Raw genomic sequence first — 115,343 nt, forward strand, 5'->3', positions numbered from 1 at the left:
TACAGGAGAGTTTTATGCAAATTGATCAACAGTCACCAGAATGGTACCGTGCGCGTTATAATCAGCTGCGCGATCAGGCCCTTGAAACAGAAAACAGCGTGCGTGCTCCGGCAGCGCCTGTTGAGATGAAAGAAGAAGATGTTCTCCATCGTGAGACTATTCCGGGTGGATGGTACTGGAGCACGTTTCTGCCGCGTGGTCAGGCTCTCCGGCTGCTGAATACATCAGGTAATAATGGTGTTTCAGTTGCCTTGTGGAACGCCGATGACCTAAGTGAGCGTTATAATGCGGGTGATACTATTAAGCTGCAATGGACAACCTGCCTGACAACAGGGCGTGTATTATTTTCTGATATGGGGCGGGTTCTCGCTTCGGTTATTGCTGATACATGTGGTTTTAGTGACACCCTGGCCGGTGGCAGTACACCACAAAGCAATATGCGTAATTTTGGTTCTTCATCCCTGCGTAACACGCGTAATAATTTTCGTCTCACTGCCGGAAAATACGGCATGTCGCAGCATGATGTGACCTCCTGCATTACGTTTTTCTCGCATATCAGTACACAGGCTGATGGAAGCTTTAAGTGGGTTGAGGGTGATGTAAACCCCGGTGATTATGTTGATCTGCGCGCTGAAATGAACCTGCTGGTTGCAGTTTCAAACTGCCCGCACCCATTTGCGCCTGATGCAGATTTCACACCTGGTCCGGTTGAAGCTGTGCGCTGGCAGGCGCCGAAGCCAGCGGCAGATGATCTGTGCCGTAATTTCTGTGAAGAAGCCCGCCGTGGTTTCGACAATACCGATATTCTGTTTGCCTGAGCGGAGTCAGACCTATGACAGAGCATGAAATCAGCAAAGTTTTTTCAACTGTAGTTCTCGATCACGTCATTCCTGCGCGTACACCATGGTCTGGTGTTGTGCGTAAAGGTCAGGTGATCCGGATTATAGATCTTGAAAGTCAGCAGGCTGTTGATGCACTTTTTTATAACGCCCATGCTTATCATGAGCGCTACAGTGCGCAGGATACACTGGTAAACCAGGGTGCCGCTTATATCAGTACAGGTACCAGCCTTTATTCAAATGAAGGTAATGTACTGATGACTGTTGTGGCTGATACCTGCGGTCGTCATGACACACTGGCCGGTGCCTGCAGCTGTGAATCAAATACCGTGCGTTTTGGGCATGAGACGAAATATATGCATGCCTGTCGTGAGAACTTCCTTCTTGAAGTTGAAAAATACGGTATGAGTAAAAGAGATATCGTTAATAACGTTAACTTTTTTATGAATGTTCCCATTTTGCAAAATGGCGAGCTGGTTATTGACGATGGCCTTTCTGATCCGGGTGGATATGTCGATCTGCGCGCAGAGATGGACACACTGGTCGTGATCTCCAACTGCCCGCAGGTAAATAACCCCTGCAATGGCTTCGTGCCGACCCCGGTTCGCGTCGTTATCGGCGATCCTGTTTCTCTTTGACGCTAAGGGCAGTCTGTCATGTTCACAAAGGTATTGATTGCTAATCGCGGAGAGATCGTGCGTCGTGTTGGTCGTACGTTAAAGCGGATGGACATAGCATCCGTCGCTGTCTGCTCTGAAGCTGACCGTTTCACGCCGCCTGTGCTTGAGGCAGATGAATCTGTTCTCATTGGTCCTGCTGCGGTTAGTGAAAGCTACCTGAACATGGACGCAATTTTGCAGGCCTGTATCAGTACAGGAGCGCAGGCTGTTCATCCTGGTTATGGTTTTTTAAGTGAACGTGCAGAGTTTGCTGAAAGGCTTGCTCTGCATGGTATTAAATTTATGGGTCCTCGCCCTGAGCATATGCGTGCTTTCGGCCTTAAGCATACAGCCCGTGACCTGGCACGACAGAATAACGTCCCACTTTTGCCAGGCACTGATATTCTTGAGAGTGCTGACGCAGCCTTAAAAGCTGCTGCTGAAATTGGCTATCCGGTCATGCTGAAAAGCACAGCCGGTGGCGGTGGCATTGGTATGCAGATCTGTCATAACGAGGCTGAACTGCAGGAATGTTTTGCCGCTGTTTCGCGTATGGGGGGTAATAATTTTGGTGATGCCCGCGTCTTTTTAGAAAAATTCATTGCCTGTGCACGTCATGTTGAAGTTCAGATTTTTGGTGATGGACGCGGGAATATTCTTACACTGGGTGAGCGTGACTGCTCCCTTCAGCGTCGTAATCAGAAGGTTATTGAAGAGACACCAGCTCCAGGTCTTTCTGATGAAACGCGCGCTGGTTTGCGCGAAGCCGCACGTGCTCTCTGTGCTGCTGTGGCATATGAATCAGCAGGTACAGTTGAGTTTATTTATGATACAGAAAGCGGAGATTTCTACTTCCTTGAAGTGAATACGCGTCTTCAGGTTGAGCACTGTGTGACTGAAGAAGTGTTCGGGATTGATCTGGTTGAATGGATGGTACGCCAGGCTGATGGCAGTCTGGTTCTTCCTCCGCAGGAAAGTCTCATACCAGAAGGTGCTGCCGTGGAAGCTCGTATTTATGCCGAGAACGCGGCAGAAAATTTCCGTCCTTCTACAGGGCGTCTTACTGAAGTCAGTTTTGCTCCTGGCGTGCGTGTTGATGGCTGGGTTGAAACCGGCACTGAAGTCACCCCCTATTATGACCCCATGCTGGCAAAAGTGATTGCCCGAGGTGCCTCGCGTGAGGAGGCATTTGCTAACCTTAATGCTGCACTGACTGAAACACGCCTTAGCGGCCTTGAAAGCAATCTTGATTATCTGTGCGCTATTACTGCCGATGAGACGGTAAAAGAAGGTAAAGTTTTTACAGGCCTGCTCAATAGTTTTGCATATATGCCTGCAACAATCGAGGTTGTTGCTCCAGGCCTGCAGTCTACAGTGCAGGACTGGCCAGGCCGTGTTGGTTACTGGGATGTCGGCGTGCCGCCAAGCGGCCCGATGGATGACCATAGTTTTCGTCTGGCAAACCGTATTGTTGGTAATGCAGAAGGTAAACCTGCGCTTGAGTTTACCGCTACGGGGCCGGTATTACGTTTTAATGCACCGGCTCTTATCGGTCTTTCAGGGGCGTGGATGCCCGCCACGCTGGACGGGGAGGAGGTGCCTTACTGGCAGCCGGTAGAAGTTAAAGCTGGTCAGGTTCTGGCTCTGGGGCAGATCAAGGGAGCGGGGCATCGCACTTATCTGGCCGTACGGGGTGGTATTGATGCACCGCTATATCTGGGGTCAAGTGCGACCTTTATGCTGGGGCAGTTTGGTGGTCATGCCACGGGTCAGCTGCGCACGGGTGATGTGCTTCGTCTTGCAAAAGCTGAGGGTGCTATTTCTGCCCCGGTTACAATTGCAGCAGAAGACCGTCCTGCCCTTACCCGCACCTGGGAGCTTGGCGTGCTGTATGGTCCGCACGGCGCACCAGACTTCTTCCTTGAGGAGGATATAGCAACTCTGTTTTCCAGTGAATATGAGGTGCATTTTAACAGCGCCCGTACAGGTGTGCGTCTGATCGGTCCTAAGCCGCGCTGGGCCAGAACTGATGGCGGAGAGGCGGGGCTGCACCCTTCTAATATTCACGATAATGCTTATGCTATTGGCGCTATCGATTTTACAGGCGATATGCCCATCCTCCTGGGGCCAGACGGACCAAGCCTTGGTGGTTTTGTTTGCCCTGCCGTGTTGACGCGTGATGAATTGTGGAAAATGGGACAGCTGCACCCGGGTGATAAGGTGCGTTTCCGGCGCGTAACGCCTGAGCCCGTCAGTGTTGCGTTTTTGCCTGAGCCGATTGTCGCTGATACTCCGGTTCTGTTCCGCTCAGAGGGTGAAATTCCGGTTGTTTATCGTCGTGCCGGTGACTGTTATCTGCTGCTTGAGTTTGGTCCGCCAGAGCTTGATATCGCGTTGCGCCTGCGTGTGCAGTTGATGCTCGAACGCCTTAAAGAAGCGGCTATAGACGGTATTATTGATATGACACCGGGCATCAGGTCGCTACAGGTGCATTATAATCCTGATGTTCTTACGTTATCTTCATTGCTTGAGACACTGCATACGACAGAGCAGGCTTTGCCTTCGGGTGATGATGATATTGTGGTGCCAAGTCGTATAGTTTACCTGCCTGTTTCGTGGGATGATGAGCAGGCTCGTCTTGCGATGCAGCGTTATCAGGAGCTCGTGCGCCCTAATGCACCATGGTGTCCGTCAAATATAGAATTTATTCGTCGTATTAATGGTCTTTCATCAGTTGAGGCTGTGAAAGATATTATTTTCAGCGCTTCATATCTTGTTATGGGGCTGGGCGATGTTTATCTTGGTGCTCCTGTTGCAACGCCTGTAGACCCTCGTCACCGTCTGGTGACAACAAAATATAATCCTGCCCGTACCTGGACACCTGATAACGTTGTGGGTATTGGCGGCAGCTACATGTGTATTTATGGCATGGAAGGCCCTGGCGGTTATCAGCTTTTCGGGCGTACAACACAGGTCTGGAATACATGGAGAACAACAGATGTTTTTCATGAAAACACCCCATGGCTATTACGGTTTTTTGATCAGATTCGTTTTTATCCGGTCTCGCATGATGAGCTGATGGAAGCACGTGCAGCCTTCCCGCACGGGCGTTTCTCTGTCAGAATTGAAGAGACAAAATTTAGCCTTTCAGAATACCGCAATTTTCTTGAAGCTAATAAAGTTGAAATTGGTGAAGCCTGTGCGCGTCAGCAGGCTGCTTTTGAGGCAGAGCGCCAGGAGTGGATTGCAAAAGGTCTTGATACTTTCGAGGCTGAAGATAACAGCAGTCTGGCAGATGAGTCGGTTTTGCCTGAAGGGCAGATGAGTGTTGATAGCCCCGTTCCCGGGAGTGTTTGGCAGATACAGGTGGCAGTAGGTGACCGGGTTAAAGTGGGTGACACCGTTGCGATCATTGAATCAATGAAAACTGAAATGAAAATCAGCTCACCTGCTAGTGGTGAAGTGAAAGAAATTCTTTGTCGTAAAGGCCGCGAAGTGCGAGGAGGTGAACGCATTATGGTGGTGTGCACCGACTAAAGCCGCATAATAATTTATTTCTTTTGCAGCAGTAATAAGGATATAAAAATCATGTCATTTCCTGCAATGTTACAGATTACGCCCCTTCTTACTGCCTGTCGCAATGGTGCACTCACCCCGACAGATATTGTGCGTGAGGTGCTGGCGCGTATCGACGCTTATCATGCAGTTGATCCCGCAGTGTGGATTACGCGTGTCTCACCTGAACGTCTTCTTGCAAGAGCCGCTGAGCTTGAGAGTTTATCAGCTGATGATCTGCCGCTTTATGGGGTTCCTTTTGCGGTAAAAGATAATATTGACGTAGCTGGTTTGCCCACGACTGCGGCCTGTCCGGCTTTTGCTTATGAAGCGAAAGAAAATGCAGAGGTGGTTAGCCGCCTTGAGGCTGCCGGGGCTATAGTGGTAGGCAAAACCAACCTTGATCAGTTTGCGACTGGTCTTGTCGGGATGCGCTCGCCTTACGGGCAGCCTCATAGTGTCTTTAGTGCAGAGCATGTGTCAGGAGGCTCAAGCTCAGGCTCAGCCGTTGCTGTTGCAGCCGGTCTGGTATCTTTCGCTCTGGGCACTGATACGGCAGGTTCAGGACGAGTACCTGCTGCTTTTAACAACATTGTCGGGCTTAAGCCGTCACGCGGCGCACTGAGCAATTATGGTCTGGTGCCTGCCTGCGCTTCAATCGATTGCATTTCTGTTTTTGCAGCATCGACAGCTGATGCCTGGTGTGTTGAACAGTGTGCCGCTGCTCCTGATGCTCGCTCGCCTTACTCACGCGCTCTGGCTCCGCGTGCTTTGCCAGCAGGGCCCTTTCGTTTTGGTGTACTGCGTGAGCAGGATCGTTTTTTTGACGGTAATACATATAATGCTGCTTTGTATGAGCAGGCGATTTCTCAGCTTAAAAAAATGGGTGGTATTGAAGTTGAGATTGATTTCACACCGCTTAAAGAAACAGCAGAGCTTCTTTACAGTGGCCCGTTTGTCGTCGAGCGTTTAGCTGCGGTTAAAGAGTTTTATAAAAATAATCGACAGGATATGGACCCTGTCGTTGGTAAAATTATTGACGGTGCCGCTCATTATTCAGCTACTGATGTGTTTGATGGTATTTATCGCCAGCACCAGCTTAAACAAATTGCAGACCGGATGTGGAAGCAGTTTGATGTAATGGTCGTGCCAACAGCGCCTCGCATTGTAACAAAAAAGGAAGTGATTGATCAGCCTGTTGTAGCGAACAGTATGCTTGGCACCTACACTAATTTTGTAAATCTGCTTGATATGGCAGCCTGTGCGGTGCCGGCAGGTTTTTCACCTGATGGTATGCCTTTTGGTGTAACATTTATTGCACCTGCTCTGACGGATTGTGATCTGGCATCTCTTGCCGGGCGTTTTCATAAAGAGGCTCAGCATACAACGGGTTTGTCCGGCACACATTTAATGACAGCTGACGACAATGCCGCACAGCCTGCACCTGGTAATATTCTGGTTGCTGTTGTTGGTGCGCATCTGAAGGGCTTTCCCTTGCACTGGCAGCTTGAGCAGGAGCAGGCGGTGCTGAAAGCGACGACACGCACTGCGGCAGATTATCGTTTATTTGCTTTGCCCAATGCGACGCCTCCTAAACCGGGTCTGGTGCGTGAGAGGGGCTTTTCAGGGCCTGGTCTTGAAGTCGAGGTTTACGAGCTTTCAGCCGGAGGTTTTGGTCGTTTTGTTGCTGGTCTGCCTCAGCCAATGGCGATTGGTAAAATTTCACTGGCTGATGGCAGTGAGGTTTGCGGCTTTTTGTGTAGTGAGGCGATAGCACGTAGTGGAAAAGAAATTACTGCGAGTGGTGGCTGGCGTTACGCTAAAATTTAATATGTTTTTGCGTTGTTTCAGAACTTGCCTCGAGAAGTTCTGAAACAACATAATTTTTATATTTTATATTTTGTTTTTTTATATTATTTTTATGAATATCTTTTTAAATTTTTCACGATACAGAAAGTAAAAATAAATTTTTTCATTTTTAAATTCTTTTTTATATATTTCTCATATGCAGAATCGTTTAGTGTAATCTTTTAACGTCTTTCTCCTTATTCTATATTACAAAATCATCAAAAAAATGTAATATATTTGTCAGTAAGAGTTTGTAACTTAATGATATTATTGAGATAAATAAAAATATTTCCTGAAAGTTATTTTATCACAAGCGATTGATATAAGAGCAAAATGATTGACATGAAATCACTTTGCAATTCAGCTATTCCAGAAATGTAACAACTTTTCAGAGGAACATTCTGCTTTGTCTATCAATAAACTGACTCTATCAAAAAATAAATAATATAGTTATGATCAAAAATAATAATAAAAAAGTAGTATCGCTAATTGTATTTTCATTTTTTATGGCTGCGCCAGCTTATGCTGGTCAAAGTAAGTATGATGACAAAATATCTCAGTTAATTGCTATTATAAATAAACAGTCACAACAGATTCAGTCTCTTGAAAAGCGCATGGGGCAAATAGAGTCCCGTAAAGTTTATGTTAAAAAAGTAACCTACAATAAAAAGCAGAATGAAGATGCGAGTGTTGTAAGGCGAATAAATTATTCCGGAACACCAGAGGAAAGTATCAGGTTTCATGATCCTTATGCAGAAAGAGTCGAGAGCAATAATTATTTTGAAAAATTATTTGGTTATTCAGCAAGAGATAATAAAAGCACGACACAGGTCAATGGTCTGATCCTGAAGTGGGGAAATGGAATTCCCGCCATTACGACAGAGAATGGTGATTATTCATTCCGTCTGAGAGGCAGGATCCTGGCTGATTATGGGTCTTCTTTTGGTAGTCGTTTTCATAATCTGAATGTTTCCAGAACGATGATGCGTGCTGCGCGTATCGGTGCTGAAGGTCGAATTAAACAACTGTCATGGGTTATCGAGAGTGATTTCTCAAGCAACTCACTTGTTCTGATGAGTGCTTATGCGACATGGACAACAAAAACATTCGGTCACGTTGCTGAATATACGCTTGGGCATAAATTTTCAGAACGTGGCTTTGATGGTTCGACAGGTTCATATAATACCGTCTTTCTGGACCGCGATTTAGTTGCTACGACACTGGTGCCGGTTATGGGGTGGTATGGTCTTGGCGGGGCTTATAAAATATATGGTAATAACTGGCATGTGGCGACACAGATAGCTGGTGATCAGGTTAACAACGTTAACATGAAAAATAATATACGTGACGATATTACTTATTTAGCCAGAGCACATTATATTCCATTCAGAAACAACACATATCTTTTGCATCTGGGGATATGGGGTTATTATGAAGATGTTAAACCAGCGCAAAATTTTACGCAGGATATAGAGGCGCTTAGTCGTACAAATAATAACTTTAATTTGCAGTTTGGCCCAACAGCTCCTCTTGCACATTCATTTGCAGGGGGACTGGAACTTTTCGGTATGAGGAAGAGTATGTGGGCTCTTGTTGAGTTCGGTGCACGTCGTATGACATTGCGGCGTACTTCAGGGATAGCTTCGAGTTCGACTGATTTTGCCGGTATGACAGGCACAGTCAGGGCATTTAGTGCTCAGTATGGTGTTTTTCTGACAGGTGAGAAGCCGAACTATATGCCACGTAATGGCGTGTGGGGTCTGCCACATGTCCTGCATCCGGTGATTGATGGTGGTATGGGTGCGTGGGAGCTGGCTTTCCGCTGGGACTGGGCAAATTCGTCTCATGTTTTCTCAGGAGCAGATGCATGGACGTTAACCGCTGGTCTTAACTGGTATCTTATGAGCACAGCGCATCTGATGTTTAACTATACGCACGCTCATGTTTATAATGCGACGGGAGATTACATCGGTAGTAATAGTGGTGATACATTTGGTGCCAGGGTTGCTGTTATATTTTAATCTAATTTTTTTAATAGTTCATAACTATAATATATAAAAATTATATATTATATATCCCTCTTGGGTAAAAAATAAATCTGTCAGAGAGAACTTTCTGACAGATTTTTTATTAAGTTATTTCTGGAGACTATTTTCAATAAATGCTGGAACCAGAGGGTTATGACGTTGCAGATAGTTTTTTGACGGAAGTTCGTCGATATTCCAGCCACCCCCCATATCAGCAATCAGCTTAACACTGGCAAGTAAACGATTTTGCTGAATTTGTAAGGCTGTTTGCTGACTACTGAGCGCACTACGCTGGCTTGTAAGTACGGTTGTATAAATAGCAGTACCATATTTATACTGACTGACAGAGACATCAGCTGCGTGAATAGCTGACTGCACAGCATGTTTCTGCTCTTCAGCCTGTTGTTTTAATATCCTCAGACTGGATAACTGATCTTCCGTATCCTGAAGGGCCGTAAGAACAGTTTGTCTGTAAGTTGCGACAGCACTGTCATAATCTGCATTGGCTTCTTCAACAGCTGCTGTGCGTGCACCACCGGCAAAAATAGTTTGTGAGGCCGATGCACCAAGAGACCATATGCGGTTGCTAACCTGAATGAGTGACTGAACAGGGTTGCCGCTGTATCCATAAGCAGCCGACAAGGAAAGCTGAGGATAGAAGGCGCCAATTGCAACACCAATCTCAGCATTATACTGTTCCATGGCTCTTTCAGCCGATGCAATATCAGGGCGACGTTGCAGTAAAAATGCTGGTATAGAAACAGGAATTTCCGGAATGGAAGCAGGAAGAGCGTTTCGTGACAGCGAAAGTTCGGCTGGAGGTCTGCCTATAAGCACAGCAATGGCATGTTCATATTCTGAACGTGTAACGTCTGTTGCTGTTGCATTAGCGCGCGCAGCGTCCAGCTGGTTCTGAGCCTGCCATACATCATTACCATTCATTGTGCCGCCCTGGTGCTGAGCCTGTACAATAGCAAGTGTGTGCTCATATAACGTGATATTACGTTCAAGTAGTGCTTTGAGTGAGTCCTGGTAGCGCAGCTCAAAATAATCCTGAGCCAGCTGTGACTGGTAAGAGAGGCGTGCATTAGCCAGATCAGCAGCACTTGCCTGTGCGGCTGTAACCTGTTCCTGGATCTGACGGCGGATTTTACCCCAGATATCAACGGTCCAGTCTGCTGACAACTGTGCGGCGTAGGTATTGCGTGTTCTGCCTGTGCTGTATTGTGTTCCGCTTGTTGATGTTGCTGTGCCACCCTGACTGTTTCGTGAAAAATTAAGCCCACCAGTAAGGGTTGGGTAAAGGTTGGCCTGTGCAGCCATGACAAGAGCCTGAGCATTGCGATACTGGGCTTCGTATTTTTTAAGATTCTGGTTGGAAATTGAAACCTGTGATTCCAGTTCATTCAGAACCGGATCGTTATAAATTGTCCACCAGGTACCCTTGGGAATAGCAGCCATATCCGGCTGCGCTTTTGACCATCCAGGTGCCGGCTGTGTTTCTTTGAATTTTGCAGAAAGCACAGCTTTGGGGCGTTTATAATCCGGCCCGACCAGAATACAGCCTGATAAAATTGTGGGGGTAATCAGCGCAGCCATTGCCTTGAGCAGAGACCGACCGGAAAGTGAAGAGCGTGAGAGTGTCATGGCAACAATATTCCGAAAGAGGTCAGGAGCGACGGATACGTATGGAACGAAGAGGTTTCAGGATAGCATGTATAACAGCGGGAATAGCTTTGCGTCCCCACATGCCAAGTCTGTCCAGGTAAATATACACAACCGGAGTGGTGAAAAGTGTTAGTACCTGACTAAGTGCAAGGCCGCCAATGATAGCAATGCCAAGAGGTCGGCGTAGTTCTATGCCATAACCATTCCCCAGTACGAGCGGTACTGCACCAAGAGCTGCGGCTAGTGTTGTCATGAGGATAGGGCGAAAGCGCAGCATGCAGGCCTGATAAATAGCATCGTGAGCCGAGAGGCCATGTTCACGCTCTTCAGTGATTGCAAAATCTACGAGCATAATAGCATTTTTCTTAACTATACCTATCAGAAGAATAACGCCGATAAGTCCGATAAGATCAAATTCCTGTCCGCTCAGATAAAGTGCAAGCAGGGCTCCTGCGCCGGCAGAGGGCAGGGTGGATAGAATGGTAATCGGGTGGACATAACTTTCATATAAAATGCCCAGAACAACATAAACAGCGAGCAGCGCTGCGAGAATAATTAAAGGCTCGTTACTGCTTTCCTGCTGCAGGCGTGCAGTTGTTCCTGCAAATCCACCATGGACAGAGGATGGTATCTTCAGATTTGCCATATCATCGGCAATAATACGTGCCGCATCATTTATAGATGCTCCTGCAGTCAGGTTGAAAGATAACGTTGCAGCAATGGCCTGTCCCTGATGATTAATGTTCACTGGTGTGGTGCCGCGTGACATATGAGCAATAGCGGATAGTGGTACCATAGTTTCAGCATTAGAAGAGACAGCTGAGCCATTTGATGCACCACTTCCTCCAGCGAGGCTGTTAGCAATCTGGTTTTTAAAAGACTGGCTGTTTTGTGCAGATGTTGCATCATCGACATCAGATGATGATGAAGATGTCGTTGTTGTACCAGATGAGCGGATTGTATTACTTTGCGTGCTGCCGCTTGCGGTGCCACCTGCTGTGCTAACCCATGTCATTTGCAGCATATCTGCATTTTTCCAGAACTCTGGTTTAACATTCATAACAACACGATACTGGTTAAGCGCATTATAAATAACTGATGCAGCCCGCTGACCATAGGCATCATAAAGTGTGTTAGCTACAAGCTGTGCTGTCAGACTGGTTCTGGCTGTACTGTCACGGTTAATATTAACATTTTCAGCCAGACCTTTTTGCTGAATATCTGTCGAAATATCAGCTAATTCAGAATGCTTTTGTAAAGCCTGCTGAAGCAGGGGCATCCAGTGATAGAGAGTGGCGGCATCATCGCTCTCAAGTGTGTACTGATAGGCCGCATTGCCTGAGCGTGGGCCGCCAGGCAGCAAACTTGGCACACTGGAAAGAAACTTTGCTCCTGCAATATTATCTGTACGTTGCCTGAGGTCAGCAACCGTTTTATCAACTGATACTTTGCGTTGATCTTTCTCTTTCAGTTCAATAAAAATCATAGCCTGGTTAGCTGAGTCACGACCACCCAGGAAGCCGACAACACTATTAACTTCTTTGTTGCCCAGTATACGATTTTCAATGTCCTTAACTTTACCTATCATGCTTTTAAAAGAAATAGACTGATCGGCGACCAGATGAGCCATCAGTGATCCTGTATCACTTTCAGGAAAAAGACCTTTGGGCATAATAATAAAAAGTATACCCATAATAACAATAGTTGCCGGAAGTGAGAGAAGTACGAGAACAGGATGTTTAAGAGAGCGGTCAAGCATGTGACCATAACTGGCATGAAGAAGGTTAAAACCATTTTCCAGAAAAGCAGAAATTTTGTTTAGCCAGTTTTTGTTTCTGATACTTTCTTCATGATCCATTTCCTCTTTTGATTTGAGCATAAAGGAACACATCATGGGGGTAAGGGTGAGTGACAGCACCATTGACACCATGACGGTAATTGAAATGGTCATAGCAAATTCATGGAGCAGGCCGCCAAGCATGCCCCCAAGCATCGTAATGGGAAAGAAAACGGCAACCAGTGAGAGTGAAACTGAAAAAACAGTAAAAGCGACCTCTTCTGCCCCTTTCAGAACAGATTCTTTGTGTGGCATGCCATTTTCGATATGACGACTGATATTTTCAAGTACAACAATGGCATCATCCACAACAAATCCTGTCGCAATGGTCAGAGCCATCAGAGAGAGACTGTCGAGGGAGTATCCCATCAGTTTCATTACGCCAAAAGTCGTTATGAGAGATGAGGGAATAACAACAGCAGGGATCATAGTTGTACGTGGTGATCGCAGGAAAAGCAGAACAACAGCGATAACCAGAATAACAGAAAGAACAAGAGTGCGCTGTGTGTCTTCAAGTGCAGCACGAATGGTGACAGAACGATCGCTGCAGACATGTAGCTCTACATCAGCAGACAAAGCTGAGTGTAATAGTGGAAATTTTGCACGGATCTCATTAATTGTTTTGACAACATTTGTACCAGATCGTGGAAAAACGATGGCCAGAACAGCAGGTGTCTGATTATAAAATCCACCTGTTTCGACATTTTCTACACTGTCTGTTACATCTGCAACATCAATAAGGTGAACCGGGCGGTTGCTGCGGTAGGCAACGATCAGACCTTTCAGGTCTTTTGCTCCATGTACCTGGTCGTTTGTCTGCAGAATAAGGCGCTGTTTACCACGAGTGATAAATCCCTTGGGAGTATTCGCGTTAGCTGATGCCAGGGCTGCACGGATATCTTCAAACCCGATTCCATATTTGTAGAGTTTGAGAGGGTTCATCTCAACGCGAACGGCAGGCAGAGCACTGCCACCAAGCTGAATGTCACCAACACCGCTTACTGAATCAAGATGCTGAGCCAGCACATTTGTGGCTTCATCATAAAGTTGTGCTGGTGTACGGGTTTTTGATGTCAGTGCCATAACGAGGATAGGCATGCCTGATGTATTGGCAATGCGGTATGATGGATCCTGTCGCAGGGTTGTTGGCAGGTCTGTACGGGCTGCACGAATGGCGGCCTGCACATCTCTGGCGGCACTGTTTACATTACGTGATGAAACAAACTGGAGTGAGATACTGACCTGCCCTGTGACGGAGCGTGAAGTCATCGCATTCAGCCCTGAAATCGTCCCGAGATGCCGTTCAAGAGGTTCCGCAATAGTGCTCGCCAGTTCCTCAGGTGTCCCGCCTGATTGCTGAGCGGAGACCTGAATCATGGGCATATCAATGGCTGGCAGGCTTGCAACAGGCAGCATTGTATACCCAATGAGACCGGCCAGTATCATACCAATAACGATAAGTGTTGTGCCTACCGGGCGTTTGACACACAAAGCAACAGGAGACATTTATAATTCTCCTGAAGAGCTGGATGCAGATTTTTTGTGCCTTTGCTGCCATGAAACGACACGCTGGCGCATATATTCCATTTTCAGGTAAATAACCGGGGTGGTGAATAGTGTCAGAAGCTGACTGACCAGCAGTCCACCGACAATAGCATAACCCAGCGGGCGGCGTAGTTCAGAGCCAACCCCGGTGCCAAGGGCCAGTGGCACAGCGCCGAGCATAGCTGCCAGAGTTGTCATCAGAATAGGACGAAAGCGTAGCATTGCTGCCTGAATAATTGATGCTTCAGGTGATTGTTTTTCAATACGCTCGGCTTCAAGAGCAAAGTCGATCATCATGATCGCGTTTTTCTTGACGATACCAATCAGCAGAACAATGCCGATAACCCCCATAATATCCAGTCCTGCTCCTGTGATCCATAGCATCAGAAGAGCACCGACAGCAGCTGAGGGTAGTGTTGACAGAATTGTCAGTGGATGAATGAAGCTTTCATATAAAACACCCAGAACAATATATACAGCGGCGAGGGCAGCAAGAATTAACCACATTTCGCTCGACATGCTACTTTCAAAAACCTGTGCGGTTCCCTGAAAGGATGTCCGCATGGTGTCAGGAAGATGTAAGGCAGAACGTGTTTTGTCGATAGCTGTTACGGCATCTCCCAGTGAGTATCCCGGCGTGACATTAAACGAAATTGTTGCTGCAGGAAATTGCGCTACATGGGTAATGAGCAGAGGTGCTGTTGATGACGTGATTTTTGCAACTGAGCCTAATGGTACGAGCCCCGATGTCGGGTCACGTTCAGGGCCGGTTGTGTCGCTCCCGCGTGATGCGCTTCCTGCCATATAAAGCTGGTCAAGTGCTGAAGGATTTTTTTGTAACTCAGGCAGTGCTTCAAGAATAACACGGTACTGATTTGCCTGCGTGTAAATAGTTGTAATCTGACGCTGCCCGAATGAGTCATATAACAGGTTATCAACCGTCTGCGGTGTAATCGAAAAGCGTGCACCGGTAGAGCGGTTAAGTGTGACGTCAGCGGCCAGTCCTTTTGCCTGAAGGTCAGATGTTACATCAGAAAGAGAGGGAGCTTTTTGCAGCGCACTGATCAGCTGAGGTACCCATGATGTCAGACGGTCTACGCTGGTGTCTTCAATCAGAAACTGATAGCGCGTCGCTGATACGGTTGTGTTCAGTGTAAGATCCTGCACAGGCTGCACATATAGTCGTGTGCCTGGTATCTGCAGGGCTTCTTCCTGCAGGCGCAAGGCAATTTCACTGGCTGTCAGCGTTCTCTTATTATGTGCTTTGAGATTAATTTCAAAACGTCCGCGGCTCAGTGTCGTGTTGTCACCATCTACTCCGATATAGGAAGAAAGACTTACTACATCGGGGTCTTTAAGCAATGTGGCTCCAAGTTTGCTTTGCAGCACTTTCATTTCATCGAAAGAGATAGAGCCATCCATTACTGAAATACCCTGTAAAACACCGGTATCCTGTTCAGGGAAGAGTCCTTTAGGGATGGTTATAACAAGAGCTGCAGTTGCAATCAGCGTTATACCGAAACAGAGCATTGTAAGTGTCTGATGGCGTAACACCAGGTGAAGACCCTTGCCGTAAGCTTCTATGACGCGGGTAATAAAGTGGTCAGTGGCTGTTGCCCATTTGGGTTTTTCTCCACTGTGATCATGATCTTTTAACAGGCGTGCGCAAAGCATAGGTACCAGTGTCAGTGATACAGCTGCCGAAATAATAATTGTCACAGCCAGAGTTACTGAAAACTCGTAAAAAAGCCGGCCAATGACATCGCTCATGAACAGCAGAGGAATGAGCACGGCGATCAGTGAGACCGTCAGAGAGATAATGGTAAAACCAATTTCACCAGAACCCTCAACAGCCGCTTTATAGCGGCTTTCTCCTTTTTCAACATAGCGTGCGATGTTTTCAATCATAACAATCGCATCGTCAACGACAAAGCCTGTTGCGATAGTGAGAGACATGAGAGAAAGATTGTCGAGAGAGAACCCGGCCAGATGCATTACGGCAAGTGTGCCGATAATTGACAATGGTACAGAAAGGGCCGGAATAACAGTAGCTGACGGGTCGTGTAAAAAAACAAAAATAACGGCAACTACCAGAATCAGAGAGAGGATAAGTTCAAACTCAACGTCAGCAACTGAAGCCTGAATAGTGGTTGTACGGTCCGTCAGTATCTTGATTTTTACACCCGCGGGGAGTTCGGTTTCAAGTTGTGGCAGTCTTTGTTTAATGGCATTGACTGTACTCAGGATATTGGCTGAAGGCTGACGCCTGATGTTGAGAATAATTGCAGGGTCTGTGTCAGACCAGCCTGCCAGTTCATCATCTTCTGCCCCTTCTGATACCGTAGCAATATCACGTATCCGTACAGGACCCTTGCTGGTAGCGGACCAGCCTATAACCTGGTTGAGAAGCTGCTCAGTGTCTGATATCTGCCCCTGGAAATTTATGGTTCGGTTCTGATATTCACCGTTAAAACTGCCTGTGGGCGTATTTACATTAATATTATTAATGGTTGTACGCAGCGTATCGATATCAATACCGTATGATGTCATTTTAGGAATATTGACGCTCACGCGGTAAGCTTTTTTATTCCCACCGGAGAGGGAGACTTCTCCGACGCCTGATATCTGGCTGATTTTTTGTTCAAGACGCGTGGCAACGTAATCCTGCACTTCAGGGAGAGGAAGGGTCGCTGAAGTCACACCAAGAATAAGAATGGGCGTATCAGCCGGGTTAACTTTTGAATAAATTGGTGGTGCAGGCAGGGCAGATGGTAACAGGGAGTTCGCTGAATTGATTGCAGCCTGAACTTCCTGTTCAGCGACGTCGAGTGATGTTGAAAGTGAAAAACGCAGTGTCACTACGGATGCCCCGGCAGATGATTGTGAGGTCATCTGGTCAAGGCCGGGCATTTGCCCCATTTCACCTTCGAGAGGTGCTGTTACTGATGTCATCATGACATCAGCACTTGCCCCCGGGTAGAAAGTGCGTACCACGATTGTCGGGTAGTCTACCTCAGGTAACGCTGAGACAGGCAGAAAGCGGTAACTGATAAAACCGGCCAGAAGAATAGCTATAGAAAGCAGGGTGGTCGCAACTGGCCGGTCGATGAAAACCCGTGAGAAATTCATTGTCCGTTTCCGCTGGCTTTTGCTGGTGAGTTAGCCGGAATACTGATCCGTGAGCCGTTTCTCAGATGGTCGACACCTGAGATAACAACTTTGTCCCCTTCTTTGAGGCCATCTGTTATGACAACGGTGGTATCCTGACTGGTGCCGAGCTTTACATTTTGTACATGCACGGTGTTGTTTGCATCCGTGAGGTATACGTAAGAACCATCTGGCCCGGTTTGTACGGCAGTCTCTGGCATAAGCAGAACATTATGCTCTGTTCTGATAATCAGGTGTGCATTGACAAACTGGTTGGGGAAAAGGTTTTCATCAGCGTTGGGCAACAGGGCGCGTAATTTGACGGTACCTGTTGAAGTGTCGAGTTCACTGTCGAGACTACTGACTGTGCCATCAGCCAGCTTTTCGGCATTCTCGCTATCCCATATTTGTACAGGTAAAATTTTCTCTTTGCGCAGGGTTTTCCATACCGTGCTGAGCTTATCCTGTGGTACGGTAAAAATAACAGAGATAGGCGACATCTGTGCCAGCGTTGCCAGCCCGTTAGTTTGTCCGGCGGCGACATAATTACCCCGGTCAACAGCACGGATACCAATGCGACCTGAAACAGGAGCGTAGATATGGCAATATTCAATATCGAGTTTATAGGTTTGAATCAGTCCTTCATCAGCCTGTACAGTACCTTCCAGCTGTTCAACTTTGTACTTTTGGTCCTGGGCTGTCTGTGTATCAATAGCATCATGTTTTTGCAGTTTCAGGTACCGTGTATAATCCATACGGGCCTGTGCCAGCTGTGCCTGATCAGCAATGAGCTGACCCTGATATTGTTTTAGCTGTGCTTCATAAGGGCGAGGGTCAATTAATTCCAGCAAATCGCCTTCTTTGACTTCCTGTCCTTCTGTATAAAGAACTTTCATAAGGTAGCCCGAAACGCGGGTCTGTACTGTGACATTTGTAATGGGGATAACCGTGCCTAGTTCTGTAAAGATAACAGGCATATCTCCGCGTGTGACAGCGGCAACAGCAACGGGTGTAGTCTGATCTGCAGTAAGATGCGTTGTGGTGTGACGGGTTGAGAAACGCCACAGCCCTGCACCTGCAATGATAATAACAGCACCTATCAGCAGCGTTTTTTTAGATAATGAGCGTTTTGTCTGTGTTTCAGACGTTTTGGGGTGAATCGGATCTGACATGATACTATCCTAAAATCGTCTGTTTAGTGGTGTGGAAGAGAAGTTAACTGTGGTCGATGGGAAGAGATACTGTGCCCGCTGACAGGAAGGGTGATTTGCACAAGAAGCCCTTTTGGTAAATTATCAAGCAGCGCCATAGTGCCTTTGTGCCGGTCAATAATCTGCCTGACGATTGAAAGGCCCAGACCAAGCCCGGCAGGAGATGAACGAGCCTGGTCCATACGTGTAAATGGCAGTTGCATGGCCTCTTTACTTTCTGCGGGAATTCCCGGGCCATTATCGCTGATGCTGATAATGGCTTTTTGTTCTGACGCCTGCAAAGTCACAGTGACATCACCATCATATCTCAGGCCATTTTCGATCAGGTTGTTCAGAGCGCGTGAGAGGGCAACGGGCTGGCAGCAGCATACCACCTGGTCGCCCGGAGTGTAGAAGACAGGCTTTCCCGTATCTGAAAAAGCGGTGCACAGACTTTCGATAAGAGAGTCAAGGTCGGTAGTTTCTTCAGGTTCCTCGTCATTCTGGCCGCGCAGAAAAGACAAAGCGCCATTGAGCATATGGGTCATCAGACTGACATCACGGCGCAATGCATCGGCTTTAAGAGTGCTTTCTCCAAGCTCTACCCGCATTGCCATGCGGGTGAGGGGGGTTCGCAGGTCGTGTCCGATTGTCATGAGCATACGTGTGCGTTCTTCAACATGCTGCACAATACGTGTTTGCATACGGTTATAGGCCATTGCCAGGCTTTGAATTTCTGCCGGACCATTTTCGTCAAGCGGTGTCGGGCTGATGTCATAACCAAAGGTATCGACGCGTTCAGCAAGGTCGCTCAGAGGTCGGTTAATGCGCCGAACCGACCAGAAAGACAAAGTGATGACCATCAGGGTAAGAGATGAGAAAGCAACGATTAATGGCATTGCTACATGCAGAACATGAGGCCAGTAAGAGTTCATTCTGTTATTAATAAGTGCAATATACCGCCCATGATCAAAGCTGACATAACTTACTGTTGTACCCGGGTCATCAGTGCTGCAGGTTTTGACGCTGACAAGTGTGTCAGCATGTCGGCTTTGTAGTATGCGGCGTAAGCCTTCAGTGGAGAAGGCACTGGCTTTTTCCTGACATGGAACATTTTCATTGACGAAAAAACTGAGGTCAGGATTGGAAATTTTTCTGGCAAAAACAGGTTGTTCAGCCTCAGGCAGACTTTCTATAGCAGTAAAGCCTGTTTCAAGGGCCATAGTGCTTGCCCATGGGCCATAGGGTACAGGAGGAACATAAGGCCTGAAAATAGTCAGAAGACAGGCGATGATGAACAATGTTGTCAGCATACAGATGATAAGAATAGCCGACATCTGAGTGGAAATACGGCGTGGCCAGAGTGTGTAACGGACTGTCATGAGAAGGCTAGCCTTCTGAGCGCTGTGTTTGAGGCTGAAAAATATAGCCTTCACCACGGACTGTACGAATAAGCTCGAGCTGGCCACCTTCTTCTGAAAGTTTTCGTCTTAATCTGCTAATAATCAGATCAATGGCACGAGGTTCAAGTTCATCAGCATCCCCTTTCAGAGCTTCAACCAGCATGGCGCGGCTCATAAGTATTTCAGGGTTGAGACAAAATTCCTGTAGTAATTTAGTTTCAGCACCCGTCAGAGTAATCCGCACACCCTTTTGACTATAAAGTATGCTTTTGCGTGGCAAAAAAAGCCATGTACCAAAACGATACTCCTGAGGCAGGCCGGTATTCTGATTGCGTCGAAAAACAGCCCGAATACGAGCCTCAAGCTCACTTGGGTCAAAAGGTTTGGCAATATAGTCGTCAGCACCAAGGTTAAGGCCGGTGATACGGTCGCTGACTTCTGAAAGAGCACTGATAATTAATAAGGGGAGATTAGTTTTTTCTTTAATGTAACGACACAATGTTCTGCCGTCTTCCTTAGGAAGCATGAGGTCAAGAAGAATGAGATCAACAGGATCTCTTGCAAAAATAAGCTCGATGCCTTCCATCTCGGTCGCTGCTGAGGTGACGTACCCTTTTTGCGACAGATATTGTTCGAGCAGTAATCTGATTTCGTCATCATCTTCAACGATCAGAATATGTGGCTGCCGCGTTGCATGGTGAACAATGTTTTCTTTAAGGTTATAAAGTGATTGCGGTTCAGGCACGCAGCAGACCCCTGCATATGAAAGTGGGATAGTGCTGAGGATATTGAACGCAAATAGAGCAGCAGGAAAGAGTGTTGTCTGATTTATGTCAGAATGAAAAAAAACAATTTTAAATATTTTGGTTTTTATGAGGTTGTTATTTTTCTTTTGCTATACTCATGAGGGAGTGAGATTTGAAAATCATACCTTTTGTAATGTGATTTTTAAGTAATGTTGCGCCTGCTTTGATGTTTTTATTTAAAAGGGCATTTATAACGGCAATATGCTCCAGGCAGACACGTTGTATAAATTTATGATCAGGAGGTAGTCCGTACTCCATAAGGCGTCGTAGCTGGTTAGCGCGTTTCAGAGCGCGTATAAAAAAACGGTTGCCAGTCATTGTGGCCAGAGTTTCATGAAACTCTGCATCAATCTGAAAAAATTCTATAGAACTGAGGAATTTGTAGCCTTCATTTTTAACAAACTCCTGTTTTTCTTTGAGGCGTAGCAGAATAAGATCATCGGGGTAAAAGTCTTCACTGCGCATAAAAGCGGGCTCTAACGTTGCCCTGAAAAGGTAGTTTTCTTTATAGGCATCGACGTTATCTATCAGTGTCTGAAATGCCCACCCATTGCCTGACCTGCGCTCCGCCCAGCCTTCGGATGCTATTCTTGTGAGTACATGCAGCATCCTGGCGCGCGATATATTGTAACGGCGCACCAGTTCACTCATACTGACTGTATCAGGTAAGGTATGTCTCAGGCGATCAAGGGCTATTTTCTGGTATATATCATTTTCGTCTGCTGCAGATATATCATTTTTTTCTTCAAAAGGATTTATTTCCGGGTTTTTAACATAAAAACCCTTCTGTGGTCTTCGTTCCAGAAAATCTGCTTCTGCAAGGTAGATAAGAGCGCCTCTGACAGGGGTCCGTGAGGTGACCAGAATGTCGCTCAGGGCATCTTCAGTCAGATGATGGCCTGTTTGCCAGCTTTCCATACGAACAAGTGAGACAATTTTTTCAGCCAGTCGGATCTGAAGTGCTGAAGGAGTATTACCCATAAGTTAGAACCATCAGAAAGAAAATGAGATGATATTTATCTCTGCAAGAACCTTATTCGGTTGATATATCACATAAATTTTTTTTCTGCATCTAAATGAAAAATATATTTCAGAAAGGTATTTTTATGAAAAATTTATATATAGAAATAACTTTTTGACTATTAATAAAAATCAATGTTTGTGTTGTGTTTATATTGCTTCACAAAAAAAAATCTTCATCAGATCACGCACTCGTTATTTTTTATACAAAACAGATCATAATTTTGTTATTGCAGCGTCAAATTTCTATAATGTGAGCTGCTCGCGTTGTTATTTTTCTCGGAAAAATATGGTCTGTTATCTGAAAGAGGCATTCCTGCAATGCGTATCTTCTGGCGCACCATGTCGGTTATTAAAGTATTTTTTCAGGTATAGTAATGGGTTAAAATTTTCGAAAATTTTTATACAGAAGTAAGATGTGCCGCTGTTTTGTATTCTTTTAGCCGAGGTATTATAGTTCTTCAGTGTCGTTATGAGCTGAGAAGGAAATTACCTTATGTCACAAATTGATGTTGTTGCACTTGTCAAAGCAAAACCAGGTAAGGGTGCTGCTGTTGCTGCGGCGATGAAGGCATGCATTGTTCCTTCGCGGGCAGAAAGCACAAACCATCTTTATGTGCCGCATCAGGACCTTGATGACCCGGATTCATTTGTTTTTATCGAAAAGTGGGATAGCCGTGAAGCACTTCAGGCCCACCTTGAAACGCCTCATTTTAAAGAGCTTGCACAGACACTTGAGCCACTTCTGGCTGCCCCGATTGATGTGAAGATTCTTCGGCCGCTCTGAAGGCTGATCTCTTCGTTTATGCACAGCAACGAGTTTAAGGTGAGGTTGGACGAATGAAGAAGCACTATCAGGCTCTGCTTGTTGCTGTGAGCATGGCGGCTGTAAATTCTCAGGCTCTGGCTGCCTCTGGTTCTGCCAGTTCGGACACTCATGTGAGTGTTGCGGCAGACACACTGCCTGCAGGGCAGATGGAGATTATTGCTGCTTTGCCTGAGCCTGGTCCTTCAGGTATCGCGGTGACTGAGGGAGGAAGGGTGTTCCTCACTTTTCCCCGTCACGCCACGGATCATGACAAACCTTCGCTGGGAGAGTTGCGTGACGGAAAAATTATTGCCTGGCCTGATGAGAATATAACGCGCGAGACGTCTCTGCCCGTTACGCAGCGGCTGGTGTCGCCTCATGGCCTGACACTGGATACAAAAGGCCGGTTATGGCTGATTGATGATGGAAAAGTTGCTGGTCACCCGATAGAGCCGGGTGCGGCAAAAATTGTTGGATTTGATGTAAAAACAGGTAAAGAGATAGCGAATATCCCTCTTCACGCGCCGGCTATGTTGCCCGACAGTCATATGAATGACCTGCGGGTTGACCTGACACATGGTAAAGCCGGTACCGTTTATATAGCAGATTCTTCTTTCGGAACCTCCCCCGGTCTGGTGATTGTTGATATTGCAACCGGTAAGCAACGGCGTGTGCTGACGCATCACCCGTCTGTTCTGGCAGAACCAGGCTTCGAGGCAGTTCTCGAAGGGCGTGTGCGCCGTTATGACCCGCATCACCCTGGTTTTCCCATCGGGGGCATTGATAGCATTACCCTGAGTAATGATAGCAAAACGCTTTATTACTCCCCTCTTACAAGTCGCAGGTTGTATAGTTTGCCAACTGCTTTGCTGGCTGACTCCGCCGCTACGGATGATAAACTTGCGTCAGCAGTTACTGATCTGGGTGAAAAGGTGATGACAGACGGGCTGGCGACGGATGCCTGGAATCGTATTTATCTGACCGCGGGAGAGCATGATTCGATCATGCGCAGAAGTCCGGATGGACAAATTGACGTTATTGCCCGCGATCCTCGTATTATCTGGCCTGATGGTATTTTTGCGACCAGGACACATGTTTATTATGTACTCGGCCAGTGGAACCGCCTGCCCGGGTTTAATGACGGGCATAATTTACGCAAACCACCTTATCTGATTGCTCGTACACCGATTACACCTCCCTGAAACGGGGGATTACATGCTACGGACTGTTTAATAGTTATTTACAGCATGACTCTGTAAGATCCTGCCTTCGTTTCGTAAGAGGGAGGCGGGGCAGAGGTAAGAGGCATGTTGTTCAATCAGATAAAGGATGAACGGATGCGTTATCTTGTAACCGGTGGTGCTGGTTTTGTTGGCAGTCATGCGGTTCTGGCACTTCTTGATGCTGGCCATGATGTGACGGTGCTCGATAATCTTAGTACCGGCCACCGTGGCGCGTTGCCTGATGATGTTGAGTTCCATCATACTGATCTGCTTGATGCTGATGCGACAGAAAAAGTTGTTTCCAGCCGCTCATGGGCGGGTGTGTTGCATTTTGCAGCTCTTTCCCTGGTCGGGGAAAGTATGACAGATCCTTTGCGTTATTTTCGCCAGAATTATCTTACGGCGTTAAACCTTATTCAGGCTTGTGTGAAAAACGACGTCAGCAAGCTGGTGTTTTCTTCAACTGCAGCTCTTTTTGGCGGGCCTGAACGTTCGGCTCCTATTCCTGAAACAGCAGATGTACAGCCCGGTTCACCCTATGGTGAAAGCAAATATATGATTGAGCGGGTGCTGCACTGGGCCGGTAATATTTATGGCCTGCACAGTGCCTGCCTGCGTTATTTTAATGCTGCAGGTGCTGACAGTCAGGGGCGTGCGGGGGAAGATCACAGGCCGGAAACTCACCTTATTCCCCTGACAATTGACGCGGTTCTGGGCCGCAGACCGGCACTGAAACTATTTGGTACAGATTATCCGACGCGGGATGGTTCGTGTGTACGTGACTATGTGCATGTGACTGATCTGGCTGATGCCCATCTGCGCGCTCTTGATCAGATTAACGAGCGGAGTGTGGCGTATAATATTGGCAACGGCCAGGGTTACTCTAACCTTGAAGTGATTCAGTCTGTCGAGCGTGTGAGCGGCAGAAAGGTGCCCTGGGAGCCAGCTCCGCGCCGTCAGGGAGATCCGGCGATGCTGGTTGCTGATTCACAGACACTGCGCGAGGAAACTGGCTGGACCCCACGTTTTGCTGAAATTGACCAGATTGTTGAAACGGCATTACGCTGGCGAGTGGCACATCCTGAAGGGTATAATAGTTAATTAAGCTATTGTGCCGCATGCGCTGTTAACTGATTATTATATATTCTCTGAGATTTTATAACGGGCTATGTCATGCTTCAGAGTATGACATAGCCTGCAGAGGCCTGCGTGTCTCTCACCCTCCCAGACAGAGGATTAGAAATATTTTATATGCCTGAAAAACAAATTTCTTCTGCGTTTGCTCTGTTTGCTTTGGCATGTGGAGCTTTTGCTATTGGTGTGACAGAATTCACCCCCATGGGCCTGCTGCCTGTTCTGGCGGCTGGTGTGCATGTCAGTATTCCAACAGCAGGGGGGCTGGTCAGTGCTTACGCTTTTGGGGTTATGGGCGGTGCGCCGGTTATCACATTGCTGCTTGCACGTTACCCGCGTAAATATTCTCTTATCGGGCTGATGTTACTTTATGTTGTAGGCAATCTGACATCTTCTTTCAGTGCAACTTACACACAGCTTCTGCTGGCTCGTGTGCTGACCAGCATGGCTCATGGTGCTTTTTTTGGCCTTGGGGCGGTTGAGGCTGCCAGCCTTGTCCCCGCAAACCGCAGGGCCAGTGCTGTTGCCAGTATGTTCATGGGCCTGACAGTTGCCAATATTTTCGGTGTGCCTGCGGCTACGTGGATGGGGGATACCCTGGGGTGGCGTATGGCATTTGTTGCTATTTCTGTCCTTGGGCTTGTTGCAGCCGCGGCATGTCTGGTTGCCCTGCCTTTTGCGGAGGCCGGTCCACGCCCTGATGCAGCAGCCGAACTTAAAGTGATGACCCGGCCTAATGTGCTGATGGCTCTGGGCGTGACGGTCGTCGGAGCCGGAGCAATGTTTGAGCTTTATACCTATATTGTACCGATGCTTGAACAGATTACTAAAGCAGGGCCTGGGCTTATAACTGTAGCTCTGATGCTGATTGGTGTTGGGTTTAGTATAGGTAATGCTATTGGTGGCCGTGCAGCTGATAAATCACTTGTTGGTACATTGCTGGTGGTGTTCCCTGTTCTTGGTCTGATTATGCTGGCTTTTCCTTTTGCTGCGCGTACGCCTGTCGGTGCACTGGTGGGGGTACTTGTCTGGGGTGTTGCCAGTTTTGCTATGATGCCAGCATTGCAGATGCGCACCATGACAGCAGCGCATGCAGCTCCTGGTCTGGCTTCATCGGTGAATATTGGTGCGTTTAACCTGGGCAATGCTCTGGGTGCAGCGCTGGGCGGGGCTGTACTGTCATGGGGCTATGGCTACAGTATGGTTTCTGCTGCAGGTCTGGGTTTAGGTCTTCTCGGGGCTGTGATGGTATTATTGTCTTATAAGGGACGTCTTGCCCCCGAAGCGTCTTAAATAGCGGCAGAGTCACAACGCTTTGTTCAACAAAGGTGAATAGTTTCATGGATCTTATTAAAACTCTTCAGACGCGTTATACTACGAAGTCCTATGACGCCAAACGCCGTATTCCTGATGACATTGCACATCAGCTGTTTGAAGCTTTGCGTTTAAGTCCGTCTTCAGTAAACAGCCAGCCATGGCACTTTATTGTGGCTGATGATGCCGCAGGCAAAGCACGGGTTGCTAAAGCAACGTCAGAGCGTTTTGATTTTAATACGAACAAAATTCTTAATGCCTCTCATGTTGTGGTTTTGTGCTCACGTTCTTCTCTGCCTGCGTCTTATCTTGAGACTGTTCTTGAGCAGGAGCAGGCTGACGGGCGTTATGCTGATAAGGCTGCACGTGAAGCTGTTGCCGGTGGCCGCGCTTTTTTTGTTGGTGTGCATGAGAAAGCAGGTGACGTGCAGACCTGGGCTATGAAGCAGACTTATATAGCACAGGGCTTTTTGCTGCTGTCAGCAGGTTTGCTGGGTGTTGATGCAACCCCTGTTGAAGGTTTTGATGCGGAAATCGTTGATAAAGAGTTTGGCCTGGCAGAAAAAGGGCTGACCGCAACTGTCATCGTTGCTCTGGGCTATCATGCCGAAGCTGACTTTAATGCAAAGCTGCCAAAGTCACGTCTGCCTTATGGAAGCGTTTTCTCAAAGGCATAAGGTTTTTTAGACGAGAGCGTGTAGCGCGCTCTCGTCCGGTTTATCATTTTAGCGGGTTGTCCGGGTTTCTTTCTGCACGAGGCTGATCCACGGGTGGCGTTTTTCAAGTAGTGCAACAATTTTCTTTTTATGCTCAGCCTTCTCAGTCACACCTGTGGTCATTGACCCGGAGTGTACCCGATATTCAGCCAGTATCTGTTTAACATGCGTGCCCTGCAGGCCCATTTCGGCCATTGAACACCAGAGGTCGTAGTCTTCCCAGCCCATAGCATCGCGCTGAACATAATAGCCGCCACAGGCTGCCCAGGCCCATTTGCCAATAAGAGCCATAGCGTCAATGTAATTGCCTGATTTTAGCCGCATGGGGGTGTAGTCAGCTTCTCCCAGTAAGGCGTGTACTGCAGGTGAACCAAACTGTTGCTGTATCGGGTAAGCGTAGGCTGTTACTGGTGTCATGGCTGCCAGAAGTGTTGTGCAGGCTTCGGGTAGCAGGCGATTATCAGCATCAAGTGGTAGAAAATAGTGACTTTCAGCCCAGGAAACACCGCAGTTTCGCGCGCCTCCCAGCCCGACATTGTAAGACGTTTTGAGTAAAATAAGGCGGTTAAAGCGTTCTGAATGGCGCTTCATCCACTCCCTGGTCAGAGTGACGGAGGAATCTGATGAACCATCATCCACAACAATCAGGTCAAGGTTTTCTATAGTCTGAGAGCGGACAGACTCGAGTGCTTCCAGAAGAAAGTCCTCATAGTTGTAGCTGGTGATGATGACCGTTATATCGGATGTGATCAGAGCATCTTTCTCATAAAGTACAGTACAGGGCGGAATATCAGGCAGGTTGCGGGCAGGGCAGGTGCCACGTGCAAGCTGTATTTCGGCCTCCTGGGTTGCTGCTTCTTCATTTTCCAGGCTGTGAAAAATGCTTTTAAGAAGTTTTGCCTGTTTTTGCGGGCCAAAGTGCCACAGACAACTATGATAGGCATTGCGTGCCAGTGTTGCACGCAGCTCAGCATTTTCGATGAGCTGAGACAGGGCCTCATGCCACTCTTCAGGGGTCTTTGCCAGCATGCCGGTTTTGCCGTGTTCTATGCACTCACGGTAAGGGTGTGTGGGAGAGACGACGGAGGGCACACCTGCCAGTGCAGCCTCAAAAAACTTCAGTTCGCTTTTTGCGTTACAGTAGATATTTTCAGCTTCAAGAGGTGCAATCGCAATGTCAAAGCGTGCCAGTTCAGCTGGCAGATCAGGAAAATCGACGAGATCGCGCCACTCAATCTGGCTGGCTACCTGGCTGAGTTCGGGAAATTCATTGATGATGACGGTTGGGCTGAGTGTATCTTTGTGACGAAAAAGCACCAGGCGCAGATGCGGGATCGTTTTCATCAGTGCGGTAAGAGTTGGTACGATGCGTAAAAAATCCCGCTGATGCGTAGGTGTGCCAGCGGGGTATCCGATACGAATGATGTCTGTTTCAGCAAAAGCACGTTTTTTGCGCGCTGCCAGCCGGCTTAGTGTCAGTGCTGCTGTGTCGTAGGTGTTAGGTACCGTATAGCCCAGCGGACGATGTGCGCGCATCAGCTGACTTAGAAAGTTTGTCGGTGCAAAGCACAGGTCAGCGTTAACCATGGTGCGCCAGTTGTCGTGAAAGAAAACTTCCAGTCGCTCTTCTGAGACGCCAATGGTGCGGATGCCATCTATAATATCGGTACGGGCCAGAGAAGGCATAAAGGTGATGTCATCAGTGTCAAATATAATTTTAACATTATACTCGTGTGCGACCTGAATAATGGTTTTTACGTGGTCGCTGAATTCAACCCGCCATAAAACAATCGCATCAGCCCACTTCAGATCATCCGGGTTAACCTCGGCGCATGGTTTCCAGCGGCCCTGGTATCCGGCCATCGTTGTCGCTGCTGCATTACGTATGCAGCGATACCATACACCTGGAGAATCCGGCTCTCCGGCAATAAATAAAATATGCGAGCACGGATGATGAGCTGCAGCCGTATGATGTGATGCACGGGTTTCGGTTTGCTCGAGCTCCGGGGTTTCGGCCTGATATGATGATTTCAGGCCAGGGGAGCGGAGAGGAAGAAGGAGTTTGCGAACGGCCCTTGAGAGTGGGTTGATTTTTATTTTTTCGTTTATGCGATGAGCTGATAATATTTCAGGTCTGTTTTCTTCTTTTTTAATTGATTCTTTGTGTATTGATAGTTTTTTTATAATTTCTTCATTTTCATTTATAAGTATTTTATTTTTAATTTTAATCTCTTTATTGTAATTTTCTATTTCTGTTAATTTATTCTCTATTAATTTATTTTTCCAGTAATCTGAAAAAAAATAGCATTTATTTGTAAATGAAATTTTATTTTTACGTTCTTCGTCTGTGAGTGAGTTTTCGTTCTTAAAAAGAAGAGTTTTGCTCAGAATACATGATGTTCTGGTAAGCAGGCCGAGTCCTTTGCCATAGTCATAGGTAAAGGAGGGGAAGGAGTACTTAAGTAAATGCCATGTTTCCGACACACCAGGTAAGGTTATTCCCTCAATTATAATAAGTGCATCATCAGTCAGTGTATTGACCCAGTTTAAGAATGCTGCCGGAGAGAGCTGACCATGCACTCCACAGAAATAGACAGGGCGGCGTAGTTCGGGAGAGTGTTCGTACGATGTCCACTCTTTTATATACAGAGGGTTATTTCTGGCCTGTGTTGTGCTGCGAAGAGTTTCTCTGCTTGTTTCGTCTGCATGGATGAGAACCAGATTCTCAGGTTGAGCAGCATCAAGAATCCAATGAATTAATGGCAAAAAAACAGCACTGTCATCATGTCCGGGTACCAGGTTCACATGTAAAAAAAAAGAATTAAAACTAGTGTTACTTATATCTGACAGCATATTGTTTGCCTGGGTGGAAAGATCCTGCATTGGGTAAAAGATGCACCTGATTGGTTAATAGAGTTTGTAATTAGTGGGTTTTTTCGCTGGTTAGTAAAGTACATGACATATAATTAATAATTTATTTATAAAAAAATAAAAAATAAAAAATGATAAAAATAAGCTTTTCATATGTTTTTTTGGTTTTTTATAGAGGTTATCCTGTAATGAATAGAGGTTTGACGAGAGTATTAGAGAGATTTGTTTGGATTTTTTTTATGTAAAGAAAAGGCAATCATTATATTTTTTTGGCTTGATTTTCTTTGTGACGATGTTCATATTTCATGAAACGATTTTAAATTTCTTATTAATGCTTGCTTTTTGTTTTTTGCTTGTTCTACAAGCGGGCAAGATATAAATTAACCAGAGTCATAGCTTGTGGGATTTCGAAGTCTCCTTAGTTTCTGTGACATGATGCTTTGAGAGTGAGGGTAAACATATGGCGATTATCACCGTTACCGGTGCGTCAGGAAGCAGTGTTCAGGTTACCGTTGATGGTTCTCAGCAGTCATCACTTGTTCAGCACGCTTCGAGTGTTGCTGCGCAGTTAAGTGGCGATCTTGCAAACCTTGATATACGTGATCTGACCTCCGGTTCTGATAGTTTTAGCAATCAGCGAGGGTACGGCGTCATTACGGCTGCCGGCTCTTATCAGGTCAGTGGTAATGCTTCCTGGCTGACCGTCGGTGGTATCAGCGATACCCTGGCAGGTGCTGTTTCAGTCGATGCCACGGGCGTGACCAATGCCCTGACCGTTCTTGGCGGAGCCGGGGGGATTAATTTCACCGCTGGGTCTCAGGGTGGTCAGTTTACCGGCGGTGCGGGCGATAATACCTTTAATGGTAACTCTTCTGGCGGTAACTGGGATATCAGAACAGGTGACGGTAACGATACCATCAACTCTGGTAATGGCGATAACACCATCAATGCTGGTGGCGGTGCGAACCAGATTATCCTGGGTAGCGGCGTAAACAGTGTTATCTCTGAAGGTCAGGATACGATTACAGCGTCTTCCGGCACACAGAGCATTACGCTGAACGGAGCAAGTTCTACCGTTGATGTTGGTGATAATTCGCTGGTTACCAGCAATGCGCCACTGGGTGGCGAGAACATTACTGTTGGCAGCAACAGTACAGTTTATGGCAGCAACAGCACCATCTCTGGTGCAAAAGGCGACACGATCAGCCTTTCTGGTTCAACCGGTACTGTTTTCGGTGGCAATCAGGGTACAATTGGTGCTGGTCAGGGTAACTTCGTTGTTAACCAGGCTGACAACGCGAATGTCAACATCGCTGGTGACCTGATATTCCGTGGTGGTACGGGCGAAACGACGATCTCTGCTGGTAAGAGCACGGTCTTTGGTGCCGATGGTCTTGATGTTACCATGGATGCGACCTCAGCAAGTTCGCTGTTTGTTGCTACCGTAGGTAACGAAACACTGAATGCTGCATCTTCAGTATTTGGTATCCATGCCTTTGGTGCTGATTCTGGCACAACGCAGCAGATCATGATCGGTGGTACCGGTGCTGATACGCTTGTAGCAGGCACAGGTAATGCGACACTGACCGGTGGTTCTGGTGCAGCTAACGTATTTGGTTTCCGTAATGGTGTGGCTGGTGCCGACTATACGATTACCGATTTCGGTAGTGCTGCTGGTAACCAGGTCCTGCTGGTTGATTATGATAAATACTATGGTGGCAGCAACTCTTCTGCTTTCCAGAAAGTACTGGATAACGCTGAGCACAGCACAAAAAATGGTGTTGCAAGCACGACCATTACGCTGGCTGATAACAGCAAAATTACGTTTGATGGCGTCAGCTCTCTGACAGCAAAAGACTTCACAGGTTTCTGATCTCTGATCATTTCCTTTTTGTTGATCTTTTAAGAAGCCGGGTTTTTTACCCGGCTTTTTTTTTTGACAAGTGCGTTAAGTTCTCCAGCAGCATAAAAGAGAACAGAGTATGAATGATCCAGAGAAAATACCCGCTGATGAGAAAGAGGAGCTTGCAGCGCTTGTTGAGAGCTATCGGGCTGGTAGTGCTTTACAAGGCCTGCGCGAGGCGGAGCTGCGTCAGCGTTTTGCAGAAACTGAAGCTCTTCTTACGGCTCAGCAGCAGACCCTGTCCTGGAAAATAACTTTTCCTTTACGCGCAGTCAGGCATATTTCGCGTGGGTATTTGCCGAGTGGACATAAAATATCTGATGTCAGAGCTAAAATTCAGGATGTTTATCGTAAAGATGGTGCCCGTGGTGTTTTGCATAAAATAACGCCTCATCTTCAGCGCTCAGCGCAGTCATTTCTGGGCAGAGGAGGCAGAAATACAGCGCCAAAAGCTGAGACAATTAGCCAGGTGGCAGACCGGATTCTGCTTCCCGTAAAGCAGGATGTGCTGCAAGGGTTTCGGCCCTCTTTTTTGATTATTGCAGAGCTGAGTTTGCGGCAGTGTGCCAAATATCGCGTGTGGCAAAAGAAAGAAGAGCTTGAAGCTCTCGGCTGGCATGTAGCTGTTTTTGACTGGCGTAAAAATCAGGAGATTCTGTCAGCTCTTCAGAGCTGTACGAATGTTATTTTTTACAGAGTACCGGCGTTTGAAGCCGTTCTTTCACTTTTTGCAGAGGTCAAACGTCTCAATCTTCCTTCATGGTGGGATGTAGATGACCTGATTTTTTCTGAAGAGCATTATAAGAATAATAAAAATCTTGATCATCTGACACAACATGAACGCCAGGTCGTGATGAATGGTGTGTCGCTCTATCGTAATTGCATGATGGCCTGCGATCAGGCCATTGCTTCGACTCGGGTTCTTGCACAGTTAATGCGTGAGGCAAGGGTCGAGCGTGTCAGCGTCATTGAAAATGCTCTTGACCGACAAACTCTTGATATTACTGATCAGCTCAGAGCTGAAAGAGAGACTTTAAAGCAGTCACGCCATAAGGAAGAGGTCCGGATTGTTTATGGTTCAGGCACAAAAACGCATGATGCTGATTTTCGTGTTGCGGCAGCTGGCATTGTCGGAGCTATGCAGGTTGATCCCAGGCTGACACTGCATATTATGGGCGACCTGACTTTGCCGGCTGAATGTGATGCAGTAAAGGACCGTATTTTCAGGCATACAGGGCGCGACTACATAGCATATATGCGCTTTTTATTTGATGCCGATATAACGATTGCTCCACTTGATTCATCAGTTTTCAACGACTGTAAAAGTAATATTAAATTTCTTGAGGCCTCTGTTCTTGAAGTGCCTGCAGTCTGCTCTCCTTCTGATACGTTTGCGCAGGTTGTCCGTCACGGTCAGAATGGTTTCCTGGCTTCAACACCGGCAGAGTGGTCTGCTTCTTTACTGGCTCTGGCGGGTGACGCAGCTCTTCGTGGGCAGATTGGTCAGGCGGCCCGGCAGTACGCACTGGAGCACTATCACCCTGTTAACGTGGTGAAAGATCAGGTTATACCAGTCTTTGGCTATCCGCCGGTGCAGGCCAGAACAGACTTATCAGTTATGGCGGTGAATATTTATTTTGATCCGCGTTCTTTTGGCGGAGCAACGTTTATTGCAGAGCAGATGGTAAAGCATCTGCGGGTGCGTGACATCACTGTGAGTGTATTTACGTCATGCCCTGACCTGGCTGGGCGTGAAGGCGGTGTTGTACGTTATCAGGCGGCAGGGAGCCCGGTTATGAGTGTACCGGTGCCCGATGATTTTGAAAAAATTGCCGGGCTTGATAACCCGCATGCGACGGAGGCCTTCAGGTACTGGTTACAGACAATGAAGCCTGACATTGTGCATTTTCATGCCATTCAGCGTCTTGGTGTCGGCCTGACGCGTGCCTGTGTTGAAGAAGGTGTTCCTTACGTTATTACGCTGCATGATTCCTGGTGGCTTTGTGATCGCCAGTTTATGGTGACTGAAAAAGGGCAGTTCTGTTTTCAGGAGAAGATAGACCTGCAGGTTTGCCAGAACTGTGAAATCGAAGCGTCGCATCTGCAAAGTCGTGCTGCTTTGATGAGGAGCGCTCTTGATAGTGCAGCACTCCTGCTTACACCGGGAGAAACGCACCGGCAGCTGTTTCTGGCCAATGGTATTGCAGCTGATAAAGTGGTGGTGAACCCCAATGGCTTTACCTGGCCTGAACAGCCAAGAACCCCTCGTAAAAAGGGTACAGCTCTGCGTTTTGGTTATGTTGGCGGGGCTGAAGACCTGAAAGGTTATACTCTGATTCGCCAGGCTTTCGAGCAGCTTAACATGTCAGACTGGGTGCTGTATGTTGTTGATAATAAGCTCAGCCTTGGTATTCAGTCAGTATATGCTGAGACATGGAAGGTAAAAGGGCAGGTTGTTACTGTTCCGTCTTACACGCAGACAACCATGGATGCATTTTATGACAGCATTGATGTGCTTCTTTTCCCTTCTCAGTGTAAAGAAAGTTATGGGCTGTCAGTGCGTGAGGCTCTTGCGCGGGATGTATGGGTGGTTACGACCACACCAGGCGGTCAGGCTGAAGCCATTACTGAGGGTGAAAACGGTAATATGATACCGATCGGAGCTGGTCCCGAGGCTTTAGCTGCAGTGGTGAGAGAGCTTCTGAATACGTCAGAACGGTTTGATGACTATACTAATCCGTTTAAAGATGACCTGGTAACGTTTGAACAGCAGGCGCATCAGCTTGAAGCACTTTTGCGGCAGGTTGTTATGGGTATAAGGCGGCAATAGCCTTCAGGTTTTGAGGTGCTGGTGGCTGCCGCGTAAAGCTGCGATTGCCACCACGCACAGGCCTGCCATTTCAGCCCATGTCACAAGTGCTGCCAGTGCAGAGTGATAGTGACTGAGCAGGCAGCAAAATGAAAAAAACAGACAGAGTATGCTGATGCTTCGCAGTTGAAAGCGGTGTTTTAACATATCAGCCCGCCTGGTAATAAAGGCAGGCAGGCAGAGCCCTGCTCCGGTACTGAGCAGAGAGAGTAAAATTACGCTCACAGGGTACGGCCTTTACGCAGTATGGCTGCAATAAAGGCTGCGGCCAGAGTGAGTGAGACGAGTATAAAGCTGGTTCCGATTGCGCCGGGTACTGTCATGCTGAGTATAGCGATAGTCAGTAGTATTATGCTCATCAGCCCACATAATAAGCGCCAGGAGAGGCGTGCTGGCAGACATGCACATATAAAAACCAGCACAGCCCACAGAATAAACATGCTTTGTACTTCATGTTCTGCACGGCTGGCCCATGAAACAGGAAGAAGTCTGTTAATAATAAAATAGCTGCTCAGAGCAACAGGTCCGCCTGTAATGATGGCGGGGTTGAGCCGGGCGATGATCGTGTACATACCCCCCTGCCGTTTAGGATGGCTGACCCAAAGACAGAGCCCGCTGGCGATAATAACAGCCAGCAACAGGCCGGAGAGGAAGTAGAGCCAGCGGGTAAAGGTATCAGCAAAATGCGCAACATGAAGGCCGTAAAGTACGGAAAAAAGAGAGATCACTGAGCGGTGCTCGTGCGTATCAGAAAGAACTTCACCGCTCTCACCTTCTATACGCAACACGTGAGAGTTATTGCCAATGCTACCCTGGTCATCACCTGAAAAAACTATCAGTGAGGCGCTGTCCATCGGGTTGTAAATATAAACTTGGGCAGGCGTAAAATCAGGATTATTCTGCCTGAGCTTTTGCATTAACGGGGCAATGGCCGTTAGCCTGGCTGGCACGCCGGTTAATGGTAAGGGCGCACTGCCTGGCTGGAGTTCACCTGCAAAGCTGTTGATATCATTATGATAAATGGTTTGCACGCTCCACGGAAACAGCAGTGTGGCAAGTGTCACTGCACCTGAAAGAGCGATAACCAGGTGGAAAGGCAGGGCGGCGACGCCTCCGACATTATGAGCATCCAGCCAGCTTCGTCTGCCTTTGGCGGGGCGAAAGGTAAAAAAATCAATAAAGATGCGCCGGTGTATAATAACGCCGCTTAGCAGAGTCAGAACGAGGGCTAAGGCGGCTATAGCGGCAAGCAGGCGCCCCCAGGGGTAGGGGAGCTGAAGTTCAAAGTGAAAGCGATAAAAAAAATCGCCGCCCAGCGTATCACGAATAACATCCGGGGCGCCGGTCAGAGGGTCGAGAGCGCGTTGCATAAAAGTGCCATCGGGTGCCTGCCATACAGCCCAGACAAAAGGGGCGCGTAGTCCATCAGGGCCAGGGAAGAGGGTAAGATACCAGGCTGATGATGTAGCTGCGTGTGCAGAAAGCCAGTTAACAGCGGTTTGTAAGGCCTGTGCAGGTGTAGCGATGCGCCCCTGCAGTTCTGGGCGCATCCATATCCCTATTTCAGGTCGGAAAACGCTGAGTGTACCAGAGAGCACGATAATGTAGATGACCCAGCCTGTAACAATGCCAGCCCAGTTGTGCAGCCATGCCATAGCTTTACGAAATGGTACGTGGCCAGCCGGGCCATAGCAAAAAAATCCAGCCATAACAGTCACAGGCCACAATACCAGCGAGCTCATTGTTCCGATGAGTGCCCGGTCAGCTCTGTGCAGCGGCAGAGCCCAGGCCAGAACAGCCCCCCCAAGGGCTGCCAGTGCATAGCCTGTGAGTAAAATCCCAAAACTGCGGAGCACAGCCTTAAGGCGCGCACCGCTGGATAATGGGTGTTTTACCATGAAAAGCCGATACTGGCCTGCGCATTACGGCGTTCGCCATAGTAGCAGAATGCCTGACCGTATGACGCATAAGCGAGACAGTTTGAAACATAATGTTTGTCAAACAGGTTGCGCACACTGGCTGAGGCAGTCCACCCCCGCAGGGACGGAGACAGGTTTGACAGATCATAGCGTAACGAGCCGTCAAACAGAGCATATTGCGGCACCCAGACACTCCCGTAATCAGCTTGTCCACCGTAAGCTTTGGCAGTGTATCGCATCCCACCGCCAAAGCCGAACCCTTTAAGCGGGCCTGATGGCATGGTGTAGAATGCAAACAGAGAGGCATTGCCTTTGCCAGACTGAATAAGGGGTTTACCTGTCGAGTCGTCATGCACGCGCTGAACGCTCACAGCGGCCTCGAGCATCAGATTTTTATAGACATCAGCATGGGCTTCAAACTCAAAGCCATCTGAGTGTACTTTGCCACTTTCAATGCCGTAAGGCAGATTGCCGACAGCAACAAGGACATTGGACTGCTCGATATGGAACCCCGCAGCTGTCAGCAGAATGGGTGTGCCGGGGATCTGGTATTTCACACCACCTTCAAGCTGTTTGCCCAGTGTTGGGTTGGCCTGGCTCAGGGTTTTGCCACCGTCTTTTGAGGTAAAGCCTGACTGTGGCTGGAAAGAGGTTGAGTAGCTGATATAAGGGGCTAGGCCAAATTTGAAATGGTAAAGGGCAGAAGCACGCCAGGTAATTTGTGAAGGGTTTTGTCTGGTGTCTGAACCGGCAAGATATTCTTTCTGATCAGAGCGGTACCAGTCATTCCGCAGGCTGCCATTCAGCACCAGCCCGCGCCAGCGAATCTCATCCTGTGCGTATATTCCTATCTGGTGCGAGTTTGTCAGGTAGCGTGCACCCACCGTCTGAGCCGGAAATGCCATATGATAATCAGGGTGCAGAGCGTTGAGTGAGGGTGCATCACCCTGCGTGTAGGTTTCGGTGGCGCGCTGCCACATGTAGTCAAAGCCTGTCATAAGGGTGTGCTTAAGCGGGCCGGTGCGTACATGTCCTTTAAACTGGCTGTCATAGGCCATATTATAGGTGTGTTCTTTGGTACCATAGGCATAGCGGGGCAGGGTGTAACCGTCGGCTTCCCAGTATCCGGCATCGTATGTACTGCGGTTGATTACACGGATATCGTCATAGCGCCCGCGTGAGGAAAAACTCCAGTCATCGTTAAAGCGATGATTGAAGAAATAGGAAAATGCGCCCTGACGGCGATTGAATTTTTCGAATGAAACATCGCCATCATAAAAATTGCGAGGCAGATAGCCAAATGAGGCGCGTTTGAGTGAACCAACTAGAGGCACACCACCATAGGTGCCGCCTTCAGGGTCATACTGATAGTTCCCCAGAATGGTGAGTGTTGTTGGTCCGTTACCACCAAATGTAAAGGTCGGGCTTATAGAAAAACGGCGGCTGCCTGTGCGGGCCAGCTGCGTGTGCTGACCATTGGCTGTGCCGTAAAGGCGCCAGCGCACTGAGCCGTCATTATTTGCATAACCACCGACATCACTATCAACACGATAAAGGTCAAACATGCCGCCGGTTGCCGTGACATTGCCGTAAGAGCGCTGGTCAGTCGCAAGTTTGCTGGAGAGTGCGGCAAGTCCGCCCGGGCTTGACTGACCATAGAGTGCTGATGCCGGCCCTTTGAGCATTTCAATACGGTCAAGGCGTGAGGTATCTGTCTGGGCAACCGCGTAGCCTGTCGGGCTGTCCTGCACTTTCAGGCCATCAAGAAAGGTGGGGACTGTAAAGCCGCGCAGCAAAAACTGGTCGTAGCGGGTACCAATGCCACCGCGCAGGTCAGGGGTTATGCCCGCAGCATAGCGCACGGCCTGATTCAGGCTCAGAACACCGCGTATATCCATCTCGTTACGTGTGATGACTGTGATTGACTGAGCCGTATCAATCAGTGGGGTATCACTCTTTGTTGCTGATGAGGCAACAACAGAGGCGCGTCGTCCCTTAACCGTCAGCTGTTCAGACGTGGCGGCCTGAGTATGCTGTGCTTTTGTGGCCTGCGTTGTGATGCGGTGTGGGTGCTTTTTGACGTGATCTGTTGTTGAGCTGCCGGCTGACTGGCTGGCTAAAGACGGAGTCGTCGATGCCAGAAAGCCAAGTGTCAGAAACATAGAGCTATGACGAATGCCTCTGTGCATCGAAGTGGATTTCCCTGCCTGATAAAGTAAAGACAGGCGGAGATAGCGCTAATGAGAATGATTCTCAATATTAATAATTAATAATTTTTTTTCATGTGTGACGGGTTTGAACGGGTGTTTTAAAAACGAGGGCGATAGCGGTCAGCTTCAGACAGCATTGTGTAAAGCAGACGGCCTTTTCGGTTTGAACGGGTACGGGTCGTACGGGGGGGGGTGCCTGCAAGATATGCGTCGATCCACGCAGGGTTGAAACCATTGCCCGGCAGTATCTCGCGTCGCCAGTCAGACAGGGCAGGAATATGATAAGGGTTATCTCTGAGGAGCTCCTGCTTTATAAAAGGCACCAGTCCTGAGCGTAAAAAAGAACGCCAGCGCGCATGGGCCGGGTTAGCAGGAAAAAAACGGGCTAATGGCGCCCTGAGGTCGCTCCATAACGCATCGGGTGTGAAGCCACTATCGGTAAGGGCGACAGAAAGCCCCAGTTCGCCGTGCCAGATAATTTCTGAGCGGGACATGTTCTCAAATGGCAGATGAAAAATCCGTTTTACTGCAGGCGCCTGCCATGCCTGTTGAGAGAGGCCGACAAACCATGACTGAAGGTGTGGCGTAACAGCGCGTGAGGCGACGAGGCCCCATGCGGGTTTTTGTGAGGCTTTGAATTTTTGTAAAAGAGGAGGCAGCGGTGCAAAGGGCCCGAAAACACTGTCGTTAGCCAGCACAATAAAAGGCACATTATGTGTGGGTATATGGTTTCGCAGATAGCACCATGCGCCAAAATCAAGGCCTTTATTGGGTCTGGTATAGGTCTGTATTCTGTTTTCTGTGCAAAAGGTCAGGCTGTCAGCAGTAATATGCTCTGTGCCGGAAAAACAGACATGCAGCGTTAAACCACACTCCAGCAGGTTTCTGAGATAAAATTTTGTGTAGTCAGGAAGAGCGCCATCGGGGGTATACGCGGCAAAAAGGCAGAGTGATCCCGGAGGGAGAGGAGGGGGGTAGCATACCATTCTTCACTGTCTTTTCTGGTTTCTGATAAGATATTTTTCGTGCTGTTTTCAATGAAGTTATATTTTTTCTGAAAATATGACTACAAGCATAGCGAGAAGTCGGGTAGCATAAGCTATAATTACCAATAAGATAATTTTATCTGTAAGGGAGATATTGTCTCAATGAGCAAAGCATTTATTGCGGCTGTCATTCAGGATTCGATCAATTGCACCGGCGTTGCGGCCAATCAGGCGGCTAACGATCTGCTAGACGCTATTATTGAAGAACTTAAAAATGAAGGTGGGTTTACTCTGCCGTCTTTTGGGACTTTTACAGTGCGTAAAACCAAGGCGCGTAAGGCTCTTAACCCACGCACAGGTGAGCAGGTTAAAGTAAAAGCTGGTAAGACCGTGCGCTTTAAGGCCAGCCCGAACCTTAAAAAAGTTGTATAATACCCTGATCGCAGAGCAGAAAAACTGTTGGCACTGTATTCGGTTTTTCTCCTGATCCGGGTGTAATCTGCAGGTAAAACTCTCTGAAAGCGGAGTATATTTCGTGTGTTCTTTTCGAAATATACTCCGTTACTTTTCTTAATTGTTTAGAATTACGTCGTCTTTCTGAGTTCCTGAGGGGTGATGTCATCCAGCCTGTCGAGTTTTCTCAGGCCAGGGAAAAGTGCCATCCATATTGCTGTGATGGCGAGTGTACCAATGCCGCCAATGACGACAGCAGGTACAGCGCCGACCGCACTTGCCAGCATACCGCTTTCAAATTCCCCCAGCTGATTTGATGAGCCGATAAACAGCATGTTTACGGCTGATACCCGCCCGCGCATTTCGTCAGGTGTGCCAAGCTGTACCAGTGAGCTGCGTACCATGACGCTGATGACGTCAGCACCTCCCAGAATTGCAAGAGCAAGCACAGAGAGGGGGATGGACTTCGAGAATCCGAAGAGAATCGTAGCGACACCGAAAACAGCAACAGAGAAAAACATCCATAATCCTGAGTTGTGCCCCATGGGTCGGCGGGCCAGTACAGCAGCAACCAGTAAGGCCCCTATGGCCGGAGCAGCTCTGAGCAGTCCCAGTCCCCATGGGCCGGCATGCAAAATGTCAGTTGCATACAGAGGCAACATAGCTGTGGCCCCTCCCAACAGGACAGCAAACAGATCGAGTGACAGTGCGCCCAGCATGGTCGGGTTTTGCCTGAGGAAGATAATACCGCCAAAAACAGCGGCCAGGCTAACGGGCTGCCGCGGGCGTGAAGGGAAGCTGAGCTTCATGAGTAAAGTAGAGAGAGCCGCTATGCCAAAGCCGATGGCACATAGCGCATAGCATGGCGTTGGCCCCAGGCCGTAAAGCAAGCCTCCGATCGAGGGGCCGGCAATACAGGCAACCTGAAACAGGGAGGATGAGAGTGCTGTTGCGCGAGGAAAGGCCGATACCGGCACGATAGCGGGTATAAAAGTTTGCTGAGCTGGCATTTCAAAGGCGCGGCACATGCCAAAAAGTGCCACCAGCCCGTATATCATGACAGGGGTGACAACGTTTTGAAATGAGGCCAGAGCCATGAATAAAGCGGCCATAGCCTCTGTTATCTGGCAGATGATGACAATGCGACGCCGGTTGTACTGGTCAGCTGCATGGCCTGCCGGAAAGATAAAAGTGACCATGGGCAAAAACTGCGCCAGCCCTACAAAACCAAGGGCAGAGGCCTCGTGTGTAAGAGCGTAAATCTGCCATCCGACGGCGACAGCCTGCACCTGAGAGGAAAAAGCAGAGAGGGTGCGGGCCATAAGGGCTGCTTTCAGTCCCTTGAATGACAGGAGAGGGGCTTTAGCCGCAGGGTGGGAGGTCATTTGAAGGCAACATTCATAGCAGTACAGGCGTAACGGCAACGCGCTGCATCGTGAAAACATATAAGATGTGATTTTTTTACGCGCAGGTCAGCGCAGTGCATGGGAGAATAAAAGCTCTCTCATACAAAAGGTCAAATATCATCGTCGTGATACGGGAAAGATGGCTGGGGCGGGAGGATTCGAACCTCCGCATGGCGGAATCAAAATCCGCTGCCTTACCGCTTGGCTACGCCCCATTGGTGCCGTGGTGTGCCCTTTTAAGACAAACCAGGGCGTTTCGTAAAGATGTCAGTAGTCAGGTTTTTCATTAAAAGAGATATTTTCTGGTTCAGGCAGACCTGATGTCATAAAGTCAGAGCCATGTGAGAGGTCATCATCCGGTGTGGCATCACCTGCAAACAGCTTAAAACGAGCGGCTTTATCAAGTGCCTGATCAAGAGCTGCCATGGTACGGCTCATATCCTCACTGTCGTCTTTTTCCCATACGCGCAGCGTGTGCGTCCATATCCCGATAACAATGTTCGTGTTCACAAACCCTTTGATACCGGTGACAGGAATGCCGGCGGCATCAGTCATCCAGCGCATGCTTTCAAACGTTGCGCCACTCAGGAGGAGTGTCAGTGCCGGGTCAGTCGGCAGGGCATGTAAAACGGCCCGCACACCATCCCGATAGATCTGAAAGACATCGAAACGGCGCATGAGCAGATCAAAAAGTCGCTCTCTGGCTGGGCTGGTGTCGTTGTTATCAGCCAGTGCAGAATCATCAGCCAGCCGGCCAAGGCGCAGCAGCAGTGAGCTGCGTAGTGGAAAGCGTGTGCGTGTTTCAGAAAATGAAAGCTCAGCCTTACGGGCTGCATCGAGCAATGAGACAGAAGCCCAGCCTTTCTCAGCAGCCAGTGCCATAGCGGCGTTCAGGAGGGTCGTGTCAAAATCGTCGGTATCCATCAGAAAGACCTGTCAGATCAAAAATGAAAAAGAAAAAATCTTCAGGATGCCAGCTCTTCTGAGCGTGATACAGCAGCCTGAATGGCTTTGGTCACAGTGTCAGGCCAGGCATCCGGTGCCATGAATACGTTAAGAGCAGCTGCCGTAGTGCCGCCTGGGCTTGTGACACGGGTGCGGAGTTCAGCCGCATCAAGTGTGGAGTGGCTTAGCAGGCATCCGGCTCCGTAAATGGTCTGGCGTGCCAGCTCTCGTGCTGTGTGTGGCGGCAGCCCCTGGTCAGTACCCGCTTTTTCCAGCAGTTCGGCTAAAAGGAAAACATAAGCCGGGCCACTGCCGGAAACAGCCGTGACAATATCCATCTGGCTTTCCTGCTCAACCCATATTGTTTTACCAACCGCCCCGGCAAGTTTTTCGCAGTCATGTTTCTGCTGCTCAGTCACGTGAGGGCCGGCATAAAGCCCGGTCATGCCAACACCCAGTGCACAGGGTGTATTGGGCATAGCGCGAATAATGGCCGGAGGGTGCCCTGTATGGGCAAAGCTGTGCTGACTCAGGCTTTCGAGAGTGCGGCCAGCCATGAGAGAGAGGACCGGTACACCGGCAAAGCGTCGGGTCAGCTGATGTAGCAAGCTGTCAGACGTCTGCGGTTTGACAGCCATGACAATCACATCGGGTATAAAGTCAGCAGGAAGCTCTTCTGTCTGACGTATGTGCCTGTGTGGGTGAGGCAGCGTCTGATCGTGGCGATCGAGAATAACAGAAGGTCTTAAGCCCTGACTCAACCAGCCTTCCAGCATGGCGGTGCCCATTTTGCCGCACCCTGCCAGCAAAACAGAAGGAAGTAAGCGTGTGTCGTGCATTTCAGGCTTCTCCGGCACAGTTTAGCATCGCAGCCTTGACAGCTTCAGCAGGGTTCTGTCCACCCCACAAGAAAAACTGAAAAGCAGGGTAAAGACGTTCACATTCCGTCAGGGCGATGTCGATCAGGTCTTCAAAAATGTCTATATTCAGCTCAATGCCGCGGAGGAGCAGTGCATGACGAAACAGTAAAATGCCGTCTTCCTGATCCAGACTGAAATGCCCGATCCAGATATGCTCATTTGCCAGCGCAATGAGTTCATACATGCTCTTGCGCTTTGGTACAGAGACTTTCAGATCAAAAGCGCACGTAAAATGGATCGCGCTCAGCTCAGTCGACCATGAGAAAAAAAGTCCATAGGTGCACCATTTTCCCGGCGCTTCAGCTGCCAGCTCTGTGTCTGTGCAGCGGTCAAAATTCCAGTCCAGCCCTGCAGCAATCTGTTCAATCAGATCAAGTGGGTTAAGCGTGCCTGTGGCAGGTGCTGTGTTCAGTGCTGGCATGACTCACTCCTGGTCACTGGGCATACTAAAAGAACAAAATCAGGGTGCTTCAGGTATGACCGTTGCGTTATTGCTTAGCTGCGCTTCAGGTTTTCAATGTGTGTTTCAAGGTCAGCAATACGACGTTCAGCAGCATCAAGACTGATGCGGGTTTGTGTTGCCATCTCACGCACAATGTCAAACTCTTCACGTCTGACAACATGCAGGCTGGCCAGTATTTCACTAACGCGGTTACGTATGATGGCATTCAGCTCTTCACGTGCGCCGGTAAAGGCTGAAAAAGCGCCGCCGGCTATACCGGTCAGGTCATCAAAAAAGCGCGGTCTGTCAGTCATCTCCGGTTCTCCACTTAAAAAACAGCACAGGCAGCAGAAGGGATCTGGCACGGGCTTGTTTAGTATCTTCTCCGAAGCCTTATAGTCTCTATAGAGGCCGGATGCTATCGGTTCTTTGAATCTTGCAGGTGTACGGGAGATAAAAAGGTAAGTTATCAGTGTTCAGGTTACAGAGATCCTGCTTTCTCCATTGACCGTAGGCGTTACCATTCCCATTATTACTCTTAGTATTATTTTAAATAAAGAGAGAGGATTAGCCGTATATGACTGCGCTATCGGCTGAGGCGTTTTTGAAACCCAGGATTGATGCTCTTGTCAGGGAGGCAGAACTGGCAGGGTACAACCGGGATGTTGCGATTGCCCTGCTGATTAGTCTTCTGGATACAGGTAGTTTTATACAGGATCCGACATCAGTAACAACGCAGGGAAAAGGTCAATGAGTGCGCGTGATCCTTATGAGGTTCTGGGACTTGCAAGAGGAGCCTCCCAGGATGACATTCGCAAAGCTTACCGGCAGAAGGCAAAAAAATATCATCCTGATTTGAACCCGGATGATAAAGTTGCTGAAGAGCAGTTTAAAGCTGTGAATCAGGCTAATGACCTTTTGTCTGACCCTGAAAAGCGCGCTCGTTTTGACCGTGGTGAGCTTGATGCTGACGGGCAGGAAAGAGCTCCTCATGGCTATGGTGGTGGCTTTCAGGGTGGCCGCGGTGGTTTTGGTTATTCAGGAGCAGGCCAGGAGGGGCATTTTTCAGGGGATGATCTGCATGATATTTTTGGCATGTTCTCTGGTGGTCCGCGTGCTCGCCGCAGAGGCCCTCAAAAGGGTGCTGACCGGTCTTACACTCTCAACGTCAGCTTTCTTGAGTCTGTTAACGGGGCCACTTCACGCATCACGTTGCCTGATGGGTCCGTGCTCGATGTAAAAATTCCACCTGGGATTGAAAGTGGTCAGCATCTGCGCTTGCGTGGCAAAGGTGAAGATGGAGTACAGGGCGGACCTAAAGGTGATGCTCTGATTACTGTAATTGTGAACCCTGATGCTACCTATACCCGTAAAGGGAGTGATGTGTATCAGATTTTGCCAGTTGATCTTAAAACAGCCGTGCTGGGGGGGAGCATCATGGTTCCCACGCCAACAGGGTCTGTTAAGATGAACGTGCCTGCCGGTTCTGATACCGGTACCAGACTGCGTTTGCGCGGGCGTGGTGTTCAGGAGCATGGGGCGCGTCCGGCAGGCAATCTTTACGTTACTCTGAATGTGACAATCGGTAAGTCCGATGCTGCCCTGGAGGAGTTTTTAAAGACATGGACTCCGGCTTCAGCTTCGGAGCAGAGTGTTTAATCTTTACTCATCGCGGTAGAGGAACATATTCAGATGTTGTTTCTCACCGCTGCCATCAATACGCAGCATGGCGCTGTTGTCTGATATCAGGGAAAATGTCACGCTCAGGCCGTTTTGTCTGGCAGACCACGCCGAGCCTGACTGACGGGTAAGATGAAACTGGTCCTGTCCGGTTATTTTTGTGAGTGTGTCAGGTAAAATAACTGTCAGGCTGGTTTTGGGGTTTGTCGGGTCTGTCGCCTTCACTGTGACTGAAGGCAGTGACATAGCTGACCAGTGGCCCTCAAAAAAGTGTGTGGCGTAATGATGAGTCATGCTCTGGCTGGCAGGTGTTTCTGCTATGGCAGACGGAGTTGTATATTTGGTGAGAGGTAATACTGCGGCAAGACTTGCGCAGAGCAGGCAGGGTAAGGGTTTCATAAAAATTCTCCGGTACAATATTCTTCTGGGTATGATGAGAGGAATATCGCACAATGCGTCAGGGTTGTGTGTGTGTCGCCTGATCTGAAAATAACAGGGAACTTTGATTCTATTGGTTTTATTTTAATAAAGGGAGGGTGCTGTTATTACAAAAATACAATCTGATACGATTGTGTCTGAACAGTCATCTGATACAAATGTTCACGAAAAGCAGGTAGCGTGCGAGGTTGCCGGGCAGACAAAGGCTGCAATGCGCCCTCTGCCCTCTCCGGCTTCCACAGATTCTGTCACAGTATCTTCAAACCATGGAGAGGAGCAAACTCCTCAGCTTAAAGATATTACGCAGGCCGGCGTTGCTGTTCTCTTTGTCATGGGACTGATTTTTGTGAGCCTGCACGCTATTCATTATGCAGGGTATTAATTTTATTCGTGCCGTAATGTGACGACCAGTACGTCTCTGTAAGCCGGGCGGGTCGTATCAAGCGGGGTTATGGCGGTCACACCATGATAAACTCTGCTGTCATTGACGAAAGCTGCGTCCATGGCATTCGTAAGGGTGAAGCTGCCTGCCGGGTTTCGGTTCAGATCATAGATGGTCGTGGTACCGCTGGTGATATTTTCACGGTGCACCATAAGCACACACACCCAGTCTACGCCATCCTGATGCAGCCCTTCAGGTGTTGGCTGTCCCGCGAAGGAGGCATTCGCTTCGATCCGGAACTGATGTACTTCAGCATGCCAGGTTTTCGGGTGCAGGTTTTCGGGTGTCAGATTAGTTGCAATACGACGAAGCACTGCCAGAACAGCCAGTAACGCCGGGTGCGACCCGGCTGCCTGTGTGATGGGTTTAAACAGACGCTCAATACCACCATTAAGCGTATTATAGTCTCTGCTCTGGTAATGTGGCTGGTGTGCTTTGCGTATAATCGCATTCTTTGACACAGAGTAGGTTGCATAGCGCCGGCGTCTGTAGCGACCGTTGTCGGCCATATAGCGATCAACGCCAAGGTTGTTCCAGCTTGTGGCAAAGCTTTCCCAGTTCTTCAGGCCATATTCTTCCAGCAAAGGGCGCATGGTGACGGCCTGCTCGTAAGCAAAGCCGTCTTTTTGTAATGCGCCTTCAAGCGAGTCCAGGCAGTTTTTTTCTGAAAATTCAGAAGGCGCCGACATGCTTAGTTTTTTCCTTCAGGTTTCTGGTGGCCGGTTTCATCTGGCGTGTGCACTGGTGTGTCGGTGTTAGTGGCTGGAAGAGTGCCCGCCCGGGGGGTAAAGGCATCAGGGAAAGCATCAACAGCCAGGTGCATCGCTGTGTCAGGCGGCGTGGTGTAGTAAGAGGTGGGCGTATAGAACTGCACGTCCTCGTCAGCCATGAGTTTTGCCAGACGCCGGTAAAATTCACGCTGCACTTTCCATTTCATCATGGGAGCTGTGCGGATCGTACCAAGTAAAACAGCACCATTGCTGTCAGAGCAGTCAACGCCAAGGTCATTATAGTCAGAGAAGATAATGCTTTTGAAAGCATCTTCTGTACGCATTTCTTTAATGACACCAGCCATAATGGCGGCAACCCGTGTTGAATCTTCGGCCAGTGTCAGTGTCTGGCGGACAATGATCTGGTTAAAGCCCTTACCGGTATTTGCAATGGATGTCACAGATGAGAACGGAATAATATGCAGGTCACCATCAAATGATCTCACACGCAATGTGCGGATTGAGAGATGTTCAACCGTACCTGATACACCACTGGCAGTTACCCAGTCGCCAACCTGAATGGCGTTTTCGGCGAGCATGAAAAAGCCGGTGATAACGTCTTTCCACAGACTTTGAGAACCAAATGACAGACCAACGCCCAGAATACCGGCACCGGTAAGCAGCGGTGTAACATTAATGCCGATCTGAGAGAGTGTCGTGACAGCCACGATAATTACGATAATGACCAGCAGGACAGTTCGAATAATAGGCAGGACCGTGCGCAGGCGGGTCGCGCGGGAAGACTGCTGCTGTGCGGTGTAACGGTCGATCTGCTTGTTGAGCAGACCATTAATGAGCTCCCATGCCAGAGAAGCGACAGTGAGGCCAATAGTCAGCATAAGAATAGCGCTGAGCAGGCGTGAACCTACGGTGCTCTGGGTAAAGAAGTAAACGCCTGGGATGCCCCAGCTTTGAGCAAGAAAGACGCAGGTCGCAAAGACAATGAAGAAGGTCAGAATACGCCGTACAAACGGATAATAGTAATCAGCACGTTTCTGGAGGCCCGGATGAGAGGCTTCCATTTCGGCAGAAATGTGGAAGAGGCGGTCCTGACCACCGTAAATTAATACGGCAGCAAGCCTTGAAAGTGCGAGGCACAGAAGTGTCATCAGCAGACCATGGAGAATCCACTGATATCCGCCCTTCAGGTGAGCTGCCCAGATGAACCACAGGGCGATATCGAGGAAGAGGACCGGAATCCACCAGAAATTTGCCAGCGTACCAATAAAAGACCAGAAGGCTCGTTTCTTTTTTTCTGCTGATGGCTGGAGAGTGGCTGCAACAATATTACGCACGCGCCAGATAAACGCGGCAATAATCAGATGCATAACCAGAATAACGCCACGCAGCATCGCCTGCTCGCCACGTGCAGGCAGATCGAATTCACTTCCCAGTGTGGAAAGGCAGATAATCAGAGCCGGTACAGCAACCAGAGCCATCCACCAGCGGGTTAGCATGTGAGCTGTCGTGCTGCTGACAGGGATAAGACGGATGGCAGGGGAACGCGGAGCGAGAGCAGTTTCAAGAAGCAGATATAATACACGGGCAAGGATGTATGCCGTGACCAGAGTAAACGTTACCGTACGCCCCTGAGAGGAAACCGTCAGAAAAATACCGCCCAGGTAGCCGGTCAGCAGAGCAGCAAGAACGGGCACCATTTTAAGCAGCAGGTGCATAAGGGTGTAAGGTGTGCGGGAGAGGTAGCTAAGGACCTGGTCGCGGTGTTTCTGATCCTTCGCCCGGGTGTCTGCACCGTCTGTCCCGGTTGCTTCAGCGGCATATTCAGCGGCAGCTTTTTCCCGTTTTTGATTCTGTTGCTTTTCAGCCATCTTAGTGAAAGAAATAAGACGTTTTCTTAAGAAGATGCTGATAAAATGCTCAAGAACAATTGCTGCAATAGCGATAAAACCAGCGCGGCTAAAAGCATCAATTAAGGTTTTTCTGGTATCAGAGTGACTGATCTCAGAGTGAAACCACGAGCCAACAAAGCCAAGGTCTTCGAACAGTCCGACAAAATTATATGTGTACTGTTTTAATGTTTGAGAGACAGAGCTTAGTTCTGAGTTAATATTGTGGCTGTTTATGACCGGGGTTATTACGCCACCGGCAGAAGCCGGGGCCGCAGCTGGCGGCAACCCTTTGGCCATTAAAGACAGGGTGTGTGTAAAATCTTCACGTTTGCGTGGGTCATTAAGGACAGACAAAAGCTGTTCAGCATCCTGACGGCTTAACGTCGCGGCTGGTGGTGTGTCAGCTGCACAGGCAGCAGTTGCACCCATAATATGTGGTATAAAACCAGCCAGAAGGAGAGCTGCTACAATCATTGTGAGAGCAGCCCGTCGCAGTGACGATAACAATCTGGAATGGATGGAAACGTATGTCTGGCTTACTGCCGCCATGGCGTACCTGTCCTTTTTTCATCTTAAACAGAAAAATGACGCTGTCACGTTATGCAGAAGATGTGAAGCGTACAGAGATAAAGTGCGTTAGGGTAAAAGCTGGGCAGACTCTGGCATCTGCTCTCTATGAGTGCTGAGTGAAAATAACGTCCTGCTCGCGTCTGCGGCGTATCACCAGCGTATCTGCTATTATGTCATGAAGCCCTTGTTTACGTGGTGTCAGCCCGACCATGATAACGCCGATAAAAAACAGCGGGAAAGAAAGAAATGTTTTCACAAAAAAGCGAAGGGCCGCCCGTAAAACAGAAACCTGTTTTCCTGCAGTTGTTACAACTTCAATGCGACATAATTTCATACCAGGCGTGCCACGGTAAGGAGACGCTTCGAAGAGTATACAGTAGCAGGCGATGAGAAGAAACATGACAAGAGAAAACTGATGCAGGCCTGCGGTCTGAAGGTGGGGCACCAGAATGGTGGCACCATCCGACATAAAGCTGGCAACATTTGTAACGCCTGGCTCGTCACTTTCAGTGCCAGGCAGAGAGAGCTCGTGCCATTGTATTATGGCACTTGGTTTCAGAGCCAGTCCGACAAAAAAACCAATAATATTTAAAAAAACGTAATCAAGTGTAAATGCGAAGACACGCCACCAGAAACCGGCATAGACCCAGATAGTATGCTCTTGCGTGTTTTGCGTCATTATCGGGGCTGCCTGCCCCGTTGAGGCCGGAGAATTCCAGCCAGGAGGAAGATCGGAAGTCATGTCATCGTTCCTTGCAGGCGGTGTATTGCACTGACGTGATGTCTGCCTTAGCTGCGGTATGACCCATTAATGTCGATATAGCCATGCGTCAGATCACAGCTCCATATCCGTGCAGAGCCATTGCCAAGGCCCAGAGAGACCTCGATCTCTATTTCCTGACCTTTCATGTGGTTCACAACGGGGGTTTCATCATAACCGGCAACAACGGTGCCATTGTGGGCAATGCACACACCACCGATGGAAACAGAGAGGGTATCACGGTCAGCTGGTTCACCGCATTTGCCCACGGCCATAACAACACGGCCCCAGTTGGCATCTTCCCCGGCAATGGCTGTTTTGACCAGAGGGGAGTTGCCAATGGCCATAGCGACGCGCCAGGCAGAGTCGTCAGATACTGCGCCTGAGACCTGAATAGTGATCAGCTTGGTTACGCCTTCACCATCACGAATAACCAGCAGAGCCAGCTCTTTGAGTACGGAGTGTAAAGCGGCTTTGAACGCGCCCAGTATGGGGGCATCAGTGGTCGTATTTTCGTCTATGGCTGCATTTTCTGCTGTGCCGGTGGCAAAGAGCAGCACCATATCGGAGGTCGAGGTGTCAGAATCGACAGTGATACAGTTGAATGTGGTTTTAATTTCTTCTGACAGAAGGCGTTGCAGCACAGGGGCCGGAATAGCCGCATCTGTGGTGATAAAACCCAGCATTGTTGCCATATCGGGAGCAATCATGCCGCTCCCTTTAGCGATCCCCTGAAGGGTGACAGTCGCACCGTTAAGTGTTGCTGTGCGGATTGCCGCTTTAGGAAAGGTATCGGTTGTCATAATGCCGCGGGCAGCGGCTTCCCAGCCGGTTTCACTCAGAGAGGCATGAAGTGCCGGCAGAGCAGCAGTAATGCGCTCATGCGGCAGAATTTCGCCAATGACTCCGGTTGAGGCCAGATAAACATTGCGCGGTGAGCAGCCGGCGAGCTGTGCTGCGGCATCAGCTGTGACGGTACAGGTCTCGCGCCCCGCTTTCCCGGTAAAGACATTGGCATTGCCGGCATTAACGACAAGCACTCTTGCCTCACCATCAGGCAGGATATCGCGGCACCAGTCTACAGGGGCCCCAGGGCACTTTGATTTTGTAAAGACACCGGCAACGGTTGTACCGGCGATGAATTCTGCAAGGACAAGGTCTGTGCGGTTCTGATAACGAATTCCGGCTGCTGCTGCGCCAAGGCGCACTCCTCGAATGCTGCCAAGCTCAGGAAGAGGTCGTGCAAGAGGGGAGACCGGAAGCGCTGGCGCCATGATGCGATGTCCTTACGAGATACAGAAAATATCAGCGTCAGCCATACCGCGGTATGGCTGACGTAAAAATGCGCTTATTTTATTGTTTAGCTGGTGCAGCTGCTGCTGGCGCAGGTGCATCAGGAAGAGGTTTGCCTGTGGCAGGGTCAAATCGTACAATTTTAACCTGTTTGGTTGCAGCTTCTACAGCTTCACGCACGTATTCCTGCACCAGAGCCTGGCGAATTTTATTTTTTACGCTATCGAGCGTCGGGATAGGATCAGTGCGGGTGTCAAGCACCTGAATGACATGATATCCGTACTCGCTCTTAACTGGTACAGAGCTGATTTCCCCTTTTTTCATAGCAAATGCAGCATTGGAGAATGGGGCAATCATATCGCCTTTTTTAAACCAGCCGAGGTCTCCACCGTTCTGCTTTGCGCTGCCGGTGTCTTTAGAGAGCTGGGCTGCCAGCTGTGCGAAGTCAGCGCCGCCTTTCAGCTTTTTGATAATATCATTAGCTTCGGCTTCAGTTTTAACCAGAATATGACGGGCGTGCACTTCCTGCTCAGGTGGCTTGCCGGCATAGTTTTTCTGGTAATAGGCTTCTATATTAGCTTCTGTCAGGCGGGGTGTAACCTGCTGAGAGAGCCATGCGTTCTGCAGGGCGTTAGCCGCAGCTGTCTGCATTGCTTTTTCTACGTCAGGCTGCTTTTCCAGACCTTCTTTTTTGGCAACGATCTGGATGGCTTTCTGATCAGCCAGCTGATTCAGCAGCATGGGGAAAACCATGTTCTGTGGCAGCTGCTGTACCTGAGGTGGCAGATTTTTCAATGCGCTCTGCATATCAGCAAGAGTAATTTTCTGACCATTTACTGTTGCTACGACAGCTGCAGGGTTCAGCGGCTGGGCCGGAGCTGCACCAGCCTGAGGGGCGGCTGCAGGTGCAGGAGAGGTTGCCGGTGCAGCATAGCTACGGACTGACAGAGTGGTCGAAGCCAGCAGAGCTGTTGCAGCAAGAGCAAAAGCCTGAGTGTGAAACCGCATATCAATACCTTAGGATGTGGAGTAGTTTGTAACTATATCTATGGAGCACCCTGGTCAGACCTGCAAGTCCTCTGCCTGGTGTGTCTGACATTAAGAAAGTCGGTGCTTGGTTGACCACAGGCTGCCCTGACCCTATTTTATAGAGCGATTTATATTGTAACAGTGTGTTTTGTTCATTTTTTCTGGTCTGGTTCTGGATAGAAGAAAATCCTGGCTGCGGCCGTGATTTGTGGAAAGGTTTTTATGCTAGCAAGCTTCGTACGCGCCCTGTTCGGCACATCTAATGACCGGACGCTTAAGGTGTTCCAGCGTCGCGTGCCGGAAATTAATGCCTTTGAACCGCAGATCCAGGCTCTGAGTGATGCCGGTCTTGCTGCTAAAACGACAGAATTTCGCGAGCGTCTGGCTCAGGGTGCAACCCTTGATAAGCTTCTGCCTGAAGCTTTTGCTGTTGCACGTGAGGCCTCCCGCCGTGTGCTGGGTATGCGTCATTTTGATGTGCAGCTTATTGGCGGCATGGTGCTGCATTCTGGTCGTATTGCTGAGATGCGTACGGGTGAAGGCAAAACACTTGTTGCAACGCTGGCTGTGTACCTCAGCGCGCTTGAGGGTAAAGGCGTGCATGTTGTAACCGTCAATGATTATCTGGCCTCGCGTGATGCGGCCGAGATGAGCCAGCTTTACAGCTTCCTTGGGCTGACGACCGGCGTTATCGTTCCTAATATGCCGGATGACGCACGTCGTGCGGCTTATGCGGCTGACATTACATACGGTACGAACAACGAGTTCGGTTTTGATTATCTGCGCGATAATATGAAATATCGCCAGGAAGAAATGGTTCAGCGTCCGTTTAACCACGTCATTATTGACGAGGTTGACTCCATTCTGATTGACGAAGCCCGTACTCCGCTGATTATTTCCGGTCCTGCCGAAGACAGCTCTGATTTGTACCGCTCAGTTGATGCGGTTGTGGCTGAGCTGGTTAAAGACCCCGAGACGTATGATAAGGATGAAAAATTCCGCAACGTCATTCTGACCGATAAAGGGTCGGAAAAAGTTGAAGAACTGCTCCGTCAGGCTGGTGTGCAGGATGAAGGCAGCCTGTATGATATGCACCACGTCGCTGTTGTGCATCATGTGCAGCAGTCTTTGCGGGCGCATACGCTGTTTACGCGTGACGTTGATTACATCGTGCAGCAGGGTAAAGTTGTTATTATTGACGAGTTTACCGGCCGTATGATGGAAGGGCGCCGTTATTCTGATGGCCTGCATCAGGCGCTCGAGGCTAAAGAGCACGTTGAGGTGCAGCAGGAAAATCAGACACTGGCCTCAATTACGTTTCAGAACTTCTTCCGTCTTTATCCCAGACTGTCTGGTATGACCGGAACAGCAATGACAGAAGCTGACGAATTTGCAGAAATTTATAAGCTTGATGTTGTCGAAATTCCGACTAATCGTCCGATTGCCAGAAAGGACGAGGACGACGAAATTTATCTGACGGAAGCTGAGAAATTCGCAGCAGTTACTAAACTTGTGCGCGAAGTGCACAAACGCGGGCAGCCTATTCTGGTTGGCACAACGTCGATTGAAAAAAGTGAGGAGCTTTCAGCGCTCCTGCGTCGCGAGAAGATCCCTCACAACGTGCTTAATGCCCGCTTTCATGAGATGGAAGCAAAAATTGTGGCACAGGCCGGCGCGCCAGGTGCCATTACTATTGCAACAAATATGGCTGGCCGTGGCACTGATATTAAGCTGGGTGGTAACACCGATATGCTTATTGCTCAGCGCCTTGTCGGGGTGACAGACGAAGCTCAGCGTGAAGCTATTGAGAACGATGTGCGTGCTCAGGTTGCGCGCGATCATGAGATTGTCAGTAAGGCCGGAGGGCTTTACGTGATTGGCACCGAGCGTCACGAAAGCCGCCGTATTGATAACCAGCTGCGTGGTCGTGCCGGTCGTCAGGGTGACCCGGGTAATTCACGCTTCTTTATTTCGCTTCAGGATGACCTGATGCGTATCTTTGGCTCTGATCGCATGGGTTCCATGTTCCAGAAAATGGGCATGAAAGAGGGGGAGGCTATTGTTCACCCCTGGTTGAGTAAGGCCCTTGAAAGAGCTCAGAAAAAAGTTGAGGGTCGCAATTTTGATATGCGGAAAAATACCCTCAAATATGATGATGTGATGAATGACCAGCGTAAGGAAGTTTACGCGCATCGTCGTGAATATATGGCAATGGAAGACGTCTCTTCTATTATGCAGGAGGCTCTTGAGGAGGTCACCGATCATCTTGTTGCTCGTCATATCCCTGAGAAATCTTTTGCCGAGCAGTGGGATGTTGATGGTCTGACTGCCGCTTTGAAAAAAGATATGGCCCTCGATCTGCCTGTTGCTGAGTGGGCAAAAGAGGACGGTATGGATGGTGAGCAGGTTGCTGAGCGCATTATCCAGGCCGCTATGCAGGCGCAGGCTGCCCGTGCAGCCAATATGGGCCCGCAGCTTATGCGTATGGTCGAAAAACAGGTGCTTATGACGACTTATGATGCGGTCTGGAAAGAGCATTTGCATGCTCTCGACCAGCTGCGTCAGGGTATAGGCCTGCGTGCTTACGGTCAGAAAGATCCTCTTAACGAATATAAGCATGAAGCATTTCAGCTGTTCACCCTGATGCTTAGTGAAATGCATCAGCGTATTGTTTCGCTGATGTCGCATGTTCAGGTTGCACCGCCTGAGCTGGATGCGCAGTCTGTTCTTATGGGTGAGGCTGCACCTGTAGCTGGTATTGAACACCATGCTGAGGCTGCACCCGAGCCTGGTGCGCTTTCTTTTGAAGAAGCGCCTGCTGCGGCTGTTTCGACTGACCCTGCAGCATGGGGTGAAACATCGCGTAATGCCCTTTGCCCTTGTGGGTCAGGGGCTAAATATAAGCACTGTCACGGGCGGATTGCCTGAACCAGACAGAACTATTGAAAGAATATAGGTAAAAGAAGATGGCGGGTCATTCCCAGTTTAAGAACATTATGCACCGCAAAGGTGCGCAGGACGCCAGAAGGGCTAAGCAGTTTGCTAAGGTTATTCGTGAGCTGACTGTGGCTGCCCGTTCGGGTATTCCTGACCCTGCGTCTAACCCGCGTCTGCGTGCGGCTATTTCTGCCGCCCGTAGTGTGAATATGCCTAAAGATAACGTCGATCGTGCCATTAAAAAGGCAACTGGTGCCGGTGGCGGCGATGATTACGTTGAAGTGCGTTACGAAGGGTATGGCCCGTCAGGTGTTGCTGTTATTGTCGAAGGGCTGACCGATAACCGCAATCGTACAGCGTCTGAGGTCAGAGCCGCATTCTCAAAATACGGCGGATCTCTGGGCGAAGTAAACTCAGTGTCATTTATGTTTCGCAGGCTTGGTGTGATCATGTATCCGTCATCTGCGGCATCTGAAGATGATATGCTTGAAGCCGCGATCGAAGCTGGCGCAGAAAACGTCGTTTCTTCCGAAGCAGGTCACGAAATAACCTGCGAGGTCGAGTCGCTTTTTGCTGTGCGTGATTCGCTTGAGCCAAAATTTGGTGAGCCAGAGAGCGCAAAACTTGACTGGCGCCCTGAAAACTCAGTGATGCTTGACGAAGAAAAAGCTACTTCTGTGTTCAAGCTGCTTGATGTTCTGGAAGACAATGATGACGTGCAGAGCGTGTACGCCAACTTTGAACTGCCGGATGACCTTGCCGAAAAACTGTCTGCCTGAGGGTGGTACGTCTGCTCGGTATTGACCCCGGCCTGCGCTTTATGGGCTGGGGTGTAATCGACGTTGAGGGTAATCGCATCAGGCATGTTGAAAACGGTGTCATCGCGACGAACAGTGCCGACAGCGTGCCTGAGCGCCTTAAAGTGCTTCATGACAATTTGCTTCTTCTGATCAACCGGCTGAACCCGGCTGAGGCGGCGGTTGAAGAAACTTATGTGAACCGCAATGGCAGTTCTACGCTTAAGCTCGGCTATGCCCGTGGTGTTGCGTTGCTGGTGCCTGCTCTGGCGGGTCTGCATGTGGCAGAGTATGGTGCTCTGTCGGTTAAAAAATCTGTCGTGGGCACCGGTTCTGCGAGTAAAGATCAGGTAGAAATGATGATCGGGCGTTTGTTGCCAGGGGTTAAAATGGTGCGCGCTGATGCGGCTGATGCTCTGGCCGTTGCGATTTGCCATGCACACCACCGGGCCAGTGCGAATCATATTGCAGCGGGAGTGCGCATGGCATGATTGCTTTTCTGTCTGGCCTGATTATTCAGCAGGATACGGCTTCCTGCGTCATTGATGTGAATGGTGTGGGTTATCTGGTTGCGGCTTCGGCCCGCACCCTGGCAGTTTTGCCTGATCCGCCCGTTAAAGTGCAGCTGCTGATTGAGACTGTCGTTCGTGAAGACGCTATTCTGCTGTATGGTTTCAGAGAGAATGCCGAGCGTGAATGGTTTCGTCTGCTTACAAGCGTGCAGGGAGTCGGGGCCAAAGTGGCTCTTGCTATTTTGTCGATTCTCTCTCCTGGTGAACTGGTAACTGCACTGAGTACGGCAGATAAGGCCAGTCTGACCCGGGCTGCCGGTGTGGGTGGCAGGCTTGCAGAGCGCATTCTTACTGAGCTGCGTGATAAAGCAGGCAAAATGCCGGGCGGCGGTGATGCGGTCGCTGTGCCAGGACAGGCACCTGCTGAAGGTGCTGGTACGATCGAATCTGACGCATTGCTGGCTTTGACCGGCCTTGGTTTCCGCCGCTCAGAATCCGTGCCAGTAGTCAGACGGCTACTTGCCGGACGCGGTGCAGAGGCGACACTCGATGGTATATTACGTGATGCTCTGAAGGAGCTTGCATCGTGAAGCAGGATGAAGGCTTTTCAGAGCGCGAAGTGCATGCCGGCCGCCAGGAAGAAGATGCCGGAGAAGCAGCGTTTCGTCCACAAAGTCTTTCCGACTTTACCGGGCAGAAAACCAGCCGTGAGAACTTATCGGTTTTTATCCAGGCTGCCCGTCAGCGTGGTGAGGCTCTAGACCATGTTTTGCTGCATGGCCCGCCAGGCCTTGGTAAAACAACGCTTGCGCAGATTGTCTCGCGTGAGCTTGGGGTGGGCTTTCGTGCAACATCCGGGCCGGTTATTCAGCGTGCGGGCGATCTCGCCGCAATTCTGACTAACCTTCAGGCGCGTGATGTTTTGTTTATTGACGAAATTCATCGTCTTCAGCCTGCCATTGAAGAAATTCTCTACCCTGCGATGGAGGATTTTCAGCTCGATCTGATTATTGGAGAGGGGCCGGCAGCCCGCTCAGTACGAATCGATTTGCCGCCTTTCACTCTGGTTGCAGCAACAACGCGTGCTGGTTTGCTGGCAACACCGCTGCGGGACCGCTTTGGTATTCCTTTGCGGCTGGTTTTTTATACGACAGAGGAGTTGTGCCAGATTGTTGCCCGCGGAGCTGGTAAGCTGGGTGTGGCATTAAGCTCTGAGGCTGTTGAAGAAATTGCCCGTCGTGCCCGTGGTACGCCACGTATTGCAGGGCGTTTGCTGCGCCGTGTGCGTGATTTTGCGGCTGTTGCCTCCTCGGATGGTAAGCCTGTAAGTCGCGAGGTCGCTGATATGGCCCTGCGTCGCCTTGAGGTTGATGCATTGGGTCTGGATGCAATGGACAGACGTTACCTGCGCCGCATTGCTGATTATCATCATGGCGGGCCTGTAGGTGTTGAAACACTTGCCGCAGCTCTTGCTGAAGCGCGCGATACTCTCGAGGATGTGATTGAGCCTTATCTTATTCAGGAAGGGCTGGTTATGCGGACCAGCCGTGGCCGTATGCTGGGTGAGCGAGGCTGGCTGCATCTGGGCCTGACACCGCCGGCACGTCCGGAGGGGAGTTTCTCAGATCAGATGGATTTGCTTTCAGATAGCGGGAGTAAGGCATGACAGGTCATACAATAGATTTTCGTGTCTATTATGAAGATACCGATGCCGGAGGTATTGTGTATCATGCCCGCTACCTCGCCTTTGCCGAGCGAGCGCGCACAGAGGCCATTCGCAGCCTGGGAATACCGGTTATAGCGCTTTCTGAGCAGTTCGGCCTTGCGTTTGTTGTGCGTGACCTTACCATCAGCTACCGTATGCCACTCAGGCTTGATGATGTTTTTACTGTTTCAACACGCCTGCTTGAACTTAATGCGGCGAGCTGCACACTTGAGCAGATTATTAGCAAGTCCGGTAAGCTGGTCGCCAGTCTGAATGTTGTTCTGGTGTGTATTCATGAAGAAAAAGGACATCCTGCCAGATTTCCGCCTTTATGGAATGCTTTGCTGAGTAAATTATCAGCAGATATGTAAAGCCCCTCTTCATCTTGTGTTATGAAGGCAGTAGAAGCGAGGGGTTAGGTTTGCGACCGGAACAACTGCGAGTCGCAGACTAAAAAACAGCGCGTATAACTGAGTACTAGAGGCAGGAGGCATTTTTGGATCGTGCAGTTGATGCGGCGAATCTCGGTACAGCCGCAGCCGGAGATTTGTCCGTTTGGGGGCTGTTTATTAATGCCTCTCCGGTTGTTAAGCTGGTTATGCTTGGGCTGCTGCTGTGCAGCATCATTGTCTGGGCAATTATTTTCGATAAAATTGTGACCCTGCGGCGCATTAATAAGGCTGCTTCTGCATTTGAAGATCGTTTCTGGTCTGGCGGCAGTCTTGATGATTTATACGAAAGTGATGGTGCAAAGCCTGCCCACCCTCTGGCTGCTGTTTTCGGTGCAGCTATGGGCGAGTGGCGCCGTTCTGCACGCATCCCCGGGGTAGATCTTGTTCGTGGTGGTGTGAAAGAGCGGGTTGACCGCGCTATTATGATTACCGTTACCCGTGAGATGGACCGTCTGCGCCGCTGGGTGATTTTTCTTGCTACAGTCGGGCCGGTAGCTCCGTTTGTCGGGCTGTTTGGCACAGTATGGGGTATTATGCACTCTTTCAGTGCGATCGCTGCGCTGCATAATACAAACCTGAGTGTTGTCGCCCCTGGTATTTCTGAAGCCCTGTTTGCTACGGCTATTGGCCTGCTTACTGCTGTGCCGGCTTATGTGGCGTACAACGTTGTCAGCAACAGTCTTGACCTGTTTCAGGATCGTCTTGAAGGATTTGGCACAGAATTTGCAGCCATTCTTTCTCGTCAGTCTGAAGAAAGGGGCTGAGCATGGGTATGTCATCAGGCGGTGGCGGCGGGCGGCGCAGACGTCGTCCGATGGCCGAGATTAACGTGACACCGCTGGTGGACGTCATGCTGGTGCTGCTGATCGTGTTTATGGTCACGTCACCCATGATGACCAGCGGTGTGAATGTGGATTTGCCAAAGACTGATGCAAAGCCGGTTAACTCTGATACGAAGCCTATTACAGTTTCTATCAGGGCTGATGGTTCGCTGTATCTGGGAGAGACCGCAGTGTCACCTGATCAGCTGGTTGCGCAGCTTAAGGCTGCATCGAACAATGATGCAGAACATCGAATTTTCGTGCGTGGCGATACGCATATTGACTACGGGCGTGTCATGCAGGTTATGGGTCAGATTACAGAAGGTGGTTTTACTCATGTGGCTTTGCTGGCGCAGCAACCCGCCAGCAGTGGCCACTAGCTCTTTCTGACGAAGAGGGAGCTGCATAATGTCGGCGCCGTATCGTTCTGATCAGCGTTTGCTCAGGCGGTCACTTTATGTGTCAGGGGGAGTGCATGTTGCGGTCCTTCTGGCTCTGATCATCTCTGTTCCTCCTGTTCCTCCTCCTGAAGAGCCACCGACTGTGGTAGAAATGCAGTTTGAGGGAGCCGAGTCAGGTGGAGCGTCTGCTAAGGCAGATAAGCCTGATACCTCACCGGCTCCGGCACCCGCTCCTGAGGAAAAACAGGCTTCTCCTTCTCCGGAGCCCCCTAAACCTGTGCCTGAAGAGGAAGCACCTCCTCCTCCTCCGCCGCCACAGCCTGTTCCGCCGCCTTCTGTGCCACAGCCTGAGAAGCTGCCTGATACGCCCCTGCCGCCTAAAGCGCAGGAGCCATCGCCTGAGGCTGTCAAAACGCCGCCTTCTCCGCCAGCACCGCCAAAACCGATGCAGAAAGTTGTGCCACCGTCTCCCATCACGCAGCCTGCTGAGGAGCTGCCGGATGCGGTGATACCGTCGCATATTACGCAGCCCAACAAGGCGAAGAAAACACAGCAGGATTCTCATTCGCTACTTGAAACGCTTGAGGCCTTTCGTGCTGAGCAGCCGCAAACGCACCCGCCAAAAGCACGGGCAAATCCGACGCAGGGAGGATCACCGCACGGGGGAGGTACACCTGACGGTGATATTACCCGCAGCATGAGCTCTGGTGAGCAAAAAGCCATAGGCTCTGCTGTGCGGCGTTGTTATACTGAAGACACCGCAGCCAGAAATTATGCGACTTTTGTGGCGCATCTGGTGGTGACAGTTGATGCGGATGGTGAGGCACGTATTGTTACATTTGCGCCTGAAACACAGGCGCGGATGAATGCTGACGCGTCATATCGTGCGCTGGCTGAAAGGGCGCGCTCTGCTGTGCTAAGCCCGACCTGTTCAAAACTGCCTATTCCTAAAAAACTACTGGGACAGACACGGCAGCTGAAATTTGTTTTCAGACCCTGACCAGATTCAACAGAGGATAAGAGTAATGCTGACGAATACCAGGCCGCTTATTTCAGATCAGGAAGCCGATGCTCTGAAAGGATTTATGTTTGAGCGGCGTGCGGTTCTTGGTGCTGGTCTGGCCGCAGGGGGTTTGCTGATAACACCACTTGCAGCCCAGGCAGCATCATCGGCAGAGCCCGCAGCAGAAATTACCGTTGATCAGGCGCGTACAGCTCCGATTCCTATTCTTATTGCTAATCTCGGGGGAGGGATCGGGTCACAGATTACAGGCGTCCTGACGAATGACCTGAGCGGCACAGGTCTGTTTAAAGTGATACCTGGTGGCGATATGTCTGGTACGCCTGACTTTGCTGCGGCAAAGGCTACAGGTGCGCGGGCTATGGTGACAGGCAGTGTTTCTGGCAGCGGTTCTGTACGTGTTGAGATGCGTCTGTGGGATGTACTGACCGGCAAACAGCTTCAGGGAACAGCCTATACAACATCCCCTGATAACTGGCGCCGCATTGCTCACATTATCGGTGACGTAATTTATAAGCGGATGCTTGGTGAGGAAGGGTATTTTGATACCCGTATTGCATTTATTGCGCGTTCTGGCTCGCGGGCGCATCAGAGAACCCGCCTGGCAATTATGGATCAGGATGGTGCAAATGCCCGCATGCTTACCGCAGGTAACTGGCTGACGCTGACACCACGCTTTAACCCGGTTAAAGACCAGATTGCTTTCATGTCTTATGCTAATAACCGCCCGCGTGTGTATCTGTTTGACCTCAACTCAGGTCGTCAGCAGATACTGGGCGATTTTGCCGGTATTTCTTTCGCACCGCGCTTTGCACCTGATGGACGGTCCGTTATTCTGTCAGTAACGCGTAATGGCGGGTCTGATATTTTTATTGTTGACCTTGCTTCCGGCGCACGCCGTCAGATCACGTCATCAGGGGCTATTGATACCAGCCCCTGCTTTAGCCCTGATGGTTCACAGGTTGTGTTTAACTCTGACCGCGGTGGCAGCCCCCAGCTTTATATTATGAGCTCATCGGGGGGGAATGTTCACCGAATTTCTTACGGTCATGGCACATACGGTTCACCAGTCTGGTCCCCGCGCGGTGACCTCATTGCATTTACCCGTATTGCAAACGGATCTTTCTCTCTGGGGGTGATGAATCCTGATGGCACTGGTGAGCGGATTATGACAGAAGGCTTTACGGTGGAAGGCCCGACCTTCTGCCCTAATGGTCGTGTGATTGCTTATTGCCGTCAGACTCGTGCCAGCTCAGGTGGTTCAGGCTTTAACTCTCTTCTGGGAAGTGTGGATATCACCGGCTTTAATGATCGTGTTTTGCCAACACCAGGGCAGGCTTCTGATCCGGCCTGGTCTCCGCTTAACGGATAATATTGATTTATATCGTTTTTCTCTGGCTGTGTGCATTAATGCAGCCAGAGAGACGTGTTGCGTGACAGCGGCGGCTCAGCCAGTAAAGAGAAGGTGCTGAGTTAGCCTGAGGAGCTGCCGGAAAGAGGATATAAATATTTTAATATTCAAAAATTTGTCATTTTTTATGTATTGAAATATTTTGAAATATATTAGTAAATATAATTTTTTTATATGATAAATAAGATTATTTATCTGTTTTTTATTGTAAATACAAAGAAAAAGTTTATAATAAAACAAAACATATTACCATAAAATATAAATTAATATATTATTTTAATATCGTGATATTTTTTGTTTTTTTTGATACTGTTGTGATTGAATTTTTCTAATATTTTTATTGTTTTTTTTTTGAAATGCTCAGCCTTGTATCGGTGTTTTTCCTGCGGTTTATGACATGATTGTGCCATTTTCGTATGTTCTGCGAAGATGGCAGCGCTTGACCGCTTACTGGAGTTATGGCTAACGCAATGTTAGTCTCCATACGGTTGTCGACTCTTCAGGGGTATCTCAAATGAAGGGTGGAAAAATACGCGGAGATGTACAACAATATTCTGTGTATCTACTTCGACACTGTGTTTGATTAACACAGTTCCCGCAGGGAACGACAGTTCAGGATCCGAAATAATGAGACTACACCTTGTTGCTGCATTGAGCGCTATGACCTTCCTCACGGCCTGTGCCCATAAAAAGGTTGATACGGGTGCTTCTACCGGAGACGCAACACTCATTGCACCGCAGACAAGCGGTCCGGTGCCAGGCAGCGAGGCTGATCTGGTTGCGAGTGTGGGTGACCGCGTACTCTTCCCGTTCAATCAGAGCGGTCTGACACAGGATGCGCAGGCAACCCTGCTGAAACAGGCAGCCTGGCTGGCAAAATATCCTCAGGTTAATATCGAAATTGCAGGTAACTGCGATGATCGTGGTACCGAGGAATACAACATTGCTCTCGGTCAGCGTCGTGCAAATGCTGCACGCGACTTCCTGGTGGCTCATGGTGTAGCATCATCGCGCATTACGACCATTTCTTACGGTAAAGATCGTCCGACCGATCCGGGTGATGACGAAAGTGCATGGGCGCAGAATCGTAACGCAATTACTTCTGTCAAATAATTTTGACATTTAGTATTTGACGTAACAGAGCGGGTTCGGAGATAATCTTCCGGCCCGTTTTTGTTATTGTGGTCGTTTTTCTTTCAGTTCATGTGTAAAGTCTGACAGATTTTCAGCAAGGTGAGGTATCTCATGATACGCCGTTTTATACGTTCTGTTTCTGCTTGCGGGCGTATCGCTGTTCTGGGGGCTATGTTGCCTGTTGCGGGCGTGTCTGCCGTGTCCTGCACTGCCTATGCGCAGGATGCTGAGATGAGCAGAGAAGGGCTTGCCCTTCACAATCAGATTCTGGCGCTTCAGCAGCAGGTATCAGCGCTTAAGCAACAGATGGCCAGCTCGGGGGAAAGTGGCAGCACTCTTGCTCCTCCGTCTTCAACTCCGGCGACCTCATCATCTGGCAGCAATGACCTGACAGCACAGCTGCTTGATCGTGTCAGCACACTTGAGCAGCAGCAGCGTGACATGCGGGGTGAACTTGATCAGCAGGTTAACTCACTGCAGCAGCAGGTAGCAACTTTGTCAAAACAGCTGGCTGATGCTCAGTTTGCCGCTCAGAATGGCGGGGGTGGTTCTGTCAGCGCAGCTGCTCCGGCAAAAACAGCTGAAGCAGCCCCTTCTACACCAGATGCATTACTTGCTGCTGGTAAAGCTGCTTTGCAAAAGCGTGATTATACGACAGCGCATGATAATGCTGAGGCCGCGCTGAAAAATGCCAGAGGCAGCTTTAAAGTTGATGCTCAGTTTTTGCTGGCTCAGTCTCTGGCCGGGCAGAAACAGTTCAGGCAGTCAGCTATTGCCTATTATGATGCTTATCGTCAGTCTCCCAAAAGCGCCCGTGCGCCAGATGCGTTGCTTGGGGTAACGGCATCTTTGCTGGCTATGGGAGATAAAAAGCCAGCCTGTCAGGCACTGGCAAAACTGAAGCAGGAATTTCCGTCTCCTGCTGAACGTGTTTCTCATGCAGCAGCAATTTATACGGCCCGGGGTGGCTGTTCATAATTTCTGATCTGACTGATCCTTTTTCGGTTGCTGCAATAACGCCTGCACAGTTTTGTGCTGTTATGGAGCGCCTTGGCCCGTGGGTGCCTGACCGCGCGGGTATGAGCCCGGTCGCTCTGGCTGTTTCCGGTGGTGGCGACAGCCTCTGCCTTGCCTGGCTTGCCTCGTTATGGCGTAAAAATCTGCTGGCTTTGATTGTTGATCACGGGCTTCGCAAAGACTCGGCAGAGGAAGCCAGGCTGACCGCCCGCCGGTTGCAGGCTCTTCATATTCCATCACGGATCATTACGCTGACTCATCTGAGTAAGGGCAGTGGTATCGCAGAGCGTGCGCGTTCTGCGCGTTATGTGGCACTTCGTCAGGCCTGTTATGAGGCGGGGTGTACTGATTTGTTACTTGGCCATCAGGCAGATGACCAGGCTGAGACAGTAGCTATGCGTCAGCGCGCCGGGAGTGGTTGTGATGGTCTTGCTGGCATGGCTTCAGTCACAGCTTTGCCTGAGGTGCGCCTGGTAAGGCCGTTGCTTGGTTTTTCGCGTGAAGCTTTGCGGCAGACATTGAGAGAGCAGCAGATTGAGTGGGTCGATGACCCCTCTAATGAAGATCTGACAGCTGAGCGTGTCAGAGTGCGTACGGCATTTCGTCGTGATAGTACCAGTCGTACAGCAGGCTGGGTGCAGGCAGCGCAGCAGGGCAGTTTGCGTATGGTGCGTGAGACTGAACGAATTGCAGCACTGGCACAGCAGAGCGCTCTGTTGCCTTATGGCTGGGCCATTGCCGGTGAAACTTTACCTCAGCCTGAAAATTTGTCGTTGCTGATCCGCGCTGTTGGGGGCCTTATTTACCCTCCTTCTGTTGCTGCTGTTGAGCAGCTTTATCTGCGTCATTGTGAAGCCACGCTCGCTGGTGTGCAGCTGGTACGCCATAAGACACAGTGGTTTTTGATCAGAGAGGCTGCCGCGCAGCAGGGGCCTGTTGCCCTGGCCGATCGTGCAGTGTGGGATAATCGTTTCAGGGTTAGTCTTCCTGCCGGGCTGGACGGAGGGGAGATCACAGTAGCGGCAGCGGGTTTCGGGCTTGCCCGTGAGCAGCGTTGCGGGTGGCCTGCGCGTTTTTGCGCAACATTACCGGCTTTGTGGCGCAGCGGGCAGCGGATTGCGGTTCCGCATATTGGGTTATGTGATGATCTGGCATTACAAAATATCAGGCTGATATTTGCTCCGCCGGTACCGGCAGGGGGCAGAACAGTGTACGATCCTGTTTGTCCGGTCAGTCCTTAAATATTGCGTATGGCAGCTATGAGTTCTTTTCGTATCGCCTTACTTTTTTCAAAACAAAGACATTCTCTGTGCAGAAAAGCGGATTATCCCCTAGGAATGTGCAGATGATCACCCTATTTATAATCTGAATAAGTTGCAATTTTCGGCATCTGCTGCACAGATGATATTTTTACAGGACCTTTCTGGCGCTTTGCCAAGACGAGTATGGAAACACAGCCACTATGAATAATTTAGGCCGTAATCTGGCTCTGTGGGTTGGCATCATTGTGCTGTTACTCTTTCTGGTGAATGTTTTTCAGCCAGGAAGCACACAGCATGCCTCCCAGCAGCTTGCCTATTCTGATTTTGTTACTGATGTCGATACAGATCATGTCAGGTCTGTCGTCGTGCAGGAGCACAATATCTCTGGTGTGCTTAAAGATGGCACATCCTTTGAAACATATGCCCCCGATGACCCAAATCTGATTCCTAAAATGGTCAGTAAGGGCGTGCAGGTCAGTGCAAAACCGCTTGATCGTGATGGCAGCCCGCTGCTGCGTTATTTCCTTAATGCGCTGCCTATTATCATTATGATCGCAGCCTGGCTGTTCGTAATGCGCCAGATGCAGGGTGGTGCCGGCCGTGGTGCAATGGGCTTTGGTAAGTCCCGCGCTAAAATGCTGACAGAAAAGCATGGTCGCGTTACGTTTGATGATGTCGCCGGTATTGATGAGGCAAAGGGTGAGTTACAGGAGATTGTTGATTTCCTGAAAGACCCGCAGAAATTTACCCGGCTGGGTGGTAAAATCCCCAAAGGTGTCCTGCTGGTTGGCCCTCCCGGTACAGGTAAAACCCTGCTGGCCCGTGCTATTGCAGGTGAAGCCAATGTGCCTTTCTTCACCATTTCCGGCTCTGACTTTGTCGAGATGTTTGTCGGTGTTGGTGCGTCACGTGTTCGTGATATGTTTGAGCAGGGTAAAAAAGCAGCTCCCTGCATTATCTTCATTGATGAGATCGACGCAGTCGGGCGTCATCGTGGCGCCGGTCTTGGTGGCGGCAATGATGAGCGCGAGCAGACCCTGAACCAGATGCTGGTTGAGATGGATGGTTTTGAGAGCAGTGAAGGGGTAATCCTTATTGCTGCAACAAACCGCCCCGATGTGCTCGACCCCGCATTGCTGCGCCCTGGTCGTTTTGACCGTCAGGTTGTTGTGTCAAATCCTGATGTTGCAGGTCGTGAAAAGATTTTACGTGTGCATATGCGCAAAGTGCCACTGGCCTCTGACGTTGACCCACGTATTATTGCCCGCGGCACTCCTGGTTTCTCTGGTGCTGATCTTGCCAATCTCGTGAATGAAGCAGCTCTTGCTGCCGCGCGTCAGGGCAAGCGCACAGTTGCTATGCGTGAGTTTGAAGACGCCAAAGATAAAGTGCTTATGGGTGCTGAGCGTCGTTCACTCGTCATGCATGAGGATGAGAAGAAGCGCACGGCTTATCATGAAGCCGGCCATGCCGTGACAGCTGTTCTGGTCCCTGAGAGTGAGCCGATTCATAAAGCAACGATCATTCCGCGTGGCCGTGCTCTGGGTATGGTGATGCGTCTGCCAGAGGGCGATCGTCTTTCTATGAGTCGCAAAAACTGCATTGCCCACCTTGTTGTGGCAATGGGTGGTCGTGTGGCTGAAGAGGTTATCTACGGCAAAGATAATATCTGTAATGGCGCTATGGGCGACATTCAGATGGCAACCAGAGTTGCCCGCAGCATGGTTACCGAATGGGGAATGAGCGACAAAGTTGGTATGATCGCTTATGCCGGTGACGATAATGGCAGCGCGGGTATGTTTGGCAGTGCGAAGAACTTCTCTGAGCATACAGCTATGGAGATTGATTCGGAAATCAAACGCCTGATTGATGAAGCCTATGAGCAGGCCCGTGACTATATGCATGGCAATATTGATGCTCTGCACAGGATTGCTGAAGGCCTGCTGGAGTTTGAAACGCTGACGGGCGAAGAAATTCGCCAGCTTATGAGAGGTCAGCCGATCGAGCGTAAGGAAGATGATGATTCCGGGCCGGTGAATCGTCGGGCTTCTGTTCCGCAGGTTATTGAAGCAGAAGTGAAGCCCTCAGGCAGTGATGATGGGCCTTCAGTTCCGGCGCCTCAGCTGAGCTAACGCTGCTGGTGACTGAACAGCTTTAAGATTAAGAACGGGGCGGCAGTTTTATGCCGCCCTTTTTTATTGTGGATGAGATGATGGATTTTACGCGTTTAGCTGAACCTTCAGGGCTTATTTATGGTTCCGTAGCGAGGGAGGCAGTGCGGGCTGGTCATGCCTTACCTCTTGCTGGCGGGCCTGCCGCTTTTACACTGGTTGACCTGATTGATGGTTATACGCGTAGCGGGTTTATGCCTGTTTCGTCTGTGCCAGCCGGGTGGCAGCCGCAACTTGAGCGTATTTCACGTGCTCCTGTCAGCGATGTTGTGTCATTGAACAAGCAGGTTATGGGCATTGTTAATCTTACACCTGATAGTTTTAGCAGTGATGGTCATGCTGGTAACGCTGAGCATGCAGTTGCAGCCAGCAGGCAGAGTGTTGAGCAGGGTGCGCGTATTCTCGATATTGGTGGAGAAAGTACACGTCCTGGCTCAGCAGTGATTACTCCCCGGGAGGAATGGCAGCGAATTGGAGAGACGGTTTCTGCATTACGAGAGCATTTACCCGATACGATTTTGTCAGTGGATACGCGTCATAGCTTCGTTATGGAGCAGGCTCTGGAAGCTGGCGTTCATATTATTAACGATATTTCAGCGCTCGATGACCCCGATGCTTTGCCGTTGCTTGCGCAACATACCTGTGGCGTTGTGCTGATGCATATGCGCGGAACTCCCCAGACTATGGGAGCGTATACTGATTATCAGGATATTGGGTACGATACGGTACGTGAACTTGGCGAACGGTTAAAATATGCTGTTGAGGGGGGGATAAAGCCCGGGCGTATTATTATTGACCCAGGTTTTGGTTTTGCAAAAACAACAGAGCAGAACATGCAGCTGCTGGCGCGCGTGGCATTGTTTACTAATCTGGGGTGTCCGATTCTGGTCGGTGTGTCGCGTAAGCGTATGATCGGTGCGGTAACAGGTGTTACTTCAGCTGCGCAGCGGGATGCTGGTACACACACAGCGTCACTGGCAGGGATTGCTGCGGGCGGTTGTATCGCGCGGGTGCATGATGTCGCTGGTATGATGCAGTCTCTTAATACCTGGCAGGCGTTACAGAATTTTTAAAACGTCTGAGTTTATAACAGATACATGGTTTCGCGCTGAGGTAAATCGCTCTAGAACACAAAGGTCATTGTGCAGCATACGATGGCCGAAGAAAACCGGAATGCAGGAGAGCTGGGATGATACGTCAGAAACGTCTGTTTGGTACAGATGGCATTCGGGGTACAGCTAATCAGACCCCGATGACCGTAGAAACAGCTCAGCGTCTGGGTCAGGCTGCAGGTCTGCGCTTTACGCGCGGTGACCATCGTCATAGCGTACTGGTTGGCAAAGATACGCGTTTGTCAGGGTATATGATTGAAAGCGCCATGGTTTCTGGCTTTCTCTCAGCTGGTATGGATGTAACCTTTGTCGGGCCGCTGCCAACACCTGCTATTGCGATGCTGACCCGCTCTTTGCGTGCTGATCTTGGGGTGATGATTTCAGCCTCTCATAATCCCTTTGAGGATAACGGCATTAAACTATTTGGTCCTGATGGTTTTAAACTCTCGGATGCTGATGAGCACGAGATTGAAGACCTGATGGAATCTGACCTGACAGGTCGCCTTGCCGCCCCCGATAAAATCGGAAGAGCCTCTCGCCTGAATGACGCAGCCGGGCGTTATATTGAACATGCCAAGGCTTCTTTCCCGCGTAAAATACGCCTTGATGGTATGAAAATCGTCATTGATTGTGCCAATGGTTCGGCTTACCGGGTGGCCCCGACAGCCCTGTGGGAGCTGGGTGCGGAAGTTATTCGTATTGGTTGCACACCTGATGGTGTGAATATTAATGAGCAATGTGGGTCGACTTACCCTGAAACATTATGTGCAGCGGTCAGGCAACATAAAGCGCACCTGGGTATTGCTCTTGATGGTGATGCTGATCGTGTTCTGATTGCAGACGAAACAGGTCATCTGATTGATGGTGATCAGATTCTTGCATTAATTGCACAGTCCTGGAATCGTGAGCATCGCCTTGAAGGGGGAGGGATTGTTGCGACTGTAATGTCGAACATGGGGCTTGAGCGTTTTCTTAATGATCTGAATATCGGTCTTGAACGCACAGCAGTGGGTGATCGCTATGTCGTTGAGAGAATGCGTGAACGCGGCATAAATATTGGTGGCGAACAGTCAGGCCATATGGTGCTGACTGATTTTGGCACCACCGGAGATGGTCTTATTGCAGCACTGCAAATTCTGGCATTTCTTGTTGAAGATGGCCGTCCCGCCAGTCAGGTGTGTCGTTTGTTTAAGCCTTTCCCACAGAAATTGCAGAACATACGTTTTACTGGGGTAAGCCCGCTTGAGCGTGAGAGCGTTAAGGAAAAGCAGGCAGAAATAGAGAAACAACTAGCTGGCCGTGGCCGTCTGGTTTTGCGTAAAAGTGGTACAGAGCCTTTGATACGTGTGATGGTTGAAGCTGAGGATTCCCTCCTTGTTGAACAGGCCGTTTCAGACATGTGTGGTGTTATAGAAGCCACCGAATAAGAGAAGAAGATGCAGAAAACGGAGCAGCCGGTCGTGCGTGTTCTCTCCATTGCGGGGAGTGATTCCGGCGGCGGGGCCGGTATACAGGCTGACATTAAGACCATAACGACCCTGCAGGGCTATGCCATGACGGCGATCACAGCCCTGACCGCACAGAACACGCATGGTGTTGATAGTATTTTGCCTGTTCCGCCTGAGTTTTTACGGCAGCAGATTCATGCTGTCCTTAATGACCTGGGGACGGATGCTTTTAAAACCGGCATGGTTGGAGGAGCTGCAGAAATACGCGTGGTGGCTGAAGAGATACAGCATTATGTCTCGCGTTTTCCTGATGTGCCGGTTGTGGTTGACCCTGTTATGGTAGCAAAAGGTGGTGCAGCACTTCTGGCTGAGGAAGCGCTCGATACGTTACAGAACGTGTTATTACCACAGGCAACAGTTATTACGCCTAATATTCCTGAAGCGATTTGCCTGGTAAAGCAGGATATCACAACAGTAAACGAGATGCGTCAGGCAGCTCGCAGATTGTATAATGCAACCGGTGCAGCTGTTGTGGTGAAAGGCGGGCACCTGACAGATGATACACTGGTTGATGTTTTATTTGATGGCGTTAATTTCAGTGAGTTCTCTGATACGCGTATTAATACGCGTCATACACATGGCACAGGCTGTACACTGGCCAGTGCGCTGGCAACACGACTGGCACAGGGTTACTCTCTTTTTGACGCTGTTCATCAGGCCAGAGCATATGTCAGGCAAGCTATTGTAATGGCTCCCGGTTTAGGGGGGGGAGCCGGCCCTTTGTGGCATCAGGTCGCTTTTATGCGATAGCCTGCTGAGCATTTATCGAAGAATATGCAGGGACTGCCCCCTGTTCGCTTATAGCCATCGGGGTTTTAAGAATATAGCCTCTTCCCCAGATGGTAGTAATAAGTTTTCTGGCACCGGCATCAGCCAGTTTTTTACGAAGTTTGCAGATAAAGACATCAATTATTTTGATGTCTGGCTGATCTTGTCCATTATAGAGGTTATCGAGAAGAATCTCTTTAGTAAGAGTAATATTTTTACGCATCATAAGAAGTTTGAGAGTAGAGAACTCTTTGTTTGTCAGATGAACGGGACGCCCGGATACTGTAACGGTCTGTGAGTTCATATCCATGGTCAGGTCACCAATCTGAGTCACAGAACTTGCAAAGCCGCCTGAACGACGCAGAATAGCTTGAATGCGGGCAATAAGCTCATTTATGTCGCATGGCGTTGCAATATAATCATCAGCTCCATTAGCAAAAGCTTTTATTTTTGTATGGGGTTTATCGATATCAGATAAAATAATAATCGGGGTTTCCAGCCTTGTTGAGCGTGCTGTGTTAATAATATCAAACCCATCCATATCTGGCAGCATCAGCTCAATAATTGCCAGACCATAATTATAGTTACGCATCATTTCGAGTGCATCATGCCCTGATGAGCACACGTCAGTAATGAAGCCAATGCTGTTAAGTTTAGTTACAATTTCTTCCGTAAGAGACTGGTTATCCTGAGCAAAAAGAATGCGCATATTGTTTTCTCCGTGGAAGGAGCAAAATTACGCCCCTGGGTTGTATTAACAATCTTATAATATACTTTTAGGTGTTTTTATATAAAATAAACACAAATAAAACATTAAATTAATTGCATATAAAATAAATATTTTAAGTTTATTTTTATATTTATTGTATTTTATACAATAAAAACAATAGGAAAAAAAATTCTATTATTTTTTAAAATTGATATTTTTTATATATACATAAAAGATATATGATTATTAAGTATTTAATTATTTTACTTTAATTTGATATTTAATGGTATTTTAATATGATTATTATTTTATTAAAACAATATATATTGTACATTTTTCTTTAGATAATTCAGTGGGTTCACATTGTATGTGCATAGTTGGCAGGGGGTATAATTTTACCTTTGTTATTGGTAATATGCTCATTTTAATATTATATTTTAGTAAATTGTGTAATTGCTGTGTGCCTTGCAATATCTTCTTAGATATCAGACCTTAAAACAGAAGACTGTCAGAGAAAGCGATTGCAGAATGAGTGCTCAGACTGGCCTTATTACTCTTGGTGATGAAAATGCTACCGGCCGTCTGGCGTGCATTCTGGCTGCTCAGGCACGCCCAGGCGACGCTCTTTTACTGTCTGGTCCACTCGGCGCCGGAAAAAGTGTGTTCTCCAGAGCGTTTTTGCGGGCTGCCTGCCGTGATGAGGCGCTTGAGGTGCCGAGTCCTACCTACACTCTTGTTCAGGCCTATCAGGCCCCTGATTATGTTGTGTCGCATTTTGATCTCTGGCGACTGGGGAGCCCTGATGAGCTTGAAGAGCTCGGCTGGGATGATGCGCGTGAGGGTGTTGTTCTTGTCGAGTGGCCCGATAAGCTTGAAGAGTTTCTGCCAGATAATGCCTTGCATCTGACGTTGTCTGTTCAGGCTAACGGTACGCGAATGGTGTCTGTGCAGGGGTGGGAAGAGCGTCTTTCTCCAGGCTGGCACAGGGCAGGAGGCTGAAACATGGCGCAGGGGAATGTGTCAGGTCAGGCACGGCTGGCAACGGTTCCGGCGCATCTGCCCTTTCTTGATCAGGTAGCATTACGCTGGTTGCACACTGCGCATTGGGACCCTGAAAAAATGGGAGAGGGCACTATCGTGCTGCCCGGTCGTCGTGCTGCCCGTGGGCTGACAGAAGCTTTTATGCGTCATATGGACGGCAAGCCGATGTTGCTGCCACGTATTTTGCCGGTTAGTGCGCTTGATGAGGCAGAACTTGGTTTGTCTGGCGGTGTTGGCGGCGGCGAGGGGCTTCTTCTTCCTCCGGCTGTTGATGGCATGACACGTCTTACGGTTCTGACACGTCTTATTTTGCAGGCTGATCAGGCTTTTGGCACCCGCCCGTTGCTTGATCAGGCCTGGCCGCTCGCAAAAGCCCTGGCCGAGCTGATGGATGAAGCTGAGTGGGCTGATGTTAACCTGACTGAGCGCCTGCCGGATGCCGTGCAGGAGGGTTTTGCCGAGCACTGGCAGAAGATACTGCAATTTCTCGATATTGTTACAGCTGCCTGGCCTGCATGGTTGCAGGCGCAGGGGGTTATGAACCCGGTTGCCCGTCAGGTTGCTTTGCTGCGTGCACAGGCGGCATTATGGCGAAAAAAAGCAGCGGCTGATGAGCAGACGCCTTTATGGGCAGCAGGCTTTACAAATATTATGCCGGCAACAGCTGAGGCGTTGCAGGCTATTCTCGCCAGCCCTCAGGGGCGTGTGGTTGTGTCTGGCCTTGATACAGATATGCCGGATGAAATTTTTGCGACCTTACCTGATAGCCACCCGCAGGCCGGGCTGAGTTGTCTGCTGAAAGATCTGGAGGTCAGGCGGAGTGATGTGCAGATCTGGCAGGGTGAGGGAGGGTATCCTGAACGAACGCAGACTCTCGCCCGTGCGCTGTTACCTGCCGCAGCTCTGGAGGACTGGGTTAAGCCTGGACCATCAGCTTTACAGCAGGTTGTTCGTCTTGAAACAGCCGGGCAGCAGGAGGAAGCAGTCGCTGTCGCCATGATTATGCGTGACGTTGTTGCTCAGCCCGGCAAACGTGCCGCCCTTATCACGCCAGACCGCGCTCTGGCTGCCCGTGTCGTGACGGAGCTGAGTAGATGGGGTATTCTGGCGGATGACAGTGCCGGGGCTTCTCTTATCGGCACACCGGGCGGCGTGCTTTTGCGTCACATTGCCCGTCTGGTTGAGAGCCGCTATTCCCCCGTGGCGCTTCTGACACTGCTTAAGCACCCTCTGGTTGCCTGCGGCCTTCCGTCCGGGGTGTGTCGCGCATCGGCCCGTTTACTCGAGCGTTCTGTGCTGCGGGGGCCCGCACCTCCTCCCGGTTTTGCAGCTTTGCGCCATGCTGTTGAGGTCTCCGTTGCTGACTGGGAGCGTAAGGAGCAAAAAGCTGGCAAAATCAGTGCCGGTAATGATGCCGACCGTCCCTTTGGTCCCGAACCTCTGCTGAAATTTATGGATCGGCTGGCCCGTTGTCTTGAACCTGTTATGGCCTGGCCGGACGAAAATGCGGAAGAAACACAGTCTGATGGCCCTGCGCCTGCTCCCTCCTACGGGTTTAAGGCATCTGTTCCTGACCTGCTGACAGCTCTGGTGCAAACAGTGGAGCGTCTGGTCGCAACGGACACGGAGGAGGCCCCCCAGCGTTTGTGGCGCGGAGAGGAAGGAAATCTTCTGGCGCGTAAGCTGACAGATCTGATTATGGCGAGTGATATTTTGCCGCATCAGCCTCCGGCTGTGCTTGACGGTCTGTTGTGTGCCGTGCTGGCCGAAGAGCGTGTTGCCAGTCGTTACGGGGGTGACCCTGCAGCGTTGCATCCGCGTGTGCTGATATGGGGTTTGTTTGAAGCGCGTTTGCAAACGGCTGATACAGTCATTCTGGGCAGCCTGGTGGAAGGGGTCTGGCCCCCTGTGCCTGATGCCGGCCCGTGGATGAGCCGTCCTATGCGACAAAAAGCTGGCCTGCCTTCACCTGAGCAGGAAATCGGGCAGGCTGCACATGACTTTTTCTCCTGTGTTGCTGCGGGGGGAGAGGTAATTTTATCCTGTCCCCGGCGACGTGAAGGCGTGCCGGTTGTTCCTGCACGCTGGCTCACCAGGCTGAATGCGTTTCTGGCAGGGCGTCAGATGCACCTGCCTTTTCACCCGGCGGCCCGCTGGCTCGAAGCACTTGATCAGCCCGAAGGTGCTGCTCGCCCAGTGCGTCCACCCGAGCCAAAGCCACCTGTTGCATTGCGCCCGCGTCGTCTGAGTGTGACGGAAATTGAGACATGGAACCGTGACCCTTATGCTCTTTATGCCCGCCATGTTCTGAAGCTGGACGTGTTGCCTGAGCTTGAAGAGGCTGCCGATGCTTCAGATTATGGTGTCATTGTGCATGCTGCTCTTGAGCAATGGTTCAGAAAATATGGGGTATCTTGGCCTGTAAACGCTGAAGCCGGGCTTAAGGCGATTTTTCGTGATGTGTTGTATGCGCATATTTTGCGCCCGGCGTTGCGCGCCTGGTGGGAGCCGCGTCTGATGCGTATTGCCTCCTGGGTGGTGCAGGCTGAGGAAGCTCGCCGTGAAGCGGAGGGGAACCCGCAGCGCATCAGTACAGAGCTGCGTGGTAAGGTTGTTATCCCTGATGCGCCGGCCGGTGCTTTCTCGCTCGTGGGGCGTGCTGACCGTATTGACCTTGATGCGCAGGGCCGGGTGCTGGTGAGTGATTATAAAACCGGTACACTTCCAACTAAAAATGAGGTGTTGTCAGGCTGGAGCCCTCAGCTCCCCCTTGAGGCAGCAATGGTGCTGCGTGGTGGTTTTTCTGGTTTTGCACTGGAAGCTGATAAGGCCTCTCCTGAAATAGGCGGGCTGGTGTACTGGCAGCTGACCGGTGGTGCCGAGCCAGGTAAAGAAGTTCTGGTTACAGCCCCTAAAGATGAGTCTCTGACAGATGTTGCTGAGCAGATATGGGAAAAACTGCGTGAGCGCGTTTTTGCCTATGATGACCCTGAACAGCCTTATCTCTCGCACCCGCACCCGGGTAAGGAACCACGTTTTGCTGATTATGCCCGCCTGGCCAGAGTGCCGGAATGGGGGGTTGCCAGCCTGGATGAAGAAGAATGAGTGGCTCTTATAGTATCGCAGAGGTTATCGCTCAGGCAAACGCCCAGCAGGGGCTGGCCTCTGACCCGGCGGCTTCAGTCTTTGTGTCTGCTTCTGCAGGGAGTGGTAAAACAAAACTACTGATCGACCGCCTGTTGCGTCTCATGTTGCCGCGCGAGCTGGAGACTGGTGAGATCGTACCTGGTAGCCCTCCTGCTCGTATTTTGTGCCTGACTTTCACCAGGGCTGCGGCGGCTGAAATGGCTATTCGTCTGCAGCATCGTCTCGGGCAGTGGGTCACGTATTCTGACGAGGCTCTTAATAAAGACCTTGCCGCTCTTTTTGTGCCGTGCACACAGCAGACACGTCAGCAGGCCCGTGCGTTATTTGCTGAGGTGCTTGATCTGCCTGGTGGAATGCGCATTGGCACCATTCATGCGTTTTGCCAGTCGCTGCTCAGGTCGTTTCCGCTCGAAGCCGCGATGAACCCTTATTTTACCGTCCTGGAGGAGACTGATGCCGCCCTGGCGCTGAACGGATGTGTGGAAACTGTGCTGAGTGGACAGAATACCGCCCTGCTTGCCCCGCTGGCCGGAATTATGCGCGCAACAGATTTTGTCGGGCTGGCAGCGTCTTTACGCCGGGATGAAAAAAGCAAAAATCTTTTTCAGTGGGTCTCAAAAAACCCTGACGGTATCCGGTCTGTTTTTGCACGGGTTTTGCGGCTGCCGCCTGAGGCTGTGCAGGGCTCTGATACCGATCAGCTGGAAAAAGCCTGTACGGGTTTTGCCGGTGAAGAAAACCTGCGTTCTTTTCTTGGTGTTTTGTCTGAGGAGGGTACAGAGGCTGTCAGACGTAATACTGTGCAGCTGCTTGACTGGCTTTCACTTTCTGCCAGGCAGAGGGCAGAGCAGTGGGATGTATGGCGTAATGGTTTTCTGACCAGGCAAAATAAGCCGCGTAGTACCGGGCTGATTACGAAAAAGCTGAGTGAAAAATATCCGCAGCAGGCTGAATATCTGTTGCGTGAGGCAGAGCGTATCCTCGCTGTTGATGATGTTATGCTCGGCCGTGAGCTGGTGTCGCTGGGGGCGGCTCTCGTGCAGATGGTCGCTCCGGTTTCTGCCCTTTATACCGAGCGTAAAACCCGTCGTGGACTGGTTGAATATGAAGACCTGATTCATAACACATTGCAGTTGCTGCGTGAGCCCGGTGCCGCATGGGTTATGTATAAGCTTGATGGTGGTATCGACCATCTTCTGCTTGATGAGGTGCAGGACACCTCAGCTGAGCAATGGCGTATAGCCGGTGATCTGACAGAGGAGTTTTTTGCAGGTCAGGGCGCGCGTGAGGAGGAGGCTGGCCCGCGTACCGTGTTTGCTGTGGGGGATTATAAACAGTCAATTTATGGGTTTCAGGGGGCTGACCCCGAATCTTTTCGTACCTGGCGTGAGCGGTTTCAGCAGCGGGCTGAAGGAGCAGGACAAATCTGGTATGACCCGGCACTGACGGTTTCTTTTCGTTCAACTTTGCCGGTATTAAAGCTGGTTGACGCTGTTTTTTCTGTGCCAGAGGCTGCTCGTGGCGTGGTTGATGAAGGTGCGTCTCCCATGCAGCATCTGAGCGCCCGGGTGGGGCAGCCCGGGCGTGTGGAGTTATGGCCGCTGACTGAATCTGTGCGTGAAGATGAGGATGAGGTCACCACCCCCTGGGATAAGGTGGACAGAAATACGACACGCCAGAATGCCCGGCAGAAGCTGGCTGATACCCTGGCTCGTCATATTGCTCATGAGCTGGCATCTCCCCCCGCGCCAGGTGAAGAACCTCTGACACCAGGGGATATTCTTATTCTTGTCCCGCGCCGTTCGCCTTTTGTGACAGCACTGATCCGCGCACTGAAAATTCAGAATATTCCGGTCATGACCCTGGTGAGTACAGGACTGGCTGATCAGCTGGCGGTGCAGGACCTTGTTGCGCTGTGTTCGGCGCTGCTTTTGCCGCAGGATGATCTGACGCTGGCATGTGTGCTGACATCTCCTCTTGGCGGTGTGTCAGATGACAGCCTGATGGCTCTGGCTACCGGGCGTAAACCGGGGGAGCCTTTATGGTCTGCCCTGCGTGAGCGCCATGCGCAAAGACCAGACTGGTCACGGGCATGGGCGTTACTCGACAGCCTTTTTCACCGGGTTGATTATCTGACACCGCATGAGCTGCTGTCTGAAGCGCTCGGTCGTGGCGGAGGGCGGGCGCGTCTGCTTGCACGCCTGGGGCCTGAAGCGGCTGAAGCGATTGACGAGCTGCTCTCTGCGGCCCTGCGTTATCAGGAGATGCACCCGCCGTCCTTACAGGGCTTTGTGTTCTGGATTCAGAATTCGCAGGAGAGTGTTAAGCGCATTGCTGAGGCCGGTAGTCAGTCTGTCAGGGTAATGACGGCACATGGTGCGAAAGGGTTACAGGCGCGCCTGGTGATTTTGCCTGATACTGTGAGTAAGCCACGTTATGAAGAGCGAGTTTTGTGGAGCAAAGACAAGCAGACAGGTGTCGATGTGCCGCTTTATGTGCCGCGTAGTGCTCTCTCTACAACTGTGACACGGTCATTGCGCGCCCGTGCTCAGGCTAAGGCCATTGAGGAATATAACCGCCTTTTATATGTGGCACTGACCCGTGCGGCTGAGAGGCTGATTGTCTGTGGCTGGATGCCAGCACATTCCGTCCCTGCTGAAAGCTGGTATGAGCGGTGTCGCCAGGGGTTTGAAGCTGCCGGAGCCATTTCTCTCCCCTGTGAATCAGGCGACCAGGGCGGTGAAATGCTTGTGATAGAAGAGAGCAGTGCAAAGGGTCAGGAAGACTCTTCAGCTGTCGTTTCCGTTCCCCCCTCTCTGCCGCATAAAGCTGAGGCTCCGGTTTTGCCTGGCTGGATGGGCAGTGCCCCTGACTGGAAGCCAGTTTTGCCTGAGGCAGAGTCAGCTTTGTCACGACCATTAGCTCCCAGCCGTCCTGATGATGTCATGCTGGGGCCGTTGCCCGCGACAACCTCGCCTCTGGATATCACTGGTATTACTCCGGCACAGGCGCGTGAGGCTGCTTTTGCCCGTGGGCGATTAGTACATTCTTTACTGCAGTATCTGCCTGAGCATCCGCAGGAGCAGTGGATGGCTCTGGCGATGAAATGGCTGAAGCGTCCTGTTGCGGCCGGCGGGCAGCCGGATGAGGCCGATACGCTTGCTCGTCAGGTGATAGAGGTGTTGTCTATGCCTGAGCTTGCCCCTTTATTTTCCGGGCAGGCCCGTGTTGAGCAGAGACTTGCCGGTGTGGCCGGTGGTCAGGTGATTGTAGGGCAGGTAGACCGGATGTGTGTCTTGCCTGACCGTGTTTTGCTGTGTGATTTTAAAAGTGGCCGGCATGTTCCACGTTCTGTTTCAGCGGTGCCTGTGTTGTATCTGCGGCAGATGGCAGCTTACCGGCTTTTGTTGCAGGGGCTTTACCCTGACCGGCCGGTGACCTGTGTCCTGGTCTGGACAGAAGGTCCGCGTGCTGATGTTCTGCCAGACGAACTACTTGATGAGAATATTATTTATAAGTAAAATTTTTTATAACGAATTGCGGGATTAAATTTTATTTTATAGTGTGGGATGTTATTATTTGAATAGTTATTTTCTTTTATAATTTTCGCAGGACTGCATGGAAGTATTTTATTTTTCTGGCGGAAGTGTGTGCGGGACGTGAGCACCTTGAACCTTGCCTTAAGCATCCCTAGTGTTAATGAGATGTGAAACTGAAAGTTCAGAATGCTCTGTCTTTTACAGGGCATGGGCGGGGACATACGGGAGAAGATTATGAGCGAACATACTGTTGCAGTGAACGATTCTGATTTTGCCACAAACGTGCTTGGCGCTTCAGGTCTGGTTCTGGTCGATTTCTGGGCTGAATGGTGCGGCCCCTGTAAAATGATTGGTCCGGCTCTTGAGGAAATTGGCAAAGAATATGCTGGTAAAGTCACCGTTGCCAAAATTAATATTGATGAAAACCCTGAAACTCCAACGAACTATGGCGTTCGCAGCATTCCGACACTGATGCTGGTACGCGACGGGAAAGTTGTTGAGACTAAAGTTGGCGCTTTGCCAAAAAGCCAGCTTAAGGCATGGGTTGAAGGCGCTCTCTGAGCAGATTGCTCTTTGCTGAAAGGCTGAGGGTAGTGTTAGCAAACAGGAGGCAGGCAGTTTGTACATGCTTTCTGTTTTGCTTTACCTCTCAGAAGTAAAGATGCTACGATCAGCCCTCTGACGTAGCCTGCAAGACGAAGAATTTTTAAGACAGATTAACGCTGCATCCTGCCGGTTTAACCGGTTTTTTGCCTTCAAAAGCTTGGCAGGGGAGCATAAACGGCGTAATGCTGCGCGCCTGATCTGGTGTACCAGACGAATCATTTAATTTTCACTTTTAAAGTTGCAAGGGTCAATATGAGCTGGATCACTGAATACGTCCGTCCTAAAATTCGTGGCCTTTTGCGACGTGAAGTGCCGGATAATCTGTGGACCAACTGTGACTCCTGCAGCCAGATGATTTTGAGCAAAGAGCTGCACAAAAATTATAATGTGTGTCCGCACTGTGGTCATCACATGAAGGTTCTGGTTGCTGATCGTTTTGCCTGGACATTTGATAACGGAGAGAGCGCACGTATTGATCTGCCCTCTGCTCCGGTTGATCCGCTCGGTTTTCGTGATCAGAAGCGCTATACTGACCGCCTGAAAGATGCCCGTGCCAAAAGCCAGGTTGATGAGTCTTTTGTCGCCGCGCATGGTTTAATTGGTGGTCACCCGGCGGTTGTGGCCGTGATGGCCTTTGAGTTTATGGCAGGCACAATGGGTGCAGCTTTTGGTGAACGTTTTGTCGCCGCTGCCCGCCTGGCTATTTTACAAAAATCTCCTCTGGTTATTTTTACGGCTTCAGGTGGTGCCCGTATGCAGGAGGGTGCACTGAGCCTGATGCAGATGCCCCGTACAACAATTGGCGTGCAGATGCTCAGAGAGGCCGGTCTGCCTTATATTGTTGTGATGACAAACCCCACAACAGGTGGTGTGACGGCTTCGTTTGCTATGCTGGGTGATGTGCAGATTGGTGAGCCAAATGCGTTGATTGGCTTTGCTGGTCCCCGCGTTATTCAGGACACGGTACGTGAGAAACTGCCCGAGGGTTTCCAGCGTTCAGAATATCTTGTCGAACATGGTATGCTTGATATGGTGGTGGCGCGTCACGAGATGCGCGAAACACTGGGACGTATCATTGGCATGCTGATGCGCCAGCCTCCGGTCAGTGTAGCTAAAGACGAAGGTCCGTCAGAAGCTGTGCCGCCGGCTGCTGTTGCAGAAAGTGCAGATGTTGCTCCCTCAGAGTGAGTGAGACAGACAAAACTGTGACTTCTTCTTCGTCAACATCGTCTATGGCCGAATTTACAGGCCGCACGGGCGTTATTCTTGAGCGGTTAAATCGTCTGTATCCGGCCCTGATTGATTTATCGCTGGGCCGGCTTGAGCATCTTTTGCAAAAGCTGGGCAACCCGCAGGATCATTTGCCGCCGGTTATTCATGTTGCGGGTACTAATGGTAAAGGCAGCACCTGCGCGACTCTGCGTGCTATTGGTGAGGCTGCCGGGTGGCGCGTGCATGTTATGACTTCGCCTCATCTGGTGCATGTTACGGAGCGTTTTCGCGTAGCCGGGCAGCTGGTCGATGAGACGGTGCTGACAGACGTGCTTGAAGAAATTGAGCGCGTCAATGAAGGTGCTCCTATTACGGTTTTTGAGGTTCTGACAGCCGCTGGTTTTCTGTTGTTCTCACGTACACCGGCTGACCTGGCTATTATTGAGGTCGGGCTGGGCGGGCGCTGTGATGCGACTAATGTGCTCAAAAAGCCGGCAGCCTGTATTGTGACTTCGGTCTCAATGGATCATGAAGCCTTCCTGGGGAATTCTCTTGCTGCGATTGCGGCAGAAAAAGCAGGTATTTTTAAACCTGGTGTGCCTGCGGTTACAGGTGCACAACCTGACGAAGTGCGCCTTGTGCTTGAGGCTGAAGCATTACGGACGGGAGCCTCTCTCAATCGTCGTGGTGTCGAGTGGCAGATTGGCGTATCTCCCTGCCAGACTTCTCTTATTTACTCTGATGCGCAGGGAGAGGTTGTTTTACCACTGCCTTCTCTTGCTGGTGCCTGGCAGGTTGAAAATACAGGTCTGGCAGTTGCTGCGCTGCGCGCTACGGGTCTTACTTTGCCTGAAAAAGCCTGGCAGGGTGTAGGGCAGGTTTTCTGGCCTGCGCGCATGCAGCGTCTTACAGGGCAGCTGGCGCAGCATGTTCCGGATGACTGGGAGGTCTGGCTTGATGGCGGGCATAACCCTGGTGCAGGTCATGCTTTGGCAAAAACACTGCAAAACTGGGATGACAGGCCACTGCATATTCTGGTGGGCATGAAGCAGACGAAGGATGCTACCGGATTCCTGAAGCCTGTTCTGCCTTACGCTACAACTCTCTGGGCTATCCAGGAGCCGGCACAGCATCTGGCATTACCTGTGGCTGACATTATTGCTGCGTCAGGTGGCAAGGCACGTTCAGGACCCGAGCTGGTGCAGGCGCTGGAGGCCTTAAAAGCTGAGGCAGCAGAAGAGCAGAAGCCTGCCCGTGTGCTTATTTGTGGCAGCCTGTACCTGGCTGGTGTGGCCTTAACCCAGGATGGGTGGTCTCCCGGAAGCTGACGTGTGAGCTTTATATTGTGCAGGTCAGGGCGGGCCTGCACAATGAAGAGTACCAGCAGAGCACTTACTGACTGTGTAAAATACTCTGGTGTAGCTTTGCGCGCTGCTGCTTTATAGCTGTGACATCAAATGTGCGGGCTCGTTTGAGAGCTGCCTCTCCCATACTCTGACGTAACCGGGCGTCATCTGTCAGGCGCAGCAGGCATTGTGTCAGGCTGCTTACGTCATTAGGGTTGCAGTACAGCCCTGCCTCACCGACAACAGCTGGCAGGCTGCCTCTGTCTGAGACAATCAGAGCCGCACCGCTGGCCATAGCCTCGAGTGCGGCCATACCAAAGGGTTCAGCCCATCGGCTGGGCACAACAACAATGGCCGCACGGGCCATAGCTGTGAGCACTTCATCATGAGGTTTATAGCCCGCAAGTGAGACGCCTGCCGCTTTCGCCTGCGGCCTGAGCCGGGCAAGGAAAGGGGTTTCTGGCGAGCCGGGGCCAAAACGATCGGCTCCGATAATCTCAGCGCGCCAGTCAGGGCGTATTAAAAGAGTGTCGCGACAGGCTGCGACAAAAGTATCAACACCTTTATCTGCGACCACGCGCCCCGCGAATAAAATGAGTTTATCCCGCACAGGCGGGCGGGGTGGCATATCAGCCATAGCAATACTGTTTGGTAAGATGCTGACAGAAGCCGTGACATTCTCACTCAGAAATCGATTCCTGATCCATTTAGAGACAGCTACAACCCGTACAGTGCGGGCCAGCTTAGTGCGCTCTTCAGTTGTACGGGCACACCGCATAAAGCAGGGGTCATTGTGTAAAAGGAGCATAACCGGCACGGACGGGCATAATTTGCGTAAGAGCAAGGCCAGGTCAGGACGATTGTGAACCTCGAGCAGGTCCGGCTTCAGTTTTTTTACAGCGCGGGCGACGGCAACAGCATAGCGTCGGGTCAGGCTGTAAGGGCGAAAAGCTGGTGTGACAGGAACAAAATGAATGCCAGGAAAAGCCGCGCCGAGCGGGGGCTGTCCAATAATAGTTTCTGTTTGTGTGGCCATTCGTCGCACCAGTAGTGCGATAGCACCGGCTTCTCCCGCTGCAAAACGCTCTGAGGGCGGGAGAACCGTTATAACATGTAAAGCATCAGCTCCGTGCGGCACAGATCCGGCCTTTATCGCCAGTCAGTCGATCTGCTCATAACGATCAAGCTGCCATTCTTTGGGTTCGCGGGCGGCTTCATCATACCATTGCTGCATCAGCGGGTGCTGTCTGACGGCCTGCATATAGGCTTTGGAGGTTTCTGATAGTTCTGTCACACCATAAGACAGAAAGCGGGAGATAACAGGTGCAAACATCGCATCGGCAATACCAAACTGTGCGCCAAACAGATAAGGGCCGCTCTGACCATGCTGGTTACGGCACTGTGTCCATATCTGATCAATGCGGGTTACGTCTTTAATCAGCTCTTCATCTGGTGGTGTGCTGAGTTTTTTATCGTGCCGGCCGAGGTTCATCGGTAAAGATGAGCGCACACCTTTAAATCCCGAATGCATTTCGGCACTGACTGAGCGGGCCAGCGCACGGGCTGCCCGGTTTGCCGGCCAGAGAGAAGGCTCAGCTTCAGCGCAGTATTCTGCGATAGAGAGGGAATCCCAGACCTGAATACCATTATGCTCAAGATAGGGTACGCAGCCATTGGGTGACAGGCTTTTGAGGGCAATTGTCTGCCCCCCGCCTTTCAGGGGGACGACCTCGATATCGACAGAGAGCCCGGCCAGTTTTACGACCAGCCACCCCCGCAGTGACCAGGAGGAGTAGCGCTGTGTACCAATAACCAGACGTCCCTGTGTCATCTCTTTTTTCCTTCAGGCAGCAGATTCGGTTTCTGTGCGGCAGATAAACCCGCCACCAAGAATACGTGTTCCCTGGTAGAATACGCAGGCCTGGCCCGGGGCGGGCATAGCAGGTTCTTCAAGCTGTACCAGAGCGCCCTGAGGTACAGGCCTGATGCGTGCGGCCCGGGGCACTTCGCGTGCGCGCATCTGCACAGCACATTCAATGCCCTCAGGTGGTGCATCAACCAGCCAGTTTACATCTCTGACAAGCAGAGATTCGACATAAGAGTGTGCACGCGGGCCAATAATAACGCGGCGTTTGCCTGGCTCTACGCCCACGACCATCTGCCGCTGCCCGTCAAGCCAGGCGGCATTGCCCAGTCTTTTGCTCTGGCCAACGGTAAAACGCATAACGCCATCATGTTCACCAACGATTTTGCCCTGGCTGTCAACAATTTCACCGGGGCCAGCCATTTCCGGGCGCATACGTTCAACCAGATCAACGTAGGAGCCGTCATTGACAAAGCACAGGTCCTGGCTGTCAGGCTTGCCGGCAACAACCAGGCCATAGCGTTCAGCCTCAGCTCTCACTGCGGCTTTATCGGGCATGTCACCCAGCGGGAAGCGCAGAAAATCAAGCTGATCACGGGTGGTTGCAAATAAAAACCATGACTGATCACGTGCACTGTCTACCGGGCGGTGCAGCTCAGCCCCGTGGGGGCCTTCAACACGACGTACATAATGGCCGGTTGCCATTGCCTCAGCACCAATGTCACGGGCCAGGCCAAGCAGATCAGTAAACTTTACACCCTGGTTACACGCAACGCAGGGCACAGGTGTCTCACCCGCTGCATAGGCATCAGCAAAGCGACCGATTACACTATCCTGGAATCGTTTTTCCGCATCAATGACGTAATGTGCAAAACCAAGCCGGTCAGCAACTGCACGGGCGTCACGAATGTCCTGACCGGCACAGCATGCGCCTTTTTTGGCCGCGCTGCGGGCATCGTAAAGCTGCAGGGTCGCACCCACGACCTCGTGCCCTTCTGCCTGAAGCCGGGCAGCAACGACTGAGCTATCCACCCCTCCCGACATTGCCACAAGAATACGCACTGGCTGCGCCCTCCTTTTGCTTAAAATTAAAATGCCTCAGGATTTGCGAGGCAGACGAACAACCAGCCCGTCGAGCTCGTCTGTCATAACAATCTGGCACCCCAGACGAGAGGTTTTTTCGAGTCCGAAAGCCAGATCAAGCATATCTTCTTCGTCATCAGTTGGTGTGCTGAGTTTTGCGGCCCAGTCGGGGTCAACAATCACGTGGCATGTTGCGCAGGCCAGAGATCCTTCGCAGGCTCCCTCAAGATCAATATCATGTTTATGTGCAATTTCCAGCACAGAAAGACCAACCGGTGCATCAACTTTGTGCTCAGTTCCGTCCTGTTCGATAAACATCATATGGGGCATTTGTTTTAGTGTCCTGCCAGTATTTTGTTGCTACGCGCTGTCACTCTGACGCGTTATGGTTATACTTCAGATACGCTTGTGCGTACCTGTTTTGTGGGTAGCCTGTGCCAGTAGCCTGATGGCATTTTCTACCTCGGCTGTTGAGGTAAAGCGTCCGGGGGAGAGACGCAAGCTTCTTCCCGCTTCTTCATGTGTTAAACCCATGGCTTCAAGCACGTAAGAAGGGGCCAGATCTGCTGATGAGCAGGCTGAGCCGAGAGAGGCTTCGACTCCTGTTACGGTTTCCAAGACATGCAGCGCACTGATGCCGGGGGGGAGCCGGACGCTGAAAATACCGGGCAGACGTGGTGCCGTTTCAGCGTTGAGCTGTGCCTCAGGCAGTAATGAGGCAAAGGTTTTCATGGCGACAGTATGTAAATGTGAGAGATGTGCCGCGTCCTGCTCCTGGCGGTGCAGGGCAATGCGGCAGGCCTCTCCAAAGCCAGCCAGTAAAAAACCAGGCAACGTGCCTGAGCGCATGCCGCGTTCCTGTCCGCCACCTGAAAAAAGCGGTATAATCCGTACACGCGGCCTGCGCCTTACATAAAGTGCCCCTGCGCCTTTGGGGCCGTAGATTTTATGTGAGGAGAGTGATGCCAGAGACAGACCATATTTGTTAACATCAAAGGAAATTTTTCCGGCTGTCTGTGCAAGGTCAGCGTGAAGAAGTGCGCCCGCCTGTTTTACCAGAGGGGCCAGGGTAGCGTAGTCATGCAGTACCCCGGTTTCATTATTGGCACCCATCAGTGAGACGAGAGCTGTGGGGACCTCCAGAGCGCGGGCCAGCGTGTCAGGGGCCAGGCGGCCGTCAGTGCCAACTGGCAGAATAACAGGTTCAAACCCCTCAGCGGCCAGGTCAAGCACACTTTCAATGACACATTTATGCTCAGTGGCAGCTGTAATAATACGCTTTCGCGGGTTTTTCTGTGAGGCCAGATAGCGAGCGGCTCCTTTAATGGCCATATTATTGGCTTCTGTCGCACCGGATGTAAAAATAATTTCTCTGGTGTCGGCACCAATCAGACGTGCAACATGCTGCCGGGCCTCTTCAACCAGGGTGGAGGCACGTCTGCCGCTTTCATGCAGGGTGCTGTGGGGGTTGCCGTTGTCATGCAGCAATGCTGCCTGCATGACGTCCATCACGCCTGGGTCACATGGCGTTGTGGCAGCATGATCAAGATAGAGGGCTGCCATTTTGTTTCCTTACGGTTTTACTCGTGTTCCTCAGGTTATATCAGAGTTGAAAGTTTTAGCCCTGAAGCGGCTTTCCGGGCCATATTTTCATAAACCTGAATAAAACGTGTGACATCTTCTTCCTGCACATTCCAGGGCAGTGACACACGCAGGGCCTGTCCGGCCTGTGCTTCAAATCCCATTGCCTGCAACACGTGAGAGAAGGCGACTTTGCCGGAAGAACAGGCAGAGCCGGCCGAGACACAAATGCCTTCAAGGTCGAGTCTCATAAGCTGCTCCTGCGCCAGGCGGCCAGGCAGAATGAGGGAGGATGTATTATGCAGGCGTGGTGCCTGTGCGCCTGATACAACAGCACCCACAGCACAGGCAGCGTGTTCAATACGGTCGCGCAGAGGGCTTAAGTTACGCGGAGTTTGTAAAGCTGTACGCAGGGCTGCTGCCATGCCGGCTATTGCGGGTAAAGGTTGTGTGCCGCCCCTGCGCCCCTGTTCCTGCCCGCCGCCTTCAAACAGAGGAAGAACCCGGCCCGGGGCCGGGCCCGCCAGTAATAAAGCGCCCGCCCCTTTGGGACCGCCGGTTTTATGGCCTGAAAGAGCAAAGCTGTTGACCCCTGATGCCGTGACGGAGAAAGCTATTCGTCCGGCAGCCTGCACGCCATCTACATGCAGATGCGCACCATAACGCTGGCATAACGTAGCAATATCAGTAATCGGGTGCAGCACGCCGGTTTCGTTGTTGGCCAGCATCAGGCACACAAAAGCTGGCGTATCTGAGGCATTCAGGGCCTGTTCCAGTCCGGCGAGGCTTACTGTGCCGTCTTTTTCAACTGCGAGCCAGGTGACGTCTGCCCCTTCAGGAAAGCCCTTGCGTACAGCATCATGTTCTGTCGCACCGACAAGGAATCGTCTTCCGGCACTCAGGCCATGCATGGCCAGAACATTTGCTTCTGTACCGCCTGAGGTAAAAATGCAGTTAAGGGGGGCGACCTCAAAAGCCTGGGCTACGTCATCACGGGCCTGTTCGAGCATAGCACGGGCCATGCGTCCGGCCCTGTGCACAGAAGAAGGGTTGCCGGTCAGCTCTGCCGCTTCAAGAAAAGCATCGCGTGCCTCGGGGCGCAACGGTTCGGTTGCATTGGCATCTAAGTAGATAATGGGTTGACGCTGTGGGCTGCCTGCTGAAGTGGAAACCATTTTTTACGCTCCTGCTGTGACAGCTGTTTTATCTGATCTTGCAAAAACACAGCAAGACTGACGATTTGTGTGGAAATCTGAGGGGCGTACACGCTATAACCGGCCCGGTAGGTCGCATCTTACAGAGCGGTAATAACTGTTGTGATGCAACAGAGAAACATTTTCTGCGTTCTTATCATAACGGCGAAGAGAGGAGGAAAGGCGTGATGAGTGTATCAGATACGATCAGCACCGTTCTCTTTAATCTCCCGCCTTATTGCCGCGGCACTATACGTCGCATGCTGTTTTTGCCTGTGTCTGTTTGTGTACCGGCAGGTAAGGGGCGGTTTTATCGCCCGGTAACCTGGTCTGAAGGCCGCCTCCTCCGAAGTGTATAACGTGGCATCGTATCATTTCGGGGTCAATGAATTAACCTGAATATACCGTGCCCCCGGGTATATTCACAGCATATACGGAAGATTAATGCCTGAGGTTATGTTTGCCGGTCCTGACGGCCGCCTTGAAGGGCGCTATTTGCACTCTAACGAACCCAATGCGCCTCTCGCACTCGTGCTGCACCCGCACCCGCTGCACGGTGGCACAATGAACAACCGTATTACCTACGCTATGTATCGCTCATTTGAAAAAATGGGTTTTTCGGTCATGCGTTATAACTCACGCGGTGTCGGCCGTTCACAGGGGCGCTATGACGGTGGTATTGGTGAAATTTCTGATGCAGCAGCAGCCCTTGACTGGATGCAGAGCATCAACCCCAATGCCAGTGGCTTATGGATTGCCGGTTATTCTTTCGGTGCTTTTGTTGGCATGCAGCTTCTGATGCGCCGCCCTGAAATTACCGGCTGGATCAGTGTCGCGCCACCTGCCACACATTATGATTTTGGTTTTCTGGCACCTTGCCCCTGTGGTGGTCTGATGATTGCCGGCGGAAAAGATGACATGGCACCTGAGCCTGCCATTCATAAACTGGTTGATAAGCTCAACACTCAGAAAGGTGTTGCTGTCGATTACCGTATTTTCCCTGATGCAGATCATATTTTTGCAAAACAGGCTGACAAAATTACGGATGCGCTTGAAGATCACGTTAAGACAGCTATGGGCACACGCACTATGCTGCTTGCTGCTGACTAATGCCTGCATCTTTCGGACAGGCCTTATAACGGCCTGCCCGAAAAGGCATAGTGCTATTTTTCGCTCGTTTTGCGGCGGTTTGCCAGTTCGCGTACAACACCATGCAGGGTTCTGAGTTCCTGCTCTGTGACTTCCCCTCTCGTGAAAAAATGACGCAGGTTTCTGACCATGCCAGGGCGCTTTTGTTCACTGCGCCAGAACCCGCACTCATCCAGTTCGCTGATAAGATGCCCCATAAAATTTTCAAGCTCACCCTTGGTGGCAATATGGGTTTCGTTCGTCATCAGCTCGCGGGCATCTGTCTGATCATTTATCATCCACCATTCGTAAGCCATAATCATAACGGCCTGTGCGAGGTTGAGTGACATAAATGCAGGGTTAAGCGGGTAACGAATCAGCCCGTCAGCTCTTGCCATGTCCTCCGTGTCCAGCCCAGCCCGTTCAGGGCCGAACATCAGGCCAACTTTTAGCCCCCGGACTGTTGCAGCGTGTAATTCAGCAGCACCGCCGCGCGCAGTCATGATCGGTTTAATCACATGGCGCGGCCTTGGGCAGGTAGCATAAACATGGTGCAGGTCAGCCACAGCGTCATCAACTGTTTCATAAACCTGTGCCGCATCCAGAATACGGTCTGCACCTGAAGCAGTGCGCCATGCACGTTCCTGCGGCCAGCCGTCGCGCGGGGCTACAAGGCGCATGTGAAATAATCCGCCATTCGCCATGGCACGGGCAGCTGTGCCGACATTTTCAGCCAGTTGTGGCCGCACAAGAATAACTACCGGTGTGTTGCCTTGTGGGGCCAGAGGGGCCCCGCCGTCACGGCCGGTCATGCGCGCCTCCATTCGGTGCCGTCTCTGGTGTCTTCAAGTATGATACCCATGCCCTGGAGCTGCTCACGCAGAGCATCGGCCTTTGCAAAATCACGTTGTTTTTTTGCCTCAAGACGCAGGGTAATCAGAGCCTGGATTTCGGTATCCTCATCTGAGGATTCACCCCTGAACCATTTTTCGGGGTCTTCACTAAGCAGGCCAAGCATGTCTGCACCTGCTTTGAGTGCGCCTGCGGCAGTGCGGTCACCTGCCAGAGCTTTACTGGCAAGTGCATGAAGCTCAGCAATGGCAGCGGGTGTGTTCAGATCGTCGGAGAGGGCTTTAAGAACGCTTTCGGGTGCTTCTGTGCGGGGTACCGGGCCAGCGGCCAGAGCACGGTAAAAACGGTCAAGCGTTTTGCGTGCCTCAAGAAGGCCAGCCTGTGTATAGTTGAGTGTTGAGCGGTAATGTGCGCTTAGCAGCAGCAGACGCAGAGCTTCAGCCGGGGCCTGCTTCAGGACATCGCGAATAGTGAAAAAATTGCCCAGTGATTTAGACATTTTTTCGCCTTCGACCAGAAGCATGGCATTATGCACCCAGTAATTAGCGAACTTGCCACCAGGAAAGCAGCACATGCTTTGTGCACGTTCATTTTCATGATGAGGGAACATCAGGTCAGATCCTCCACCATGAATATCAAAGCTTTCACCCAGATAGCGGTGTGACATGGCTGAGCACTCTATATGCCAGCCAGGGCGTCCCCGGCCCCATGGGCTGTCCCAGCCGGGCTGATCTTCGGATGAAGGCTTCCAGAGGACAAAGTCACCCGGATGTTTTTTATAGGTTGCAACCTCGACACGTGCCCCGGCGACCAGTTCTTCAGGGTTGCGCCCGGATAAGGCACCATAAGAGGGAAATGATTCGACCGAAAACAACACATGACCATCGGCCTCGTAAGCATGCCCCTGAGCAACCAGACGCGCTATCAGGTTTTGCATCTCGTCAATATTATGTGTCGCACGTGGCTCGATATCAGGGGGAATAACATTCATCGCAGCCAGATCAGCGTGGAACTCATGTGTCGTGCGTTCGGTCAGGGTTGCGATATCTTCATTATTATCGCGGGCCCGGGCGGTAATTTTATCATCGACATCGGTGATGTTACGTACGAACGTCACGCGCGGGTAAAGATGACGCAGTGTGCGTACCAGTACATCGGCCGTTAGCATGGCCCGCAGGTTACCTATATGCGCCAGGTCGTACACTGTCGGTCCACAATAGTAGATTTTGATGTGTTCGGGGTCGAGAGGTACGAAGGGAACAGTCGCACGACGCTGGCTGTCATGCAGGGAGAAATGTGACATGGATCCTGGCTCTGAATACGGCATAGTCTCCCTTGATGCGTCAGTCATTAACGGGATGCAATATCGAAATTTTTTAAAATTCTCAGATAAAGCGTAAACTCTCTCTTGACTCAGATGCAAAATTACAGTTTTAATCCGCCCGCAAGAGCAAATGTGCCCTTATAGCTCAGTGGTAGAGCAACCGCCTTGTAAGCGGTAGGTCGTGGGTTCAAATCCTACTGAGGGCACCATTTTTCACACAAAATACTATAATAAATTTTTTTGGTTGTGATTTAATAACCAGTAAAAATTTCAATTTTTATAGTTTGCCAGCCAGGCTCAGGACTCATTCTTTAATGGTATAAGATGAAACGTGCTGCGATATGAATTGCGGACATGAAAATATGAGCCCCACGATTATATCTGGTCGCCACGCGTCGCCAGTCTTTAAGCTTTGCGAACCATACGCTTTGGGGGCATTTTTCCACTTAAGCACGTTGCGGATCACATAAACGATCCCGCTCAGAACTCGCTGGTCATCCACGCGTGGCACGCCGTGCGCCAGAGGAAAAACGGCTCAATCCGCTCCATCTGGCTTTCAGACAGCAATAATACGTCACTCACAGGCTCTCCTTCATCGGCAAGTCTGTGAATCATAACCTCTCGCTCAGTTCAGGAAATTAAAAGGTCCTGAGCCTGAGATTCTCTAACTTTTTAAAGTAAACGGAATAAAAGTCCTTAAAAAATACCTTTTATTGAGCACTATGAACTTTTTTTATTTGTTTTCCATGGCTGTTCACGCAGGCGATGAAAGAATAAACCTTTTTGTTCAAAGCGAGACCACAGATAAGTATAGAAGAACCATTTTTTCATAAAAAATGGTGTGTAGCGATATAAAATTTTATCTGTTTTTGTCCATGTTACCCGGCAGCGATCAGCACGACGGGGTGATGTCAGGCACCAGAATCCGATGGGGTAGCGTACGCGGCCTACTTTTAGTAAACATTCAACAATTTCATGGTCTTCGAGAACATAGGGCCATCGTACAGGGTCGAATCCCCCAACTTTACGAAACAAGGCTGTACGAAATGTTTCGGCATATCCTCCGGCATGGCATTCAGAAGAGAAGAGAGTGGCCAGAGTTTGTATTTTAAAAATGCGAAACAGACTTTTAAATGATGAGAGCGGGCCTTTAATGTTCGTTGCCATGACAGCAGCGACACATGAACCTTTTCTGCCCTGATATCCTGTATGTGCTTTTGTCAGGTAGTCAGGTGGATAATATGTGTCTGCATCCCAGGTGGCGAAATAATCAGTGCGTACCAGTGCAGTACCTGTGACAAGAGCATGTATTTTGCCAGGTTTTGGTTCATCAATAAGCATTATTTCGAACAAATGACCAAATTGCTCTTTGAATTCTCTGGTCAGAAGAGGGGAGCGGTCAGTTGAGGCATTATTGACCAGGATAATCTGACTGGGTCTTTTTGTCTGGTGAAGCAGACAGGACATACATTGTTCGAGGCAGTCTTCTTCATTGAAGTAAGGAATTACGACAGCCCAGTTTTGTTCTCTCATCGATATTCTATCCGGTGGGGGGAGGAGTGGCTGTCTGGTTAAGCTCTGATGTTTACCAAAAGTTGTAAGAGAATGCTTTCCTCGGGACAAAAAGTGGCGTCTTTAAGGTCGCGTATAACATTCCGCATCAGAGACTAATATATTTGTGTTTGTAAGAATGGCCGCCGCGCCTTGTTATCGTGGCGCAGGGACAGTTTATTACAGAATAACCTGACCGTGATGCCCAGGGGTTTCTGAAAGAATTATATATTTAAATCAGGCGTTTGCATGCATGTTTTGAGACGATGCTGCGCTCAGAAAACCGGTTTCTGGCTGATGTCTGTTTATCTTTACGCTCTGTATATTTATGACAAAGAAAAAATATTTATGTTTCTTCTTTCCAGCCACATTGAACGAGGGCGGGCTGCATCGCTGCCCTGGGTGGTGCTGTAACTGCAATGCGCGGTGTGAATGGTAAAACAAGGCTCTGCGCCAGAAGATGTAGCCCGTGTTTGTGTGCTGTACCATAAAGGTTGTCACCTGCAATTGGCCAGCCCATTGCAGCACAGTGCACCCGTGCCTGGTGTGTGCGGCCGGTGTGCAGCGTCAGTTCAAGCCAGGTCAGTGTGTCACTACGCCCGAGAACGCGCCAGGAGGTTGTCGCCGGGATTCCTTTCGGGTCAGTGATTATGCGCCAGCCTTTATGGCGGTCATTTTGTTTGAGCAAAGGCAGAGAGATCGTGCCTGATTCTCCTTCAGGGTGCCCCTGAACCACAGCCCAGTATGTTTTTAATGCAGTTTTGTTAGAAAAGGCTTCCTGCATGGCAATCAAGGGTTGCTTACGCAGCGCGATAGCCAGACAGCCTGATGTGTCTGTATCAAGCCGGTGAGCAAGCCAGGGGCCATCCCTGCGTTTTGAAAGCGCAGGAAAGCAGCTTTCTATGCTGATAGTACCCGCTACATTGCTATGTACAGGAATACCTGCCGGCTTGTTGATGATAACAATCCGCTGATCGTTATACAGAATATCCAGCGGAAAAAGAGAAAAAGACTGAGACATCATTCGTCGCGATGCGCCCCTATCAGCACTTTGCGGCGGCCAACATGGTCAGCCGGGCTGATGATTTTTTCCCGTTCCATTTGTTCAATCAGTTTAGCTGCGCGGTTATAACCAATAGATAAATGGCGTTGCACAAAAGATGTCGAGGCTTTGCCTTCACGGGTGACGATTGATACCGCTTCGTCGTACAGGTCGGACTCTCCGCCATCACTGTTGCCGCCTGAGCGACCTGATGAGCCGGTAGTTGTTTCTTCAGCTGCTTCGGTCAGCACATCATCATCATAAACTGGTTCTCCCTGTTCTTTAAGGAAGTTGACCACCTGTTCTACTTCACTATCTGCAACAAAGGGGCCGTGCACACGTGTAATGCGCCCACCACCCTGCATAAACAGCATATCACCCTGGCCCAGAAGCTGCTCGGCCCCCTGTTCTCCCAGGATAGTCCGGCTGTCAAATTTGCTGATGACCTGAAAGGAAATACGGGTTGGGAAGTTGGCTTTAATAGTGCCGGTAATCACATCAACTGACGGGCGCTGTGTGGCCATGATGACGTGAATACCAGCCGCACGGGCTTTTTGCGCCAGTCGTTGCACACAAACATCAATCTCTTTACCGGCTGTCATCATCAGATCAGCCATTTCGTCAATAATGACCACGATGTAGGGCATCGCGTCGAGCGTCATAGACTGCTCTTCAAACACAGGTGTGCCGGTTTCGGGATCAAAACCTGTCTGCACACGTCTGACAACAATTTCGCCATCAGCGCGGGCTGCTGCTGCACGTTCGTTGTAGCCGGCAATATTACGGACCTGCATATGCGCCATTGTCCGGTAACGGCGGTCCATCTCCCGCACAACCCATTTCAGGGCGTTTACTGCTTTAGCCGGTTCAGTCACAACAGGTGTCAGCAGGTGTGGAATGCCATCGTAGATCGAAAGCTCAAGTACTTTCGGGTCTATCATGATCATACGGCATTCATCTGGTGACATACGGTAAAGCAGAGACAGGATCATGGTGTTGATCCCCACTGATTTACCAGACCCGGTAGTACCCGCAACGAGCAGATGAGGCATACGGGCCAGGTCACTGAATACCGGGTCACCGGCAATATCTTTGCCTAGTGCCAGTGAAAGATGAGCGGGGTCTTTCTGCCAGCCTGGCTGGGTTAGCAGTTCAGAGAGATAAACGGTTTCACGTTTCTGGTTTGGTACCTCAATACCAATCACGTTGCGTCCGGGCACAGTGGCAATACGTACACTCAGCACAGAGAGCGAGCGAGCGACGTCATCTGCCAGTCCGATAACCCTGGCTGAGCGGATACCTGCAGCAGGTTCAAGCTCATAGAGTGTCACGACCGGCCCGGCACTCATGCCGACAATAGTGCCCTGCACACCGTAATCGGCCAGAACCTGCTCAAGCAGGCGGGCATTAGCCGTCAGCATTTCCTGCGAAGGACCAAGCTGTCCTTTGGGTGGTGCCGGCTTAATCAGGTTAAGAGGGGGGAGCTCCCAGCCGCCTTTTCTGTTGGGTGCAAGTGCAGCTCCCTGGCTGCCGGTACCTTCTTTACCTGCAAACAGGCGCCCCAGCAGGCCAGATTTATTCTGTGCTGTGTCAGCAACCTGAGGTCTGACCGGGGCCGGAGCAGGAGCTGGCTGTACGGCGGGCGGAGGTGGTTCAGCAGGTCTGAAGGATTCGGCCTGGTGTGTTTCAGGTTCCTGCTCATGAGGATGGTGAGGCGTGCCAGGGGGGGGCTCTTCAGAGTGTGTTTCTGTCAGCTCATCGTCATAAAATTCGTCTTCAAATAATTCATGACTGACATGGCTGCTTTTCTGAAATGGCTGCGCTTCATCCCTCTCATACTCATCGTGTGTACCGTGTGCTGTTATGTCGCTCTGGTGTTTGCGGCTGGCATAATAGCGAACAAAGCGGGTTGCCAGTTTACCAGGGACGCGGCTGATCATGACAAAACCGCGCCAGAGGGCCATCCATTCCTGGCGGCGCAATCCTGTAGCAAGCGCCAGTAGCAGCCCGGCCAGTAACAGGCCCAGCAGCCAGATCACCATGCCGCCGGCAGGGCCGATTGCCGCCGTGCCGGCTGAGAGTGAAGCCTGAGCGATAGAAAGCCCGATGCCTCCACCGATGCCAGCCCTGGCAGGCCATGCGGGAGTGGGCAGAGCTGTAAAGAGGAGGGGAATGGAGGAGAAGAGGGCGCCGCCAACGGGTAGCAGGCAGAGAAAGGCAGCTACTCTGAAGCCAAAAACAGGCAGTGTTTCATGGCCAATCAGCCTGTGGCTCATAAAGCGCCAGCCCCAGGCCATAAGAATAAAAGCAGGAAGAATGGCTGCAAGACCGACACTTTGCAGCAAGGTATCTGAAAATATAGCTCCGGGCAGCCCGAGCAGGTTGGTGGGTGCCTGGCCGGTTGCTGTGTTCAGGGACGGATCATCAGGATTATAAGACACCAGCGCAATGAGCAGGGCACAGGCGAGAAGGCACAAAACTATCCCCCCGGCTTCTTCAAGGCGCATGCGCAGGGGACTTTTATAGGGTGAAACAGCGTAGTCGGATGAATGGGGAGGGCTTACTCGCACCAAGGGGCTGAATCCTGTCTCTGAATAAATCTGAAAAACAAGGTCAGTGATATGGCAGGGTTACTGACCAGTGAGAGGCAAGTGTATCGTGAAGCGATGTGTCAGATAAGGTCTAAGGACCTTTATTATCTCTTTTTAGGCAGTTTTTTATGAGGTCCGATTAAAAACCACAAACAAAATATGAGGTGCTCAGGCAGAGTATGGCGTCGTAGCCCGCTCATACGACATAATACAGAGAATCGGGCCAGTATCCCTCTCAGTCCAGGGCGCAGGCTTTTCCGGAGGGCCTCAAGGCTGGCAGTGTTTTTTGCCGTAACAAAGTGTTTGTGCCTCAGAAGAGCTTCTGTATTGCTGTGAAAAATCCTCATGAACACGTTTGGTCCGCGTTTGATCGCTGCCAGTGCTCTTTTAAAAAATAAGGCCGGTGCACCAACTGCGTTGCTGCTGTGCTGACGATAGAGCAGATGAGGCTGGTTATCGGTTATAATGACGCCACCGGCAGCACTGGTGAGCAGATACGCCCACCAGTCATGCAGAATGTGTGAGAAAGGCGGACTTGCAGCCTTAAGCAATGTACAGGCAGCAGGTGAGAGCATGATGCTACAGCCTGTGGCAATATTTTGTGTCATCGCAGAGAGAAAGCGGGGATGTTGTGGCAAGGCGGGAGAGAGACCCGTGTAGCGCAGATGGCTGTCTGTCAGAATCTGGCGACAACAATAGAGTGCGGGCCTGTCTTTCCGGGTGCTTTTCAGGGCCTTCAGGCCGGTTGCAAGTTTTTCAGGCAGCCAGATATCGTCCTGATCACAGAAGGCGATATAGGCACCAGAAGGAACTGCCGATAAAAGCATCGTATAGGAATTGCATATGCCAATATGCTTACCGTTATCCTGCGACAGAAGAACGCAGCGTTCGGGGCCATGCTTAAGTGTGAAATTTTCCATCAGCTGGCGGGTGGCATCTGTTGAGCCATCATCGCGCCATAACAATACCCATGATGTGCAGGACTGGTTTTCGAGCGAGGCAAGCTGCTCTTTCAGATACTGCTCGCCATTATAAACGGAGAGCAGGATAAAAATAATATCTGAAGGGTCTGGTCGCGCAGAAAAGAACTCTGTGTCATTACCCTGACGCATTTTCTGCACGTACAAACCTCTGTTTTTTTCTGTTGGATGGGATAACACAGACCTCATCACAGGGTCGTGTTACGCCCTCCTTTTACAGCGTTGGCGCTATTGTGCAAAAATTTTCTTTACAATTTGTTTAATACTTTTTTCCCAGTGAGGCATTTTGATACCGAATACTTGCTCTAATTTACTGTTATCCATTCGGGAATCAGCAGGTCTTTTGGCAGGAGTTGGCCAGTCCTCAGTGCGAATAGCGGTAACTTCCGGGCTTTTCTGACCGTAGTGTGCAGCTTCCTGCAATGTTGCTACAGCAAGGCCGTGCCACGTTGTGTCACCCGTACCGCATACATGGTAAATGCCTGCAAATTCATCTTTCCAGCCATCTTTTTCAATAACAGCGAGTGTTGCCAGAATAGCGCCTGCCAGATCATCAGAACTGGTCGGGTTTCCTTTCTGGTCGCCGACAACTTTCAGAGCCGGGTTTTTAGCGCCGGCATTGATCATGGTGCGCACAAAGTTTTTGCCATGAGCTGAGTAAACCCATGAGGTGCGAAAAATAAGAGTTTTCGGGTTGGCTGCTAAAGCCAGCTTTTCGCCTTCGGCTTTAGTGCTGCCATAGACTGTCTGAGGAGAAACAGGGTCAGACTCGGTGTAAGGCTGGCCTTTTTCACCTGAGAAAACGTAATCAGTTGAAACGTGTATTAGTGGAATATTCCGCTCGGCACACAGGCGTGCAAGCTCTGCCGGTCCGCTGGTGTTGGCCCGGGCTGCGGCTTTACTTTCACTCTCAGCCAGGTCAACAGCTGTCCAGGCAGCAGCATTAACCACAGCAACAGGCTTAACGCGTTCGAGCGTGCTGGCGAGCGTTTCCGGGTGGTCAAAGTCAAAGTCAGGGCGGCCTGTACGGTGGATACGTGACCCACCGAGATTAACCAGAGATGTGGCCAGCTGGCCGGTGCCACCCGTTACCAGAATGGGGCCACCGTTTTGCAGCAGAATATCCACCAGATTACTCCTCAGATATGAAACCAGCCCTTAGCGGCTGAAAACTCAGGTGCCAGAAGGTCTTTTTCTGACAAAACGGCATCTTCTGCTTTGACAGGCCAGTCGATAGCCAGTTCAGCGCTGTTCCAGATAACGGCGCGCTCAGAAGCTTTGTCATACAGGCCTGTACATTTATACTGCACTTCAGCATCTTCAGTCAGTGTGCAGAAGCCATGCAGAAAGCCCGGTGGAACCCAGAGCTGAGACCAGTTGTCTTCAGAGAGTTCAGCACTGACCCATTTGCCATAAGTTGGCGAGCCAACACGGGCATCAACCGCGACATCCCATATTGCACCTTTGGTGCAGCGTACCAGCTTACCCTGTTCGTGTGGAGCGAGCTGGCAATGAAGGCCGCGAATAACACCCTTCTGGCGTGACAGACTTTGGTTATCCTGCACGAAGGGCTGCGTGATGCCTGCATTTTTCATGTGGTTGATGTTGTATGTTTCTGAGAAGAAACCCCGGTTATCACCAAAGCGTGGTGGTGTGACAAGGATAACATCAGGAATAGCGAGACGTTCGGCTTTCATACACTCAAGGTCCTGTTAAAAAGATATGTAAGGGCGCGAGTTATCAGGATTGATCCGGGACTGTGTCAGCCAGTTGCATGAGAAGCCGGCCCAGCTCTGTTTTAATCATACGCTGCGCATGTGCCCGCAGCTGGTCTGCGTTAATGTAACCCATACGATAGGCTACCTCCCCGGGGGAGCCAACCAGCATACCCTGGCGGGCCTGAATGGTGTGAACAAACTGCCCGGCTTCCATCAGGCTGTCAGGCAGACCGGCATCAAGCCACGCACAGCCGCGGCCAAGACGTTCAACCTGCAGGGTGCCTTCGTCAAGGTAGAGACGGTTGAGATCGGTAATTTCGAGTTCGCCACGCGGAGAAGGTTTGACTTTTTTTGCAAAGTCGACCACCCGGTGATCATAGAAATAGAGGCCGGTAATAGCCCAGTTCGAAGCAGGGTCCGTTGGTTTTTCAACAACCGTCAGGGCTTTACCCTGCTCATTAAAGCTGACCACACCATATCGTTCAGGGTCCCGAACCTGGTAAGCAAAAACGGTTGCACCGCTTGAGCGTTTTGCAGCGTGCTGCAGAGACAGGCTGAGATGATCGGCAAAAATCAGGTTGTCACCGAGCGCCAGAGCGCATGGAGCACCATCAATCCAGTCTTCAGCAATCAGGAAGGCCTGAGGAATGCCATCAGGTGAGGGCTGAACGCGATATTCAAAGCGCACACCATACTGGGATCCATCACCCAGCAGGCGTTTAAACTGCGGAAGATCAGCCGGTGTGCTGATGATCATAATATCCCGGATCCCGGCCAGCATCAGCGTAGACAGGGGGTAATAGACCATAGGTTTGTCATAAACCGGCAGCAGCTGCTTGCTGGCAGCCAGTGTCATGGGGTGCAGGCGTGTGCCTGACCCCCCGGCGAGAAGAATGCCTTTCATAGGCTTTACTGAACTCGTGGTCATTATGCAGAAGTCCCCAGGCGGTTGCCTGTATAGCGGCGGGCACGAATACCTTCCCACCAGGTTTTGTTGTTCAGATACCATTCAATGGTGAGGCGGATACCCGTTTCGAAGTCGTGTTTTGCCTTCCAGCCGAGCGCGCGTTCTGCGTGGGAGGGGTCAATTTCATAACGGAAATCATGGCCGGGCCGGTCGCTAACGTAGCGAATAAGCCGCTCACGCGGACCCTGTGCATCTGGTACCAGCTCATCGAGTACAGAACAGATAGTTGTCACAACATCAAGGTTCGTGCGGGGCTGGCGGGCACCGATAGCATAAGTCTCGCCAGGTTTACCTTTTTCAACGGCTTTGACCAGGGCCTCGGCGTGGTCTTCGACAAACAGCCAGTCACGCACATTGTCACCTTTGCCGTAAACCGGCAGCTCTTTGCCCTCAAAGGCATTGATGGTGATCAGTGGAATGAGTTTTTCAGGGAAATGCCATATGCCGTAGTTATTTGTCGTATTTGAGACAAAGGTTGGCAGACCGTAGGTATGATACCACGCTCTTACCAGATGGTCAGAGGAGGCTTTGCTGGCCGAGTAGGGACTGCGTGGGTCATAAGGGGTTGTTTCAGTGAAGGGCGGATCGTTTGCTTCGAGTGCGCCAAAGACTTCATCTGTTGAAATATGATGAAAACGGAAGGTCTCGCGATCCTGTTTATCGAGCGAAGACCAGTATTTTCTGGCGGCTTCAAGCAGAGAATATGTGCCAACGACGTTGGTCTGAATAAAAACGCCAGGCCCGTCGATTGAACGGTCAACATGGCTTTCTGCTGCCAGATGCATAACAGCATCAGGACGAAATTTTTCAAACAGGGTGTTGAGCGCTGCGGTGTCGGTAATATTGACCTGAGCGAACTCATAGCGTCCGGTTGACGCCGCATTTTCTATTGTTTCGGCTGACGCTGCATAGGTCATGCAGTCAACATTGAGAACAGAGTGCTGAGTGGCACGCATTATGTGACGAATAACTGCTGACCCGATAAACCCGCATCCGCCTGTTAGTAAGATTCGCATCGACACCCCGTTAAGTAAATTATTGGTAATCAACCATAGTAATTTAGACTTTGTCTTATAGCGTATAAGAGCGGGGGGGGCCAGAATGTAAAAATATTCGGGGCTAATATTTTGCGATATACAGGGCTGATTATAATTTTATTTTTTATTTTTCAGGTAGTGCAGAGCGTATGTAATAGTCTGTCGCAAAGAAACGGATGTAATTTTTTAAAGAAACAGAAGCAGGTATCTCAGAAATTTATGGAAAATTTCATAATACTATAATTTTTTGGTAAATAATGACCTGGTGCTGCTGGCGAGGATTGAACTCGCGACCTCTCCCTTACCAAGGGAGTGCTCTACCACTGAGCTACAGCAGCGCTCTGGCCGGTTTCTAGCGTTTTGCGCTGCTTATCGCAAGCCTGAATTTCGCTAAAAACCAGAAATTAATCGTCGCGGTGTATTTTTTCCATGCGTTCGTGCTGCTCCTGCGCCTCAATTGAGAGGGTCGCTATGGGGCGGGCTTCGAGACGGCGGAGCGAAATCGGTTCGCCTGTTTCTTCGCAATAGCCATAGCTGCCATTTTCAACGCGCTGCAGAGCAAGGTTGATTTTACCAATGAGTTTGCGGGCTCTGTCACGCGTACGCAGCTCAAGTGCACGGTCAGCTTCAACACTGGCGCGGTCGGTAATATCCGCTTCATGAATGCCGCCTTCAGACAGGCTGGCAAGAGTGTCTCCGGCCTCCTTGAGAAGGTCTGCGCGCCATCTGGTGAGTTTTTGTCTGAAATATTCGGTCTGAAGAGGGTTCATGAACTCCTCATCTTCAGAGGGTCGGTAGTCATGAGGTAGAGTGATCATTGTCAGCCTTTGCAATGACAGGTAGCTGCCCTGAAAGAATGCGCGGCTTATAGCGGCGCTCTCGCAGGAAGCCAAGTGCATTCTATAATTTTCATTTAAAAAATATATTTTTTCTGTGAATTGTGATCACAGGAGAAGTAATTTCAGGCCAGTACCAGAGTTCGGTGTTTCCGATATTTTAATTATATTTTTCTCGTGTGGTACGCTCAGAAAAACCGGCAGAGCCAGGATATGCAGCGCTGGCGGCCATCATCCACCCTGCAAACAGAAAAATCCATCCGGCCGTCGGGAAGGTAAATAAGGCACTTGTTGAAGTGACAGGCCAGAGCACGACGCAGCATACGACGAAAAGCATAGTATGCTGAGCATAAGGGGTGCTTAGCAAACCTCGTGCACCGGCTTTAAGCCAGCACACGACCATGAGGCAGAAAGCCAGCAGACCGGGAAGGCCAGCTGTTGTTGAAACCTGCAGATAGTAATTGTGAGGGTGAATATTGCACCCTGCGCCTGCGGGGCTTTCAAGCGCTGGCAGGTTAAAGGCTTTAGGAAAAGAGGAATGCATGCTTTCGTGGCAAAAATGACGAAAACCATCCATCCCCAGGCCCAGAGCCGGATGATTCAGCGTCATAATCGTTGCTTTTTTAAAAAGCTGTCCATAATCGCTTGTTGAGAAATGTCTGAGCTGGTCAGAAAATTTTATGACAAGTTTTGCGTATGTTGCCGGTGAGATAACCGGAAGCAAAGCCAGTACAATAGCAGCACAGACGCCTGTAATAACGAAAGGCCAGCGGAACTGCCTGATAAGTAGCGCGGTCAAAAACAGCCCGAACAGCATCAGCACGGTGCCCATGCGCTGGCCTATCAGAATCATTGTGACCACAGAGAGTAGAAGCAGCCCGAGGCCGCAGCACCATAGTAAAGGTTTTTTGCTGCGCAGAGAGGTAATAACAACGGGCATAATGCCCGGGAAGAACAGCATCAGAAACATAAAGCTGGCACGGGGTTTGTAAAAAGGTCCGGTGAGGGAACCATCCACCCAGGGGTGTGAGCCGGTGAGATTGACGCCGGTAAAATACTGCTCCCAGCACTGACTTATGAGCCAGAGTGCCAGAACAAACAGGATACCACCCAGCACAAGTCGCCGTTTATTTTGTGTCAGGATCCAGTTTTGCGCTGCTGCAGTGATCAGAAAAAGGCGTGGCAGACACAGGGCCTGAGCCAGAGCACCTCTTTCATGAACATGCAGAGAAGAAATCAGGCTCAGTACACAGAGTGCCGCTGCCGGCGTGACCCATGGGCTTTGCAGCCAGCGCCAGTGGCGGGTAATTGCACAATGCAGCAGAAAGAAACAGCCAAGTGTGGTGGCAGTAATATCGCTGAGCGCGCGGCTGTAGAACATAAACAAAGGCAGCATCATAATGCACAGGGTGCCCCCTGTTGTCAGCCAGGCAGGCAGCTGTGAATGCTGCAACTTTGTAAGGGGCATGTTCTGTACTTTAAAAAAAGCTGCGCGTTATACTGAACAGAGAGAGCTGAGAATCAGAACGGGATTTCATCATCCAGGTCATTGTTGCCGCCGGGGGCATCCCATCCACCCTGTGCAGGGGTGTTCTGGCGTGGGGCCGGGTTATTCTGGCGTGGGGCTGAATACCCGCCGCTGTTGCCACCACGGTCATAACCGTAACCACCGCCCTGAGATGAGCCGTCATCATCATCACCGCCTGCGCGGCTGTCGATCAGTACCAGTTCGCCACGGAAACGCTCAATTACAACCTCTGTTGTGTAGCGTTCCTGACCGTCCTGGCCGGTCCATTTGCGGGTTTGCAGGGTGCCTTCAAGGTAAACTTTACGACCTTTGCGCAAAAAGCGTTCTGCAACATCAGCCAGACGTTCGTTGAAAATGACAACACGGTGCCACTCGGTACGCTCACGTCGCTCACCTGACTGACGATCATTCCATGTGTCACTTGTTGCCAGAGAAAACGACACAATTTTCATGCCGTTCTGGCTTGTGCGTACTTCCGGGTCTTTGCCCAGATTGCCAACCAGAGTAACTTTATTGACGCTGCCAGCCATCAGTGACCTCGTGAAGTTGTAAAAAGAAAAATGTCTGCCTCGTGTAGCGCACTCCGTCTTTTTCTTCTACCCCTCACGGTGAGTGGAAGAAGAGAAAGACCTGCGCCCTGGCAGATATTACAGCTGCCAGACAGAGAGGCGGGCAGCCCCATGTTTGCGTTCTGCCAGCAGGGTTCCGTTGAAGGCCACCTGTTCTGGTTCGCTTTGTGGTGCAGGATGCGCAGGGTCTGTGAGCGGAAGAGGTTCATTATCCGCTGTTTCAATAACAGCTATAGCTCCCGGAGTAATCCATCCGCCTTTTGACAGAGCAGCAAGCGCGCGTGCTGGCAGCCCCTGTCGGTAGGGTGGGTCAATAAAAAGCAAAGAGCAGGGTTTTCTTGCTTTTGTCGGGCTGGTGACATCCTTTGCCAGCACGGTGCAGCGCTCCTGCCAGTTACAGTCAGCAATGTTTTTGCGTAGTGCCGCCAGTGCGGGACGATCTGTTTCGAAAAAACAGGCGCTTGCTGCCCCGCGTGAAAGGGCTTCAAGCGCGAGCGCACCTGTTCCGGCAAAAGCGTCGAGTACACAGGCTTCGCTGAGTAACCCGGCGCCACCCCATGGCGCATGCACCAGCATGTCAAACAAAGCCTGCCTGACCCGGTCTGCCGTGGGTCGGGTGGTTGTGCCGGCTGGCGCTGTCAGCTGCCGCCCTTTGCGTATGCCTGCTATAATTCGCACGTTTAGTTGCCTGTACGTGGTTTGCGTGTAGTAGGTTTGGCTGTCGGCGCAGCGGGAAGCTGGTCACGGATAATGCGGCTTTGCACTTCTTCCAGTTCTCCCCGCAGGAGTGTGCCAAGCTGAAAAGGTCCGTAATTTGTGCGAATCAGGCGGCTGACATGCAGGTTAAGACCCATCATGACTTTTCTCACTTCACGATTTTTGCCCTCGCGCAGAGAGACCGTGAGCCAGGCATTATCGCCTTTTTTAGAATCGAGCTGTGCATCAATAGGGCCATATTTGACACCTTCAAAGACGCTGCCTTCTGCCAGCTGTGCCAGCCGGGCCTCATCAACCACGCCAAAGACCCGTACCCGGTAGCGTCTGATCCACCCATTGGAGGGGAGTTCGAGGCGACGTGCCAGTTCACCGTCATTTGTCAGCAAAAGCAGCCCTTCGCTGTTGAGGTCAAGGCGACCAATGCTGATAACGCGGGGCATACCTTCAGGCAGTGACTCAAAAACAGTCTTGCGGCCTTCCGGGTCTTTATGAGTGGTCATAAGCCCGTCGGGTTTGTGGTAGCGCCACATGCGTGTGCGCTCTGGTTCTGCAACAGGTGCATTATCGAGTTGCACCAGGTCATGTTTCCGGACGAAAGTGGCTGGGTGTGTAACCGGTTGACCGTTTAGTTTGACGCGCCCCTGAGCGATAATCTGTTCTGCATCGCGGCGGCTGGCAATACCTGATCTGCTCAGCCATTTTGCAATGCGCTCTCCGCGTTCTTCTTCTGTCACCGTGCTGCTCCTGCCGTCTGGACATCATCATCAAAAATTATGATAGAAAAGATATGCCAGAATCAGAGACGTTTTGCACTCTCTATACAACCGATAATATGCTTCTTTTTAAGGTTTTTCAGCTTTTTCAGGCCGCAACTGAAGTCTGGTGCGTTGAAAGCCAGCAGATCAGAGAGCCTGCTGTGACCAGCAGTGAACCAAGCCAGAAAGTATGACCAGGCATCATGTGCAGCAGCAGGCTTGTCATGAGTACAGAAAGCACTGGTGAGAAGTAAGACGCCGTTGCCATAAGGGTCAGGTTGCCGTGCATTACGCCATAGTTCCAGGCTGAGTAGGCAAGTGTTGTTAGTACACCAAAGGTAAGCACCATAATGGCACCGTTAAAATTAAAATGCAGGGGCGGCTGGCTGGTGCTGAAATATTTGATCCATAATACGATGGCTGTCAGTGTCAGAAAGACAGGCACGCCGTTTTTACCCTCAGATATGGCGCGTGTTATTATAGTGTACACTGGCCAGGCTGTGGCTGCGATAAGTGCCAGCCCGTAAGCGACCGGGTTTGTGCCGATATTATGAATGATATGTGTGAATGAAATGCCTCTGTCACCCGATGACACCCACAGAATACCTGTAAGGCTGAGCAGCAGACCCGGGATCATACGCCAGTCAGCGCGCTGGTAGCCCAGCCATACAGCCAGAGCGATTGTAAAGGAAGGCCACAGATAATTCACCGTGCCGACTTCAAGGGCCTGCTGACGGGTCGTGGCATAGCCAATGGCCAGTGCAAGAGCTGTTTCATAGGTGATAAACAGTCCGCCGCCGATAATAAGATAGCGTTTTGAGAGTGCGCTAAAGGCAGACGGGCCGGTACAGAGCACAGCAATAACAGCACTGACTGTGAAGATCAGCGCTGAGCCACCAACAGCCCCAAAGGCTTCAGAAATGCCACGATACAGGCCAACAGTAGCGCTCCACATAAAGACAGCACTTACGCCAGTCAGCGTTGGGAGTTCGATTGTATGACGGGGTAACTGCCCGGATGTCTGAACAGACATAACCACACTCCATGACCATGCGGCGGTCAGTGAAAAGATGGGGTATATGCTGGTTTCTGTTGTGGGATGCAATAGATTTTTATTGTATCTGTATAAGTATTGTTCTCAATTTTATTTTTGATGATGTGGTTTTTTATTGTTTTAATATCGAAATTAATTTTTACTCTGGTGAATAATTCAAGTATTTTTGTAGATTTAAAAGGGATGTAACCCCTGGTTTATAGCACACGGCAATGCAAAAACCTGTCTGATATGCTCAGGTATAATGTTACGGGAGCAGAAGCTCTGACAATATTATTGCAGTGTCTGTGGCAACACGCATTATTCAGCTGGCGTACAGTGCCTTTATATTACGCCGCTTCAGAGTAGCAGATTCTGTTATTAGCCCTGATACAGGAAATTAGTTTCCCGCGAGAAAAATACTGACAGATCGTGTTGTGATCGGACTGACCCAGTGATCTTTTTTGGTATCATGAGCAATAGAAAGGCTCAGGCCTAAAGCTGCTGCAGTAAGAACGAGAGTAAGACTATGCATGAGGAAGACCCCTTTCACGGTCGGCTTGTTTTGCCAGATATTCTCAGTTTCCAGCCTGTAAGAGTGGCCGGATGCTCAGGTATCAGCTCAACATTGAGTTACGGTATCTGCATAGCAGGATGACAGAAGAAGCAAGGCAGATGCAAGGAAAATATTGCCTTATTGTTGTCATAATTTGACAGCCATACTCGCTGGCAGCAACAGGCGTAAGGAGACATTTTGCCGAAAGATATTACGGCTGATGCGATGGAGCGCGCTGTTATGCTGGCGCATGAAGCCGCAGCCGCGGGCGAAGTCCCTGTTGGTGCTGTTGTTTTTTCTGCTGATGGTACAGTGATCGGGCAGGCGCGTAATTGCGTTGAAGCCTGGCATGACCCTTCGGCTCACGCTGAAATGCTGGCAATGCGTGAAGCTGTGCAAAAGCGTGGCGGTCGCAGGCTGTCAGATTGTACACTTGTGGTAACACTTGAACCTTGCCCGATGTGTGCCGCCGCTTTTGCGCACTTCAGAATCGGGCGGGTCGTTTTTGGTGCCTATGACAGCAAAGGTGGCGGGGTTGAGCATGGCCCGCGTCTGCCTTACCGGGCTGAGACGTTGCATAAACCCGAGGTTGTTGGCGGTGTCAGAGAGCAGGAGTGTGCTGAAATGCTTAAAATTTTTTTTCAGACCTTGCGAAGGTAAAGCTGAGTCCAGATATCTTTTGGTGTGCAGAGTTTCTTTGTGCAGGGAATTACCTTTTTGCAATGACAGGCTCTTGCCTGCGAGAATCGGATAGTTCTGCGTGACAGCAAGGTCAGGCCGGGCTGAGTGTTGAAGATCGCGTTCGGGTGGCAGACGCAGGCCCGGGCCATGTAAAGGACAGTCAGAAACATAATGTCGGAAAAATCTGCATCAAAATTTTTCGGGCGGTTTCGCCGCAAGCATCTTTTAACTCTTATGGCTGGGGTCGCACTGGTGACCGATGCTGGCGCTGGTTTCGGGCTGGCTGCACATAATGCAGCCTATGCGCAAACTGTTCAGGGAGGGCTTATTACGCCGAGCAGCCCTGATCAGAAAATCCCTGATTTTGTGCATCTGGTAAAACAGGTCAAACCTGCTGTTGTTTCCATTACCTCTACCATTAAGGCTGATGCTGCCGCTGAAGAAGGTGGCGGTATGGGCGGTGGTGGCATGCCATTCCCGTTTCCATTTCCGTTCCAGATGGCGCCTCAGAACAGCCGTCAGTTGATTGAAGCACGAGGTTCAGGCTTCCTTATTTCGCCCGATGGGTATGTGGTGACGAACAACCACGTCGTTAAAGGGGCGACGAAGGTTAAGGTTACGCTTGATGACGGCACGACTCTTCCTGCGAAGATTGTTGGCCGTGACGGTAAAACAGATATTGCTTTGCTGAAAATTACGTCATCGCAGAAGCTGCCTTTTATTGAACTGGGGAACTCTGATGATGTGCAGCCAGGTCAGTGGGTTGTTGCCGTTGGCAACCCTTACGGGCTCGGTGGTACGGTAACAGCGGGTATTGTTTCAGCGCGTGGCCGGGATATTAACGAGGGCCCTTACGATAATTTTATCCAGGTTGATGCCCCGATTAACCGCGGCAACTCAGGTGGACCGCTGTTTACGCAGGATGGTAAAGTTGTCGGGGTAAATACGGCGATTCTTTCTCCATCGGGTGGCGGGTCCATTGGTATTGGTTTTGCTATTCCGTCTGATACGGTCAGAAGTGTAACGGATCAGCTGCGTAAAACCGGTCATGTTGTGCGTGGCTACCTGGGTGTGAACGCGCAGAATGTTTCTCCGGCGATGGTTAAAGCGCTTGGTCTGCCACCCGCTGCTGATGGTGCTGCGCCAGCGGGTGCTCTTATTGCGAGTGTCAGCTCAGACAGCCCGGCAGAGAAAGCCGGCCTGAAGCCTGAAGATGTCATTGTTAAATTTAATGGTCAGAAGGTCGCAACACCCCATGACCTGGCTGTGCGCGTTGCTTCTATCGCACCGGGGGAAAAGGTCGCAGTTGAGTATGTGCGTGCAGGTAAACCTGCAACAGCAACGGTCACCATTGGTAACCTTGCCAGTGCGTCAAATGACAGTGGTATCAGTGGTTCTGCGCCAGGACCTCATCTTGGTGTGGCACTGACGCCGCTGACTGGTGACATTCGTCGTCAGCTTGGTGTGGGCGATGGTGTTAAAGGGGTTGTTGTAAAAGATGTACAGCCAGGGTCAGCGGCCAGCATGGCTGGTGTGGCTCCGGGGGACATTATTCAGTCTGTCGGTGGAAAGGCTGTTGATACGCCGCGGGCTGTCGTGACGGCAGTACGCTCAGCTCTTGGTGCGAAGAAGCCTGTTCTGCTGCGTATTTTGCGTGATGGCCAGTCGCTGTTTGTTGCTATCTCAGCTGATGGTGATGACAGCAGTTCGTCAGATAACGGTGATGATGACGATAACTGACACTGGCGGTTTTCTGGTCGTTTTTTCAAAAAGGAGCGTCAGCCTTCGGGCTGGCGTTTTTTTATGATGTTTTGCTGGTCGAATATAAGCCTTATTTGCAGGGTAGAGAAAACGCGCCTGTCAGGAAAAGAATATCATAATGATGTAGCAGGCGTGTTATTCCTGCTTATGGTAGTTTATACCGTTTCTTTCTCTGGTATGAAGGCCGGGGCAGGGTGAGTATCGTGCAGTGCCTGGTGTGAGAAGGCCGGTAAGAAGTAGAATGATGTCTTTTGTTTTCAGGTCTGTGACCAGAGCTCTTTGTTATACGGCCGTTTCTCTGATGTTGTATGCTTCCTCAGCGCAGGCTGCGTCAGGCTTTGTTGCCGGTAAGGATGGTATGCTGAGTGTACCTGAGGCTTCGCCTCTGCGCTCTCAGATACAGGTGGCTGCTGTTCAGGTCGGAATGCCACGCGACACACTGACTGTGCCAGGTAATATCGCTGCTGAACCAAGGCGTATTTTTCCTCTTCTTCCACCGGTAACAGGACGTATTTTATCGGTGTCGGCCACACCTGGTCAGCATGTTGTACGCGGGCAGGAGCTGGTTCGTATTATGTCGGGCGATATGGCTCAGGCAGTGACAGATCAGGAAAAAGCTGAAGCTGGCTTACTGATGGCGCGCAGTGCAATGGTGCGTGCTCAGGAGGTCAGAAAGGCCGGCGGTGCTGCCACAAAAGATGTCGAGGCTGCTCATGCGGCCCTGCTGGATGCTGAGGCTGAAGAAGAGCGTGCCAGGCTGCGTTTGCTTTCCTTAACTGACAAATATGGCGGTGAAGGTGGCGTGCTGGTTTTGCGTGCTCCGGCAAGTGGTGTCATTGCCAGCCTTTCAGCCGCACCTGGTGTTAATATTACAGATATGACTGCACCGCTGCTGGTGATGGAGGATCTGTCAGAGGTCTGGGTCGTTGCTAATATCGCCGAGGTTGATGGTAACGATGTTCAGGTCGGGCAATCGGTGGTCGTGAGCTTACCTGCACGTGAAGGTATTGCAATTCCGGCGCAGGTTTCATCTGTCGAGCCGGATTTTCATGCCGATACCCGCAGGCTGCAGGCTATGATTGTGCTTGCCAATCCTGATGAAGATCTGAAGCCGAACATGTTTGCCTCAGTGGCTATTCAGATCAAACAGCCGGTAGGGCTGATGGTTCCTCAGTCAGCTCTGCTGATGAATAATGATACCGTTACAGTATTTGTCGAAACGGCTCCCTGGGTTTTTCAGCGCCGGGTCATTACGATTTCTTATGATGAGGGTGAGAATACACAGGTTCTCTCCGGGCTCAGGATTGGGGAGCGCATTATTGTTCGTGGCGGGGTGCTGCTGAACGATGATTGAAAAAATTATCGCTGCCTGTCTGCGCGAGCGTCGTATTGTCTTTTTTGCAATGGCACTTCTGGCTCTGTGGGGAGGTATGGCATGGAAAAACCTGCCTGTAGAAGCCTATCCGGATCTTGGGGCTGTTTCTGTTCAGATCAGTACACAAAGTCCCGGGCTGGCAGCTGAGGAGGTAGAGCAGCAGATTACCGTTCCGCTCGAGCGGCAGTTGTCGGCAACGCCAGGTCTGGTGAGCGGGCGCTCAAGCAGCACGTTTGGCCTCTCACTGATTAACCTGATTTTTAAGGACGGCATGGATGTTTATGCCGCCCGTCAGCGTGTTACTGAGCAGCTGGCACAGGTTAACCTTCCGGCGGGTGTAACGGCAAGTATGGGGCCGGTTACGAGCCCCTCTGGTGAGATTTATCGTTATACGCTTGAGTCTGACAGAAAAAACCTGATGCAGCTCTCAGAAGTGCAGAACTGGTTTGTTATTCCTGCTCTTCAGAAAATACAGGGTGTTGCCGATGTTACCAATTTTGGTGGCTTTACCCGGGAGTATGAGCTGCGCCTTGATCCGCATGCGCTGTACCGCTTTCACATTGGTATTAATACTGTGCTGGATGCGATTCGTAACAGCAGTATCAATGCTGGTGGCGGGCGTGTAACACGAGGGGAGCAGTCTTATATCGTCAGGGGCGTTGGTATGATCCACACTCTTGATGAGATGGGTGATATTCCCGTTACACAGCATGATGGTGTGCCTGTGTTCCTGCGTGAGCTCGGGCGGCTGCAGCTGGGTCACCAGGTGCGTGAGGGTATTCTGGGTAAAAATTCTAACTCTGATACTATTGAAGGCATTGTGTCGATGGTATCGGGCGAGAATGCGTCGCACGTTCTTGCATTGCTGCATACCCGTGTGCAGGAGCTGCAAAAGCAGCTTGATCCGCAGGGTATCCGCATAGTCCCCTATCTTGATCGTGATAACCTGGTGAGTGCCACGACTGAGAAGGTTACTCACACGGTGCTCGAAGGGGTCGGGCTGGTTTTTGTTATTCTTATTTTGTTTCTTGGCAGCCCGCGCAGTGCGATTGTTGCAGCGGTTACAATTCCGCTTGCGCTCGCGTTTGTTTTTGTCGTGATGGGTTTGCTGAATATGCCTGCCAACCTTTTTTCACTGGGGGCGATTGATTTCGGCGTTATTGTCGACGGGGCAATTGTTGTAACTGAAGCGATTTTATGTCTGAGGGAAGCCCGGCCTGATCATACAATGACCTTGCAGGATGTGCAGGGGTTAACAGGGCATGTCGGGCGCGCCATTGTTTTCGCGACACTGATTATCATTGTGGCTTACAGCCCCTTATTTGCTTTTGTCGGGGCTGAAGGGCGTCTGTTCAGGCCAATGGCATATACTGTCAGCTTTGCTTTGCTGGGTGCATTGCTTTGCGCGATTGTGCTGACGCCTTCTCTGGCCTTTATTGCCATGCGCAAGCCGCATCGTATTTTCCACAATAAACCGCTTGAGAAACTCCATTGCTGGTTTCGGGCAGGCCTGGCGCATAGCATGAAACGCCCTGCTATAGCTTATTGCAGCGCATTTTCAGCTTTTGGTCTTGTTGTGGTGCTTGGTATGTATACCGGGCGCGAATTTTTGCCAGATATGGATGAAGGTGCTTTGTGGCTTCAGGTGCAGTTGCCTTCAGGGCTGTCGCTCCAGAAGGCAAGCGATATGGCAGATGAAGTGCGTAAAGCCGTTATGTCTTTTTCTGAGCCTTCTTACGTTGTTACGCAGCTGGGGCGCAATGATTCCGGCACAGATGCCTGGACCCCCTCTCATATTGAGGTGCCTATCGGGCTGAAACCATATAGCGCCTGGCCGAAAGGGGAGACCAAAGCGCAGTTCATCAGCAAACTACGTGATAAGCTGAACACTATTCCTGGTATAGAGTTTGGTATAAGCCAGCCAATTGCCGACGGTATGAATGATCAGGCCGGAGGGGCCCATTCTGCACTGGTTTTGCGTGTTTATGGCCATGACCTGCGTGAGCTGCGCAATATTGGTAAGCAGATTGTCGCGGTTCTTAAACAGGTTCCTGGCACAAAAGAAGCTTCGATTTTTCAGGAACCTGAAATTCCCCAGCTGAATATTACGGCAAACCGGCGTGCGGCAGCCCGTTATGGTATTTCAGTTTCTGATATTATGACGCTGGTTGGCAGCACGATTGGCGGCTCTGCCGTTTCGCAGATTTATATTGCCGACAGAACGTATGATGTCACAGTTCAGATCCCGCATGCTGATGTCAGTAACCTGCGTTCTTTAGGCCATTTGCCGCTTATGGCTGACAATGGCGCGCTGGTGCCGCTTGAAATGGTGGCTTCTATTGCCTTGAAAACAGGTGAAGGCACAATTTCCCACGAGATGACACAGCGACAGATCACTCTGCGCGTGGATAATGGTAAACGCCCGCTTTCTGAATATATGGCAGATGCGCAGGCACGTATTGCAGGTCAGGTGCATTTTGACCCGAGCTTTTACCGGCTTGAGTGGGCAGGTGAGTTTGAACAGGCTCAGCGTGCTGCGTCTCGTCTGGTTGTTGCTGTTGCGATTATGCTGGCGATTATGCTGGTGCTCTTATTTGGTGAGTTTCGTAAATTCCGTCAGGCTGCACTGGTGCTTGCTGTTGTGCCGCTGGCGCTGCTGGGTGGGCTTGTGGCTTTGCAGCTGCGGGGTGAAACATTGAATGTAGCAACAGCGGTCGGGTTTATTGCGTTATTTGGTGTTGCTGTGCAGAACGGTATTATCATGGTCTCTAACATCAACCGGCATCGTCGTGAGGGGGCTACGTTATACAATGCTGTGCTTGACGGGGCAGGGGAGCGGTTCAGGCCGGTGCTGATGACAGCGACGGTTGCCAGTGCAGGCATGTTGCCGGCAGCGGTTGCTACCGGCATTGGCACAGATGTGCAGCGCGGCCTTGCAACAGTCGTCGTGGGCGGACTTGGCATTGCGACATTACTGACCCTGTTTATTCTGCCTACATTTTATTACAAACTAGAGGCCTGGTATGAAAAACGGGCCCCTGAAAATGAGCCTGCTGCATGATGCGCCGTTTTTTTATGACAGGATGCGCACTAAGCGTTTTGCTTCAGGCCGGGTGCGCCGTCGGGCCTGATTTCAGAAAACCCATGGCACCGGCTGGCGAGCAGTATGGTCAGGCAGGGCGCTCTTCACACGTGGCAGGTGTCACGGGGGAGGCAGAGCAGGCTGCCAGTGGCAGGCAGGGTGTCGGGCAGGTTTTTCATGTCGGGCAGGATATTCCCGCACAATGGTGGCGGCTTTTTCACTCTGAAGCACTGAATGCACTGGTGCAGAAAGCGCTTGATAATAATCCGTCACTTGAGTCTGCACGTGATGCGCTCTCAGCGGCACAGCAAAATAAGCTGGCGCAGCAAAGTGCATTTTATCCCAGCATTTCTGGTAGTTTTAACCCGACACGGAACAAAACGTCGCGCACGTACTCACCGGTCCCTAATAATAA

Annotated in this window: 93 protein-coding genes, 3 tRNA genes and 1 pseudogene (1 of these 97 running past the window's edge); 47 read left to right on the top strand and 50 right to left on the bottom strand. The window is 50.5% G+C overall.

Going from position 1 to position 115,343, the window contains the following annotated elements:
* Positions 1 to 14 precede the first annotated feature (14 nt).
* The 5 genes from HK11_RS02515 to HK11_RS02540 all read left to right on the top strand — a co-directional run bounded on the left by HK11_RS02515 (position 15) and on the right by HK11_RS02540 (position 8,922).
* Positions 15 to 818 (top strand): urea amidolyase associated protein UAAP1, encoded by an 804-nt coding sequence (locus tag HK11_RS02515; RefSeq protein ID WP_086553769.1) that lies wholly within the window; start codon positions 15 to 17, stop codon positions 816 to 818.
* A 14-nt stretch (positions 819 to 832) separates the two neighbouring features.
* Complete coding sequence (locus tag HK11_RS02520) at positions 833 to 1,477, top strand: urea amidolyase associated protein UAAP2 (protein WP_086553770.1); 645 nt, start codon at positions 833 to 835, stop codon at positions 1,475 to 1,477.
* An 18-nt stretch (positions 1,478 to 1,495) separates the two neighbouring features.
* Entirely contained in the window at positions 1,496 to 5,035 is a 3,540-nt protein-coding gene (uca, locus tag HK11_RS02525; RefSeq protein WP_086553771.1) for an urea carboxylase, read from the top strand.
* Positions 5,036 to 5,086: 51 nt separating this feature from the next.
* A complete protein-coding gene (gene atzF / locus HK11_RS02530; protein WP_086553772.1) occupies positions 5,087 to 6,883 on the top strand; it encodes an allophanate hydrolase in 1,797 nt (598 codons plus the stop codon).
* A gap of 632 nt (positions 6,884 to 7,515) precedes the next feature.
* Positions 7,516 to 8,922, top strand: coding sequence for an OprO/OprP family phosphate-selective porin (locus HK11_RS02540; protein WP_158092923.1), 1,407 nt, complete (start codon positions 7,516 to 7,518; stop codon positions 8,920 to 8,922).
* Positions 8,923 to 9,036: 114 nt separating this feature from the next.
* On the opposite strand, the gene HK11_RS02545 is transcribed toward HK11_RS02540, so the two are convergent.
* The 7 genes from HK11_RS02545 to HK11_RS02575 all read right to left on the bottom strand — a co-directional run bounded on the left by HK11_RS02545 (position 9,037) and on the right by HK11_RS02575 (position 21,505).
* Positions 9,037 to 10,575, bottom strand: coding sequence for an efflux transporter outer membrane subunit (locus tag HK11_RS02545; RefSeq protein WP_086553775.1), 1,539 nt, complete (start codon positions 10,573 to 10,575; stop codon positions 9,037 to 9,039).
* Positions 10,576 to 10,597: 22 nt separating this feature from the next.
* Positions 10,598 to 13,939: an efflux RND transporter permease subunit gene (locus HK11_RS02550; protein ID WP_086553776.1), complete on the bottom strand. Its 3,342-nt coding sequence runs from the start codon at positions 13,937 to 13,939 to the stop codon at positions 10,598 to 10,600.
* Positions 13,940 to 17,107 carry an efflux RND transporter permease subunit gene (locus HK11_RS02555; RefSeq protein WP_086553777.1) on the bottom strand — a complete coding sequence of 1,056 codons (3,168 nt, stop codon included), beginning with the start codon at positions 17,105 to 17,107 and terminating at the stop codon, positions 13,940 to 13,942.
* Entirely contained in the window at positions 17,104 to 18,297 is a 1,194-nt protein-coding gene (locus HK11_RS02560) for an efflux RND transporter periplasmic adaptor subunit (protein WP_086553778.1), read from the bottom strand. Before HK11_RS02560 ends, HK11_RS02555 begins: the two co-directional genes overlap by 4 nt.
* A 23-nt stretch (positions 18,298 to 18,320) precedes the next feature.
* Positions 18,321 to 19,697, bottom strand: a complete 1,377-nt coding sequence (locus HK11_RS02565; RefSeq protein WP_086553779.1) for an ATP-binding protein — start codon at positions 19,695 to 19,697, stop codon at positions 18,321 to 18,323.
* A 7-nt stretch (positions 19,698 to 19,704) separates the two neighbouring features.
* On the bottom strand, positions 19,705 to 20,463 hold the full coding sequence (locus HK11_RS02570; protein ID WP_086553780.1) for a response regulator transcription factor: 759 nt from the start codon (positions 20,461 to 20,463) through the stop codon (positions 19,705 to 19,707).
* Positions 20,464 to 20,599: 136 nt separating this feature from the next.
* Positions 20,600 to 21,505: a GntR family transcriptional regulator gene (locus HK11_RS02575; protein ID WP_086553781.1), complete on the bottom strand. Its 906-nt coding sequence runs from the start codon at positions 21,503 to 21,505 to the stop codon at positions 20,600 to 20,602.
* Positions 21,506 to 22,040: 535 nt separating this feature from the next.
* Here HK11_RS02575 and HK11_RS02580 point away from each other — a divergent pair.
* From HK11_RS02580 to nfsB, 5 genes are all read left to right on the top strand, one after another.
* Positions 22,041 to 22,331, top strand: a complete 291-nt coding sequence (locus tag HK11_RS02580; protein WP_086553782.1) for a putative quinol monooxygenase — start codon at positions 22,041 to 22,043, stop codon at positions 22,329 to 22,331.
* Between the two features lie 53 nt (positions 22,332 to 22,384).
* A complete protein-coding gene (locus tag HK11_RS02585) occupies positions 22,385 to 23,554 on the top strand; it encodes an L-dopachrome tautomerase-related protein (RefSeq protein WP_086553783.1) in 1,170 nt (389 codons plus the stop codon).
* A 135-nt stretch (positions 23,555 to 23,689) separates the two neighbouring features.
* On the top strand, positions 23,690 to 24,676 hold the full coding sequence (gene galE / locus HK11_RS02590; protein ID WP_086553784.1) for a UDP-glucose 4-epimerase GalE: 987 nt from the start codon (positions 23,690 to 23,692) through the stop codon (positions 24,674 to 24,676).
* A gap of 150 nt (positions 24,677 to 24,826) precedes the next feature.
* Positions 24,827 to 26,002, top strand: coding sequence for an MFS transporter (locus HK11_RS02595; RefSeq protein ID WP_086553785.1), 1,176 nt, complete (start codon positions 24,827 to 24,829; stop codon positions 26,000 to 26,002).
* 47 nt (positions 26,003 to 26,049) lie between these two features.
* Positions 26,050 to 26,700: an oxygen-insensitive NAD(P)H nitroreductase gene (nfsB, locus tag HK11_RS02600; RefSeq protein WP_086553786.1), complete on the top strand. Its 651-nt coding sequence runs from the start codon at positions 26,050 to 26,052 to the stop codon at positions 26,698 to 26,700.
* A 48-nt stretch (positions 26,701 to 26,748) separates the two neighbouring features.
* On the opposite strand, the gene HK11_RS02605 is transcribed toward nfsB, so the two are convergent.
* Positions 26,749 to 29,505, bottom strand: coding sequence for a glycosyltransferase (locus tag HK11_RS02605; RefSeq protein WP_233133272.1), 2,757 nt, complete (start codon positions 29,503 to 29,505; stop codon positions 26,749 to 26,751).
* Positions 29,506 to 30,070: 565 nt separating this feature from the next.
* Between HK11_RS02605 and HK11_RS02610 the strand changes: the two genes are divergently transcribed.
* Positions 30,071 to 31,483 (top strand): calcium-binding protein, encoded by a 1,413-nt coding sequence (locus HK11_RS02610; RefSeq protein ID WP_086553788.1) that lies wholly within the window; start codon positions 30,071 to 30,073, stop codon positions 31,481 to 31,483.
* A gap of 109 nt (positions 31,484 to 31,592) precedes the next feature.
* Positions 31,593 to 34,343, top strand: a complete 2,751-nt coding sequence (locus HK11_RS02615) for a glycosyltransferase (protein ID WP_086553789.1) — start codon at positions 31,593 to 31,595, stop codon at positions 34,341 to 34,343.
* Between the two features lie 3 nt (positions 34,344 to 34,346).
* On the opposite strand, the gene HK11_RS02620 is transcribed toward HK11_RS02615, so the two are convergent.
* The 4 genes from HK11_RS02620 to HK11_RS02635 all read right to left on the bottom strand — a co-directional run bounded on the left by HK11_RS02620 (position 34,347) and on the right by HK11_RS02635 (position 39,497).
* Positions 34,347 to 34,607, bottom strand: coding sequence for a hypothetical protein (locus HK11_RS02620; RefSeq protein WP_086553790.1), 261 nt, complete (start codon positions 34,605 to 34,607; stop codon positions 34,347 to 34,349).
* Positions 34,604 to 36,280, bottom strand: coding sequence for a PepSY domain-containing protein (locus HK11_RS02625; protein WP_233133274.1), 1,677 nt, complete (start codon positions 36,278 to 36,280; stop codon positions 34,604 to 34,606). Before HK11_RS02625 ends, HK11_RS02620 begins: the two co-directional genes overlap by 4 nt.
* The gene (locus tag HK11_RS02630; protein ID WP_233133276.1) at positions 36,274 to 38,490 is read right to left on the bottom strand and encodes a TonB-dependent siderophore receptor; all 2,217 of its coding nucleotides are present in this window, start codon (positions 38,488 to 38,490) and stop codon (positions 36,274 to 36,276) included. The genes HK11_RS02625 and HK11_RS02630 overlap by 7 nt, the downstream gene beginning before the upstream one ends.
* Positions 38,491 to 38,609: 119 nt before the next feature.
* Entirely contained in the window at positions 38,610 to 39,497 is an 888-nt protein-coding gene (locus HK11_RS02635; RefSeq protein WP_086553792.1) for a rhamnan synthesis F family protein, read from the bottom strand.
* A gap of 162 nt (positions 39,498 to 39,659) precedes the next feature.
* Between HK11_RS02635 and HK11_RS02640 the strand changes: the two genes are divergently transcribed.
* On the top strand, positions 39,660 to 39,929 hold the full coding sequence (locus HK11_RS02640) for an HU family DNA-binding protein (RefSeq protein ID WP_086553793.1): 270 nt from the start codon (positions 39,660 to 39,662) through the stop codon (positions 39,927 to 39,929).
* A 152-nt stretch (positions 39,930 to 40,081) separates the two neighbouring features.
* On the opposite strand, the gene HK11_RS02645 is transcribed toward HK11_RS02640, so the two are convergent.
* From HK11_RS02645 to HK11_RS02670, 6 genes are all read right to left on the bottom strand, one after another.
* Positions 40,082 to 41,335: an MFS transporter gene (locus HK11_RS02645; protein ID WP_086553794.1), complete on the bottom strand. Its 1,254-nt coding sequence runs from the start codon at positions 41,333 to 41,335 to the stop codon at positions 40,082 to 40,084.
* 161 nt (positions 41,336 to 41,496) lie between these two features.
* Positions 41,497 to 41,571, bottom strand: a tRNA-Gln gene (locus tag HK11_RS02650).
* Between the two features lie 52 nt (positions 41,572 to 41,623).
* On the bottom strand, positions 41,624 to 42,280 hold the full coding sequence (locus HK11_RS02655) for a TetR family transcriptional regulator (RefSeq protein ID WP_086553795.1): 657 nt from the start codon (positions 42,278 to 42,280) through the stop codon (positions 41,624 to 41,626).
* 41 nt (positions 42,281 to 42,321) lie between these two features.
* Positions 42,322 to 43,140, bottom strand: coding sequence for a pyrroline-5-carboxylate reductase (proC, locus tag HK11_RS02660; protein ID WP_086553796.1), 819 nt, complete (start codon positions 43,138 to 43,140; stop codon positions 42,322 to 42,324).
* Position 43,141: 1 nt separating this feature from the next.
* Positions 43,142 to 43,642 carry a YbjN domain-containing protein gene (locus HK11_RS02665; RefSeq protein ID WP_086553797.1) on the bottom strand — a complete coding sequence of 167 codons (501 nt, stop codon included), beginning with the start codon at positions 43,640 to 43,642 and terminating at the stop codon, positions 43,142 to 43,144.
* Between the two features lie 74 nt (positions 43,643 to 43,716).
* The gene (locus HK11_RS02670) at positions 43,717 to 43,977 is read right to left on the bottom strand and encodes an accessory factor UbiK family protein (RefSeq protein WP_086553798.1); all 261 of its coding nucleotides are present in this window, start codon (positions 43,975 to 43,977) and stop codon (positions 43,717 to 43,719) included.
* Between the two features lie 263 nt (positions 43,978 to 44,240).
* Here HK11_RS02670 and HK11_RS12450 point away from each other — a divergent pair, with 263 nt between their 5' ends.
* Entirely contained in the window at positions 44,241 to 44,417 is a 177-nt protein-coding gene (locus HK11_RS12450; protein WP_173559204.1) for a hypothetical protein, read from the top strand.
* Positions 44,414 to 45,322: a DnaJ C-terminal domain-containing protein gene (locus HK11_RS02675; RefSeq protein WP_086553799.1), complete on the top strand. Its 909-nt coding sequence runs from the start codon at positions 44,414 to 44,416 to the stop codon at positions 45,320 to 45,322. Before HK11_RS12450 ends, HK11_RS02675 begins: the two co-directional genes overlap by 4 nt.
* Positions 45,323 to 45,325: 3 nt before the next feature.
* Here HK11_RS02675 and HK11_RS02680 read toward each other — a convergent pair whose 3' ends face one another.
* Entirely contained in the window at positions 45,326 to 45,742 is a 417-nt protein-coding gene (locus HK11_RS02680) for a hypothetical protein (RefSeq protein ID WP_086553800.1), read from the bottom strand.
* Between the two features lie 172 nt (positions 45,743 to 45,914).
* Between HK11_RS02680 and HK11_RS02685 the strand changes: the two genes are divergently transcribed.
* Complete coding sequence (locus tag HK11_RS02685) at positions 45,915 to 46,163, top strand: hypothetical protein (RefSeq protein WP_086553801.1); 249 nt, start codon at positions 45,915 to 45,917, stop codon at positions 46,161 to 46,163.
* A gap of 2 nt (positions 46,164 to 46,165) precedes the next feature.
* Here HK11_RS02685 and HK11_RS02690 read toward each other — a convergent pair whose 3' ends face one another.
* From HK11_RS02690 to HK11_RS02710, 5 genes are all read right to left on the bottom strand, one after another.
* Positions 46,166 to 46,912: a 2OG-Fe dioxygenase family protein gene (locus tag HK11_RS02690; protein ID WP_086553802.1), complete on the bottom strand. Its 747-nt coding sequence runs from the start codon at positions 46,910 to 46,912 to the stop codon at positions 46,166 to 46,168.
* A gap of 2 nt (positions 46,913 to 46,914) precedes the next feature.
* Positions 46,915 to 49,317, bottom strand: coding sequence for a mechanosensitive ion channel family protein (locus HK11_RS02695; protein WP_369822913.1), 2,403 nt, complete (start codon positions 49,315 to 49,317; stop codon positions 46,915 to 46,917).
* 199 nt (positions 49,318 to 49,516) lie between these two features.
* The gene (locus tag HK11_RS02700) at positions 49,517 to 50,155 is read right to left on the bottom strand and encodes an RDD family protein (protein WP_086553803.1); all 639 of its coding nucleotides are present in this window, start codon (positions 50,153 to 50,155) and stop codon (positions 49,517 to 49,519) included.
* Positions 50,156 to 50,202: 47 nt separating this feature from the next.
* Positions 50,203 to 51,447, bottom strand: a complete 1,245-nt coding sequence (gene argJ / locus HK11_RS02705; RefSeq protein WP_086553804.1) for a bifunctional glutamate N-acetyltransferase/amino-acid acetyltransferase ArgJ — start codon at positions 51,445 to 51,447, stop codon at positions 50,203 to 50,205.
* A 79-nt stretch (positions 51,448 to 51,526) separates the two neighbouring features.
* Positions 51,527 to 52,474: a peptidylprolyl isomerase gene (locus HK11_RS02710; protein WP_086553805.1), complete on the bottom strand. Its 948-nt coding sequence runs from the start codon at positions 52,472 to 52,474 to the stop codon at positions 51,527 to 51,529.
* A gap of 243 nt (positions 52,475 to 52,717) precedes the next feature.
* Here HK11_RS02710 and secA point away from each other — a divergent pair, with 243 nt between their 5' ends.
* The 17 genes from secA to thiD all read left to right on the top strand — a co-directional run bounded on the left by secA (position 52,718) and on the right by thiD (position 71,506).
* Positions 52,718 to 55,423: a preprotein translocase subunit SecA gene (secA, locus tag HK11_RS02715; RefSeq protein ID WP_086553806.1), complete on the top strand. Its 2,706-nt coding sequence runs from the start codon at positions 52,718 to 52,720 to the stop codon at positions 55,421 to 55,423.
* Positions 55,424 to 55,461: 38 nt separating this feature from the next.
* On the top strand, positions 55,462 to 56,211 hold the full coding sequence (locus HK11_RS02720; RefSeq protein ID WP_086553807.1) for a YebC/PmpR family DNA-binding transcriptional regulator: 750 nt from the start codon (positions 55,462 to 55,464) through the stop codon (positions 56,209 to 56,211).
* A 2-nt stretch (positions 56,212 to 56,213) separates the two neighbouring features.
* A complete protein-coding gene (gene ruvC, locus HK11_RS02725; RefSeq protein ID WP_086553808.1) occupies positions 56,214 to 56,720 on the top strand; it encodes a crossover junction endodeoxyribonuclease RuvC in 507 nt (168 codons plus the stop codon).
* On the top strand, positions 56,717 to 57,331 hold the full coding sequence (gene ruvA, locus HK11_RS02730) for a Holliday junction branch migration protein RuvA (protein ID WP_086553809.1): 615 nt from the start codon (positions 56,717 to 56,719) through the stop codon (positions 57,329 to 57,331). Before ruvC ends, ruvA begins: the two co-directional genes overlap by 4 nt.
* Positions 57,328 to 58,407 carry a Holliday junction branch migration DNA helicase RuvB gene (gene ruvB / locus HK11_RS02735; RefSeq protein ID WP_086553810.1) on the top strand — a complete coding sequence of 360 codons (1,080 nt, stop codon included), beginning with the start codon at positions 57,328 to 57,330 and terminating at the stop codon, positions 58,405 to 58,407. The genes ruvA and ruvB overlap by 4 nt, the downstream gene beginning before the upstream one ends.
* Positions 58,404 to 58,817 (top strand): tol-pal system-associated acyl-CoA thioesterase, encoded by a 414-nt coding sequence (ybgC, locus tag HK11_RS02740; RefSeq protein ID WP_086553811.1) that lies wholly within the window; start codon positions 58,404 to 58,406, stop codon positions 58,815 to 58,817. Before ruvB ends, ybgC begins: the two co-directional genes overlap by 4 nt.
* 125 nt (positions 58,818 to 58,942) lie before the next feature.
* On the top strand, positions 58,943 to 59,662 hold the full coding sequence (gene tolQ / locus HK11_RS02745; RefSeq protein WP_086553812.1) for a protein TolQ: 720 nt from the start codon (positions 58,943 to 58,945) through the stop codon (positions 59,660 to 59,662).
* A 2-nt stretch (positions 59,663 to 59,664) separates the two neighbouring features.
* Positions 59,665 to 60,099, top strand: coding sequence for a protein TolR (gene tolR / locus HK11_RS02750; protein ID WP_086553813.1), 435 nt, complete (start codon positions 59,665 to 59,667; stop codon positions 60,097 to 60,099).
* Between the two features lie 28 nt (positions 60,100 to 60,127).
* Positions 60,128 to 61,120: an energy transducer TonB gene (locus HK11_RS02755; protein WP_086553814.1), complete on the top strand. Its 993-nt coding sequence runs from the start codon at positions 60,128 to 60,130 to the stop codon at positions 61,118 to 61,120.
* A 25-nt stretch (positions 61,121 to 61,145) separates the two neighbouring features.
* A complete protein-coding gene (gene tolB, locus HK11_RS02760) occupies positions 61,146 to 62,513 on the top strand; it encodes a Tol-Pal system beta propeller repeat protein TolB (RefSeq protein WP_086553815.1) in 1,368 nt (455 codons plus the stop codon).
* Positions 62,514 to 63,179: 666 nt separating this feature from the next.
* The gene (gene pal / locus HK11_RS02765; protein ID WP_086553816.1) at positions 63,180 to 63,665 is read left to right on the top strand and encodes a peptidoglycan-associated lipoprotein Pal; all 486 of its coding nucleotides are present in this window, start codon (positions 63,180 to 63,182) and stop codon (positions 63,663 to 63,665) included.
* A 132-nt stretch (positions 63,666 to 63,797) separates the two neighbouring features.
* Complete coding sequence (locus HK11_RS02770) at positions 63,798 to 64,664, top strand: hypothetical protein (protein ID WP_173559213.1); 867 nt, start codon at positions 63,798 to 63,800, stop codon at positions 64,662 to 64,664.
* A gap of 62 nt (positions 64,665 to 64,726) precedes the next feature.
* Positions 64,727 to 65,944, top strand: coding sequence for a tRNA lysidine(34) synthetase TilS (gene tilS, locus HK11_RS02775; protein WP_086553817.1), 1,218 nt, complete (start codon positions 64,727 to 64,729; stop codon positions 65,942 to 65,944).
* A gap of 221 nt (positions 65,945 to 66,165) precedes the next feature.
* Positions 66,166 to 68,097 carry an ATP-dependent zinc metalloprotease FtsH gene (ftsH, locus tag HK11_RS02780; protein WP_086553818.1) on the top strand — a complete coding sequence of 644 codons (1,932 nt, stop codon included), beginning with the start codon at positions 66,166 to 66,168 and terminating at the stop codon, positions 68,095 to 68,097.
* Between the two features lie 50 nt (positions 68,098 to 68,147).
* The gene (gene folP, locus HK11_RS02785; protein ID WP_233133277.1) at positions 68,148 to 69,209 is read left to right on the top strand and encodes a dihydropteroate synthase; all 1,062 of its coding nucleotides are present in this window, start codon (positions 68,148 to 68,150) and stop codon (positions 69,207 to 69,209) included.
* A gap of 116 nt (positions 69,210 to 69,325) precedes the next feature.
* Positions 69,326 to 70,675 (top strand): phosphoglucosamine mutase, encoded by a 1,350-nt coding sequence (glmM, locus tag HK11_RS02790; RefSeq protein WP_086553819.1) that lies wholly within the window; start codon positions 69,326 to 69,328, stop codon positions 70,673 to 70,675.
* A 33-nt stretch (positions 70,676 to 70,708) separates the two neighbouring features.
* Positions 70,709 to 71,506: a bifunctional hydroxymethylpyrimidine kinase/phosphomethylpyrimidine kinase gene (thiD, locus tag HK11_RS02795; protein ID WP_233127792.1), complete on the top strand. Its 798-nt coding sequence runs from the start codon at positions 70,709 to 70,711 to the stop codon at positions 71,504 to 71,506.
* Here the strand turns inward: thiD and HK11_RS02800 are convergent.
* Complete coding sequence (locus HK11_RS02800; protein ID WP_086553821.1) at positions 71,496 to 72,233, bottom strand: response regulator transcription factor; 738 nt, start codon at positions 72,231 to 72,233, stop codon at positions 71,496 to 71,498. The genes thiD and HK11_RS02800 overlap by 11 nt on opposite strands.
* Positions 72,234 to 72,761: 528 nt before the next feature.
* Between HK11_RS02800 and tsaE the strand changes: the two genes are divergently transcribed.
* From tsaE to HK11_RS02830, 6 genes are all read left to right on the top strand, one after another.
* Positions 72,762 to 73,232, top strand: a complete 471-nt coding sequence (tsaE, locus tag HK11_RS02805) for a tRNA (adenosine(37)-N6)-threonylcarbamoyltransferase complex ATPase subunit type 1 TsaE (RefSeq protein ID WP_086553822.1) — start codon at positions 72,762 to 72,764, stop codon at positions 73,230 to 73,232.
* A gap of 3 nt (positions 73,233 to 73,235) precedes the next feature.
* Positions 73,236 to 76,379 (top strand): double-strand break repair protein AddB, encoded by a 3,144-nt coding sequence (addB, locus tag HK11_RS02810; protein ID WP_086553823.1) that lies wholly within the window; start codon positions 73,236 to 73,238, stop codon positions 76,377 to 76,379.
* On the top strand, positions 76,376 to 79,942 hold the full coding sequence (gene addA / locus HK11_RS02815) for a double-strand break repair helicase AddA (RefSeq protein ID WP_086553824.1): 3,567 nt from the start codon (positions 76,376 to 76,378) through the stop codon (positions 79,940 to 79,942). Before addB ends, addA begins: the two co-directional genes overlap by 4 nt.
* Before the next feature lie 252 nt (positions 79,943 to 80,194).
* Complete coding sequence (gene trxA / locus HK11_RS02820) at positions 80,195 to 80,521, top strand: thioredoxin TrxA (protein WP_086553825.1); 327 nt, start codon at positions 80,195 to 80,197, stop codon at positions 80,519 to 80,521.
* A 297-nt stretch (positions 80,522 to 80,818) separates the two neighbouring features.
* Positions 80,819 to 81,754, top strand: coding sequence for an acetyl-CoA carboxylase, carboxyltransferase subunit beta (accD, locus tag HK11_RS02825; protein ID WP_086553826.1), 936 nt, complete (start codon positions 80,819 to 80,821; stop codon positions 81,752 to 81,754).
* A 44-nt stretch (positions 81,755 to 81,798) separates the two neighbouring features.
* Positions 81,799 to 83,106: a folylpolyglutamate synthase/dihydrofolate synthase family protein gene (locus tag HK11_RS02830; protein ID WP_086553827.1), complete on the top strand. Its 1,308-nt coding sequence runs from the start codon at positions 81,799 to 81,801 to the stop codon at positions 83,104 to 83,106.
* Positions 83,107 to 83,170: 64 nt separating this feature from the next.
* Here HK11_RS02830 and HK11_RS02835 read toward each other — a convergent pair whose 3' ends face one another.
* From HK11_RS02835 to HK11_RS02860, 6 genes are all read right to left on the bottom strand, one after another.
* Positions 83,171 to 84,262 (bottom strand): glycosyltransferase family 4 protein, encoded by a 1,092-nt coding sequence (locus HK11_RS02835; protein ID WP_233133278.1) that lies wholly within the window; start codon positions 84,260 to 84,262, stop codon positions 83,171 to 83,173.
* Between the two features lie 21 nt (positions 84,263 to 84,283).
* Positions 84,284 to 84,955 (bottom strand): glutathione S-transferase family protein, encoded by a 672-nt coding sequence (locus HK11_RS02840; protein WP_086553828.1) that lies wholly within the window; start codon positions 84,953 to 84,955, stop codon positions 84,284 to 84,286.
* A gap of 12 nt (positions 84,956 to 84,967) precedes the next feature.
* A complete protein-coding gene (gene mnmA, locus HK11_RS02845; protein ID WP_086553829.1) occupies positions 84,968 to 86,050 on the bottom strand; it encodes a tRNA 2-thiouridine(34) synthase MnmA in 1,083 nt (360 codons plus the stop codon).
* Between the two features lie 36 nt (positions 86,051 to 86,086).
* Entirely contained in the window at positions 86,087 to 86,401 is a 315-nt protein-coding gene (locus HK11_RS02850; protein ID WP_086553830.1) for a ferredoxin family 2Fe-2S iron-sulfur cluster binding protein, read from the bottom strand.
* Between the two features lie 66 nt (positions 86,402 to 86,467).
* Positions 86,468 to 87,634, bottom strand: a complete 1,167-nt coding sequence (locus tag HK11_RS02855) for a cysteine desulfurase family protein (RefSeq protein WP_086553831.1) — start codon at positions 87,632 to 87,634, stop codon at positions 86,468 to 86,470.
* Positions 87,635 to 87,669: 35 nt separating this feature from the next.
* Positions 87,670 to 88,827 carry a cysteine desulfurase family protein gene (locus HK11_RS02860; protein WP_086553832.1) on the bottom strand — a complete coding sequence of 386 codons (1,158 nt, stop codon included), beginning with the start codon at positions 88,825 to 88,827 and terminating at the stop codon, positions 87,670 to 87,672.
* A 206-nt stretch (positions 88,828 to 89,033) separates the two neighbouring features.
* Between HK11_RS02860 and HK11_RS12310 the strand changes: the two genes are divergently transcribed.
* Together HK11_RS12310 and HK11_RS02865 are read left to right on the top strand one after the other, a co-directional pair.
* Complete coding sequence (locus HK11_RS12310) at positions 89,034 to 89,204, top strand: hypothetical protein (RefSeq protein WP_158092778.1); 171 nt, start codon at positions 89,034 to 89,036, stop codon at positions 89,202 to 89,204.
* A gap of 85 nt (positions 89,205 to 89,289) precedes the next feature.
* Complete coding sequence (locus HK11_RS02865) at positions 89,290 to 89,955, top strand: alpha/beta hydrolase (protein WP_086553833.1); 666 nt, start codon at positions 89,290 to 89,292, stop codon at positions 89,953 to 89,955.
* A 53-nt stretch (positions 89,956 to 90,008) separates the two neighbouring features.
* On the opposite strand, the gene HK11_RS02870 is transcribed toward HK11_RS02865, so the two are convergent.
* Together HK11_RS02870 and cysS are read right to left on the bottom strand one after the other, a co-directional pair.
* A complete protein-coding gene (locus tag HK11_RS02870) occupies positions 90,009 to 90,785 on the bottom strand; it encodes an RNA methyltransferase (protein WP_198943210.1) in 777 nt (258 codons plus the stop codon).
* Positions 90,782 to 92,128, bottom strand: coding sequence for a cysteine--tRNA ligase (gene cysS, locus HK11_RS02875; protein ID WP_233133279.1), 1,347 nt, complete (start codon positions 92,126 to 92,128; stop codon positions 90,782 to 90,784). The genes HK11_RS02870 and cysS overlap by 4 nt, the downstream gene beginning before the upstream one ends.
* Positions 92,129 to 92,283: 155 nt before the next feature.
* Here cysS and HK11_RS02880 point away from each other — a divergent pair.
* Positions 92,284 to 92,358 (top strand) — tRNA-Thr (locus tag HK11_RS02880).
* A 209-nt stretch (positions 92,359 to 92,567) separates the two neighbouring features.
* Here the strand turns inward: HK11_RS02880 and HK11_RS12525 are convergent.
* From HK11_RS12525 to HK11_RS12685, 17 genes and pseudogenes are all read right to left on the bottom strand, one after another.
* Positions 92,568 to 92,764 (bottom strand): annotated as a pseudogene (locus HK11_RS12525) (transposase); the annotation flags it as partial.
* A gap of 105 nt (positions 92,765 to 92,869) precedes the next feature.
* Positions 92,870 to 93,682: a glycosyltransferase family A protein gene (locus HK11_RS02890; protein ID WP_086553836.1), complete on the bottom strand. Its 813-nt coding sequence runs from the start codon at positions 93,680 to 93,682 to the stop codon at positions 92,870 to 92,872.
* 364 nt (positions 93,683 to 94,046) lie between these two features.
* Complete coding sequence (locus HK11_RS02895; protein WP_086553837.1) at positions 94,047 to 94,724, bottom strand: RluA family pseudouridine synthase; 678 nt, start codon at positions 94,722 to 94,724, stop codon at positions 94,047 to 94,049.
* A complete protein-coding gene (locus HK11_RS02900; RefSeq protein WP_198943211.1) occupies positions 94,721 to 97,315 on the bottom strand; it encodes a DNA translocase FtsK in 2,595 nt (864 codons plus the stop codon). Before HK11_RS02900 ends, HK11_RS02895 begins: the two co-directional genes overlap by 4 nt.
* 122 nt (positions 97,316 to 97,437) lie before the next feature.
* On the bottom strand, positions 97,438 to 98,445 hold the full coding sequence (locus tag HK11_RS02905; protein ID WP_086553871.1) for a glycosyltransferase family 2 protein: 1,008 nt from the start codon (positions 98,443 to 98,445) through the stop codon (positions 97,438 to 97,440).
* Positions 98,446 to 98,541: 96 nt separating this feature from the next.
* The gene (gene rfbD / locus HK11_RS02910; protein ID WP_086553838.1) at positions 98,542 to 99,441 is read right to left on the bottom strand and encodes a dTDP-4-dehydrorhamnose reductase; all 900 of its coding nucleotides are present in this window, start codon (positions 99,439 to 99,441) and stop codon (positions 98,542 to 98,544) included.
* Positions 99,442 to 99,452: 11 nt separating this feature from the next.
* Positions 99,453 to 100,010, bottom strand: coding sequence for a dTDP-4-dehydrorhamnose 3,5-epimerase (gene rfbC / locus HK11_RS02915; RefSeq protein ID WP_086553839.1), 558 nt, complete (start codon positions 100,008 to 100,010; stop codon positions 99,453 to 99,455).
* A gap of 43 nt (positions 100,011 to 100,053) precedes the next feature.
* The gene (gene rfbA / locus HK11_RS02920; RefSeq protein WP_173559278.1) at positions 100,054 to 100,935 is read right to left on the bottom strand and encodes a glucose-1-phosphate thymidylyltransferase RfbA; all 882 of its coding nucleotides are present in this window, start codon (positions 100,933 to 100,935) and stop codon (positions 100,054 to 100,056) included.
* Between the two features lie 23 nt (positions 100,936 to 100,958).
* Positions 100,959 to 102,014 (bottom strand): dTDP-glucose 4,6-dehydratase, encoded by a 1,056-nt coding sequence (gene rfbB, locus HK11_RS02925; RefSeq protein WP_086553841.1) that lies wholly within the window; start codon positions 102,012 to 102,014, stop codon positions 100,959 to 100,961.
* A gap of 284 nt (positions 102,015 to 102,298) precedes the next feature.
* A tRNA-Thr gene (locus tag HK11_RS02930) sits at positions 102,299 to 102,373 on the bottom strand.
* Between the two features lie 66 nt (positions 102,374 to 102,439).
* Entirely contained in the window at positions 102,440 to 102,853 is a 414-nt protein-coding gene (gene dksA / locus HK11_RS02935; protein WP_086553842.1) for an RNA polymerase-binding protein DksA, read from the bottom strand.
* 178 nt (positions 102,854 to 103,031) lie between these two features.
* Positions 103,032 to 104,339 carry an O-antigen ligase gene (locus tag HK11_RS02940; RefSeq protein WP_086553843.1) on the bottom strand — a complete coding sequence of 436 codons (1,308 nt, stop codon included), beginning with the start codon at positions 104,337 to 104,339 and terminating at the stop codon, positions 103,032 to 103,034.
* 53 nt (positions 104,340 to 104,392) lie between these two features.
* Complete coding sequence (gene ssb, locus HK11_RS02945; RefSeq protein WP_086553844.1) at positions 104,393 to 104,929, bottom strand: single-stranded DNA-binding protein; 537 nt, start codon at positions 104,927 to 104,929, stop codon at positions 104,393 to 104,395.
* 117 nt (positions 104,930 to 105,046) lie between these two features.
* Positions 105,047 to 105,646 (bottom strand): 16S rRNA (guanine(966)-N(2))-methyltransferase RsmD, encoded by a 600-nt coding sequence (gene rsmD, locus HK11_RS02950; RefSeq protein WP_086553845.1) that lies wholly within the window; start codon positions 105,644 to 105,646, stop codon positions 105,047 to 105,049.
* A gap of 2 nt (positions 105,647 to 105,648) precedes the next feature.
* Positions 105,649 to 106,419, bottom strand: coding sequence for a pseudouridine synthase (locus HK11_RS02955; protein ID WP_086553846.1), 771 nt, complete (start codon positions 106,417 to 106,419; stop codon positions 105,649 to 105,651).
* Positions 106,420 to 106,546: 127 nt separating this feature from the next.
* The gene (gene yddG, locus HK11_RS02960) at positions 106,547 to 107,473 is read right to left on the bottom strand and encodes an aromatic amino acid DMT transporter YddG (RefSeq protein WP_086553847.1); all 927 of its coding nucleotides are present in this window, start codon (positions 107,471 to 107,473) and stop codon (positions 106,547 to 106,549) included.
* Between the two features lie 400 nt (positions 107,474 to 107,873).
* Positions 107,874 to 108,008, bottom strand: coding sequence for a hypothetical protein (locus HK11_RS12685; RefSeq protein WP_255375959.1), 135 nt, complete (start codon positions 108,006 to 108,008; stop codon positions 107,874 to 107,876).
* Positions 108,009 to 108,254: 246 nt separating this feature from the next.
* On the opposite strand from HK11_RS12685, the gene HK11_RS02965 reads away from it, so the two are divergent.
* The 5 genes from HK11_RS02965 to HK11_RS02985 form a co-directional block, all read left to right on the top strand.
* Positions 108,255 to 108,689: a nucleoside deaminase gene (locus tag HK11_RS02965; protein WP_086553872.1), complete on the top strand. Its 435-nt coding sequence runs from the start codon at positions 108,255 to 108,257 to the stop codon at positions 108,687 to 108,689.
* A 192-nt stretch (positions 108,690 to 108,881) separates the two neighbouring features.
* Complete coding sequence (locus HK11_RS02970) at positions 108,882 to 110,450, top strand: Do family serine endopeptidase (RefSeq protein ID WP_086553848.1); 1,569 nt, start codon at positions 108,882 to 108,884, stop codon at positions 110,448 to 110,450.
* A gap of 322 nt (positions 110,451 to 110,772) precedes the next feature.
* The gene (locus tag HK11_RS02975; protein WP_233133280.1) at positions 110,773 to 111,825 is read left to right on the top strand and encodes an efflux RND transporter periplasmic adaptor subunit; all 1,053 of its coding nucleotides are present in this window, start codon (positions 110,773 to 110,775) and stop codon (positions 111,823 to 111,825) included.
* Positions 111,818 to 114,907 (top strand): efflux RND transporter permease subunit, encoded by a 3,090-nt coding sequence (locus HK11_RS02980; protein WP_086553850.1) that lies wholly within the window; start codon positions 111,818 to 111,820, stop codon positions 114,905 to 114,907. Before HK11_RS02975 ends, HK11_RS02980 begins: the two co-directional genes overlap by 8 nt.
* Positions 114,904 to 115,343, top strand: partial view of an efflux transporter outer membrane subunit gene (locus HK11_RS02985; protein ID WP_233133281.1) — the start only. The gene runs 1,102 nt beyond the window's last position; only the first 440 of its 1,542 coding nucleotides appear in the window; the start codon lies at positions 114,904 to 114,906; its stop codon lies off the right edge, out of view. The genes HK11_RS02980 and HK11_RS02985 overlap by 4 nt, the downstream gene beginning before the upstream one ends.

Origin of the sequence: Acetobacter sp. DmW_043 (assembly GCF_002153485.1) — a bacterium.
GTDB lineage: Bacteria > Pseudomonadota > Alphaproteobacteria > Acetobacterales > Acetobacteraceae > Acetobacter > Acetobacter thailandicus.

Coding starts and splice junctions, on each gene's coding strand:
- HK11_RS02515 (WP_086553769.1), top strand. CDS start 15: ATGCAAATTGATCAACAGTCACCAGAATGGTACCGTGCGCGTTATAAT.
- HK11_RS02520 (WP_086553770.1), top strand. CDS start 833: ATGACAGAGCATGAAATCAGCAAAGTTTTTTCAACTGTAGTTCTCGAT.
- uca (WP_086553771.1), top strand. CDS start 1,496: ATGTTCACAAAGGTATTGATTGCTAATCGCGGAGAGATCGTGCGTCGT.
- atzF (WP_086553772.1), top strand. CDS start 5,087: ATGTCATTTCCTGCAATGTTACAGATTACGCCCCTTCTTACTGCCTGT.
- HK11_RS02540 (WP_158092923.1), top strand. CDS start 7,516: ATGGGGCAAATAGAGTCCCGTAAAGTTTATGTTAAAAAAGTAACCTAC.
- HK11_RS02545 (WP_086553775.1), bottom strand. CDS start 10,575: ATGACACTCTCACGCTCTTCACTTTCCGGTCGGTCTCTGCTCAAGGCA.
- HK11_RS02550 (WP_086553776.1), bottom strand. CDS start 13,939: ATGTCTCCTGTTGCTTTGTGTGTCAAACGCCCGGTAGGCACAACACTT.
- HK11_RS02555 (WP_086553777.1), bottom strand. CDS start 17,107: ATGAATTTCTCACGGGTTTTCATCGACCGGCCAGTTGCGACCACCCTG.
- HK11_RS02560 (WP_086553778.1), bottom strand. CDS start 18,297: ATGTCAGATCCGATTCACCCCAAAACGTCTGAAACACAGACAAAACGC.
- HK11_RS02565 (WP_086553779.1), bottom strand. CDS start 19,697: ATGACAGTCCGTTACACACTCTGGCCACGCCGTATTTCCACTCAGATG.
- HK11_RS02575 (WP_086553781.1), bottom strand. CDS start 21,505: ATGGGTAATACTCCTTCAGCACTTCAGATCCGACTGGCTGAAAAAATT.
- HK11_RS02580 (WP_086553782.1), top strand. CDS start 22,041: ATGTCACAAATTGATGTTGTTGCACTTGTCAAAGCAAAACCAGGTAAG.
- HK11_RS02585 (WP_086553783.1), top strand. CDS start 22,385: ATGAAGAAGCACTATCAGGCTCTGCTTGTTGCTGTGAGCATGGCGGCT.
- galE (WP_086553784.1), top strand. CDS start 23,690: ATGCGTTATCTTGTAACCGGTGGTGCTGGTTTTGTTGGCAGTCATGCG.
- HK11_RS02595 (WP_086553785.1), top strand. CDS start 24,827: ATGCCTGAAAAACAAATTTCTTCTGCGTTTGCTCTGTTTGCTTTGGCA.
- nfsB (WP_086553786.1), top strand. CDS start 26,050: ATGGATCTTATTAAAACTCTTCAGACGCGTTATACTACGAAGTCCTAT.
- HK11_RS02610 (WP_086553788.1), top strand. CDS start 30,071: ATGGCGATTATCACCGTTACCGGTGCGTCAGGAAGCAGTGTTCAGGTT.
- HK11_RS02615 (WP_086553789.1), top strand. CDS start 31,593: ATGAATGATCCAGAGAAAATACCCGCTGATGAGAAAGAGGAGCTTGCA.
- HK11_RS02625 (WP_233133274.1), bottom strand. CDS start 36,280: ATGGTAAAACACCCATTATCCAGCGGTGCGCGCCTTAAGGCTGTGCTC.
- HK11_RS02630 (WP_233133276.1), bottom strand. CDS start 38,490: ATGCACAGAGGCATTCGTCATAGCTCTATGTTTCTGACACTTGGCTTT.
- HK11_RS02635 (WP_086553792.1), bottom strand. CDS start 39,497: ATGGTATGCTACCCCCCTCCTCTCCCTCCGGGATCACTCTGCCTTTTT.
- HK11_RS02640 (WP_086553793.1), top strand. CDS start 39,660: ATGAGCAAAGCATTTATTGCGGCTGTCATTCAGGATTCGATCAATTGC.
- HK11_RS02645 (WP_086553794.1), bottom strand. CDS start 41,335: ATGACCTCCCACCCTGCGGCTAAAGCCCCTCTCCTGTCATTCAAGGGA.
- HK11_RS02655 (WP_086553795.1), bottom strand. CDS start 42,280: ATGGATACCGACGATTTTGACACGACCCTCCTGAACGCCGCTATGGCA.
- proC (WP_086553796.1), bottom strand. CDS start 43,140: ATGCACGACACACGCTTACTTCCTTCTGTTTTGCTGGCAGGGTGCGGC.
- HK11_RS02665 (WP_086553797.1), bottom strand. CDS start 43,642: ATGCCAGCACTGAACACAGCACCTGCCACAGGCACGCTTAACCCACTT.
- HK11_RS02670 (WP_086553798.1), bottom strand. CDS start 43,977: ATGACTGACAGACCGCGCTTTTTTGATGACCTGACCGGTATAGCCGGC.
- HK11_RS12450 (WP_173559204.1), top strand. CDS start 44,241: ATGACTGCGCTATCGGCTGAGGCGTTTTTGAAACCCAGGATTGATGCT.
- HK11_RS02675 (WP_086553799.1), top strand. CDS start 44,414: ATGAGTGCGCGTGATCCTTATGAGGTTCTGGGACTTGCAAGAGGAGCC.
- HK11_RS02680 (WP_086553800.1), bottom strand. CDS start 45,742: ATGAAACCCTTACCCTGCCTGCTCTGCGCAAGTCTTGCCGCAGTATTA.
- HK11_RS02690 (WP_086553802.1), bottom strand. CDS start 46,912: ATGTCGGCGCCTTCTGAATTTTCAGAAAAAAACTGCCTGGACTCGCTT.
- HK11_RS02695 (WP_369822913.1), bottom strand. CDS start 49,317: ATGATTGTAGCAGCTCTCCTTCTGGCTGGTTTTATACCACATATTATG.
- HK11_RS02700 (WP_086553803.1), bottom strand. CDS start 50,155: ATGACTTCCGATCTTCCTCCTGGCTGGAATTCTCCGGCCTCAACGGGG.
- argJ (WP_086553804.1), bottom strand. CDS start 51,447: ATGGCGCCAGCGCTTCCGGTCTCCCCTCTTGCACGACCTCTTCCTGAG.
- HK11_RS02710 (WP_086553805.1), bottom strand. CDS start 52,474: ATGCGGTTTCACACTCAGGCTTTTGCTCTTGCTGCAACAGCTCTGCTG.
- secA (WP_086553806.1), top strand. CDS start 52,718: ATGCTAGCAAGCTTCGTACGCGCCCTGTTCGGCACATCTAATGACCGG.
- HK11_RS02720 (WP_086553807.1), top strand. CDS start 55,462: ATGGCGGGTCATTCCCAGTTTAAGAACATTATGCACCGCAAAGGTGCG.
- ruvA (WP_086553809.1), top strand. CDS start 56,717: ATGATTGCTTTTCTGTCTGGCCTGATTATTCAGCAGGATACGGCTTCC.
- ybgC (WP_086553811.1), top strand. CDS start 58,404: ATGACAGGTCATACAATAGATTTTCGTGTCTATTATGAAGATACCGAT.
- tolR (WP_086553813.1), top strand. CDS start 59,665: ATGGGTATGTCATCAGGCGGTGGCGGCGGGCGGCGCAGACGTCGTCCG.
- HK11_RS02755 (WP_086553814.1), top strand. CDS start 60,128: ATGTCGGCGCCGTATCGTTCTGATCAGCGTTTGCTCAGGCGGTCACTT.
- tolB (WP_086553815.1), top strand. CDS start 61,146: ATGCTGACGAATACCAGGCCGCTTATTTCAGATCAGGAAGCCGATGCT.
- pal (WP_086553816.1), top strand. CDS start 63,180: ATGAGACTACACCTTGTTGCTGCATTGAGCGCTATGACCTTCCTCACG.
- HK11_RS02770 (WP_173559213.1), top strand. CDS start 63,798: ATGATACGCCGTTTTATACGTTCTGTTTCTGCTTGCGGGCGTATCGCT.
- tilS (WP_086553817.1), top strand. CDS start 64,727: ATGGAGCGCCTTGGCCCGTGGGTGCCTGACCGCGCGGGTATGAGCCCG.
- ftsH (WP_086553818.1), top strand. CDS start 66,166: ATGAATAATTTAGGCCGTAATCTGGCTCTGTGGGTTGGCATCATTGTG.
- folP (WP_233133277.1), top strand. CDS start 68,148: ATGCCGCCCTTTTTTATTGTGGATGAGATGATGGATTTTACGCGTTTA.
- glmM (WP_086553819.1), top strand. CDS start 69,326: ATGATACGTCAGAAACGTCTGTTTGGTACAGATGGCATTCGGGGTACA.
- HK11_RS02800 (WP_086553821.1), bottom strand. CDS start 72,233: ATGCGCATTCTTTTTGCTCAGGATAACCAGTCTCTTACGGAAGAAATT.
- tsaE (WP_086553822.1), top strand. CDS start 72,762: ATGAGTGCTCAGACTGGCCTTATTACTCTTGGTGATGAAAATGCTACC.
- addB (WP_086553823.1), top strand. CDS start 73,236: ATGGCGCAGGGGAATGTGTCAGGTCAGGCACGGCTGGCAACGGTTCCG.
- addA (WP_086553824.1), top strand. CDS start 76,376: ATGAGTGGCTCTTATAGTATCGCAGAGGTTATCGCTCAGGCAAACGCC.
- trxA (WP_086553825.1), top strand. CDS start 80,195: ATGAGCGAACATACTGTTGCAGTGAACGATTCTGATTTTGCCACAAAC.
- accD (WP_086553826.1), top strand. CDS start 80,819: ATGAGCTGGATCACTGAATACGTCCGTCCTAAAATTCGTGGCCTTTTG.
- HK11_RS02830 (WP_086553827.1), top strand. CDS start 81,799: ATGGCCGAATTTACAGGCCGCACGGGCGTTATTCTTGAGCGGTTAAAT.
- HK11_RS02840 (WP_086553828.1), bottom strand. CDS start 84,955: ATGACACAGGGACGTCTGGTTATTGGTACACAGCGCTACTCCTCCTGG.
- HK11_RS02850 (WP_086553830.1), bottom strand. CDS start 86,401: ATGCCCCATATGATGTTTATCGAACAGGACGGAACTGAGCACAAAGTT.
- HK11_RS02855 (WP_086553831.1), bottom strand. CDS start 87,634: ATGGCAGCCCTCTATCTTGATCATGCTGCCACAACGCCATGTGACCCA.
- HK11_RS02860 (WP_086553832.1), bottom strand. CDS start 88,827: ATGGTTTCCACTTCAGCAGGCAGCCCACAGCGTCAACCCATTATCTAC.
- HK11_RS12310 (WP_158092778.1), top strand. CDS start 89,034: ATGAGTGTATCAGATACGATCAGCACCGTTCTCTTTAATCTCCCGCCT.
- HK11_RS02865 (WP_086553833.1), top strand. CDS start 89,290: ATGCCTGAGGTTATGTTTGCCGGTCCTGACGGCCGCCTTGAAGGGCGC.
- HK11_RS02870 (WP_198943210.1), bottom strand. CDS start 90,785: ATGACCGGCCGTGACGGCGGGGCCCCTCTGGCCCCACAAGGCAACACA.
- cysS (WP_233133279.1), bottom strand. CDS start 92,128: ATGTCACATTTCTCCCTGCATGACAGCCAGCGTCGTGCGACTGTTCCC.
- HK11_RS02890 (WP_086553836.1), bottom strand. CDS start 93,682: ATGAGAGAACAAAACTGGGCTGTCGTAATTCCTTACTTCAATGAAGAA.
- HK11_RS02895 (WP_086553837.1), bottom strand. CDS start 94,724: ATGATGTCTCAGTCTTTTTCTCTTTTTCCGCTGGATATTCTGTATAAC.
- HK11_RS02905 (WP_086553871.1), bottom strand. CDS start 98,445: ATGCGTCAGGGTAATGACACAGAGTTCTTTTCTGCGCGACCAGACCCT.
- rfbC (WP_086553839.1), bottom strand. CDS start 100,010: ATGAAAGCCGAACGTCTCGCTATTCCTGATGTTATCCTTGTCACACCA.
- rfbA (WP_173559278.1), bottom strand. CDS start 100,935: ATGAAAGGCATTCTTCTCGCCGGGGGGTCAGGCACACGCCTGCACCCC.
- rfbB (WP_086553841.1), bottom strand. CDS start 102,014: ATGCGAATCTTACTAACAGGCGGATGCGGGTTTATCGGGTCAGCAGTT.
- dksA (WP_086553842.1), bottom strand. CDS start 102,853: ATGATCACTCTACCTCATGACTACCGACCCTCTGAAGATGAGGAGTTC.
- HK11_RS02940 (WP_086553843.1), bottom strand. CDS start 104,339: ATGCCCCTTACAAAGTTGCAGCATTCACAGCTGCCTGCCTGGCTGACA.
- ssb (WP_086553844.1), bottom strand. CDS start 104,929: ATGGCTGGCAGCGTCAATAAAGTTACTCTGGTTGGCAATCTGGGCAAA.
- yddG (WP_086553847.1), bottom strand. CDS start 107,473: ATGTCTGTTCAGACATCCGGGCAGTTACCCCGTCATACAATCGAACTC.
- HK11_RS12685 (WP_255375959.1), bottom strand. CDS start 108,008: ATGCATAGTCTTACTCTCGTTCTTACTGCAGCAGCTTTAGGCCTGAGC.
- HK11_RS02965 (WP_086553872.1), top strand. CDS start 108,255: ATGGAGCGCGCTGTTATGCTGGCGCATGAAGCCGCAGCCGCGGGCGAA.
- HK11_RS02970 (WP_086553848.1), top strand. CDS start 108,882: ATGTCGGAAAAATCTGCATCAAAATTTTTCGGGCGGTTTCGCCGCAAG.
- HK11_RS02975 (WP_233133280.1), top strand. CDS start 110,773: ATGTTGTATGCTTCCTCAGCGCAGGCTGCGTCAGGCTTTGTTGCCGGT.
- HK11_RS02980 (WP_086553850.1), top strand. CDS start 111,818: ATGATTGAAAAAATTATCGCTGCCTGTCTGCGCGAGCGTCGTATTGTC.